Source organism: Deinococcus aquiradiocola (assembly GCF_014646915.1).
In the GTDB taxonomy this organism is placed as follows: domain Bacteria; phylum Deinococcota; class Deinococci; order Deinococcales; family Deinococcaceae; genus Deinococcus; species Deinococcus aquiradiocola.
Genome location: NZ_BMOE01000005.1, coordinates 57,672 through 173,014 on the forward strand (window position 1 = coordinate 57,672; position 115,343 = coordinate 173,014).

General features: G+C 70.6%; 99 protein-coding genes and 1 pseudogene (2 of these 100 cut by a window edge). 68 read left to right on the top strand and 32 right to left on the bottom strand.

Features of this window, described 5'->3' with window-relative positions:
- The 4 genes from radA to IEY33_RS08990 form a co-directional block, all read right to left on the bottom strand.
- On the bottom strand, positions 1-50 hold the beginning of the coding sequence (gene radA / locus IEY33_RS08975) for a DNA repair protein RadA (RefSeq protein WP_188962550.1). 1,324 nt of this gene lie to the left of the window's left edge; the window shows 50 of its 1,374 coding nt (coding positions 1-50); its start codon is at positions 48-50; its stop codon lies beyond the left edge, outside the window.
- Between the two features lie 5 nt (positions 51-55).
- Entirely contained in the window at positions 56-463 is a 408-nt protein-coding gene (locus tag IEY33_RS08980) for a DUF2087 domain-containing protein (protein WP_188962553.1), read from the bottom strand.
- 166 nt (positions 464-629) lie between these two features.
- Positions 630-2,864 carry an ATP-dependent Clp protease ATP-binding subunit gene (locus tag IEY33_RS08985; protein WP_188962555.1) on the bottom strand — a complete coding sequence of 745 codons (2,235 nt, stop codon included), beginning with the start codon at positions 2,862-2,864 and terminating at the stop codon, positions 630-632.
- 395 nt (positions 2,865-3,259) lie between these two features.
- Positions 3,260-4,060, bottom strand: coding sequence for a GGDEF domain-containing protein (locus IEY33_RS08990; RefSeq protein WP_188962557.1), 801 nt, complete (start codon positions 4,058-4,060; stop codon positions 3,260-3,262).
- A 442-nt stretch (positions 4,061-4,502) separates the two neighbouring features.
- Here IEY33_RS08990 and IEY33_RS08995 point away from each other — a divergent pair, with 442 nt between their 5' ends.
- From IEY33_RS08995 to IEY33_RS09015, 5 genes are all read left to right on the top strand, one after another.
- Positions 4,503-6,440, top strand: coding sequence for an AfsR/SARP family transcriptional regulator (locus tag IEY33_RS08995; protein ID WP_188962560.1), 1,938 nt, complete (start codon positions 4,503-4,505; stop codon positions 6,438-6,440).
- An 80-nt stretch (positions 6,441-6,520) separates the two neighbouring features.
- A complete protein-coding gene (def, locus tag IEY33_RS09000) occupies positions 6,521-7,165 on the top strand; it encodes a peptide deformylase (RefSeq protein ID WP_188962564.1) in 645 nt (214 codons plus the stop codon).
- Positions 7,162-8,106, top strand: a complete 945-nt coding sequence (gene fmt, locus IEY33_RS09005; protein WP_188962566.1) for a methionyl-tRNA formyltransferase — start codon at positions 7,162-7,164, stop codon at positions 8,104-8,106. Before def ends, fmt begins: the two co-directional genes overlap by 4 nt.
- A 117-nt stretch (positions 8,107-8,223) precedes the next feature.
- On the top strand, positions 8,224-8,553 hold the full coding sequence (locus IEY33_RS09010; RefSeq protein WP_188962568.1) for a hypothetical protein: 330 nt from the start codon (positions 8,224-8,226) through the stop codon (positions 8,551-8,553).
- Between the two features lie 728 nt (positions 8,554-9,281).
- Positions 9,282-9,941, top strand: a complete 660-nt coding sequence (locus tag IEY33_RS09015) for a hypothetical protein (RefSeq protein WP_188962571.1) — start codon at positions 9,282-9,284, stop codon at positions 9,939-9,941.
- A 195-nt stretch (positions 9,942-10,136) separates the two neighbouring features.
- On the opposite strand, the gene IEY33_RS09020 is transcribed toward IEY33_RS09015, so the two are convergent.
- Positions 10,137-11,141, bottom strand: coding sequence for an aldo/keto reductase (locus IEY33_RS09020; RefSeq protein WP_229670891.1), 1,005 nt, complete (start codon positions 11,139-11,141; stop codon positions 10,137-10,139).
- Between the two features lie 180 nt (positions 11,142-11,321).
- On the opposite strand from IEY33_RS09020, the gene lysS reads away from it, so the two are divergent.
- Both lysS and IEY33_RS09030 read left to right on the top strand, forming a co-directional pair.
- Positions 11,322-12,485 (top strand): homocitrate synthase, encoded by a 1,164-nt coding sequence (gene lysS / locus IEY33_RS09025; RefSeq protein ID WP_188962574.1) that lies wholly within the window; start codon positions 11,322-11,324, stop codon positions 12,483-12,485.
- 58 nt (positions 12,486-12,543) lie between these two features.
- Positions 12,544-13,377 (top strand): PhzF family phenazine biosynthesis protein, encoded by an 834-nt coding sequence (locus IEY33_RS09030; protein WP_188962577.1) that lies wholly within the window; start codon positions 12,544-12,546, stop codon positions 13,375-13,377.
- Between the two features lie 18 nt (positions 13,378-13,395).
- On the opposite strand, the gene IEY33_RS09035 is transcribed toward IEY33_RS09030, so the two are convergent.
- A complete protein-coding gene (locus IEY33_RS09035; protein ID WP_229670892.1) occupies positions 13,396-14,847 on the bottom strand; it encodes an esterase/lipase family protein in 1,452 nt (483 codons plus the stop codon).
- A gap of 464 nt (positions 14,848-15,311) precedes the next feature.
- Between IEY33_RS09035 and IEY33_RS09040 the strand changes: the two genes are divergently transcribed.
- From IEY33_RS09040 to IEY33_RS09065, 6 genes are all read left to right on the top strand, one after another.
- Positions 15,312-16,562 (top strand): benzoate/H(+) symporter BenE family transporter, encoded by a 1,251-nt coding sequence (locus IEY33_RS09040; RefSeq protein ID WP_229670893.1) that lies wholly within the window; start codon positions 15,312-15,314, stop codon positions 16,560-16,562.
- 127 nt (positions 16,563-16,689) lie between these two features.
- The gene (locus IEY33_RS09045) at positions 16,690-17,973 is read left to right on the top strand and encodes a homoaconitate hydratase family protein (RefSeq protein ID WP_229670894.1); all 1,284 of its coding nucleotides are present in this window, start codon (positions 16,690-16,692) and stop codon (positions 17,971-17,973) included.
- Positions 17,974-18,034: 61 nt separating this feature from the next.
- A complete protein-coding gene (locus tag IEY33_RS09050) occupies positions 18,035-18,340 on the top strand; it encodes a VOC family protein (RefSeq protein WP_188962579.1) in 306 nt (101 codons plus the stop codon).
- Positions 18,337-19,164 (top strand): PhzF family phenazine biosynthesis protein, encoded by an 828-nt coding sequence (locus IEY33_RS09055; protein ID WP_188962581.1) that lies wholly within the window; start codon positions 18,337-18,339, stop codon positions 19,162-19,164. The genes IEY33_RS09050 and IEY33_RS09055 overlap by 4 nt, the downstream gene beginning before the upstream one ends.
- The gene (locus tag IEY33_RS09060; RefSeq protein ID WP_188962583.1) at positions 19,161-19,883 is read left to right on the top strand and encodes a hypothetical protein; all 723 of its coding nucleotides are present in this window, start codon (positions 19,161-19,163) and stop codon (positions 19,881-19,883) included. The genes IEY33_RS09055 and IEY33_RS09060 overlap by 4 nt, the downstream gene beginning before the upstream one ends.
- 88 nt (positions 19,884-19,971) lie before the next feature.
- A complete protein-coding gene (locus IEY33_RS09065; RefSeq protein ID WP_188962585.1) occupies positions 19,972-20,469 on the top strand; it encodes a LeuD/DmdB family oxidoreductase small subunit in 498 nt (165 codons plus the stop codon).
- Between the two features lie 62 nt (positions 20,470-20,531).
- Here IEY33_RS09065 and IEY33_RS09070 read toward each other — a convergent pair whose 3' ends face one another.
- On the bottom strand, positions 20,532-21,425 hold the full coding sequence (locus IEY33_RS09070; protein ID WP_188962587.1) for a P1 family peptidase: 894 nt from the start codon (positions 21,423-21,425) through the stop codon (positions 20,532-20,534).
- Positions 21,426-21,536: 111 nt separating this feature from the next.
- Here IEY33_RS09070 and IEY33_RS09075 point away from each other — a divergent pair, with 111 nt between their 5' ends.
- Positions 21,537-22,259, top strand: coding sequence for a dienelactone hydrolase family protein (locus IEY33_RS09075; RefSeq protein ID WP_188962591.1), 723 nt, complete (start codon positions 21,537-21,539; stop codon positions 22,257-22,259).
- A gap of 28 nt (positions 22,260-22,287) precedes the next feature.
- Here the strand turns inward: IEY33_RS09075 and IEY33_RS09080 are convergent, their stop codons facing one another.
- The gene (locus IEY33_RS09080; protein WP_188962594.1) at positions 22,288-22,542 is read right to left on the bottom strand and encodes an NAD(P)H-dependent oxidoreductase subunit E; all 255 of its coding nucleotides are present in this window, start codon (positions 22,540-22,542) and stop codon (positions 22,288-22,290) included.
- Between the two features lie 70 nt (positions 22,543-22,612).
- On the opposite strand from IEY33_RS09080, the gene tsaE reads away from it, so the two are divergent.
- The gene (gene tsaE, locus IEY33_RS09085) at positions 22,613-23,101 is read left to right on the top strand and encodes a tRNA (adenosine(37)-N6)-threonylcarbamoyltransferase complex ATPase subunit type 1 TsaE (RefSeq protein WP_188962597.1); all 489 of its coding nucleotides are present in this window, start codon (positions 22,613-22,615) and stop codon (positions 23,099-23,101) included.
- A 72-nt stretch (positions 23,102-23,173) separates the two neighbouring features.
- Here the strand turns inward: tsaE and IEY33_RS09090 are convergent, their stop codons facing one another.
- Positions 23,174-24,805: a hypothetical protein gene (locus tag IEY33_RS09090; protein WP_188962939.1), complete on the bottom strand. Its 1,632-nt coding sequence runs from the start codon at positions 24,803-24,805 to the stop codon at positions 23,174-23,176.
- Between the two features lie 475 nt (positions 24,806-25,280).
- On the opposite strand from IEY33_RS09090, the gene cdaA reads away from it, so the two are divergent.
- The 3 genes from cdaA (at position 25,281) to IEY33_RS09105 (ending at position 29,367) form a co-directional block, all read left to right on the top strand.
- A complete protein-coding gene (cdaA, locus tag IEY33_RS09095) occupies positions 25,281-26,012 on the top strand; it encodes a diadenylate cyclase CdaA (RefSeq protein ID WP_229670895.1) in 732 nt (243 codons plus the stop codon).
- 40 nt (positions 26,013-26,052) lie between these two features.
- Positions 26,053-26,997, top strand: a complete 945-nt coding sequence (locus IEY33_RS09100) for a CdaR family protein (RefSeq protein ID WP_229670896.1) — start codon at positions 26,053-26,055, stop codon at positions 26,995-26,997.
- 672 nt (positions 26,998-27,669) lie between these two features.
- Complete coding sequence (locus IEY33_RS09105) at positions 27,670-29,367, top strand: stalk domain-containing protein (protein WP_188962944.1); 1,698 nt, start codon at positions 27,670-27,672, stop codon at positions 29,365-29,367.
- 146 nt (positions 29,368-29,513) lie between these two features.
- On the opposite strand, the gene IEY33_RS09110 is transcribed toward IEY33_RS09105, so the two are convergent.
- The gene (locus IEY33_RS09110; RefSeq protein ID WP_188962602.1) at positions 29,514-30,365 is read right to left on the bottom strand and encodes a 4-(cytidine 5'-diphospho)-2-C-methyl-D-erythritol kinase; all 852 of its coding nucleotides are present in this window, start codon (positions 30,363-30,365) and stop codon (positions 29,514-29,516) included.
- Positions 30,366-30,504: 139 nt separating this feature from the next.
- Between IEY33_RS09110 and IEY33_RS09115 the strand changes: the two genes are divergently transcribed.
- Positions 30,505-31,059 carry a CAP domain-containing protein gene (locus tag IEY33_RS09115; RefSeq protein WP_188962604.1) on the top strand — a complete coding sequence of 185 codons (555 nt, stop codon included), beginning with the start codon at positions 30,505-30,507 and terminating at the stop codon, positions 31,057-31,059.
- Positions 31,060-31,131: 72 nt separating this feature from the next.
- Here IEY33_RS09115 and ispD read toward each other — a convergent pair whose 3' ends face one another.
- Positions 31,132-31,794 carry a 2-C-methyl-D-erythritol 4-phosphate cytidylyltransferase gene (gene ispD, locus IEY33_RS09120; protein WP_229670897.1) on the bottom strand — a complete coding sequence of 221 codons (663 nt, stop codon included), beginning with the start codon at positions 31,792-31,794 and terminating at the stop codon, positions 31,132-31,134.
- Positions 31,791-32,351 carry a UbiX family flavin prenyltransferase gene (locus IEY33_RS09125; RefSeq protein ID WP_188962606.1) on the bottom strand — a complete coding sequence of 187 codons (561 nt, stop codon included), beginning with the start codon at positions 32,349-32,351 and terminating at the stop codon, positions 31,791-31,793. The genes ispD and IEY33_RS09125 overlap by 4 nt, the downstream gene beginning before the upstream one ends.
- Positions 32,352-32,670: 319 nt before the next feature.
- Between IEY33_RS09125 and IEY33_RS09130 the strand changes: the two genes are divergently transcribed.
- Together IEY33_RS09130 and cdd are read left to right on the top strand one after the other, a co-directional pair.
- Positions 32,671-34,017, top strand: a complete 1,347-nt coding sequence (locus IEY33_RS09130) for a hemolysin family protein (RefSeq protein WP_188962608.1) — start codon at positions 32,671-32,673, stop codon at positions 34,015-34,017.
- Complete coding sequence (gene cdd / locus IEY33_RS09135) at positions 34,010-34,432, top strand: cytidine deaminase (RefSeq protein ID WP_229670898.1); 423 nt, start codon at positions 34,010-34,012, stop codon at positions 34,430-34,432. Before IEY33_RS09130 ends, cdd begins: the two co-directional genes overlap by 8 nt.
- A 113-nt stretch (positions 34,433-34,545) precedes the next feature.
- Here the strand turns inward: cdd and IEY33_RS09140 are convergent, their stop codons facing one another.
- Positions 34,546-35,034, bottom strand: coding sequence for an FKBP-type peptidyl-prolyl cis-trans isomerase (locus tag IEY33_RS09140; protein ID WP_188962611.1), 489 nt, complete (start codon positions 35,032-35,034; stop codon positions 34,546-34,548).
- A 281-nt stretch (positions 35,035-35,315) separates the two neighbouring features.
- Between IEY33_RS09140 and der the strand changes: the two genes are divergently transcribed.
- Positions 35,316-36,827 (top strand): ribosome biogenesis GTPase Der, encoded by a 1,512-nt coding sequence (gene der, locus IEY33_RS09145; RefSeq protein ID WP_229670899.1) that lies wholly within the window; start codon positions 35,316-35,318, stop codon positions 36,825-36,827.
- Positions 36,828-37,072: 245 nt separating this feature from the next.
- Here der and IEY33_RS09150 read toward each other — a convergent pair whose 3' ends face one another.
- On the bottom strand, positions 37,073-37,987 hold the full coding sequence (locus tag IEY33_RS09150; protein WP_188962614.1) for an EamA family transporter: 915 nt from the start codon (positions 37,985-37,987) through the stop codon (positions 37,073-37,075).
- Positions 37,988-38,100: 113 nt separating this feature from the next.
- Here IEY33_RS09150 and IEY33_RS09155 point away from each other — a divergent pair, with 113 nt between their 5' ends.
- From IEY33_RS09155 to IEY33_RS09175, 5 genes and pseudogenes are all read left to right on the top strand, one after another.
- A complete protein-coding gene (locus IEY33_RS09155) occupies positions 38,101-38,529 on the top strand; it encodes a hypothetical protein (protein ID WP_188962617.1) in 429 nt (142 codons plus the stop codon).
- 166 nt (positions 38,530-38,695) lie between these two features.
- Positions 38,696-39,310: an ATP-dependent Clp protease proteolytic subunit gene (clpP, locus tag IEY33_RS09160; protein WP_229670900.1), complete on the top strand. Its 615-nt coding sequence runs from the start codon at positions 38,696-38,698 to the stop codon at positions 39,308-39,310.
- A 4-nt stretch (positions 39,311-39,314) separates the two neighbouring features.
- A pseudogene (clpX, locus tag IEY33_RS09165) lies at positions 39,315-40,519 on the top strand (ATP-dependent Clp protease ATP-binding subunit ClpX); the annotation flags it as partial.
- A gap of 193 nt (positions 40,520-40,712) precedes the next feature.
- Entirely contained in the window at positions 40,713-43,166 is a 2,454-nt protein-coding gene (lon, locus tag IEY33_RS09170) for an endopeptidase La (RefSeq protein WP_188962624.1), read from the top strand.
- A gap of 518 nt (positions 43,167-43,684) precedes the next feature.
- Positions 43,685-44,998, top strand: a complete 1,314-nt coding sequence (locus tag IEY33_RS09175) for a class I SAM-dependent RNA methyltransferase (protein ID WP_373288041.1) — start codon at positions 43,685-43,687, stop codon at positions 44,996-44,998.
- A 59-nt stretch (positions 44,999-45,057) separates the two neighbouring features.
- Here IEY33_RS09175 and IEY33_RS09180 read toward each other — a convergent pair whose 3' ends face one another.
- The 3 genes from IEY33_RS09180 to IEY33_RS09190 all read right to left on the bottom strand — a co-directional run bounded on the left by IEY33_RS09180 (position 45,058) and on the right by IEY33_RS09190 (position 47,121).
- On the bottom strand, positions 45,058-45,414 hold the full coding sequence (locus IEY33_RS09180; protein WP_188962627.1) for a diacylglycerol kinase: 357 nt from the start codon (positions 45,412-45,414) through the stop codon (positions 45,058-45,060).
- A 3-nt stretch (positions 45,415-45,417) separates the two neighbouring features.
- The gene (gene ybeY, locus IEY33_RS09185; protein ID WP_188962630.1) at positions 45,418-45,909 is read right to left on the bottom strand and encodes an rRNA maturation RNase YbeY; all 492 of its coding nucleotides are present in this window, start codon (positions 45,907-45,909) and stop codon (positions 45,418-45,420) included.
- Positions 45,910-46,071: 162 nt separating this feature from the next.
- Positions 46,072-47,121: a PhoH family protein gene (locus tag IEY33_RS09190; RefSeq protein WP_229670901.1), complete on the bottom strand. Its 1,050-nt coding sequence runs from the start codon at positions 47,119-47,121 to the stop codon at positions 46,072-46,074.
- 248 nt (positions 47,122-47,369) lie between these two features.
- On the opposite strand from IEY33_RS09190, the gene aroE reads away from it, so the two are divergent.
- The 9 genes from aroE to pdxH all read left to right on the top strand — a co-directional run bounded on the left by aroE (position 47,370) and on the right by pdxH (position 56,180).
- Positions 47,370-48,185 carry a shikimate dehydrogenase gene (aroE, locus tag IEY33_RS09195; RefSeq protein ID WP_188962632.1) on the top strand — a complete coding sequence of 272 codons (816 nt, stop codon included), beginning with the start codon at positions 47,370-47,372 and terminating at the stop codon, positions 48,183-48,185.
- Positions 48,182-51,514 carry an ATP-binding protein gene (locus tag IEY33_RS09200; RefSeq protein ID WP_188962635.1) on the top strand — a complete coding sequence of 1,111 codons (3,333 nt, stop codon included), beginning with the start codon at positions 48,182-48,184 and terminating at the stop codon, positions 51,512-51,514. Before aroE ends, IEY33_RS09200 begins: the two co-directional genes overlap by 4 nt.
- A complete protein-coding gene (locus IEY33_RS09205) occupies positions 51,511-52,815 on the top strand; it encodes a hybrid sensor histidine kinase/response regulator (RefSeq protein WP_373288027.1) in 1,305 nt (434 codons plus the stop codon). Before IEY33_RS09200 ends, IEY33_RS09205 begins: the two co-directional genes overlap by 4 nt.
- Before the next feature lie 100 nt (positions 52,816-52,915).
- Positions 52,916-53,338: an OsmC family protein gene (locus tag IEY33_RS09210; protein WP_188962638.1), complete on the top strand. Its 423-nt coding sequence runs from the start codon at positions 52,916-52,918 to the stop codon at positions 53,336-53,338.
- The gene (locus IEY33_RS09215) at positions 53,338-53,781 is read left to right on the top strand and encodes a hypothetical protein (protein WP_188962640.1); all 444 of its coding nucleotides are present in this window, start codon (positions 53,338-53,340) and stop codon (positions 53,779-53,781) included. Before IEY33_RS09210 ends, IEY33_RS09215 begins: the two co-directional genes overlap by 1 nt.
- A complete protein-coding gene (locus IEY33_RS09220) occupies positions 53,778-54,167 on the top strand; it encodes a hypothetical protein (protein ID WP_188962641.1) in 390 nt (129 codons plus the stop codon). Before IEY33_RS09215 ends, IEY33_RS09220 begins: the two co-directional genes overlap by 4 nt.
- 3 nt (positions 54,168-54,170) lie before the next feature.
- On the top strand, positions 54,171-54,476 hold the full coding sequence (locus IEY33_RS09225) for a hypothetical protein (protein WP_188962642.1): 306 nt from the start codon (positions 54,171-54,173) through the stop codon (positions 54,474-54,476).
- 56 nt (positions 54,477-54,532) lie between these two features.
- Positions 54,533-55,348 carry a DNA-formamidopyrimidine glycosylase gene (locus IEY33_RS09230; protein WP_188962643.1) on the top strand — a complete coding sequence of 272 codons (816 nt, stop codon included), beginning with the start codon at positions 54,533-54,535 and terminating at the stop codon, positions 55,346-55,348.
- Between the two features lie 187 nt (positions 55,349-55,535).
- A complete protein-coding gene (gene pdxH, locus IEY33_RS09235) occupies positions 55,536-56,180 on the top strand; it encodes a pyridoxamine 5'-phosphate oxidase (protein ID WP_188962645.1) in 645 nt (214 codons plus the stop codon).
- Between the two features lie 105 nt (positions 56,181-56,285).
- On the opposite strand, the gene IEY33_RS09240 is transcribed toward pdxH, so the two are convergent.
- The 8 genes from IEY33_RS09240 to IEY33_RS09275 all read right to left on the bottom strand — a co-directional run bounded on the left by IEY33_RS09240 (position 56,286) and on the right by IEY33_RS09275 (position 75,538).
- Complete coding sequence (locus IEY33_RS09240) at positions 56,286-59,006, bottom strand: sensor domain-containing protein (RefSeq protein ID WP_188962647.1); 2,721 nt, start codon at positions 59,004-59,006, stop codon at positions 56,286-56,288.
- A gap of 294 nt (positions 59,007-59,300) precedes the next feature.
- Complete coding sequence (locus IEY33_RS09245) at positions 59,301-62,123, bottom strand: DUF11 domain-containing protein (RefSeq protein WP_188962650.1); 2,823 nt, start codon at positions 62,121-62,123, stop codon at positions 59,301-59,303.
- Positions 62,124-62,128: 5 nt separating this feature from the next.
- On the bottom strand, positions 62,129-66,571 hold the full coding sequence (locus IEY33_RS09250; protein WP_188962652.1) for a COG1470 family protein: 4,443 nt from the start codon (positions 66,569-66,571) through the stop codon (positions 62,129-62,131).
- A complete protein-coding gene (locus IEY33_RS09255) occupies positions 66,568-68,103 on the bottom strand; it encodes an SdrD B-like domain-containing protein (protein WP_188962654.1) in 1,536 nt (511 codons plus the stop codon). Before IEY33_RS09255 ends, IEY33_RS09250 begins: the two co-directional genes overlap by 4 nt.
- A 10-nt stretch (positions 68,104-68,113) precedes the next feature.
- Entirely contained in the window at positions 68,114-70,804 is a 2,691-nt protein-coding gene (locus IEY33_RS09260; RefSeq protein WP_188962656.1) for a beta strand repeat-containing protein, read from the bottom strand.
- A 76-nt stretch (positions 70,805-70,880) separates the two neighbouring features.
- Positions 70,881-71,411 (bottom strand): hypothetical protein, encoded by a 531-nt coding sequence (locus IEY33_RS09265; protein ID WP_188962659.1) that lies wholly within the window; start codon positions 71,409-71,411, stop codon positions 70,881-70,883.
- 762 nt (positions 71,412-72,173) lie between these two features.
- On the bottom strand, positions 72,174-73,943 hold the full coding sequence (gene dnaG / locus IEY33_RS09270; RefSeq protein ID WP_188962661.1) for a DNA primase: 1,770 nt from the start codon (positions 73,941-73,943) through the stop codon (positions 72,174-72,176).
- Positions 73,944-74,227: 284 nt separating this feature from the next.
- Entirely contained in the window at positions 74,228-75,538 is a 1,311-nt protein-coding gene (locus IEY33_RS09275) for an alpha/beta hydrolase family protein (RefSeq protein ID WP_188962663.1), read from the bottom strand.
- Positions 75,539-75,825: 287 nt separating this feature from the next.
- On the opposite strand from IEY33_RS09275, the gene IEY33_RS09280 reads away from it, so the two are divergent.
- The 11 genes from IEY33_RS09280 (at position 75,826) to IEY33_RS09330 (ending at position 86,975) form a co-directional block, all read left to right on the top strand.
- Positions 75,826-76,632 carry a HesA/MoeB/ThiF family protein gene (locus tag IEY33_RS09280; RefSeq protein ID WP_188962666.1) on the top strand — a complete coding sequence of 269 codons (807 nt, stop codon included), beginning with the start codon at positions 75,826-75,828 and terminating at the stop codon, positions 76,630-76,632.
- Between the two features lie 216 nt (positions 76,633-76,848).
- Positions 76,849-77,223: an HU family DNA-binding protein gene (locus tag IEY33_RS09285; protein WP_188962669.1), complete on the top strand. Its 375-nt coding sequence runs from the start codon at positions 76,849-76,851 to the stop codon at positions 77,221-77,223.
- A gap of 395 nt (positions 77,224-77,618) precedes the next feature.
- The gene (locus IEY33_RS09290; RefSeq protein WP_188962671.1) at positions 77,619-78,533 is read left to right on the top strand and encodes a glycine betaine ABC transporter substrate-binding protein; all 915 of its coding nucleotides are present in this window, start codon (positions 77,619-77,621) and stop codon (positions 78,531-78,533) included.
- A 199-nt stretch (positions 78,534-78,732) separates the two neighbouring features.
- Positions 78,733-79,911, top strand: coding sequence for an ABC transporter permease (locus IEY33_RS09295; RefSeq protein ID WP_229670902.1), 1,179 nt, complete (start codon positions 78,733-78,735; stop codon positions 79,909-79,911).
- Between the two features lie 91 nt (positions 79,912-80,002).
- On the top strand, positions 80,003-80,962 hold the full coding sequence (locus IEY33_RS09300; RefSeq protein ID WP_188962673.1) for an ABC transporter ATP-binding protein: 960 nt from the start codon (positions 80,003-80,005) through the stop codon (positions 80,960-80,962).
- Positions 80,959-81,699, top strand: coding sequence for an ABC transporter permease (locus IEY33_RS09305; RefSeq protein ID WP_188962676.1), 741 nt, complete (start codon positions 80,959-80,961; stop codon positions 81,697-81,699). Before IEY33_RS09300 ends, IEY33_RS09305 begins: the two co-directional genes overlap by 4 nt.
- A 107-nt stretch (positions 81,700-81,806) precedes the next feature.
- Positions 81,807-82,730 carry an SPFH domain-containing protein gene (locus IEY33_RS09310; protein WP_188962679.1) on the top strand — a complete coding sequence of 308 codons (924 nt, stop codon included), beginning with the start codon at positions 81,807-81,809 and terminating at the stop codon, positions 82,728-82,730.
- Positions 82,731-82,778: 48 nt separating this feature from the next.
- Positions 82,779-83,021 carry a type II toxin-antitoxin system antitoxin gene (locus IEY33_RS09315; RefSeq protein WP_188962681.1) on the top strand — a complete coding sequence of 81 codons (243 nt, stop codon included), beginning with the start codon at positions 82,779-82,781 and terminating at the stop codon, positions 83,019-83,021.
- Positions 83,022-83,254: 233 nt separating this feature from the next.
- Complete coding sequence (locus IEY33_RS09320; protein ID WP_306415608.1) at positions 83,255-83,893, top strand: CarD family transcriptional regulator; 639 nt, start codon at positions 83,255-83,257, stop codon at positions 83,891-83,893.
- A gap of 170 nt (positions 83,894-84,063) precedes the next feature.
- Positions 84,064-85,911 (top strand): ABC transporter ATP-binding protein, encoded by a 1,848-nt coding sequence (locus tag IEY33_RS09325; protein WP_188962683.1) that lies wholly within the window; start codon positions 84,064-84,066, stop codon positions 85,909-85,911.
- A gap of 182 nt (positions 85,912-86,093) precedes the next feature.
- Complete coding sequence (locus tag IEY33_RS09330; RefSeq protein WP_188962686.1) at positions 86,094-86,975, top strand: aldo/keto reductase; 882 nt, start codon at positions 86,094-86,096, stop codon at positions 86,973-86,975.
- Between the two features lie 268 nt (positions 86,976-87,243).
- On the opposite strand, the gene IEY33_RS09335 is transcribed toward IEY33_RS09330, so the two are convergent.
- Entirely contained in the window at positions 87,244-87,888 is a 645-nt protein-coding gene (locus tag IEY33_RS09335; RefSeq protein ID WP_188962689.1) for a DNA-3-methyladenine glycosylase, read from the bottom strand.
- Positions 87,889-88,032: 144 nt separating this feature from the next.
- On the bottom strand, positions 88,033-89,064 hold the full coding sequence (locus IEY33_RS09340; RefSeq protein ID WP_188962692.1) for an NADP-dependent oxidoreductase: 1,032 nt from the start codon (positions 89,062-89,064) through the stop codon (positions 88,033-88,035).
- A 153-nt stretch (positions 89,065-89,217) separates the two neighbouring features.
- Here IEY33_RS09340 and rlmB point away from each other — a divergent pair, with 153 nt between their 5' ends.
- The 21 genes from rlmB (at position 89,218) to IEY33_RS09445 (ending at position 109,771) form a co-directional block, all read left to right on the top strand.
- Positions 89,218-89,928, top strand: a complete 711-nt coding sequence (gene rlmB, locus IEY33_RS09345; RefSeq protein ID WP_188962695.1) for a 23S rRNA (guanosine(2251)-2'-O)-methyltransferase RlmB — start codon at positions 89,218-89,220, stop codon at positions 89,926-89,928.
- Positions 89,925-90,857 carry an aldose 1-epimerase gene (locus tag IEY33_RS09350; protein ID WP_188962697.1) on the top strand — a complete coding sequence of 311 codons (933 nt, stop codon included), beginning with the start codon at positions 89,925-89,927 and terminating at the stop codon, positions 90,855-90,857. Before rlmB ends, IEY33_RS09350 begins: the two co-directional genes overlap by 4 nt.
- A 106-nt stretch (positions 90,858-90,963) precedes the next feature.
- Complete coding sequence (yedA, locus tag IEY33_RS09355) at positions 90,964-91,812, top strand: drug/metabolite exporter YedA (RefSeq protein ID WP_188962963.1); 849 nt, start codon at positions 90,964-90,966, stop codon at positions 91,810-91,812.
- Positions 91,809-92,387, top strand: coding sequence for an antibiotic biosynthesis monooxygenase (locus IEY33_RS09360; RefSeq protein WP_229670903.1), 579 nt, complete (start codon positions 91,809-91,811; stop codon positions 92,385-92,387). Before yedA ends, IEY33_RS09360 begins: the two co-directional genes overlap by 4 nt.
- Positions 92,388-92,547: 160 nt before the next feature.
- Complete coding sequence (gene rpmH, locus IEY33_RS09365; RefSeq protein ID WP_188962699.1) at positions 92,548-92,682, top strand: 50S ribosomal protein L34; 135 nt, start codon at positions 92,548-92,550, stop codon at positions 92,680-92,682.
- A 56-nt stretch (positions 92,683-92,738) separates the two neighbouring features.
- Positions 92,739-93,206, top strand: coding sequence for a ribonuclease P protein component (locus IEY33_RS09370; RefSeq protein ID WP_229670904.1), 468 nt, complete (start codon positions 92,739-92,741; stop codon positions 93,204-93,206).
- On the top strand, positions 93,203-93,502 hold the full coding sequence (yidD, locus tag IEY33_RS09375; protein ID WP_188962701.1) for a membrane protein insertion efficiency factor YidD: 300 nt from the start codon (positions 93,203-93,205) through the stop codon (positions 93,500-93,502). The genes IEY33_RS09370 and yidD overlap by 4 nt, the downstream gene beginning before the upstream one ends.
- Positions 93,499-95,112 (top strand): membrane protein insertase YidC, encoded by a 1,614-nt coding sequence (yidC, locus tag IEY33_RS09380; protein WP_188962703.1) that lies wholly within the window; start codon positions 93,499-93,501, stop codon positions 95,110-95,112. Before yidD ends, yidC begins: the two co-directional genes overlap by 4 nt.
- Before the next feature lie 141 nt (positions 95,113-95,253).
- Positions 95,254-95,877, top strand: a complete 624-nt coding sequence (locus IEY33_RS09385) for a Jag family protein (protein WP_188962706.1) — start codon at positions 95,254-95,256, stop codon at positions 95,875-95,877.
- A gap of 5 nt (positions 95,878-95,882) precedes the next feature.
- On the top strand, positions 95,883-96,731 hold the full coding sequence (gene prmC, locus IEY33_RS09390) for a peptide chain release factor N(5)-glutamine methyltransferase (protein WP_188962708.1): 849 nt from the start codon (positions 95,883-95,885) through the stop codon (positions 96,729-96,731).
- A 42-nt stretch (positions 96,732-96,773) separates the two neighbouring features.
- Complete coding sequence (locus IEY33_RS09395) at positions 96,774-98,003, top strand: aminotransferase-like domain-containing protein (RefSeq protein WP_188962710.1); 1,230 nt, start codon at positions 96,774-96,776, stop codon at positions 98,001-98,003.
- A gap of 124 nt (positions 98,004-98,127) precedes the next feature.
- Positions 98,128-100,773 (top strand): putative bifunctional diguanylate cyclase/phosphodiesterase, encoded by a 2,646-nt coding sequence (locus IEY33_RS09400; RefSeq protein ID WP_188962713.1) that lies wholly within the window; start codon positions 98,128-98,130, stop codon positions 100,771-100,773.
- 73 nt (positions 100,774-100,846) lie between these two features.
- A complete protein-coding gene (gene minD, locus IEY33_RS09405; RefSeq protein WP_188962716.1) occupies positions 100,847-101,647 on the top strand; it encodes a septum site-determining protein MinD in 801 nt (266 codons plus the stop codon).
- Entirely contained in the window at positions 101,647-101,883 is a 237-nt protein-coding gene (gene minE / locus IEY33_RS09410) for a cell division topological specificity factor MinE (RefSeq protein ID WP_188962718.1), read from the top strand. Before minD ends, minE begins: the two co-directional genes overlap by 1 nt.
- 168 nt (positions 101,884-102,051) lie before the next feature.
- A complete protein-coding gene (locus tag IEY33_RS09415) occupies positions 102,052-103,119 on the top strand; it encodes an NAD(P)-dependent alcohol dehydrogenase (protein ID WP_188962721.1) in 1,068 nt (355 codons plus the stop codon).
- Between the two features lie 133 nt (positions 103,120-103,252).
- Positions 103,253-104,320 carry an FtsW/RodA/SpoVE family cell cycle protein gene (locus IEY33_RS09420; RefSeq protein WP_188962723.1) on the top strand — a complete coding sequence of 356 codons (1,068 nt, stop codon included), beginning with the start codon at positions 103,253-103,255 and terminating at the stop codon, positions 104,318-104,320.
- A 155-nt stretch (positions 104,321-104,475) separates the two neighbouring features.
- Entirely contained in the window at positions 104,476-105,624 is a 1,149-nt protein-coding gene (locus tag IEY33_RS09425) for an MraY family glycosyltransferase (RefSeq protein WP_188962725.1), read from the top strand.
- A gap of 54 nt (positions 105,625-105,678) precedes the next feature.
- On the top strand, positions 105,679-106,821 hold the full coding sequence (gene wecB / locus IEY33_RS09430) for a non-hydrolyzing UDP-N-acetylglucosamine 2-epimerase (protein ID WP_188962728.1): 1,143 nt from the start codon (positions 105,679-105,681) through the stop codon (positions 106,819-106,821).
- A 319-nt stretch (positions 106,822-107,140) separates the two neighbouring features.
- Complete coding sequence (locus IEY33_RS09435) at positions 107,141-108,226, top strand: glutamate-cysteine ligase family protein (protein WP_188962730.1); 1,086 nt, start codon at positions 107,141-107,143, stop codon at positions 108,224-108,226.
- Between the two features lie 78 nt (positions 108,227-108,304).
- A complete protein-coding gene (locus IEY33_RS09440; RefSeq protein WP_188962732.1) occupies positions 108,305-109,054 on the top strand; it encodes a phosphatidylserine decarboxylase in 750 nt (249 codons plus the stop codon).
- A 9-nt stretch (positions 109,055-109,063) separates the two neighbouring features.
- Positions 109,064-109,771: a DedA family protein gene (locus IEY33_RS09445; RefSeq protein ID WP_188962735.1), complete on the top strand. Its 708-nt coding sequence runs from the start codon at positions 109,064-109,066 to the stop codon at positions 109,769-109,771.
- Between the two features lie 100 nt (positions 109,772-109,871).
- On the opposite strand, the gene IEY33_RS09450 is transcribed toward IEY33_RS09445, so the two are convergent.
- The 5 genes from IEY33_RS09450 to IEY33_RS09470 all read right to left on the bottom strand — a co-directional run.
- Positions 109,872-110,573: an ABC transporter ATP-binding protein gene (locus tag IEY33_RS09450; protein WP_188962738.1), complete on the bottom strand. Its 702-nt coding sequence runs from the start codon at positions 110,571-110,573 to the stop codon at positions 109,872-109,874.
- On the bottom strand, positions 110,570-111,730 hold the full coding sequence (locus IEY33_RS09455; protein WP_188962740.1) for an ABC transporter permease: 1,161 nt from the start codon (positions 111,728-111,730) through the stop codon (positions 110,570-110,572). The genes IEY33_RS09450 and IEY33_RS09455 overlap by 4 nt, the downstream gene beginning before the upstream one ends.
- Before the next feature lie 394 nt (positions 111,731-112,124).
- Entirely contained in the window at positions 112,125-114,455 is a 2,331-nt protein-coding gene (recG, locus tag IEY33_RS09460; RefSeq protein ID WP_373288042.1) for an ATP-dependent DNA helicase RecG, read from the bottom strand.
- An 83-nt stretch (positions 114,456-114,538) separates the two neighbouring features.
- Positions 114,539-114,853 carry an FUN14 domain-containing protein gene (locus tag IEY33_RS09465; RefSeq protein ID WP_306415609.1) on the bottom strand — a complete coding sequence of 105 codons (315 nt, stop codon included), beginning with the start codon at positions 114,851-114,853 and terminating at the stop codon, positions 114,539-114,541.
- Positions 114,854-114,877: 24 nt separating this feature from the next.
- A protein-coding gene (locus IEY33_RS09470; protein WP_188962974.1) for a DUF1802 family protein crosses the window boundary here: on the bottom strand, positions 114,878-115,343 show its 3' portion. Its footprint extends 83 nt past the window's final position; 466 of the gene's 549 nt are visible here — the last part of the coding sequence; its start codon lies beyond the right edge, outside the window — the gene reads right to left on this strand; it ends in the stop codon at positions 114,878-114,880.

A 115,343-nucleotide genomic window follows, 5' to 3' on the forward strand; every position in this document is an offset into this window, starting at 1 on the left:
GACTGGTACCCGCACGACGTGCAGACGTACTTGGTGGTGACCTTCGCCATGCGGTTCAGTCCTGCCCGGAGCCGCTCTGCGGCGTGACACGGCCGCTTCGGGGCGCTTCCGGCAGTTCGGGCGTGGTGGTGGGCCGGCCGATGCTGCGCCAGTACGTGCCGGCCTGCGGGTCGCGGCGCAGGTAGTCGCTGTCCACCAGTTCGTCCAGCAGCGTCTGTGGGTCCTGCAGGCTGACGTGGCGTTGCAGCACGGCGTCCACGTCCGCCTGCGGGTAGATGCGTCCGCCCTCGAACTGCGCGGCGAGGTGTTCCAGCACGGCGACCTGCGCGTCCCGGCGGCGCGCGGACGGCCAGATGGCGACGCGGCCCTGCTCGTCCTGGAAGGCGCTGATGCCGTTCAGGGTCTTGGCGGGCGCGAGGGTCTTCTTGTTGCGGGTGTTGCGGCGTTTGACGGGGCGGTTCATGACAACCATGTTACGTCAGGGGCGAAACCCGCGCCGGGACGCTCCCCCAATCCGCCCGTCAGGCCCCGTTCAGGGCTGCCACGGCACGCTCCGGGCGAGGCAGCCCTGGGCGCACGGCAAACGCCCCGGCCGGAACCGGGGCGCTGCAGGGAAGCGGCGGGAAGTGTCAGGCCAGGATCTGCTGCGGGGCGTTCGCACCGCGCTCGAAGCTCAGGCCGCTGTCCGTGAGGCGCACGCGGACCTGCTCGCCGTCGTCGTTGCCGATCAGCTCCAGCGCCAGCGGGTCCTCGATCTCGTCGCGCACCAGCGTCCGCAGCTGACGGCTGCTGCCCGTCGCGTGCTTCGGGCTGCGCGCCTTGAGCTTCCCGACCAGCCACGCGGCGATGCCGGGATCGAAGGTGACGTTCAGCTCGCGGCTGTGCAGTTCCTCCTGCATCTCCTCGAGCAGCTGACCGGCCACGCGCACCAGTTCCTCCTCGCCCAGCGGACGGAAGCGGATCACTTCGTCCAGGCGGTCCAGGAATTCCGGCGTGAAGATGTGCCGCAGCGGCGTGTTGCTGTCGGCGGTGACGGGCGAGAACCCGGCGGTCGGGTTGACGTTGAAGCCGGTGTTGCTCGTCATGATGATGATGGTGCGCCGGAAGTCCACGGTGCGGCCCAGGCCGTCCGTGAGGCGGCCGTCGTCCAGCACCTGCAGGAAGGTGTTGTAGATGTCCGGGTGGGCCTTCTCGATCTCGTCGAGCAGGATCACGCTGAACGGCTGGCGCCGCACCGCCTCCGTGAGGCGGCCGCCCTGCTCGTACCCCACGTAACCGGGAGGAGAGCCGATCAGTTTGCTGACGCTGTGCGCCTCCTGGAACTCGCTCATGTCCACGCGGATGAGGCTGCGTTCGCTGCCGAACAGGGTGGTGGCGAGCGCCTTGGCGAGGTGCGTCTTGCCGACGCCGCTCGGGCCGACGAACAGGAAGCTCGCGGCGACGCGCGTGCGTCCGCCCAGGCCCACGCGGGCGCGCCGCAGGGCGCTGCTGAGTGCCTTGATGGCGTCCGGCTGGCCGTACACCTGCGCGTCCAGCTGCTCTTCGAGGTTCCCGAGCTGCGAGGCCGTGTCCTCGCTGTAGATGCCGCCCATGCTGTTGATGACGCTCTCGATGTCCTCGCGCGTCACGTACGGTTCACCGTCCGCGTTCTCCGCGATGGGCAGGCCGAGGCTCATGTTGAGCCGCACGCGGCTCGCGGCCTCGTCGATCAGGTCGATGGCCTTGTCCGGGAAGTTCCGGCCCGGCAGGCTGCGCTCCCCGATCCGCACGGCGAGCTCCAGGGCCGCGTCCGGGATCTGGATGCCGTGGTGCTCCTCGTAGCGGCTTCTCAGGCCTTTCAGGATCTCCAGGGTGTCGGCGGGGCTGGGTTCCAGCACGATGACCGGCTGGAAGCGCCGCTCCAGCGCCGCGTCCTTCTCGATGTACCGGTGGTACTCGCCGGTGGTGGTCGCGCCGATCACCTGGATCTCGCCGCGCGACAGGGCGGGCTTCAGGATGTTCGCGGCGTCCAGCGTGCCTTCCGCGCCGCCCGCGCCGACCAGGGTGTGCAACTCGTCGATGAACGCCACGACCTTCGCCTGACGGAGTTCCTCGATGATCTGCCGGAGGCGCTCCTCGAACTCGCCGCGGTACTTGGTGCCCGCCACCACGCCCGACAGGTCGAGCGAGATGAGGCGCACGCCCGCCAGGTTCGGCGGGACGCGGTTCTCGTGAATGGCGAGCGCGAGGCCCTCCACGATGGCCGTCTTGCCGACGCCGGGGTCGCCGATCAGCACGGGGTTGTTCTTGGTGCGGCGCGTGAGGATCTGCGTGACGCGCCGGATCTCCTCGCTGCGGCCCACGACCGGGTCGAGCTTGCCTTCCTTGGCCTGCTTGGTGAGGTCGCGGCCGTACTCGTCGAGGAAGGGCGTCGCGACGGGCTTCGGGGCCTTCTGGCCGTCCGCCTGCGCGAGGACGCGCCAGCGGATGGTGTCGACGTCCTTGGTGAGTTCCTGCAGGATACGGAAGGCGACGCCGTCTCCCTCGCGGATGATGCCGAGCAGGATGTGTTCGGTGCTGGTGACCTGCGCGCCGAGCGTGCGGGCCTCGTGGCTGGCGAGTTCCATCACGCGGCGCGCGCGGGGCGTGATGCTGGGCGCGTCGTTCAGGCGGTTGCCTTCACCGCGTCCGATGATCTCCTCGACGCGGCGGCGCAGACCGTCGAGCGAGGCGCCGAACTCGCCGAGCAGGCTGGCGGCGGTGCCGCCCTCGCGCATCAGGCCGAGCAGAAGGTGTTCCGGGCCGACCATCGCGTGGCCCAGACGGTTGCCCTCTTCGCGGGCGTAGTGGAAAACGAGTCGTGCGCGGTCGTCGTATCTGTTCATGGACTCCCCCTGGTCGGGCCTGCATCGTCCGCGACGTTAGATGAAGATACCGTAAAGGTCATGGAAACTCCGGGCAGTATCAGGACGGAGCGGCTCGGCCTGGGCCTGGGATGACGGACATCAACGAAGGTACTGGCCTGCGATGACTTCGAGAGAACGGAGGAGCTGGCCTGCGGTGATTCTAGAGGATGCAGCGCCGATGTCAGCGCGTTATGTCTCACCATTGGCCCCCCCGTCCGGGTCCCCCCCCACCATGAAGCTCCGCCGGACCCCGCCGGACCGCCCGGAACCGTGCCGGACCGCTCCATAAGCGGCGGGCCGCCCGAACTGCAGGGCGGCCACGCTCCACCGGAACCGGCACTCGGCGGCGAAGACCGCTGCCGGGCCTCCCAGCCCTACTCGCGGAACGCCACGCGGTTGCGGCCGGTGCGGCGCGCGCAGTCCAGGCCCGCGTCCGCCCGCCCGATCACACGCTCCGGCGACTCGCCCGGCTGCGGGGTCGCCACGCCGATGCTCAGGGTCACGCTGCCCACCTGCGGGAAGGTCCGCAGCGCCACCGCGCGCCGCAGCCGCTCCGCCGCCACCAGCGCGCCCTCGAAGGCCGTCGCGGGCAGCACCACCAGGAACGAGTCCCCCGTCCAGCGGCCGATCAGGTCCTCGCCGCGCAGCTCGTCCCGCAGCGTCTGCGCCACGGCCCGCACCACGTCGTCCCCCACGCCTGTCCCGTACGTGTCCTGCACGCCCCTGAAGTGATCGATGTCCACGCGCAGCACGCTGCAGGTGCGGCGGCCCGGCCCGCGCCCCTGCGGCGCCTCCAGCTCGCGCGACTGCAGCAGCGCCGACAGGCGGGCGTTCAGCGTGCGCCGGTCCGGCAGGCCCGTCAGGTCGTCGTGCCGGGCGGGCGCCGTATCGCGGGTGTGCAGCGCGACCGGGCCGGACAGCACCCGCCACAGCACCACCGTCAGGCCCAGCAGCCCCCCGTGCAGGCCCAGCCGCACCGGCACGCTCAGGGCGGGCGTCCAGCGTTCCAGCGCCAGCGTGAACAGCAGCATCCCCAGCACCGACCCCGTCAGCAACGTCGCGCGCCACGTGCCCGCCGGAACGCGCGGCAGGCGAGGTATGGCGACGGCGCGGACACGCAGGGAAGACGAGGACGCTGGAAGCGGAGTGGCAGGATCGAAGGGGAGGCTGGTCACGGGTACTCCTGTACGGTCTGGCCGTGGGTGTCAGGCGGGAGGAAGTCGGCGGCAGGTCCCAGTCCCTGCCCGTCAGGGACAGCGGTCCGGTCTTTCTTGAGGGCAGTGTGACAGGAGGGGCGTAACCTGGGCGTTATGCGGTCGAGGACTTCTGAACGCCCACTGGGCGGGCCTGCAGGCCGAATATCGGTAAGGCGCGAGACGCCCTCGCGGCCAGTGCTGAATGAACGCACGGTCCGGACCGGGAGCGGGTCCTCCGCGCTGCACGGGCGGGGACGATGACACCCTACCGCGGCATCGGTTAAATATCGGATAACTGCCGTCCAGTGCACACTCCGCACCGCCCGGCGATCCTGGCGTGGTGCCGCGTGCCCGCCCCGATCCAAACCGATGACACGGCGCAGACGCCCGTTTCATGCCCGCCCGGTACACTGGACGCACGATGACGATCCGGGGCGAAGCGGAATTCCAGCTCGGGCAGTTCACGGCCCTCCTGACCCTCCTGGAAGGCCGCATGGACCTGAACGCCGAGGAACTGTGCCTCGTGGGGCGGGCCGAACTGCGCTTCGCGCGCTACGACGCGGCCGAACTGCACCTGCTGCGCGCCGCGCTGCTCGGCGCGCAGCACGCCAGCGTCGAGTATGCCGAGGTGCTGTTCGAGACGGGCCGCACGGACGAGGCCGCCCGTCACCTCGCGCGCGCCCTGCCGGACCTGCAGGGCACCGAGCGTGGCCGCGCCCTGCACCTCCTGACGCGCCTGCACCTGCACCCGAACGTCCAGCCAGAACCGGAAGGCGGCGAGCCGCAGCATGAAGGTGCGTCCCCGGACCCTCACCGGCACGCCGCGCCCGCGCTGCTCCTGCTGGCCGCCCGCGACGCGCAGGAGGCCGCGCAGTACTTCCTGCGGCGCGGCGAGGAGGAAGAGGCCGGGCAGGTCGCCGTCACGCTCGCCGAGATCAGCCTGCTCGGCGGTGACCTCGACCGGGCCGAACGCCTGCTGCGCCTCGCACTGACCGTCCTGAACACCGCGCCCGACCCCGGCCCGCGCGGCCGCGCCCTGCTGCTCCTCGTGCGGCTCTTCGACCTGCGCGGCGACGACCTCGCCGTGCAGGCCACCGTCGACGAACTGCAGGCCCTCCTGACGCTGGAAGGCACCGTCCGCGTGCGCCTCGCGTGGCAGGTCCTTCAGGCGGAACGCTGCGCCCTGAAAGGCGACTGGGACGCCCTCGACCGCGAGACGCAGGGCGCACTGCCGCTCGCCGCGTCCCTGCAGGACCCCCTCGCGCTCGGCCGCCTGCACCTCGCGCGCGCCGAGGGCCAGATCCGGCGCGGCCCGCCCGCAGACGCGGCGCCCGCCGCCGCCGTCCGGCACCACGCGGGCATCATCACCGAACTGGCGCGCGTGCCGCTCGCGCACGACCCGCACCTCTGGGCACTGGAAGGCCGCGCCGCCCTGCACCGCCACGACCTGGACCTCGCCGTGCCCAGACTGCAGGCCGCCACGTCCGCCTTCCGGCGCAGCGGAAGGCCGCTCGACGAACTGCGCGCCGCGCTCGACCTCGCCGCGTGCCACGCCGCCGCCCAGGACGCGGCCGCCATGACCGCCGCCCTGCAGGCCGCCCTGCCGCGCCTGCTGCGCCTGCAGGAACGCCGCGCGCTGCGCGCCCTGGTCGAAGCGCACCACGACCTGCTGCAGGACGCCTGCCAGGACCCGCGCCTCGCGCCGCACGTGCAGGCCCTGATGGACGCCGCCGACACGCAGCGCCAGTGGGTGCTGCCGCTGCGCGTCCTGACGCTCGGCGAGCAGCACGTCATGCGGCGCAGCCAGACGCTGCCGCTCCGGACGGCCGTGCCGCTCCTCGCGTACCTGCACCTGCACCCGGGCAGCACCCGCCGCGACATCCAGCTGGCCCTCTTCCCCGACCGTCCGCCCGGCGCGGCCCTGAGCGCCGTGAAGCTCGCCATTCACGCGCTGCGCCGCGAGCTCGGCCCGGACGCCGTGGAGACCAGCGGCCCGTACCGCGACAAACGCTACCGGCTCGGCCCGGACCCGCAACTGCAGTTCGACACGGCCGCCCTCGACCAGGCGCTGCAGATGCAGGACGTGAGTCGCGCCCTGCACGTGTACGCCGGACCGTTCCTGCCGTTCCACGGCGAAGGCGAATGGGTGGAGGCGCAGCGTGCCGAGCAGCTCGGGAACCTCAAGCTGCTCGTCCGCAACCGCATCGACTTCTGCCTGCGCCTCGACGACTGGGGCAACGCCCGCCTCATCTGCCAGGAATTCATGACGCGCGACCCCGACGACCTCGACGCGCCCCGCTGGCTGGACGAGATCCGGCAGCGGTCCGAGGTGATCCTGCAGCACACCGCGTCCGGCTGAAGCGGCCAGCGGCCCTGTTCCCGACAACCGTCAGCGCACTTCCGAAAGAGGAGAGGCGGATGCTCTAAAGTAACGACATTGTGTCCGAGACCTCCACTCACCCCATCTACCCGATCCGGCTGTACGGCGACCCCGTCCTGCGCCGCAAGGCCCGCGCCATCCAGAGCGTGCAGGCACCCGTCAGCATCCCCGGCTTCGCGCCGCAGACGCTCCGGCAGGTGTCCGACCAGATGATGGAAACCATGTTCGAGGCGCGCGGCGTGGGCCTCGCCGCCCCGCAGATCGGGCTGGGCCTGCGCATGTTCGTCGCCGCCGAATACGAGGACGACGAGGAAGAAGGCAGCGACGCGCCCCTCAGGAGCCGCGTGCTGCGCACCTACACCATGATCAACCCCGTCCTGAAACCCATCGACAAGCGCAAGGACGACAGCTACCAGGAAGGCTGCCTCAGCATTCCCGGCATCTACGAGGAAGGCGTGAAGCGCGCCCGTGCCGTCCGCGTCGACTACACCGACCTCGACGGGCAGACGCAGACCATCGAGGCCGAAGACTACCTCGCGCGGATCTTCCAGCACGAGAACGACCACCTGGACGGCGTGTTCTTCCTGGACCGCCTGCCGCCCGAAGTGACCGAGGAGTACCGCAAGGACCTGCTCGCCATGCAGCGCCAGTCGCGCGAGTACCTGCGGACCCTCGAACTGAACGAACGTCAGGGCCGGGCGTGACGGGCGGGCCGAAGGTCGCGTTCTTCGGCTCTCCCGCCTTCGCCGTCCCCGTGCTGGACGCCATCCGGGAGGCGTTCGAGGTGGTGCTCGTCGTCACGCAGCCCGACAAGCCGGTCGGGCGCGGCCTGCGCCTCACGCCGCCCCCCGTCGCCGCGCACGCCGCCACGCTCGGCCTGCCGCTCGCCCAGCCCGCCCGCCTGCGCGGTAACAGCGACTTCGCCGCGCAGCTGCGGGACAGCGGCGCGGACGTGGCCGTCACCTGCGCGTACGGCAAGATCCTGCCCGCCGACCTGCTCGCCGTGCCCCGCCACGGCTTCCTGAACACGCACACCAGCCTCCTGCCGCGCCTGCGCGGCGCGGCCCCCATCCAGTGGGCCATCATCGGCGGGGAACGCGTGACCGGCACCACCATCATGCAGACGGACCCCGGCATGGACACCGGCCCCATCCTGCTGCAGCAGGAACTCGCGGTGCAGCCGCACTGGACTGCGCCGGACCTCGCGGACGCCCTGCAGGCGCAGGCCAGCACCCTGATCGTGCAGGCCCTGCACGCCCTGGGGCAGCTGACGCCCACCCCGCAGGACGACGCGCTCGCCACGCACGCCCCCATGCTCAGCAAGGCGGACGGCGACGTGCGCTGGCACGACCCCGCGGCCGCCGTGTACGACCGTTACCGCGGCGTGTACGCGTGGCCGCAGACGACCGCCACCTTCGCCGGGAAGCGCGTCAAGCTGAACGCCGTCCGTCCCGCCGCCGGGCAGGGCCAGCCGGGCGAGGTGCTGGAGGTGACGGCGGACGGCGTGACCGTCGCGTGCGGCGAGGGCGCCGTGCTGCTCGTCACGGTGCAGCCGGAGAGCCGTAAACCCATGCCGGCCGCCGACTGGTGGCGCGGCACGAACGCCCGCCCCGGCGACCGCTTCGACACCGGCACGCCCGCCTGACCCGGATGCTGGTCCATGCGCGGCATTCCTGATCTGCAGGCTGACCCGCGCGCGGCATTAACGTCACCGAAAGTGCGGGCGGGTGCGCCCGCCCGCCCCGTCCCGTAGCCTGAGCGTATGACCAGACGCGACGACGAAGTGGAAGGCATTCCCGGCGAAGTGGTGGACGAAGGCACCACCGGCGAACTCCTGCAGGACAAGAACGCCGCCGAGGACATCCTGCGGTCCGATGCCGAGCAGGACGACCACAACGCCAACGACCAGCCCGGCTTCGACGACGGCCGCCTGGGCGGCTCGGACGGCGAGGACCGCCAGGGCGAACCGAACAACGAGGACGGGTACAGCGACCTCGGCGGCGACGAGGACGGCGGTGAGGGCACGCGCCGCAGCGGCGGCATCGACGGCGGCCCCGCCCGCAAGACCCCCCTGCCCGGCGACCGCAAGTAGGACGGACTCCGGCCGATCACACGACCGGCAACAGACAAGACGGAACGGCCCTGATACGGGGCCGTTCCGTCTTCGCTCGTCTCGCCTCGGGCCGGGCTATACGGGTTTGATACGCACTCCGATTGAATCCCGCGGTGTTTGCGGGTTCAATCCGACCAACGGGAGAAGGATCCAGGACGTGTTCCGGGCGATGGACGTGCAGGCGGCGCGTTCCCGACTGTACGGGAATTGGACGGAACACGTATGATCGATTCCAGGGACGCCGGGAACAGCAAAGGCATCCGTTCCTGGGCAGGACAGCGCCCTGCAGGACGCCTGCCCGCTTCCACCTCCTCAACACCGTACTTGTTGGTGCCCTTGTCGCTCGGCTGAACTCCAAAAGTTCAGATCAAAACCAGATTATTGATACCGGCAGAAATCCGAGCCGACGAGAATCGGAATGATGAGAGCGACCTTCCGCTCTCAACACATTTGGGAGGTTGATATGTCTGTGGTCGCTGCCAAGCGAAGTGACCTCAATCTATGCCGGTATCAATAGAGTGTGCACAGGAACCTGCGTTGAGGCGTGTACCCTATAGTGGGTGCTATCACCACAGGGTTCGCGCCTTTGAACCGTCATTTGGACGGCGAATTTCACAGTATTATTCTACACTGTAACCGAGAATGAACCGGACAGTACAATACATCCTACAGTTAAAACATTTCTAGATCCGCAAAAGTGAGACGTAATGATAAAAGTCATGTGGGAAGTAAAAAAACTTACCTCGAAATCGATTATTATCGGCTCAATCGGAGGTCTTCCCAATCTCAAACGCCCGAGGGAATATCCAGTATGCAAAATATGCGGCGAAGATCTAGTATATTATTTTACATTCAATATCGACCATATACAAACAGGAATCTTCTTTAGTGTATTTTATTGCATTAAATGCACCGGTAATACGACTCCAGACCTCCCTACAAGTCTTAACTCGCGAGTCAGTTATGAAGAATGTTCTGACTTGCAGCGTGAATACAGAATATTTTTCCATCCAAACGAGGAATGGATAGGGAGTATTGTTTCACCTCTGGTTCCTGCGACAATATATGGAAGTCATTCAAGACTACTTAGTTGGGCTCAAAGTCATATGGCTGGTCGCCCGTCTGACGCAGAGTTGTCCCAAAATGAACCGGGAGTATTTATGCTTCAAATACGAGAACCCGTGGGGCTAAAATTTCCGGTTATAAAAGATTCTCCAAATCAACAAGCGTATGTATTATTTTCTGACGATGAGGAGTTTCCGTACAGAGGATATTATACCTTTATTAATGAGATACCCGCATATTTTTATGCATCTGTCTCTAAAGATAATGAAATGTGCGGATTTATTATCACCGGGCGCTTTTGAAGTAAACAAGTACAACTTTTTAGGGCTGCGCAAGATATTGCGCGGGGACGGCCAGGACGACGCTTATTGATACCGGCAGAGACCCGAGTCGACGAGAACCGGAATAATGAGAGCGACCTTCTGCTCTCAACACATTGGGGAGGTCGATATGTCTGTGGTCGCTGCCAGGTGAAGTGACCTCAATCTAAGCCGGTATCAATATTCGGCGGGGGCGTACCAGTTGCGGTCCCAGCGGTGCCGGTACAGCTTCTGGAGCTGCGTGTCGCTCAGGCCCTTGCCGTCGGCGAGTGCGGCGTTGCGTTCCACGTTGCGTACGGAGCGCATGCCGACGATGACGGTGCTGACGGCCGGGTGGCTCAGCACGAAGCGCAGGGCGGTGGCGGGCAGGTCGGCCGTGCCGATGCCGAGGTCCTGTTCGATGGCGCGCAGGTGGCCCTGCAGCTCCTCCTTGCGGTTCCCGCCGAAGTACACGTTGCGGAAGTCGTCGGCGTCGAAGGTGGTGTCCGGCGTGATGTTGCCGCTCAGGGAGCCTTCGTCGAGGGCGACGCGGACGATCACGCCGACGCCGTGCGCGCGGCAGGCGTCGAGCAGGCGGTCCTGGGGCGTCTGGTCGAAGACGTTGTAGATGACCTGCACCGTCTCGACGACGCCCGCCTCGACGGCCCGGACGGCGTTGTCCGGCTGGTGGTCGTTGATGCTGATGCCGAAGTGCCGGATCTTGCCGTCGCGTTTGAGTTGCGTGACGGCGTCCTGCCAGTCGCCCTGACCGAGCCAGCTGTCGTCCCAGACGTGGAACTGCTGCACGTCGAGGGTGGTCATGCCGAGGTTGGCGAGGCTGGTGTCGGTGCTGGCGATCACGTACTCACCGGGGAAGACGTCCTGCACGCTGCTGCCCGGCTGGGCGGGCCAGATGCGGTTCTTGGGGGGGATCTTGCTGGCGACGAGCGTGCCGGGGTTGGCGCGGGCGACCTGTCCGACGAGCTGTTCGCTGTGGCCTTCGTTGTAGGCGAGGGCGGTGTCGATGAAGTTGCCGCCGAGGTCGATGTAGCGCTGCAGGGCGCGGGTGCTTTCCTGGTCGTCCGCGCCGACCCACTGGGTGCCGCCGATGCCCCAGGCGCCGTAGCCGACCTCTGAGACCATCAGGCCGGTCTTGCCGAGGGGGCGTCTGAACATGCTTGCGGTGGGGTCGGGGGTGGTCATGTTCCTTCTGTAGCCCGCAGGGTGTGCGGGGGGCAAGCCCTGTTTCCTTCATCAATTACAAGCGTAATTTTTTATTCCGCTTTACTTGACGTTTGTAAGTGTCTGGCGCTAGAGTGACCTGAAATGATCGGCGGCGCCCGCCGTGCCCCGCCCGGACCGACCCGCCACCCAGGAGTGTTCATGACCGAAGCAGCCCCCCTCATCCCGGCCCGCAGCTGGGCCATCATCGACAGCACCCTGCGCGAAGGCGAACAGTTCGCCCGTGGCAACTTCAAATCCGACGACAAGATCGAGATCGCCCGCGCCCTGGACGCCTTCGGTGCCGAGTTCATCGAACTGACCACCCCCATGGTCAGCGCCCAGACGGCCCGCGACATCCGCAAGATCGCCGACCTGAACCTCAACGCCAAACTCCTCACGCACGTCCGCTGCGCCATGGAAGACGTGCAGCGCGCCGTCGACACCGGCGTGGACGGCCTCGACCTGCTGTTCGGCACCAGCAGCTTCCTGCGCGAGTTCTCGCACGGCAAGAACATCGCCCAGATCATCGAATCCGCCCAGAAGGTCATCGGCTGGCTCAAGACCAACCACCCCACCCTCGAACTGCGCTTCAGCGCCGAGGACACCTTCCGCAGCGAGGAAGCCGACCTGATGGCCGTGTACAAGGCCGTCTCCGACCTCGGCGTGCACCGCGTCGGCCTCGCCGACACCGTCGGCGTCGCCACGCCCAGACAGGTGTACACCCTGGTGCGCGAGGTCCGGAAGGTCATCCACGAGGACTGCGGCATCGAATTCCACGGGCACAACGACACCGGCTGCGCCGTCAGCAACGCCTACGAGGCCATCGAGGCGGGCGCCACGCACATCGACACCACCATCCTGGGCATCGGGGAACGCAACGGCATCACGCCGCTCGGTGGGCTGCTCGCCCGCATGTTCACCTTCGACCCGCAGGGCCTGATCGAGAAGTACAACCTCGAGATGCTGCCCGAACTCGACAACATGATCGCCCGCATGGTCGGCCTGCCCATCCCGTGGAACAACTACCTGACCGGCGAGTTCGCGTACAACCACAAGGCCGGCATGCACCTCAAGGCCATCTACCTCAACCCCGGCGCGTACGAGGCCATCCCCCCGCAAGTGTTCGGGGTGGGGCGCGTCATCCAGGCGGGCAGCAAGGTGACCGGCAAGCACGCCATCCAGCACAAGGCCCGCGAACTCGGCCTGCACTACGGCGAGGACGCTCTGCGCCGCGTCACGGACCACATCAAGGCGCTCGCCGAGACGGACGAACTCGACGACGCGCACCTCGAGAAGGTGCTGCGCGAATGGGTCAGCGCGTGAAGGGTGCGCCCACACGTGACGCCGTGAACCGTACCCCTGCACGCGACATACTGCCCGCGTGAACGACCACCCCGCCCCCTACCGCGTCCTGTCGCCCGCCCGCGTGCCGGGCGGCAAGACCGTCACCGTATTCCCCGACGTGCACGGCGACCTGCAGGCCCGCGCCGCCGCTGCGGGCACGCCCCTGAGCGTCTTCGTGCAGCACGTCAACGTCTCGGACGTCGTGCTGCGCGTGTTCACGCCCGACCGCGAGAAGGGCGACAGCGACAGTGGCGCCCTCGCGGCCCTCTCGTGGCTGTTCGGACGGCAGGAGATCGGTGACCTGACGGACGTCACCATGGGCGGCGACACCACGCCCGCCCAGATGTGCGGCGGCGAGTGGCTGCTGCGCCAGGGCGACCCGCAGGTCCAGCCGCAGGACGTGCCGGACCTCGCCCACCTGCTCGGCCTGCAGGCCGCCGGACCCGCGCACGTGGCCCGCATCGCCCGCCCGAACCTCGCCGTGGCCCTGCCCGGCCTCCCCGACCTGCAGCGGGCCGCGCCCCACCCGGACGCCGTCCGGCAGCTGGGCGAGGCGACCGGCACGACCGGCCTCATCCTGTACGTGCCGGGCGGCGCGGCAGACCTGGGGCGCGCCGACGTCAGCTTCCGCGCCTTCGGGCCGCTGCGCGGCTTCACGGAGGACGCCGCCAGCAGCAACATGCTCGCCTGCCTCGTCGGGGTGCTCGGCGCGCGTGGGCTGCTCCCAGAAGGGAACCTCCTCACCGCGCACCAGCTGCGCCCCGGCCAGCCCGCCCGCCTGCAGGCGCAGTACGTCGCCACGCCGGACGGTGCGGAAGGCGTCTGGGTGGGCGGCACCGCCCGCCGCGAGGACGCAGGGGCCGACACCTGAACCGGGGACCCGTCCGGGCTACTGGTTGCTGAGGAAGGCCGCCTGGTTGCGGTAGAAGTCCCGCACGGAGAACGTCGTGAACTGCCCCACCACGTCGAGATGATCGACGTTGTTCAGCCGTCCGAGCCGGTACCACTGGCCCGGCTGCGTGACCGTGCCGGGCGTGTACTCGCGGTACGTCTGCCCGAGCGGCGCGTTCATGACCTTGACGGGCACGATGCCGTCGTTCTCCCACCAGCTGCTGTCGTACGTGAAGGCCCCGCGCAGGCTGCGCCCGCCGAGGTTGCCCAGGCCGGGGCTGAGCGGCCACGCGTACGGGTACGCGATCGGCGCGAAGATCGGGTTCGTCTGGGCGGTCGGGTACTGCCAGCCGCTCAGCAGGCCCCGGTACGTGGACACCGTCTCCCACGAGAAGTACCGGGTGTCGGGACTGCGCCCGATGAAGGCGTTCTCGGCGCTGGCCGAGTCGGGCTCCAGCGCGTACGCGGCCTGGTCGGTGCTCTTCCAGAACGGCTGGGCGGGATCGAAGACGCGGTCCGTGTAGCTCTGGAAGCTCTCGCCCGCCTGCCGCCGGAAGCCCCACTGCCCCAGGTCGAAGTTGTAGAGGGTGCCGTTGCCTGCCCCGGCGGTGCCTGCCAGGGACAGCACCAGGTCCTTCAGGAAGGGCAGCATGGTCTGCAGGTTGTCGGCGGCGGGACTGCCGGTGTTCGTGCCGGACACGGTCATCACGGACTTCACCCAGCCCCTGCGGCCGCCCGTGTAGAGGTTGCCGTTCGCGGCGTTGGCGGGGCTGCCGTCTTCGAGGAGTTTCACGAGCAGCAGCGAGGTCGGTCCGCCCAGGCTGTGCCCGATCAGGTTGACGGGGTGCTGCGCGTCCCACTGCGGGTAGAAGCCGGGGTAGCACTTGTCCGGGTCGCTGCGGCTGTGCCCGGCGCTGCTGGCGTGCGCCGCGCCGTAGTCCACGCAGCCGCCCTTGATCTGGGCGTACAGTTCGGCGGCCCGGTCCCAGTTGCTGCTGATGGGGCCGACGCTGGCGGTGTGCACGCTGTACCCGAGGCGTTTCAGGTCTTCCTGCACGTCCACCTGCAGGCCCCCGAAGTACGGGACGCCGAGCGCTTCGCTGCGGCCCCAGCCGAGCAGGCCGTGCACGAGCACGATGGGGACGCTTCTGTCGCCCGTGGCCTGCGCGGTCATGCCGGTTCCGCCGGGGGACGTGCGGGACAGGTCGGTGGTGGGGCCGGGCGTGCCGGGTTCGGGCGTGGCGGTCCGGGCCGCGTCCTGGCGGGCCTGGTACGTGTCGGGCGGCGTGGCAGTGGGGGTGGCAGCGGTGCCGACCGTGGTGCTGGCGGCGCCGGTCGTGCCGGTCGGTGCGGCGGGACCGCAGGCGGCCAGCAGGGCCAGTGTCAGCAGGGGCAGGGCGCGGAGGGCGGCGGTGAGGCGGGACGCGGGACGTTCCTTCGGTGCGGGCATGGGCACTCCTCGGAAGACTGGGAACTGTGGACGGCGCGGTCCGCAGGCGGGCACGCGCGGCCTGGGAGGCCCTGGGCGTGGCTTGCCGTGCGGTCCGTGCCGTCCGGATGGCGGACCGGGGCGGGGCTGGAGCGGGCGGGGTCCGTGGAAGGGTCCACGGGGCGTCGGGTTGTGTGGTTCGCTGCTCATCGTGACAGACGGGCCGCCCGGTTTCTGGACTGTAAGTGCAATTTTGGACCGCGCCGCCGGGGCAGGGTGGAGGGTGGTGGGGTGCGTCCTGCCGCCGTGCAGGGCGGGCCTGCCGTGCCGGGAGGCTGTCTAGACGGGACGTGTCACCCGGCGGGGAAGGCGTCCGGGGGCGCGGGCGTCCGGGAGTACAGTCGGGACATCCTGAACGCCTCCCCCTACATCCATCCACCCTCACTCCTCCAGGCGTGCCGGCGACCCCGCCACGCGGCGCGGCCATGACTTCCAGCCCGGCGCAGCCAGGGCTGCCGGACGTGATGCCGGACCTGCCGCCGCCCACCCTGCGCGACTTCCGCCGGGACTTCTCCTTCAGCGCCGCGCTCGCCGGACTGGTGGCGGTGGTCGTGAGTTACAGCGGCAACATCGGCCTGTTCGTGTCGGCCTTCGCGGCGGGCCACTACAGTCACGCGCAGGCGGTCAGCGCCATGACGGCCATGTACCTCGGCATGGCGCTCGTCGGGGCGGTGCTCAGCTGGCGGTACCGCGCGCCAGTCGTGACGGGGTGGATCTCGGCGGGCCTGGCGATCCTGGTGCAGGACTCCGGGCGGTTCACCGTCCCGGAGATCGTGGGGGCGCTGCTGGCGAGCGCCGCCCTGCTGGCCGTTCTGGGCGTGACGGGCCTGTACGACCGCCTGACCCGCCGGATTCCGCCGCCGCTGTCGGCGGCGCTGCTGGCGGGCGTGCTGCTGCCCTTCGTGCTGCGCGGCGCGGCGGCCACCGCGACCCTGCCGGGCGTGGTCGTGCCGATGCTGCTCACGTACGTCGCGCTGCGGACCCTGACGCCGCGCGCCGCCGTGCCGGGCGTGCTGCTGGTCGGGGTGCTCGCTTCGGCCCTGACGGGAACGCTGCACCCGCTGCCCGCCGGGAGCCGGGTGTGGGGGTCGCTGCACGCGGTCGTGCCTGCCTTCAGTGCGCTGTCGTGGCTCAGCCTGACGCTGCCGGTCACGGTGCTGGCGCTGGCGTCGCAGCACCTGCCGGGCATGGAGATCCTGCGCCTGAGCGGGTACCGGAACGTGCCCGCCTCGCCGGTCGTGGGCGGCACGGGCCTGATGGCGTTGCCGCTCGCGGTATTCGGGAGCATCGGGATCACGGTGGCCGCCATCACGGCCGCCATCTGCACCGGGCCGGAAGCGCACGCGGACGTGCGGCGGCGGTACGTGGCGGGCGTGATGTGCGCCGTGTGGTACGCGCTGCTGGGCGTGTTCGGCGGCGCGGTGATCGTGGGGGCCGGGGCGCTGCCGCTGCCGATGATTCAGGCGCTGGCAGGGCTGGCGCTGCTGGGCACGGTCGTGAGCGCGGTGGTGGCGGCCCTCGCCGAGGCGCGCTGGCGGGAGAGCGCGGCACTGACGCTGGTGGTGACCGCGTCGGGCCTGAGCCTGTGGGGGCTGAGCAGTCCGCTGTGGGGGCTGCTGGTGGGCGGCCTGAGCGCCGTGCTCATGCGGCGGCGGGAGAATCGGGCGTCCCGCTGACGTGCCCGCCTGCCGCTCCGGCGTGAACCCCGGCAGCCGGGTTGGCAAACGAAGCAGATTCCTCTAGAATTCCTTTCATTTGCAAGACTCTCCGGTCTGCACGCCACCCCACCCCCAGGAGCACCCCATGACCGACCCCACCCCGGCCCCCACACCCCACACCCCCCCACAGACCATGGCCGAAAAGATCCTCTCGCACCGCGGCCACCACACCGTCTACGCCGGACAGCTCGCCGTGGTCGAAGTGGACCAGGTGATGGTCGTCGACAGCATCGCCCAGAGCTTCATCGAACGCATGACACGCGACCTCGCCGCCGTGCCGAAATTCCCCGAGCGGGTCAGCATCGTCATCGACCACGTGGCCCCGGCCAGCACGGTCAGCGTGGCACAGGCGCAGAAGGAGGCGCGGGAATACGCCCAGCAGACCGGCGTGCGCCTCTTCGATGTGGGGCGCGGCATCTGCCACCAGGTCCTGATGGAAGAGGGCCTCGCCCGGCCCGGCTGGATCGTCCTCGGCAGCGACAGCCACAGCACCACCTATGGCGCCGTCGCCGCTTTCGGCACCGGCATGGGCGCCACCGACATCGCTCTCGCCGCCGCCAGCGGCAAGATCTGGCTCCGCGTTCCCGAAAGCGTCAGGGTCACCTTCACCGGCGACCTGCAGACGGGCGTGAGCGCCAAGGACGTCGCCCTCGAAATGATCCGCCGCCTCGGCGCGGACGGCGCCACCTACATGAGCATCGAAATGCACGCCGGCGACCGCTTCACGCGCGGCGAACGCATGACGCTCGCCAACCTCTGCGTCGAAGCGGGCGCCAAGGTCGGCCTCGTCGTGCCCGGCGGCGAGATCCTCACCGACTACGGCTACGACGTGCCCGAATGGATCTACCCCGACGACGGAGCCAGCTACGTTCAGCAGATCGAGATCGACCTGAGCACCCTGCGCCCCCGCATGAGCGCCCCCAGCGAGGTCGACAACGTGCACGACGTCGCCGACCTGCGCGGCATCAAGGTCGACCAGGTGTTCATCGGCACCTGCACCAACGGCCGCCTCGACGACCTGCACGCCGCCGCCGACGTCCTGCGCGGCCACCGGGTGGACCCCACCACCCGCCTGCTCGTCATTCCGGCCAGCAGTCAGGTGATGGAAGACGCCATGGCCGACGGCACCCTCCTCACGCTCATCCAGGCGGGCGCGGTGCTCGGCACGCCCGGCTGCGGCCCCTGCATGGGACGCCACCAGGGCGTCCTCGCGCCCGGCGAGGTCTGCGTCAGCACCAGTAACCGCAACTTCATCGGCCGCATGGGCGACAAGGACGCCAAAGTCTATCTGGCCTCGCCCGCCGTGGCCGCCGCGACCGCCATCATGGGCCGCGTGGCCCTGCCGGAAGACATCCTGAACGCCGGATGACGCCGCGCACGCCACACGACGCGCCACGCGGCGAAACGCTGTCCCCCGGCGAGGTCCATGCATGAACATCAGACTCGACCACAGCGTCCTGCACGTCACCGACTGGGACCGCTCCAACGCCTTCTACCGTGACGTGATGGGCGCGGAAGTCATCCCGCGCGGCGCGGGATTCTTCTCCCGCTTCGGGAAGGCGCAGCTCAACCTGCACGGCCCCGGTCTGAGCCCCACCCCGCTCTCGCGGCATGGTGTGGCGGTCGAACTCGGCCCGGTGCCCCGTTTCGGTGCGGGCGGCGAGGGCGTCAGCGTGTACTTCCGCGACCCGGACGGCAGCCTGCTGGAATTCATCAGTTACGAGGGCCGCCCGTGACGACCCTCCCCATCTACCAGATCGACGCGTTCACGCGGCGCGTGTTCGGCGGGAACCCGGCGGCCGTGATGCCGCTCCCCGCCCCGCTTCCGGACGCGACCCTGCAGGCGCTCGCCGCCGAGAACAACCTGTCCGAGACGGCCTTCCTGACGGGCGGTCCGGGCCGCTACGGTCTGCGGTGGTTCACGCCGACGCAGGAGGTGAACTTCTGCGGTCACGCCACGCTCGCGGCCGCGTGGGCCGCGTGGAACGTGCTGGGTGACGACGCGCCCCACCTGAGCTTCACGACCCGTATGGGTGATCTGCGAGCCGGGAGCGGCGAGGACGGCGCGGTGCGCCTGGACCTGCCGCGCCTCGATCCGGTCCCCACGCGGCGGACCTGCGCCGAGCTGCAGGCCATGCTGGGCGTGCCGGTCCGGGAGGTGTTCGAGGTGACGGGCGGGAACTTCAGCGTGTTCGCGGTCCTGGAGTCCGAGACGGCCGTGCGGACCCTCGTGCCCGACTGGGCGCGCCTGGGAGACATCGACGACCTCGTCGTCACGGCCCGCGCCGACCCTGGCAGCGGCGCGGACTTCGTGTCGCGCTGCTTCTGCCCCGGCATGGGCATCCCGGAGGATCCCGTGACGGGCTCCACGCACAGCACCCTCACTCCGTACTGGGCGGCCCACCTGAACCGCACGGTCCTGCAGGCCCGGCAGGTGTCGGCGCGCGGCGGGGCACTGCGCTGCGAGCTGCAGCCGGAGCGCGTGCACGTCAGCGGGCACGCCGTCCTGTACCTGCAGGGCACGGTAACCCTGCCGTCCCTGGAGGGGGAGGGCGGGTGACGGGCGCGGTGCGGGCGCACCCGGCGCACCTGCGCGCGATCCTGACGGTGCCGCTGCGGCCCGGCACGGACGCCCGTGACCCCGCGTTGTGGGCGCGGACGCTGCCCACGTGGACGTTCACGGACGTGCGCGGCCCGGACGGGCGGCTCGTGCCGGAGGCGGAGGCCATCGTGCGGCTGGTGTCGCCCGCCGATCAGGGGCAGGTACGGGCGGGCGCGGTGCTGCTCGCGCACGCGCTGCAGTCGAGCGATCCGCCGCCGCTGCTGGCGCACCTGACGCCGGACGGGCGGGCCGTGACGCTCCGCGTGTTCGCGCGGTACCTGACGGAACTGCAGGCGCTCGCGGAACGCGTGACGGAGGCCCTGTCGCGCGAACCGGCGTTCCTCGTCACGCCGGACCTGCGGGTCATCGTGGCGATCGTGGTGGACGGCGTGCGGCACGACCTGACGGGTGGCCGCGTGCAGCCGGGCCGGGGCGGCGCGTGGCGCAGCTTCTATCACGGCAACAAGTACGCCGTGAATGTCACGCTGGGCGTGCTGCTCGTCACGCTGGCCGTCGTGCTGGTCTTCACGCCGAGCGCGCCGTACACGCCGCTCGGGAAGGTCTACGGCCTGAACGAGCGGGTGCTGTCGGCCGTGCTGCTCAATGCCCTGCTGCTGGGGTCGCAGTTCATGTCTTTCGTCCGTCACCGTGCCCTCATCGTGTGGGAACGCCCCTAGCGCGCCCCTGTGACCGTGGAGCGGTTCCCGGTCACGTCAGGCGCGCACGTTCCGCCCGCCCACCCGCACGCCTCAAAGGAGAACCAGCATGCCCCGAATCTGGAAATTTGGCGATTCAGTCAACACCGACGACATCCTTCCCGGCAAGTTCGCGCCGTTCATGGCGGGCGAGGACGTCTTTCAGACGTTCGCCTTCCATTACATCCGCCCGGAGTTCGCGGCGCAGGTGCGGCCGGGCGACCTGCTGATCGGCGGGAAGAACTGGGGGCTGGGCAGCAGCCGCGAGTACGCGCCGCAGGCCCTCAAGAAACTGCAGGTGGGCGGCATCGTCGCGCCCAGCTTCGCGCGCATCCATTACCGGAACCTGCTGAACCTCGGCATTCCGGCCTTCGAGGCGGACCTGACGCACGTGCTGCACGACGGGGATGACGTGACGCTCGACATGGAGAGCGGCGAACTGCGGCGCGGGCCGGACGTGTTCCACCTGCCGCCCGCCCCGGAGTTCCTGCGGGAGGCGCTCGCGGAGGGCAGCATCCTGGCGTTCTACAAGAAGCACCAGCGGTTCCCCGGAGAGAAGGAAGGCTGACACCGGCCCCGCCGGGTTCCTTCCCGGAAAGGAATTGCCCCGCACACGGGCGGGGCGTCTGCTCAGGTGGCGTGCGGGAGGACGGCGTCCGTCACGGCAGCCGCGACCGCGTCCTGCACGAGGGCCGACAGCAGCATCGGGTCGGCGGGCGGGAGGGTGCCGCTGCTCAGCATGAAGGCACTGTCGCCGTCCCAGGCGGTGTGGCTGGGCCGGATGACGCGCGCCAGGGCCGTCTGCGCGGCGTCCGCGAGGCGTTTCGCTTCGGGCTTGCCGAGCAGGTGCTGCGTGACGACGGCGACGAGCGTGGTGCTCTCCACGTCGCCGGGCGTGAACGCGGTCGCGCCCGGCCCGCTGCCGGGACCGGCGATCACGCGGCCCGCCCCGTCCAGCACGTCTCCGATGGGGTTCACGACCGCGACCGCGCCGACACTCACGCCGTGCCGCGACACGAACGCGCTGCCCAGCCCGCCGGGCGACGTGTGGGCCGGACCCAGGTACTTCCCGGCGGTCGCGCCCGTCCCCGCGCCCACCCGCCCGCGCGGGACGGGCGCGCTGCTGGCCGTGCTGGCCGCGAGGTACCCGTGCTCCTCCAGCGGGCGGGCGCGCGGGTTCCCGACGCCCAGGTCGTAGATGACGGCGGCCGGGACGAGCGGCACGCGCGCGAACGGGGTGGGGTGCCCCACGCCCTGCTCTTCCAGCCAGCGCACCACGCCGCTCGCGGCGCCCAGCCCGAAGGCGCTGCCGCCCGTGAGCAGCACGGCGTGCACGCGTTCCACCTTCTTGTCCGGGGCGAGGAGCACGCCCTCGCGCGTGCCGGGGCTCGGGCCGAGGAAACTCGCGCTCGCCACGGCCCCGTCAGGCGGGCACAGCAGGACCGTGCAGCCGGTCCGGGCGACGGTGTCCGTCCAGTGCCCGACCAGAAAGCCGGGAACGGCCGTCAGGGTGGTGTTCGTCATGCTGACGCCCATCCTAGAGCACCAGCACTGAAGCACCGGTCATGGACACGCGGTCTGCCGGGCACAGCGGGGCAGCGACGTGCCGGAGCGGCCAGGGCGGTATGCTCGGGCATGACCGACACCGCACCGCACGGGACCTTCCGGGTCGAGCCGCTCACGTTCACGTCGCTGGACCGTACCCTGCGGGCGGAACTCGTGAAACCGGACGGGGACGGTCCCTTCCCGGCTGTCGTCGTGATTCACGAGGCGTTCGGCCTGAACCGCAACATCCGCGAGGTCGCGCAACGCTTCGCGGCCGAGGGGTACGTGGCGCTCGCCGTGGACCTGTTCTCCGGCCGGAACGCGGCCGTCTGCATGGCCCGCTTCATGGGCGGCATGCTCCTGAACTCGCTGGACCACGCGGGCATTCACGACCTGCGCGCCGCGCTCGACCTGCTCACGGCGCGCGGTGACGTGCGACAGGACCAGCTGGGCGCGGTCGGGTACTGCATGGGCGGCAGTTTCGCGGTGGCGCTCGCCTGCACCGACGGTCGCCTGAAAGCCATCGCGCCGTACTACGGCATGAACCCGCGCCCGCTGGAGGCCGTGGAGCGCTCCTGCCCGGTGGTCGGCAGTTACCCGGGCCGGGACTTCACCACGCGCGCCGGGCAGGCGCTGGAGGCCGAACTGGACCGCGCGGGCGTCCCGCACGACATCAAGGTGTACGAGCACGCCAGACACTCCTTCAACAACGATCACGCGCCCAGCTACGACGCGGCCGCCAGCCGGGACGCGTGGGAGCGCACCCTGAAGTTCTTCGCGCAACACGTGCGCGGCGAACCTCGCCCCGCCTGAACCGCCCCGTGCGGCGTGCGGGGCCGGGTCAGCGCGTGCCGCGTCGCCGCAGCAGCAGCGCGAGCCGTTCGGGCGTCATGCGGTAGTACGGCTGCCCGCCGATCCGCACGACGGGCGCGTCCTCGGCGTCTGCGCCGCACTGACTGAGGGCCAGTTCGGTGTTGCCGTCCGACGTCACCATGCCGGGACTGATCCGCAGTTCGTTCCAGATCGTCTCGAGAAGCGCCTCGCGCACCTCCGGGTTCAGTCCGTCAATACACAGTTCGATGCGGGTCACAGGCATGGACCGCCATCCTAGCCCAAATGAGGACTCTCTGTGGAGTCGCGCTGGCCGCGCCCACTACACTGAACGCATGACGTCCGAGCCCGCCCCTGTTCACCCTCACGGTCCCGATCCCCTGGGCGCGGCCGGCCTGCAGGTCGGCGTGCCGCTGCGCCTGCACGGCGACGACGCGCAGCGCGAACTCGGTCAGCGCCTCGCGCCCACCCTGCCCGCCGGAACCGTCCTCTTCCTGGAGGGCGAGCTGGGTGCGGGCAAGACGACGCTCTCGCAGGGCCTCGCGCTCGGGCTGGGCTTCACGGGCCTCGTCAGCAGCCCCACGTACGCCCTCATGCAGGTGTACCCGGTGCCGCACGGGACGCTGCTGCACGTGGACGCGTACCGGGTGCGGCACCCGCAGGAACTGTACGAGATGGACCTCGAACGCCTGATCGCCGAGGCCCGCCTGAGCCTGATCGAGTGGGGCGAGGCCTTCTACGACGATTACCCGGACGCGCCGCTGCTGCGTCTGTCGCACGTGGACGGCGAACCGGACGTGCGCGACCTGCTGCGCGTCCGCTGAACGTCCGCTGCCGTGGATCAGCAGTGCGGGCCGCCCCATCACCGGGCGGCCCGCACTGCCGAGCGGCTGATTTCAGTGGCCGGTGGCGGCGAGCGGGACGGGCCGCAGGCGGCGGCGCATGCCTTCGGCGTACTCGCCGAACTCGAGCAGCAGGTCGCGCACGTCGCCGCGCAGGTAGTACTGCCCGCCCGGCATGGGCGTCAGCGCCAGGAACGGCGGGCGGCTGAGCGTCTCGAGGACGCTGTGCAGTTCGGCGGTGTTCACGCCGCTGCCGAGCCGTTCCGCGAGGCGGGGGACCTGCACGAGGCTGTGTGCGGGCTGCTGCGCGAGCGTCAGCAGGACGTGCGAGAAGCTGCCGCGCTGCGCGAGGTGCGCACTCACGAGTTCCGCGACGCTCTCGACGCTCTCCTGATCGAAGGACCCGGTGTTCCAGTACCCGCGCAGGTCGATGGGGGAGAGGGGCGCGAGGCGCGCGTGTTCCAGCAGGGCGTCGAGCGCGGCGAGCGTGAAGCGCGGGATGCCCTGGGGGCGCTCGTCCTCGCGGGTGAGGAGCGCCATGTAGTCGCAGGGTTCGCGCCACGCGGGGGTGGTGAGGGCCTGCGGGGTGGTGGCGAGCAGGACGCTGTAACTGTGGTTGCCGAGCTCGGCGCGCAGGCGCACCACGCCGCTGCCGAGGTGGTCGCAGGTGTAGCCGGTCAGGCGCGCGAGGGTCGCGAGTCGGTCCTCGGCGCCCTCTTGGGCGGGCGCGGGCAGCGTGACGGTCACGGGGGCGTTCTGCGGGCGGGTCAGGGTGGCGGCCGCGGCCGTGGTGGCCGGAGCGCTGGCCGTGCCGGTGGGCGCGGGCGTGACGGGCAGGCGCACCACCTGCGGGGCAGGCGTGCTGTGCGGCTGGCCGCCCGGGCGGGTGGTGATGGCCGTGACGCTGCCCGTCTGCGCGGGCTTCTGCACGGCGGGGCTGGCCGGAGCGGGCGTGACGATCGGCTGTGCGGTGGCCTGCGAGGTCTGGGGCTGGACGGCCTGGGACTGGACACTCTGGGGCTGGGGGGCGGCGTCCGCGTCCTGCTGGGCGCCGCTGTGGGCGGCTGCGGGCCGGTCGGCGCGCACCTGCACGGTCCGCGTTTCCCCGGAGGGTTTCTGCGCGGTCTGCGGCGCCGCCTGGGTCTGGCCGGTCTGCCCACCACGGGTGAGGACCGTGCCGCCTGCGGCCGTGCGCGCGTCGGAACGGGCGTCCGTACGGGCCTGCTCCGCCTGCACCTGTTCGGCGCTCACGCGTTCGGTGCGGACCTCGCGGACGTGCGGGGTCGCGTGGATCACGACGCGTTTCTCCAGCACGGGCGGCGGGGTCGGGGCGGGCCGCGCGGGGCGGTCGCTGCTGGGGGCGGGGCGCGCGTGCGGTTTGACGATGCAGTCCACCGTGAATTCCCGCTCGCCTGCCGGGGTGAGCAGCAGCACGTCGTTCACGCCCATGTTGTGCGTCCGGTACAGGTCGCCCATGCCGGTCACGCGGCCGCGCGGGCGATCCACCGTGACGGGGAAGCGTTCGCCGCGGCTGTCCTGCAGGGTCAGGGGGCCGTCGTGCGGGAACAGCGGTTGCAGGTACTTCAGCAGCCGCAGGCTGCCTTCGGCCAGGCAGGGCCGGGTGATGATGTACCGCGTGGCGTGCTCCGTGACGTTCTTCTGCCCTGCGTTCTCTGCCGCGTCCATCAACTGTTTCCCCCGTTGCTTCGTGCAGATTCCTGGGTCCGGAATCCGTGATCTCGTTCCTGAATCCGGACCGGATGGAGGCCCGGACATCTCTGACCGACTGGGTGTGCCGGACCGTGCGGGTCCCGCCGTTCACCTGTCAAGCGTGGCCGCTGCGCGGCCCGCTTCACAAGATACGTCCTACTGTACCGAATAACTCAGCCTACAGCATGTCGCAGGGCCGTTGTGGCCTGTCATCCGCCCGGAATGTATGTCATGCGCGAAATCACACTTTATTTTTATGAAGTGGCGGAATATGGCAGTGATGTGAGGGCACGCACACCGTTCCACAGCGCACTCCGAGGGGAACGCCGCATGTTCCGGCTTATAGTGACCTGACTTCACCCGGCCGTGGGACGGCCACGACCGGACGGAACACCAGGGAAGGCCAGCGGAATGCAGGCGTGCGAAGGAGCGTGGGCGGCTGTTCGGGACGGTGGGAGTACGGGACATTCTGGACGTGCTGCTGGTGGCGGCCCTGATCTACCAGGGGTACCTGCTCGTCAACGGGACGCGCGCCGTGAACGTCGTGCGTGGCGTGGTGATCTTCGCCGCCATCTGGCTCCTCAGTTCCCTGGCGGGCCTCGCCGCCCTCAGCTACCTGCTCGGCCGGGCCGGAACGGTCGGCCTGTTCGCGCTCGTGGTGGTGTTCCAGCCGGAACTGCGCGCCGCGCTCGAACGCCTGGGCCGCCCGCGCACGCGCGGCACCGGGCGCGGCAGCGCGGCCCTGCTGGACCTGTCGCGCGCCGCCGAACGCATGGCGGAACGCAAGACCGGCGCCCTCATCGCCATCGAGCGCCTCACGCCGCTCGGCGAGTACGCCCTGAGCGGCGTCACGCTCGACGCGCAGATCAGCGCGCCCTTCCTGGAGGCGCTGTTCGCGCGCAACGCGCCACTCCACGACGGCGGCGTGATCGTGCAGGGCGACCGCGTGGTGGCCGCCGCGTGCCTGTTTCCGCTGCAGGCGAGCGACGGCACGTACCGCCGCTACGGCACCCGGCACCGCGCCGCGCTCGGCCTGTCGGAACTGACGGACGCCGTGGTGCTCGTGGTGAGCGAGGAGCGCGGCAGCATCCGCATCGCGCTGCAGGGACGGCTCGGGCCGGAACTGACGGTCGGGGAACTCCGGGACCGCCTGCGCGAACTGGTGTATGAGGAGACGCTGTGACCCCCACGACCCGGCCCGCCGGAACGCACGGAGGCGCGCCGTGAGCTGGCAGGGCACCGTGCGCCGCTGGACGCGCCCACACTACCTGTGGCGGCGCGCGACGCACAACCTCCTCCCGAAACTCGCGGCGCTGCTCGTCGCGCTGCTCGTGTGGCTCGTCGCGACCGCCGACCGCCGCGCGAACATCGAGGTGGGCTTCGACGTGCCGCTGGAAGTGCGCGACACCACGGGCGGCAGCAGCAAACGCGCCGTCAGCGACCTGCCCGCCACGGTCCGCGTCACGCTGAGCGGCCAGCGCTCCCGGCTGCAGGGCCTGCAGGCCAGCAAGATCGAGGCGACCGTGGACACCACCGGCGCGCAGGAAGGCAGCTTCAACCTGCCGGTCGAGGTGCGCGCCCCGGACGGTACGAAGTCCCTGCGTGTGCTGCCCGCGCGCGTGCAGGGCTTCGTGGACAGCCAGCTGACCCGCCGGATCGCCGTGACGCTCAGCGTGCCCGCCCCGCCCGCCGGGACCCTGCCGCGCTACGCGCTCAGCCCGCGCGTGACGCTGGTCAGCGGCCCGAACCGCCTCGTGAAGACGGTGGAGCGCGTCATCAGCGAACCGCTCGCGCTGGACCCCTCCGAGGAGGGCAGCGGCAGCCTCGTCGCCCTGAACGCGCAGGGCGAACCGGTGACCGGCATCACGCTCAGCCCACAGACCGTCACGGTACGCCGCACGGACCTCGGCACGCTGCCCGTCCGGACGATCGGTGTGGTGCTGTCCCCCGCGCCCGCCACCCTCACGGTGGAGAGCCGCGTGACGCCGTCCACCGTGCGCGTGGTCGGCCCGCCCGCCCTGCTCGCGCAGCTGAGCAGCGTGACCGTGCCCGTCACGTACCGGCCCGGTAAGGCCCGCCTCACGCCGACCCTGAAACTCCCGGCGGGCGTGCAGGCGCTCGACAGCGTGGTGGTGGACCTGACCGTCCGCACGAAACAGGCCCCCTGATGCGGCCGGCGCACGCGGCTAATTTACCGGTTTGTCCCGGACTGTGAAGTGGGCCGGGCGCGTGCTGCGGCGTCTCAAGGAAAGGTTACATCTGCTGCACTGCTCTCATGAACGCGCGGGTACAGTGAGGGCGTGAAGAAGGAGCTGAAAGAATTTTTCGACCGGTTGCGCGAGGCCCTGCGCGGGCAGCGTCCACTGCAGCCCGTGCCGATCCCGGTGCGTGTCCGGGACCGCTGAAGTCCCGCATCCTGACCCGCGACCGCTGTCCCTGACCCCCCGCCCCACCTGAAGATCTTCGCTGCCTGACCTCCAGGGCGACCCGGCACTCCCGGGTCGCCCTGTGCTGAGGAGGGCCGGAGTGGAGGAGCGGGCGGGCGCGCGGGTTCATGCACGCCTCTGCGCGCTCATGTGTTTCCCACCGGGTGACAGGGTGGAGACTGCTCCAGACCGGCACGGTCTGTACCGCCACCCCACCGCAAACGCCGCCCACCGTTCATGAAATTCACCCCACCTTCCCGCAGATTCGCGTCAGGACGGCCTGCGTATACTGGCCCGGTGCAGTTTCCCACCCCCCACCGCCACCGCCGCACCCTGAACCTCGGGCACCGATGGTCGGCCCACCTCCACGCCGCGACGCGACTGGCCCGCCCCCTCCTCCACCCCTGGCGGGCCATGTTCCTGCTCGCCGCCACTGCCCTGACCGCAGCTCCCGCGCACGCCTACAGCAGCGTGCAGCTCCAGGCCGTCATCGACCAGGGCGCCGCGTACCGCAACGGCGACGCGCTCACCCTGCAGAACCCGCCCCGCATCATCCGTGGCCGCACCATGCTCCCGCTGCGCGAGGTGGCCGCCGTGCTCGGCCAGACAGTCCTCGGGGACACCGCGCAGCTCACGCTCGGCCGCCTGAGCCTCGACCCGCGCAAGATGCAGGCGTACCTTGACGGCACCCCCCAGCCCGCCGAGACGGTCGGACAGGTCGGCAACGTCGTGTACGTCAGCGCCCGCCTCCTCGCGGACGCCCTGAACGCCAACCTCAGCTTCTCCGACGACGGCCGCACCCTCACCCTCACCGCCCTCCCGCCCGGCGGGAACCCGCTCGCCCCGCAGGCGCGCTTCAGCACCGACAAGAGCACCTACGCGCCCGGCGAACGCGTCGTGTACACCGAGTACGCCTTCGACCCGGACGGCGCCGACCTCACCAGCCGCAAATGGACGGGCCGTCAGGACGTGTACTTCCAGCCGGGCACGTACACCGTCACGCTGCAGGTCACGAACGCGCGCGGCCTGAGCAGCCAGCCGTACACCCGCACCATCACCGTCACGGGCGCCCCCATCGACACGCCCCTCAGCTACGCCCTCAAGTACGCCACGCCCGGCGACACCTTCGCCGACACCCGCGTCCTCACGTACCCCGCCCTGAACGGCCAGAGCGTCCAGGGCCCCGCCATGCCGCTCCTCTTCAGCGACAGCCCCGAAGCGCCCACCACCAGCGGCGTGCTGTACCAGGACTCCCTGAGCGGCCAGGCGCGGCTCCTCGCGTACCATGTCAACGCACTGACCGTCCCCGCGCGCCTGTACGTCGTCGCCCGCAACCTCGAGAGCCGCCCCGTGGAGGTCCGCACCGACCGCCTCGGCGAGACGGCCCCCACCCGCATCGAGGGCCTGCTCGGACAGGTCACGCTCCTCGACTACTTCGCGTCCAGCGACAGCCAGAGCGTCACCCTGCAGCCCGGCCAGAGCGTCGCCGTGTACGCCAGCCCCACCCTCGGCAGCGGCAGCGGCGTGAACATGATGCAGGACATCAACGCCTCCGGCCGCGTGGAACTCACGTACCTGATGCTCGAAGAGAACCTCCCGCCGACCGCGCAGGTCATCCAGCAGCTCCCCTTCCTCGCGCCGGACGGCAAGCACCAGCGCGGTACCTTCGCAGGCGCCGTCCGCACCATCCGCGTGAACCTCACGCAGTTCCCCGCCCGCCTCGTCATCGGGGACGGCATGGTCGACCCGGCCCTCACCGGCACCGACGCCCTGACCGGCCAGCCGCAGCGCCTCACCGGCAACTACGGCGTGCTGTACGACATTCAGGTGGTCGGCGCGGCCGGGACCGCCGTGGCCCTCAGCCCGCGCGGCGGCCTGTACCGCGGCGCCATGAACATCCAGGACGGCCCCGTCACGCAGGCCATCAAGCTCCCCAAGGTCGGCTCGACCGGCACGCCCGACAGCCCCACCCTGCTGTGGCGACCCGCGTCGAACGTCTTCAACATCGACTTCGTGCCCGCCAGCGGCAGCAACCTGCCCATCAGTCTCGTGTTCTACAAGTCGAGCAGCCCCAGCGTGTTCGGCGGCGTCGTCAAGCACTACACGCCCTGACCCGCCCGCCCCAATGCCTCAGACGGTTTTGAGCTGAACTTGTAGAGTTCAGCCGAGCGAAGCGAGTACCAAAAAGTACGGTTTGGAGGAGATGGAAGGGATGTCGGTGTTGTTTCCGGCATCCCTGGAATCGGATCAAAACCGTATCAGACGGAACTCGCCGCCCGGACCCACCAGTCCGGGCGGTCCTGCTGCAGGGCCGACGCGGCCTCCTCCGCCTGTGCGCGCGACGCGGCCAGCGCGAAGCACGTGCTGCCGGACCCGCTCATCAGCGCCGAGTGCAGGCCCGCGCCCGCCAGGGCCGAGAGTGCCTCCGCGATCTCCGGATGACGGGCCGTCACGCCCGGCTGCAGCGCGTTCAGGTACGGGAGCGGCAGTCCCACCACCTGCGCCATGCGGACGGCCCCCACGTCCAGTGGCGGCGTGAACGTCCCCGCGTCGTCCAGCCAGCGGTACGCGTCGGCCGCGCTGACGGCCGTGCCGGGATTCAGCAGCACCAGATGCAGCGGCTGCAGCGCGACCGGCGTGCGCCGCTCCCCGATGCCCTCCACGAGCGCCGCGCCCGGCGTCAGGAAGAACGGCACGTCCGCGCCCAGCTGCACCGCCAGCCGCTCCAGGTCCACCCCGGCGGGCCGGAGGCGCGCGAGGGCCAGCAGCGTGCCCGCCGCGTCGCTGCTTCCGCCGCCCAGTCCCGCCGCGAGCGGCAGGCGTTTCTCCAGCACGATGTGCGCGCCGCCGTCCAGGCCCGCCGCGTCCAGGTACGCGCGCGCCGCCCGGTACACGAGGTTCCGGTCGTCCGTCGGCAGGTCCGCGCCGCGCACCTCCAGCGTGAGGGTGCCTGCGGGCGCGACGCTCAGCGTGTCGCCCACGTCGAGCGGCACCATCAGGGTGTGCAGCCGGTGGTACCCGGCGTGCGGCTCGCCACGCGGGACGATCCCCAGCACGCTCAGGCCGAGGTTGATCTTGGCGGGGGCGAACACACGCAGCGCGGAACCCATGACGGCCAGCGTAGCAGCTTCCCTTCCCGCTCAGGCTCGGACGACACCTGACACGTCCCGCGCCCCCGCACGCTGGCACAATGGGTCGCGTCCCCCACACCTCGCGCCCCTCACCCCGTCCCGGTCCCCTGGAGAACCCATGCCTCACGCCCGCCCCGCCGCCCCCGCTCTCGCCCTTCTCCTCGCCTCCGTCCTCGCCGCGTGCGGGGGAGACGTCACGTCTGTCCCGGGCGCCGACATGAGCGTCCAGGCGCGCGAGGTGTTCACGCTCACGAACGCCGTCCGCACGCAGGGCATCACCTGCCGCGGCGTCACGTACCCCGCCAGTCCCGCCCTGACCGAGGACCGCAACCTGAACTTCGTCGCGCAGCAGCGCGCGCAGGACATCGCCCGCACCGGCGAGTTCGTGCACGACCCCAAGCAGTCCAGCAGTTACGTGGCCCTGATCGAGGGCATGCGGTACAGCACCGTGTACCCGTACACCGACATCGGCGAGAACCTCGGCATGGCGGGGACGGCCACCAGCGTCGTCACGCAGTGGCAGGCGAGCGTCAAGGGGCACTGCGAGACGCAGTTCACCGGCATCTACATCGACCCGGCCGGGCAGCAGCGCCCCGGCTTCAGGCGCATGGGGGCGGGAGAGGCCGTCAGTGGAGGCGGTCAGCACTACTGGGTGACGATCTTCTCCCGCTGACGAGGGTGCCGCTCATCCGGCCGCAGGGAACGGGTCGCCGAGGCTGGACAGGGGAGAGCCGCTCCCGGTCCTTCAGGGCTGCGCGGCGTCCCACATGGCAGCCAGCGCCTCCGCGAGCTGCAGGTCGCCGGGCGTCGTCACCTTGAACAGCGTCGCCTCGCCCGGCACGAGCGTCACGGCGTGCCCCGCCCAGTGCAGCAGGCCCGCGTCGTCCGTCGCGGCGTGCCCCTCCCGCGCCGCCCGCGTGTGCGCGGCGAGCAGCCAGTCGCGGCGGCCCGCCTGCGGCGTCTGCACCGCCCACAGGCCCGCCCGCTCGACCCGCTCGCCCCACCCGGTCCCGTCCGCCCGGACGAGCGTGTCCGCCACCGGGAGCGCCACCGTCGCCGCGCCCGACGCGCGCGCCGCGTCCAGCACCGCACGCACCGTGCCTGCCCCCAGGAAGGGCCGCGCCGCGTCGTGCACCAGCACCACGTCCGCGTCCGACGCTTCCAGCAGCAGGCGTACGCTGTCCTGCCGCGTCCCGCCGCCCGTCACGGCCCGCGCGCGCACGCCTGCGGGCAGCGTCTCGCCTTCCGGCAGGGCCACGATCACCTCCGACACGTGCGGCCGCAGGGCCTCCACCGACCGTTCCAGCAGCGTGCGGCCCGCCACCGTCACGTACGCCTTCGGGCCACGCCCGAGCCGCGTGCCGGACCCGGCCGCCGGAATGAGGGCCGCCACGCGCCCGGCGCTCACCGGGGCGACTCCCAGCGCCGGAAGCCCGGCACGTCCAGCCCGAACTGGTCGAGCAGGCGCGCCGTCACGAAATGCAGCAGTTCCTCCACCGACTCCGGCGCGTGATAGAAGCCCGCGCTGGCCGTCATGACGGTCGCGCCCGCGTCGTGCACGGCCAGCATGTTCAGCAGCATCGGGCGCGGCAGGGGGTCCTCGCGCAGCGCCAGCACCAGCCTCCGGCGTTCCTTGAGCGTCACGTGCGCCGCGCGCGACAGCAGGTTGTCCGCGAAGCCGCCCGCGATCTTCGCGAGCGTGCCCGCACTGCACGGCACGACCAGCATCCCGTCCGTCCGGAACGACCCGCTCGCGATGCCCGCCGCCAGATCCCGGTCGTCATAAACGTGAGATGCGAGCGCCGTCAGGTCCGCCAGCTGCGGCCCGCCCTCGGCACTCATGACGCGTTTCGCGCCGCTCGACACCACCAGATGCGTCTCCACCCCCAGTCCATGCAGGGCCTGAAGCACGCTCAGCGCGTAAGGAATGCCGCTCCCGCCCGAAACTCCGACGACCAAATTCATGCCCGCCAGCGTAGCAAGTGCCCGCCACGCACACTGCACGAACGCACGCCACGCCGCGCCCCCACCCCCGCAAACCTGAAGACAAGCCCAAAGTCGCCGCGCGCACTCATGCTAAGATGGCCCAAATGGACGAGCCTCCCAGTTCTCATTCTGGCCAGGGCCGCGCCCTGGAACTCCAGGCCCCATTGCCTACACCGCCCGCGGGCGGCGTTTTTGCTGTAGGTTCCGCGCAGGCGGACGCAGCGAGACGGGCAGACCGTTTCGATCACCCGGACAGGACGTCCGGCGGAACGGTGGCGCGTTGGAGCGTGCCTACCCAATGAACGACATTCTAGGAATCGTGGCGCTGGTCGTGCTGGTGCTCCTCAACGGGTTCTTCGTGGCCGCCGAGTTCTCCCTCGTCAGCGTCCGCCGCACCCGCATCGACCAGCTCGCCGAGGAAGGCAACACCGCCGCCCGCGCCGCCCAGCGCGCCATCAAGAACCTCGACCTCGTGATCGCCGCCACGCAGCTCGGCATCACCATGGCGAGCCTCGGGATCGGCTTCATCGCCGAGCCTGCCATCGAACACCTCGTCAGCCCCCTGCTGCGCGACGTGGGCATCACCAGCGAGAAGACCATCCACGCCTTCGGCTTCGGCATCGCCTTCGCGATCAGCACCGTGCTGCACATCGTGTTCGGCGAACTCGCCCCCAAGAGCCTCGCCCTGCAGCGCAGCGAACAGGTCGCCATGGCCGTCACGCGCCCCCTGCTGGTGTTCGCCACCGTCTTCCGCTACGTCATCATCTTCCTGAACTTCCTCGGGAACAGCGTCGTGCGCCTCTTCGGCATGCGGGCCGTCACCGGGCACCACACCGCGCACTCCGAAGAGGAGATCCGCATGATCGTGTCCGCCAGCAGCCAGGAAGGCGTGCTGGAAAACGACGAGAAGGAACTGCTGTACAACGTCTTCGACCTGTCCGACACCATGGTCCGCAGCATCATGACGCCCCGCGTCGACATGATCGTCACGGACAGTGCCGCGCCCCTGCGCCGCCTGCTCGAACTGAACACCGAGCACGGCTACTCCCGCGTGCCCGTGTACCAGGACACGCCCGACAACATCGTGGGTGTCGCGCACACCAGCGACGTGCTGCGCCACCTCGAAGACCTCGACCACATGACCATCGCCGAACTCATGCGCCCCACCTTCTACATCCCCGAGAGCATGCGCATCAACGACCTGCTCAAGAAGATGCAGGAAAAGAAGAGCCACATGTCCATCGTGGTGGACGAGTTCGGCGGCACCACCGGCCTCGTCACCCTCGAAGACGCCCTCGAAGAGATCGTCGGCGAGATCTACGACGAGGACGACGAGGAAGAGGAAGTGCTCGTGCAGGTGCTCGGCGAGGGCCTGTACCTCATGGACGCCTCCGTCGACGTGGACGAGGTCGAACACCGCCTCGGCATCGTGCTCGACGAGGAGGAGGAGAACGAGTTCGACACGCTCGGCGGCTTCGTCACGCACCACTTCGGTGACATCCCCGAGACGGACGCGCGCTTCATGCACAACGGCTGGTGCTTCACCGTCGAGGAGGCCGACCAGCGCCGCGTCATGAAGGTCCGCGTGGAACGCATGCCGGAACCCGTCCTCGGTGAACTTGAGGCAGAATCAGCCCGTGAGTGACGTGAACCCCACCCCCCCCAGCCAGGCCGCTCCCGACCCGGAACTGCTGAGCGCCGCGCAGGCCGCCTTCCGGAACGCCTACGCCCCCTACAGCCACTTCCACGTCGGCGCGGCCCTCCGCACGCCTGACGGCACCGTCTTCAGCGGCGCGAACGTCGAGAACGCCAGCTACGGCCTCGGCCGCTGCGCCGAACAGTCCGCCGTGCAGGGCATGGCCAGCACCGGCGGACGCGACTTCACCAGCATTCTCGTGTACTCCGAGAGCAGCCCGCCCGCCAGCCCCTGCGGCGCGTGCAGGCAGGTCCTGTTCGAATTCTCGCCGGAAGCGCAGGTGACGTGCGTGAACCACCTCGGCGAGACGATCGAGGGACAGGTCAAGGACTTCCTGCCGCACGGCTTCCGCCTGGAACACTGACCACCGACCCCACACCCTGAACGAGGAGAGGGGCGCGGCCAATCCTGGCTGCGCCCCTCTCTGACGGCCCGGCCACCCCCGTGTCGTTCACGAGGGGTGGCTGCAAGCGTGTCTTACTCTTCGTCCTCGTCGTCGTGCATGCCTTCGCCGTGCGCGTGGCCGTGCTCGAGTTCCTCGGCGGTCGCGTCGCGCACGTCCTTGACGGTCACGTCGAAGTTCAGGGTCTGACCGGCCAGCGGCGGGTTGAAGTCCACCGTCACGTCGTCACCGCTCACGGACACGACCGTGAAGGGGTTGACGCTGCCGTCCTCCGCCTGCGCGAAGTAGCTCGCGCCGATCTCCACGTCGTCGTCGAAGTCGGCGCGGGGGAGCACCTGCACGTTCTCGTCGTCGCGCTCGCCGTAGCCGTCCTCGGGCGACACGGTGACGCTCAGCGTGTCACCCGCCTCGTGCCCTTCGAGGGCCGTTTCCAGGCCGGGAATGATGTTGTTGTGGCCGTGCAGGTACACGAGCGGATCGCCGACCTCACTCTGATCGACGATCTCGCCGTCCACCTTCAGCACGTACTCGATTTCGACCACCTTGTCTTGAGCGATTTTCATAGTTGATCCTCCTGCGTTGGCCACATCTTGCGACGCCAAAGCATACCGTGAACGGCGCGCACCTGTACCGGCCCGGCAAGAGATCGCCTTAAGGTGTGCTATACTCTGGCGCTTACACCCGGGAGGGTGACGGCGCGGCCGGCGACAGATTCCCGCCAGCTCGCGACACCGAAGGAATCAGGACGGGCCGGGAAGAAGGTCCCAGCCCGCCCATCACTTTCACGCGCTGCCCGGACCCGGTCCGGGCCACCCCGGCTGGAATCTGCCGGTCCGAGGTACACATGCACAAAGTCGCCATCGTGGGCCGCCCCAACGTGGGCAAGTCCAGTCTGTTCAACCGTCTCGTCGGCCGCCGTGAAGCGGTCGTCGCCGACTTCCCCGGCGTCACCCGCGACGCCAAGGAAGGCACCATGCTGTACCAGAACCACCGCATCACGCTCATCGACACGGGCGGCCTGTGGAGCGGCGACGAGTGGGAACAGGCGATCCGCGAGAAGGCCGAGTGGGCCATGGAAGGCTCGCAGGCCGTGATCTTCGTGCTCGACCCGCGCGAGGGCCTGTCCGCCGCCGACTACGAGGTCGCCGAGTGGCTGCGCCGCCTCGGGAAGCCCGTCATCCTCATCGCGAACAAGATCGACAGCGTCACGCACAACAGCTACCTCGCGGAACTGTGGGGCCTGGGCTTCGGCGAGCCGCTCCCCGTCAGCGCCGAGCACGCGCGCGGCCTGGACGACCTGATGGACCGCGTGCTGGAGTACCTGCCGGAAGACACCGAGGACATCCCCGACATCGCGCCCATCCGCATCTCGTTCATCGGGCGGCCCAACGTCGGCAAGAGCAGCCTCCTGAACGCCCTCACGCAGAGCGAACGCGTGATCGTGGCCGACCAGCCCGGCACCACCCGCGACAGCGTGGACGTGGAATGGGATTACGCCGGGCAGCGCTTCGTGCTGGTCGACACGGCCGGCATCCGGAAACGGCCCGACACGGCCATCGAGGACTTCGCGATGCAGCGCTCCCAGACGGCCATCGAGCGCAGCGACGTGATCTGGCTGGTCGTGAACGCCGACGAGATCGGCGACCACGAACTGAAGCTCGCGAACCTCGCGTACGAGAGCGGCAAGCCCGTCATCGTGGTCGTGAACAAATGGGACCTCATCCCGGACGAGGACCTGAAACTCACCGAGAAGGAACTCAACCAGAAGCTCTTCCACATCCAGTACGCGCCGCGCGTCTTCACGAGCGCCGTGAACGAGTACGGCATCCACGAGATGCTCGCCGAAGCCATGAAGCTGTACGACAAGTGGAAGGCCCGCGTCCCCACCGCCGAACTCAACCGCTGGCTGGGCGTGTGGCTCATGAAGCAGCGCGTCCCGAACTTCCAGGGCCGCAACCTCCGCATGTACTTCATGACGCAGGTCGAGACGGCGCCGCCCACCTTCGCGATCTTCTGCAACCGCGAGGACTACGTGACGCGCGCCTACGAGGGCTTCCTGATGAACCGCATCCGCGAGGACCTCGACCTGGCCGGCATCCCCGTCAAGCTGAAGTGGAAGCAGAAGGGTGCTTTCAACAAGAAGGGCGGCGACGACGACGACGATCAGGCCGACAAGAAGAAGAAGCCCACCCACCACCGCGAGCCGAGCAAGGCCGAGAGCGTCAAGGCCGCGAAGGCCGCCGCGAGCGGCGAGAAGCCCGAACGCAAGTCCCGCGCCGAGCGCCGCGACCCGGCCGAGAAGAAGGTCCGCCCGGAACGCCCCCGTTCCGCCCGGTCCCGCGCCAACGAATCCTGACCCCGGACCGGCCCGGGAACGCAGCACACCGGGAACGCAGCACACAGGGAAAGCAATACACAGAGCAGGAGCCCCCATCGTGCGGGGCTCCTGCTCTCCTGTTCCGGGCCGGGCATCTGCCGTCATACGGTTCGAGGAGGTGAGCTGCCGTTGCTGTTCCCGGCCTCCGCGGAACCGGATCAACACCGGACTTGTCGGTGCGCGCTTCGCTCGGCTGAACTCCAGGCGTTCAGCTCAACACCGTATTACAGTTCCAGCGGCGCGGCCCGTCCCGCGCTGAGCTGGGCGAGTACCGCGCCCAGCAGGATGCCCGCCCCGCCCAGCAGCACGGCGGCCCGCAGCGGCTCGTGCAGGAACACGGCGGCCAGCAGCACCGTCCAGAGCGGCTCGGTGGTCGCGACGACCGACGCGCGCGCCGCGCCGATCCGGGCGACCGCGCCGTACAGGGCGGGCACGGCCACCAGGGTCGGCAGGAACGCCAGTCCCAGCACCACGCCCCACTGCGCCGCTCCGGTGGGGACGCGCAGCGTGTGCGTGAAGAGGTCCGTCACGCCGAAGTACGCGGCGGCACTGAGCGACATGAACGCCGTGCTCGCGAGCGGCGGCACGCCCGTCAGCCAGCGTTCCGACCCGAGCAGGTACAGGCCGTACAGCGCGGCGGCCAGCACCCCGAACAGCAGTCCGGCCGGGTCGTGGTCGCCCGGGCCGGGCAGGCCCACCACCAGCCCCAGGCCCGCCACGGTGAACGCGATCCCCACCAGCTGCAGCCGCGCGGGCCGCCGCCCGCCCAGCGCGAGGAACAGCAGCACAAACGCCGGAGCGAGGTACAGCAGCAGCGACGTCGTTCCGGCACTGACGCGCCCCAGCGCCAGGAAGTACGCGTGCGTGGCGAGGCAGTACAGCAGGCCGGTGCCCAGCATGCGGCCCTGCACGCCGCGCGGCAGGCCCCGCGCGAACGGCAGCAGCAGGAGGGCCACCAGCCCGAACCGCCACGGGAGGGCCGCCAGGGCAGGCAGGCCAGTCTGCGCCGACAGCTTCCCCAGGATCCCGAGGGTGGAGAAGCCGAGCGCGGCCGTCAGGGCGAGCGGCACGCCGCGCCCGGCGGACGCCGCGTGGCCCGCTGGTGCGGTGGGGGAGGCCGGAGGGGCGGTGGAGGGCATGCGGACAGCGTAGTGCAGGTCCTGCTCCGGCCGCGCGCGCTGTAGAGGCAGGGGTGGGCGCGCCGGTCATGTTCGCTTGCGGGGGTCCGGCCTGCCAGCTAGCCTTCATGAAGATGAAGAAGATTCTCATGACTGCCCTTCTCGCCTCGGTCCTCTCGCCGCTCGCCTCGGCCAGCAGCGTCAACCTGACCTCCGGCGGCGGCTTCGGCCTGATCGGCGCGAGCTACGAGGCCACCCTGACGCCCAGTACCGCCCTGGAGGTCGGGGTCGGCAGCTTCTTCGGTAACTTCGACGCCGTGCTCGGCGTGAAGTACTTCTTCCAGGGCGACGATCAGGGACCGTACCTGTCGGGCCGGGCCTTCGTGTTTCCGGGCTCGACCAGCGCGGTCTTCGGTGGGACCGTGACGGGCGGGTACCGACGCGTGTTCAGTCCCCTGCAGTTCAGCTTCGAGGCCGGCGGCGGCATCGTCGGCGCGACCGGGCCGGGCGGGTCGGCCGTGGCGCTGCCCGTCCTGAGCGTCAGCGTCGGCTACCGCTTCTGACGCGTCCCTGGCGGCAATCCCGGCGCTGAGCGGCGCCATGCGGCCCCCGGTCCAGCCTCGTGCTCGGCCGGGGGCCGCGCGCTGTGCGGCTGGCGTGGACCTGACGTGCGCGTGGTGTGGTGCTTGTCCGGTCTGTGACACGTTCCGTTCGCGCGGGCGTGCGATAATGCCCGCCATGAGCGTCATTCCCTATGTGATCGAGCAGACCGGGCGCGGCGAGCGGATGTACGACATCTACTCGCGGCTGCTGAAAGACCGCATCATTTTCATGGGGACGCCCATCGACTCGCAGGTGGCGAACACCATCGTGGCGCAGTTGCTGCTGCTGGACAGCCAGAATCCGGAGCAGGAGATCCAGATGTACATCAACTGCCCGGGCGGCGAGGTGTACGCCGGGCTCGCCATCTACGACACCATGCGGTACATCAAGGCGCCGGTGTCCACCATCTGCGTCGGCATCGCGATGAGCATGGGCAGCGTGCTGCTCATGGCGGGCGACAAGGGCAAGCGCATGGCGCTCCCCAACAGCCGCATCATGATTCACCAGGGCTCCAGCGGCTTCCGTGGCAACACGCCGGACGTGGAGGTGCAGGCCAAGGAGACGCTGTACCTGCGTGACCGTCTGGTGGACATCTACAACAAGCACACCGATCTGCCGCACGACAAGCTGCTGCGGGACATGGAGCGCGACTACTTCATGAACCCGCAGGAGGCCATGAAGTACGGCCTGATCGATCAGGTGATCGAGAACACCCGCGAGTCGCGGGCGCAGGACGAGTAAAGGGGGGAATGTATGGCCGACAAGTGTTCTTTCTGTGGGCGCAGTCACCCGCAAATCGCGCAGCTGATCGAGGCGCCGGGGCGCGCGGCGTTCATCTGTAACGAGTGCGCCGAGCGGGCGAGCGACCTCGTCAAGCAGAACAAGCCCTCGGGGTCGGAGTTCGTGCTGGAGGAACTGCCGAGCCCCAAGGAGATCAAGGCGTACCTGGACGAGTTCGTGATCGGTCAGGACGAGGCCAAGAAGGCCATGGCGGTCGCGGTGGTGAGCCACTACCAGCGGCTCGCTCACCCGGACGCGAATCTCGGCAAGAGCAACATCCTGCTGGTCGGCCCGACCGGGACCGGCAAGACGCTGCTCGCGCAGAGCCTCGCGGAGATGCTGGAGGTGCCGTTCGCGATCGCGGACGCCACGACGCTCACCGAGGCCGGGTACGTCGGTGACGACGTGGAGAACGTGATCGTGCGCCTGCTGCAGGCGGCGGATTACGACGTGGCTGCCGCCGAGCGCGGCATCATCTACATCGACGAGATCGACAAGATCGCGCGCAAGTCCGAGGGGACGAGCATCACGCGTGACGTGTCGGGCGAGGGCGTGCAGCAGGCCCTGCTGAAGATCATCGAGGGGACGGTGAGCCAGGTTCCGCCGCAGGGTGGCCGCAAGCACCCGCAGCAGGAGCTGGTGCAGGTGAACACGAAGAACATCCTGTTCATCGTGGGCGGCGCCTTCGACGGGATCGCGGACATCACGCGCGCCCGCACGAACGTCCGCAGCCTGGGGTTCGGCAGCGAGCACAAGGGCGACGAGAAGGAGGACCTGCGTTTCCAGCCGGAGGACCTCGTGAAGTTCGGGTTGATTCCGGAGTTCGTGGGTCGTCTGCCGCTGGTGGTGCAGCTTCAGGAGCTGGACGAGTCGGCGCTGGTGCGGATCCTGACGGAGCCGACGGGCGCGATCATCAAGCAGTACCAGACGCTGTTCGGCTTTCAGGGCATCGACCTGAGCTTCACGGACGAGGCGCTGCTGGAGGTGGCGCGTCAGGCGAAGCTGCGCGGGACCGGTGCGCGTGGACTGCGTGCGGTGCTGGAGCGGGCGATGACGGACCTGCTGTTCGAACTGCCGATCGAGAAGCTGAAGGCGATGCGGTTCGACGTGGATCACATCGAGCATCCGCTGCGGCTACTTGAGTCTAAGGGACTCAAGAAGTCTGCCTGAAGGCGCTGCAGCAAACTTAGCAACCAAGATTACAGCCACCCGGCCGTTCAACCCGTAGACTTCGGGTCAGCCTGGGTGGCTGTTTCCTATACCCGGGGCACGTGGACTATACTGAACAAATTCAGCATCGAACCGTCCCCACATCCACTGCACGACCTGCCATCATCCGCCACCCGACGCGCAAGGAGTCCGAATGAACTGGGAATTACCCGTTGTTGCCCTCAGAAATCTGGTCGTCCTGCCCGGGACCACCACGCAAGTCGACGTGGGTCGCCCCAAGAGCAAACGCTCCGTGGACGAGGCCCAGGCCAGTGACCGCCGCGTGCTGCTCGTCACCCAGCGTGAAAGCCGCACCGACGACCCCACCCTCGGCGAACTGTACGAGATCGGCGTGCTCGCCGTCCTGAAACAGCTCGTCCGCCTGCCCGACAACACCTACCAGGTGCTCGTCGAAGCGCAGGAACGTGTCCGCATCCTCGAACAGGTGCCCGGCGCCACCCTGCGCGTGCGCGTCGAGACGCTCACCACCCTGCCCGTCACCGGCGAGACCGCCGAGCGCGAGGTGCAGGTCTTCATGCAGGAAGCCAAGAACGGCTTCGAGGAATACCAGCGCCAGAACAAGAGCCTGCGCCTCGACAACTACCAGCTGGACGCCATCAAGGCCCTCAGCAACCCCGGCGAACTCGCCGACCAGATCACGCACCACGCGACCTGGACCAACGAGGAGAAGCAGAACGTCCTCGAGACGCTCGGCGTCCGTGAGCGCCTCGAAGCGGTCGTGAAGTACCTCAACCGCGACCTCGAACGCTTCAACATGGACAAGAAGATCGCGGGCCGCGTCAAGGAGCAGATGGACTCCAACCAGCGCGAGTACTACCTGCGCGAACAGATGAAGGCCATCGGCAAGGAACTCGGCGGCGGCGAGGACGGCCCGGCCGAAGTCGAAGCGCTGCGCGAGAAGATCGAGGCGGCCGGCATGCCCGCCGAAGTCAAGGAGAAGGCCCTCAAGGAACTCCTGCGCCTGGAACGCACGCCCGGCGGCAGCCCCGAAGGGACCGTCGTGCGCAACTACATTGACTGGCTGGTCGACGTGCCGTGGAGCAAGCGCGACGAGGAAGTGCTCGACATCGTCCGCACGCGCGGCATCCTCGACGACGACCACTACGGACTCGACGACGTCAAGGAACGCATCCTGGAGTTCCTCGCAGTGCGCCAGCTGACGCACAAGCCCGACGAACTCGACGAGAACGGCGTCAAGAAGCAGCGCAGCGCCGAGGAACGCATCGAGGACGCCGAACTGCGCGCGCCCATCCTGTGCCTCGTCGGCCCTCCCGGCGTCGGCAAGACCAGCCTCGGCAAGAGCATCGCCCGCAGCCTCAACCGCAAGTTCGTCCGCATGGCCCTCGGCGGCGTGCGCGACGAGGCCGAGATCCGCGGTCACCGCCGCACGTACATCGGCAGCATGCCCGGCCGCATCATCCAGGGCATGAAGAACGCCGCCGTCGTCAACCCCATCGTCCTGCTGGACGAGGTCGACAAGATGAGCAGCGACTGGCGCGGCGACCCCAGCAGCGCCATGCTGGAAGTGCTGGACCCTGAACAGAACCACACCTTCCAGGACCACTACCTCGAAGTGCCGTACGACCTGTCGCAGGTCATGTTCATCACAACTGCGAACAGCCTCTCCACCATCCCGCGCCCCCTGCTGGACCGCATGGAAGTCATCACCATCCCCGGCTACACGCAGGTCGAGAAGCTGGAGATCGCCAGACGCTACCGCCTGCCCCGCCAGCTGCGCGGGCACGGCCTGCAGGGCCGCGTGGACGTCACCGACGCCGCGCTGCGCCGCGTGATCGAGGAATACACCATGGAGTCCGGCGTGCGAAACCTCGACCGCCAGATCAGCAAGCTGGCCCGCAAGGCCGCCCGCGAACTGCTGGAGCACCCCTGGGAAGGCGTCAAGACCATCGACGCCGACAACGTCCCCCACTACCTCGGCGTGCCCCTGCACCGCCCGGACCGCATGGAGAAGGAAGCGCAGGTCGGCGTGGCCCAGGGCCTCGCGTGGACCAGCGTGGGCGGCACCATGCTGGTGGTCGAGGCGCTCGCCACGCCCGGCAGCGGCAAGATCAACATGACGGGCAGCCTGGGCGACGTCATGAAGGAAAGCGTCTCGGCCGCCGTCGCGTACCTGCGCGCGCACGCCGAGCAGTACGGCGCGGACCCCGAGTTCTACAAGAAGATGGACCTGCACGTCCACTTCCCCGACGGTGCCACCCCCAAGGACGGCCCCTCGGCCGGCATCACCATTGCGACCGCTGTCGCCAGCGCCATCACGGGCCGCCCCGCCCGCATGGACGTCGCCATGACCGGCGAGATCAGCCTGCGCGGCCGCGTGCTGCCCATCGGCGGCCTGAAGGAGAAACTGCTCGCCGCGCACCAGGGCGGCATCCGCGAGGTGATCGTCCCGCGCGACAACGAGCCGAACCTGCAGGACCTGCCCGACAGCATCCGGGGCGACCTCAAGATCCACATCGCCGATCAGGTCGGTGAGGTCCTCGACCTGCTGCTGCTCGGCAAGCCCGAAACCGCCCAGACCACGCCGCCCCCGGCCGGCCTGAGCAAGAGCACCCAGCCCGGCGCGTAACCCGGGGCACGTGAAGGCAGCGGAACTGGCATGGCCCGGTTCCGCTGCCTTCCGTGCTGGAGGGCGCCCCGTTTGTTCAGGGTCAGACGTGGGACCCGCGTCCGGGCCTGCCCGCACCCACATCCCGCCCCGTATCCCATACAATGACGCAGACGCTTCGCGTGGAGCCGCGCAGAGGAGTGGGTTCTGCGCCGACCAGAAGAACCGGCCACCGGCAGCTCTGATCCGTTCCGCACGTTGTTTTACCTCCCTGGGATACTGTGCCAGGGAGCGTTCGTGGACACCGCCTCCGGGCACGGTGTCCTGAGTACCGAGCATCACCGCGCGGCCGGACGGGTTCCGGGCAGGCGCGCCGAAGGGGAGAGGTCATGACCAAGGGTTCATCAGCCAGAAAGCCGGACAGCAGACGATCAGACAACCGCAAACAGGACGCTGCTCGCCCGGACCGCCGCAGCACCGAGCAGCAGAAAGCCGAACGCAAGGCCGAGTACCGCGCCGCCGCCGAACCGCGCCCGAAGGTGCCGTCCGTCAGCATGGAACTCAGCATCGAGAAGATCGTCGCGGGCGGCCTCGGCCTCGCCCGCACCGACGCGGGCGTCGTCCTCGTGCGCGGCGCGCTGCCCGGCGAGACGGTCCGCGCCGACGTGCGCCCCGGCAAGGGCGTCAACCAAGGCGTGACGCGCGAAGTGCTCACCCGCAGCCCCGACCGCGTGGACGCGCCGAACCTGCCCACCACCGACCTCGCGCACGCCAGCTACGACGCGCAGCTGCGCTACAAGCGCGAGTTCGTGCAGGAAGCCATGAGCCGCATCGCGAAACTCGGGGAGGAGCAGGTGCAGGCCGTCGCGCCGACCGTGCCCAGCCCCCGCGAGTGGGCGTACCGCAACACCGCGCAGTACCTCGTGACGCCCGAGGGCCTCGCGTACCGCGAGCGGCGCAGCAACGCCGCCCTGTCGGTGGAACGCGACCCGCTCATCATGGAGAACATCCAGACGATCATCCGCCTGCTGGACGTCAGCAAGCTCGAAGGCGTGCAGGAACTCAGCCTGCGCGGCAGCCGCCTGACGGGCGAGGTCGTCGCGACCCTCATCGCGCCGGGCGAACCGCGCGCGTACCTGCGTGCCGCCGACGAACTCATGGACTGCGGCGTGGTCGGCGTGTCACTCGCCGCGCCCGCCGGACGCCGATTCAGCGCGGGCGTGCAGCTCGTGGCGGGCGAGAGCGAGATCATGGAGCAGTACGGCAACGTCAAGGTGAGCGTCAGCGCGTCCGGCTTCGCGCAGATCAACCCAGAAGCGGCGGGACTCGCGTACATCGCGGCCGCGCGCCTCGCCGGGAACGGCCCGCATGCCGTGGACCTGTACGGTGGGAGCGGCGCGATCGGCCGTCACCTCGCCCCGAACTTCGGGCGGGTCGTGGTGCTCGACACGGACTTCGACGCGCTGGCCCGCGGCCGTCACGACGTGCGCCTCGCGGGGGAACGCAACCTCACCTTCCGCGACGGGGACGCCGCTCAGCTGTACCACTCCAGCCTGCAGGCGGGCGTGATCGTGGTCGACCCGCCACGCGTGGGCCTGTCCGAGATGGCGCGCGACGCCCTGCACGACAGCTCCGCCCTGAAGGTCGTGTACGTGTCCTGCGACCCGGCCACCTGGGCGCGCGACGTGGGCGACCTCGTGAAGCGCGGCTGGACACTGGGACAGGTGACGCCGCACGACTTCTACCCGCAGACGAGTCATGTGGAGGTCGTCAGCGTCCTCACGCGCACCGAACTGCCGGAACGCGCCGTGCCGGAAGACGCCGTGGATACCACCGCGCCCACCGAGCAGTAAGAAAAGACAGTTCGGGGGCGGCGACCTGCGTGCGGGTCGCCGCCCCCGACCGTTCCGGGTCACGTCAGGCCGAGGCGGTGCAGCAGGGGAGGGCCGAGCACGTCCGCGCCCACCAGCACCGCGGCGGCGCATGCGAGCAGCACGGCGCCCGCCGCCGCGTCCTTCGCGACCTTCGCGAGTGGGTGACGGTCCGGGCTGACGAGGTCCACGACCGCTTCGAGCGCCGTGTTGAGCAGTTCCAGGCTCAGCACGAGGCCGCACGCGAGCAGGACGGGCGCGAGCGGCGCGCGCACCCACACGGCCGTCAGGACCGCGACCGTGCCGAGCGTCACCTCGATCCTGAAGTTCCGCTGGCTGGCCCAGCCGTACCGTATGCCCGCCAGCGCGAATCCCGCCGACACCAGCCAGCGGCGCACGCCTTACCGGTCCGCCGGGGCGTCCGGCAGGGCCGCCTGCGCGACCAGCCAGTGCTCGTGGAACACCGCCCACTCCGGCCCGACCGCGCCTTCCTCGTAGCCCAGGCCGTCCGCGTGCGGGTGGTCGTGCCCCAGCAGGTGCGTGAGGCCGTGGCTGGCGAGCAGCGCCACCTCGCGCGCGAGGCTGTGCCCGCGCGCGTCCGCCTGCCGCTGCGCGGTGTCCAGGCTGATGAAGATGTCTCCCAGGTGCGGCGGCATGAAGGGGTCGCCCGGCTCCCAGCTCGGGAAGCTCAGCACGTCCGTCGCGGCAGCCGGGTCGATGTCCTCTTCGGGCATCGTCTCGCGTTTCAGCTGCCGGATGGCGCGGTCGCCGACGATCACCACCGTCACCTCGCGCTCCTCCATCCCGAGGTGCGTCATCAGGGCGTCCAGGCTGGCGCGCAGCTGCGGGCGCAGACCGGCGGGCGGCGTCTTGCGGATGTGCAGATCGATCACCGCGTCAGGATAGAGCCTGCAGGCCCGCCCGACGGTGCGGGCGGTGACACGGGCGCCCCGCCGGGCACGGGAACGCCCCGGAAGCGCGAGGCGTCCGGGGCGAGGCGGTGGAAGGAATGCCCTTACTGTTCCCGGCATCCCCGGAATCGGATCAAAACCGGGTCAGTCCTGCGCGGCACTGGTGGCGGGAGCGGTGTCGCTGTCCGCCTCAGGAATGCTCTGCAGGTCGCCCCGGCGCGCGGCGCGGCGGTCCTGTTCCTGCTCCTCGGCCGTCTCGTACGCGCGGATGATACGGCCCACGAGCGGGTGACGCACCACGTCCACGTCCGTGAACTCATGGAAGGCGATGCCTTCGATGCGGCTCAGGACGCGTTTCGCGACGGCGAGGCCCGACGTGACGTGGCGCGGCAGGTCGATCTGCGTGATATCGCCCGTCACGACCACCTTGCTGGAGAAACCCATGCGCGTCAGGAACATCTTCATCTGCTCGCCGGTCGTGTTCTGCGCCTCGTCCAGAATGATGAACGCGTCGTTCAGGGTGCGGCCGCGCATGAAGGCCAGCGGGGCGACCTCGATCACGCCGCTCGTCAGGTACGCCTCGAACTTCTCCTGGTCGAGCATGTCGCCGAGCGCGTCGTACAGGGGGCGCAGGTACGGGTCGATCTTGGCCTGCAGGTCGCCGGGCAGGAAGCCGAGCTTCTCGCCCGCCTCGACGGCCGGACGCGTCAGGATCACGCGCTTGACCTTCTTGGCCTTGAGGGCGTTGACGGCCATCGCGACCGCGAGGTACGTCTTGCCCGTCCCGGCGGGACCGACGCCGAAGGTGATGTCGCTCTTGTCGATCAGGTCCAGGTACAGTTTCTGGCCGGGCGTCTTGGGTTTCAGGCCGCGCGGCAGGGCGGGGCTGCCCTGCGTCTCGGCGGACAGGCTGCGCCCCTCGCCGCTCAGGCGCGACACGCGCAGCACGGCGTCCGGGGTGAGTTCCGTGCCGCTGCGGACGAGGGCGAGCGCGTCCTCGATCATGCGGACGGCCACGTCGACGGGCGCGGCTTCGCCCTGCACGCTGATGGTTTCGCCACGGGCCGTGATCCTCGCCGATACCAGTTCGCGCATGCGGCGCAGATTCACGTCGCCCGGGCCGAACAGGCTGAGGGCCTCGCCAGGATTCTGCAGGGTGATGGTACGGGTCAGACTGGTGGCAGTTTCGCTCAAGGGAACTCCAGAGGTGGGGACAGCGGGACGGAGGGCCTGGAACGCAGACCAGACTCCCCCCAGGCACGGAGCCGGGGGGAGGAAGGTGCGGCGTTCGTTCGGATACCCCATTTTCCCGCGCCGCACCCCCCCCTGGCGTGGGCGGAAGCACAATTCAGCCGTTCGGCGGAGGGGCGCTCCGCCATCTGAAGGACCCCCCATCAAGTTTGCGGGGGCGGCTCATCTGCGCTGGTAGACTGGAAATTGTCATGCGCGCCTTTCTGTTCGCCAACCCCGCCGCGCACTCCCGTTCGCCCGCCATGCACAACGCCGCCTTCCGGCACGCGGGTCTGGACGCGCACTACGAGGCGAGGCAGGTGCTGCCGGAAGCACTCGCGGACGCCGTCGCCGGACTGCGGCAGGCGGACGTGCTCGGCGCGAACCTCAGCCTGCCGCACAAGGAAGCGGCCCTCCCCCTGATGGACGCCCTCACTCCGGCGGCGCGCGCCATCGGGGCCGTCAACACCGTCATCCACCGGGACGGCGTCCTGACGGGCGACAACACCGACGCGCCCGGCTTTCTGGAGGCGCTCCGCACGGCAGGCGACGACGCGCACGGCACGGCCCTGGTGCTCGGCGCGGGTGGCGCGGCCCGCGCGGCCGTGTGGGCGCTGCGCTCTCAGGGCCGCGAGGTGCTGGTCCTGAACCGCACGTACGACAAGGCCATCGCCCTCACCCGCGACCTGGGCGGCGTGGCCGTCCCGCCCGCCGGGCCGGTCGGGTGGGAGCGCGTGGCGCTCCTCGTGAACGCCAGCAGCGCCGGACTGGACGCGCCGCACGAGTCGCCGCTGCCGGACCTGCCGCGCCTCGCCCCGGAGGCCCTCGTGTACGACATGGTGTACAAGCCCGCCGAGACGCGCCTGATGCGGGACGCGCGCGCGGCCGGATACCGCGCCGAGAACGGTCTGGGCATGCTGGCCCAGCAGGCCCGCCTCGCCTTCCAGGCATGGACGGCGCGCGACGTGCCCATCACGGTGTTCCTGGACGCGCTCGCCCGGCCCGTCCGGCCGGAGGGAACAGAGTGACGGTCCCGCAGGACCCGGCCGGAGAGCCGGGGCATCCGCGCGACCTGCTGTGGCGTCCACTGGGACGTGTGCGCGGCCTGCTGCCCGCCCCGCTGTGGGTGATGCTGCTCGTGCTGCTCCTCACGGTCCTGGCCTTCCTGACGGTCCGGTCCCTGGTGCGGGAACAGCAGACGGCGCGCTTCGAGCGGGAAGTCACCGCGTACGAACGTGACCTCAGGGCGCGCTTCCAGGGGTACGTGAGCGTGATGCTCGGCGTGCGCGCCGCGTGGGAGGCGCTCGGGAACGCCAGTGACGCCCGGACCGCCGCGCCCCCCGCCACGCGCCCCCCCCTGAACGTGCAGGCCTTCGCGCGCCTCGTGGAGGGTCTGGACCTCACCACGCGCTCGCCCGGCCTGAGCAACATCGGGTACGCGCCCCTGCTGAACGCCGCAGACCGCGCCGCGTACGCCCGCACCCTCCCGCTGCTGGCAGGCGACCCCACCGTGCACCTGCATCCCGTCAGCACGCTGGCTCGCTCGCTGCCCGTCACGTACCTCGCGCCCATCACGAACACTTCCGTGCTGGGGTACGACATGTACAGCGACCCCGTCCGCCGCGCCGCGCTCGACCGGGCCATCACGCGCGACCTCGTGAGCGCCACCGGCCGCCTCACACTCATGAACCTGCCCGTCAACGACCCGGACCGCGACGGCTTCATCCTGTACGTTCCGCTGCACACGCAGGGCCGCGTGACAGGCGTGCTGTACGCGCCGCTGCGCCTCAGTGCCGTGCTGCCCACCGTGGCCGGGACCGGCGAGAACCGCCTGAACATCGAGGTGACCCTGCAGGGCCAGCGCGTCGGGAACGGGCGCGTGCTGCCAGGCGCGGGCTTCCGGCAGTCGGAAGTCCTGAACCTCGCCGGGCAGGACTGGACGCTCGACTTCAGCGCCGCGCCCGGTTTCGGGCGGGACGCCGCCACCGAGATTCCCTGGCTGGTCCTGCTGGTCGGGACGGTCGTGTCGCTCCTCGCCGCGCTCGCCACGCAGGCGCAGGTCGTCGCGCGGCAGCGGGCCGAACGCGTCAGCCGCAGCCTGCGCCTCTCGCAGACGCGCCTGGAACGCTCCCGCGCGGAATTCGAATCGGTGTTCCGCGCCATGCAGGACACCGCCGTCTTCACCGACACGACGGGCCGCGTCCTCTTCGCGAACGACGCCCTGAACCGCTCCTTCGGCCTGAGTCCCTTCGAGCTGCGCGGCTCGCCCATCGGCGACCTGCACGCCGACCCGCTGCTTCTCGACCGGCTGGACGCGCTGCCCGGCCCGCACCTCGTCACGACCGTCTTCCGCCGCCGGGGCGGGGGCACCTTCTACGGCGAGATGCAGCGCAGCCGCGTCGTCGGTGAGGGCGGCGAACCGCTCGGGCAGCTGGAAGTCATCCGGGACGTCAGCGAACGCCTCGCCGCCGACCGCGCCCTGCGCGAGGGCGAACGCCGCTACCAGGGCGTGCTGGAAGGCATGCCGCAGATCGTGTTCCTGACGGACGCGGGCGGCCGCGTGAGCTACCTCAACCGCCGCTGGCAGGAGTACGTCGGGCAGCCGCCCGAACCCGCGCCTGCCGACGCCACACCCGACTGGAGCGCCGCGCTGCTGCGGGCCGTGCACCCGGACGACCGGGCCGAGTTCACAGCCCGCTGGGACGAGGCGCTCGCCCTGGGCCGCGACCTGGAGGTCGAGCACCGCCTGCGAGGCCGGGACGGCCTGTACCGCACCTTCGTCACGCGCGGCCGCCCGGTCCTCGACTCGCGCGGGCAGGTGCAGGAGTGGGTGGGGAGCAGCACCGACATCGACGACCAGATCTACGCCGAACTGAACTCCCGCCTGCTCGCGGACGTCGGGCAGGCCCTCAACGAACGGCACCCCGACCCGCGCAGCGACGACGAGCCCGCCCCGGACCCCTTCACGGACCCCGGCATCCGCGCCGCGCTGGACCTGATGACGGTCCGGTTCGCGGACAGCGTCGCGCTGTGGCCCGGCCCGGAACTCGCGCCGCTCATCCGTTCCGCCCAGGACACGGACATCGGAGCGCCAGACACCGGAGCGCCAGACACCGGAGCGCCAGACACCGGAGCGCCGGACACCCATCACACGGACGCCCTCCATCTGGACACCCTGTACCCGGACGCCACGCACCTGCAGGCCCCGACCCACGCGCCCACCACCGTGCCGCTCGTGCGCGGCCGCGCACGCCGCGCCGGACTGCAGGAACTCGGCGCACTGGACGGCCTGGACGGCCTCGTCACGTCCGCCATGTACCGCCCCGACCCCACCGTGTACCACAGCGCGCGCCTGCACCCGCTCGGCCTGTCGTCCGCCGTGCTGTACCCGCTCGTGCAGGCCGACCAGCCGCTCGGGGTGCTCGCCATCGGGTTCCGGCAGCCGCTGCGCGACCGGGACCTGGACCTCGGCCGGGAACTCGCGCAGCGCGTCACGAGCGCCTTCGACACCCGCACCCTCCTGGCGCGGCTGCGGGCCGCCCGCGCGTCTCTGCAGGACCTCAACAACAGCCTGGAGGTCCGCGTGGAGGAACGCACCCTGCAGCTCAGCGAGGCCAACGCGGAACTGGAGGCCTTCTCGTACTCGGTGTCGCACGACCTGCGCACCCCGCTGCGGCACATCACGGGCTTCGCGGACCTGCTGCGCCGCGAGCAGGGCGAGAACGCCGGACCGAAATCCACCCGTTACCTGAACGTCATCACGGACGCGGCGGGCCGCATGGGGCAGCTGATCGACAACCTGCTGGAGTTCAGCCGCACCTCGCGCACCGAACTGCGCCGACTGCCGCTCGACCTCTCCGCCGTGGTGGACGCCGCCGTGCACGACCTCGCGCCGGACCAGGGCGAACGCGCCGTCGAGTGGCGCGTCTCGCCGCTCCCGACCTTGGTGGGCGACGCGGCCCTGCTGCGGCAGGTGATCGACAACCTGCTCTCCAACGCCCTGAAGTACACGCGGCCGCGCGACGTGGCCGTCATCGAGGTGCGGGCCGAGGCGCACGGACGTGAAGTGTGGGTGAGCGTCCGCGACAACGGCGTGGGGTTCGAGCCCGCGTATGTGGGTAAACTGTTCGGCGTGTTCCAGCGACTGCACCGCACCGAGGAGTTCGAGGGGACCGGCATCGGTCTGGCCAACGTCCGCCGCATCGTGGCCCGGCATGGGGGCCGCGTCTGGGCCGAGTCCGGCGACCCGGACCGTCCCGGCGCGACCTTCTGGTTCAGCCTGCCGCTCGAACCCCTCACGCTGGAAAAGACGGGCCGCGCCCGCAAGGACAGCAGCGCCCAGGAGGCCACCCAGTGACCCTGAATCCCGACCACGCCCCCCTCGACGTGCAGGACGCGCCCCTGCCGGACATGACGCACGTGCCCACCCCGGAACCCGCACGGCCCGCCGCGACCCACCTGCGCGTCCTGCACCTCGAAGACAACCTCCTTGACCACGAACTCGTCCGCGCCGCGCTGGAAGACCAGCTGACGCCCACCCCGGAATTCCTGCAGGTGGAGGACGAGGCCGCCTTCCGCGCCGCGCTGCGCGACTTCCGCCCGAACCTGATCCTGTCGGACTTCTCGCTGCCCAGCTACGACGGCCTGTCTGCCTTCGAGGCCGCGCACGCCGCCGCGCCGCACCTGCCGTTCATCATCGTGACGGGCGCCATGGGCGAAGAAGTCGCCGTGGACACCCTGCGCCGAGGCGTGACCGACTACGTCCTCAAGCAGCGCCTGGAACGCCTCACGCCCGCCGTGCGCCGCGCCCTCGCCGAGTACGCCGAACGCGACCGCCGCCGCGTCGCCGAAGCGGAAATCCGCGCGCTGAACCAGACCCTCCAGGCCCGCCTGCGGCAGGTGGAGGAACTGAACGCCGTCGCCGAGGAACGCCGACTGAAGCAGGAAGACACCGCCCGCAAGCTCGCGGAATCGCTCACCCTGCAGAAGACCTTCCTGGCCGAAACGAGCCACGAACTGCGCACGCCCCTCACGGCCCTGCTCGGGTACCTGCGCCGCCTGGAACGCGAGACGGGCGAATCGCAGACCCTCAGTGACGCGCAGCGCGTCGCGCAGAACATGACGCGCCTCGTGAACGACCTGCTGCAGCTGACGCGCGGCGAACTCGTGCAGAACATCGAGCAGCACTTCGTGGACCTCGCCGAACTGCTGCGCGCCGTCGGCCGCGACTACGGCGTGGCCGTCCACACGCCGCCGCTGGAGATCGTGGCGGACCCCGGACGACTCACGCAGGTGTTCGTGAACCTCGTCGGGAACGCCGTGCGCGTGTGCGGCAGCCCGAACCTCGTGCAGATCGAGGCCGAACAGCGCCCCCGCGATCAGGGCCCGCCCGAGATCAGCGTCCGGATCGTGGACCACGGCCCCGGCATCCCCGACGAGGTCAAGCCGCGCATCTTCGACAAGTTCTACCGTGGCAAGGAGGCCGGATCGGCGGGCCTGGGCCTCACCATCGCGCAGCAGGTGGTGACGGCGCACCGTGGCCGCCTGCAGGTGCTCGACACGCCCGGCGGCGGCGCGACCTTCGAGGTGGTCCTCCCGGCCCTCGACGAGGACGAGGAAGACGACCTTACCCTGCTCGACCAGCCCAGCGAGGACTGAAGCGCATTCCGGTCAACTCCCGGACAGGTGGCGTGCGGGAGGCGGGCCGGATGGTGCCTGCCTCCCGCTGCGCGTGCCGGAACTGTCCTATGCTGAACGCATGAAGAAGACCATGCATGTCACCTGGCTGGGCGAGCAGCGCTACGTGGCGCAGAACGAGACGGGGCAGCAGCTCATCATCGACAACAGCGAACTGAAGCTCGGGGTGGGGCCGATGGAGTCCCTGCTGGCCGCGCTCGCCACCTGCACCGCCTACGACGTGGTGGAAGTCATGAAGAAACGCAAGACGCCCCTCTCGCACTACCGCATCGAGGTGGAGGGCGAGCGTGCCGAGGAGCACCCGCGCCGCTACACGACCATCACGGTGCGGCACATCGCGGCCGGGGCGGGCGTGACGCCGGAGAGCCTCGGGAAGGCCGCGCACCTCAGTCACGAGAAGTACTGCTCTGTCGCCGCGACCCTCAACAGCGAGATCGTGGTGGAGGCCGTGCTGGAGGAGCAGGCCGGGGTCGCCAGCGTCTGATGGACGACTCGGCTTCCGCCTCCCCGGCGTTCGGCTGGCTGCGTCCCGCGCTGAGCGTCATCGCGACGCTCGCTGTGACGCTCGTCGCGTACGGCGCGGTGTACAACCTCGGCCGTCCCCGCAACCCGCACCCGGACCCGCTGCTCGCGGCGCGGCTCCTGCCGCTGGAGCTGCTGGTGGGCGTGCTGGTGGGCGTCCTCGCATACCGGGCCTTCGGGGCGCGGCAGGCGCAGGTGCCCCGGCCCGACGTGCAGGAACGCATGGTGACGCGCCTCGCGCTGCGGCGCGGCGGGACGTTCACGCTCGAACAGCTGACGGAAAGCTCCCCGCTGGACGCCCGTCAGGCGCGCGAGGTGCTGGCGCGCATGCAGCAGGAGGGCCGCGTCGTGCCGGACGGCGGCGCGTACCGCCTGCCGGACGCCCGGCCGGACCGGCGCGCGTGACGGGCGACGACCTCGCCACGCTGCTGCACGAAGCGAACCGTGACGCCTGGGAGTCCCTGACGAGCGCGCTCGGCATGGCGGACGGGCAGCCGTCCCCGAGGGTCGGGCGGCTCGTGCAGCACCTCAGCGTCACCAAACGCGGGTACTGGGAAGCGCTCGCCTCGGCGCTCGGGACGCCCGCCGTGCCGGGCGAACTGAACCTGGACGGCGTGTGCGACTGGGAGGAAGCGCTCGCCCGGACCCTCAGCCCCGCGCAGCTCGCGGTGCACGTCCGGTACTCGGAACGCGACCTGGACGCCGCCGCCCTGCTGCGCCTGAACGCCCGCCACACCGTCTGGCACGCCGGGCAGATCGCGGCCCTGAGCCGCGCCCCGCGCCTCGCCTGAACCGTGCCCGCCGACGCCACCTCCGCCCCGGGGACCGCGCCGGACGCCCTGTTCGACCTGGCCGTGAACCGCGCCGCCACCACCCTGCACGGCCTGGGCCTCCCCGGCCCGCAGCACCCCAAGGCGGACGCCGCCCTGCAGGAATGGCATGCCCGGACCCGATTCGCGCGCCGCGTGCCGCTCGCGGACGTGCAGGCCCGCCTCGCCAGCCACCCGGCCCTGCACGCCCCGGACGTGCCCTGGACGGGCTGGCACTGGGCGGGCGGCCCGGACGGCGCGTGGCGGCCCGGACGCGCCCCCTTCCCGTGACGCGGATGGTTTCCGGACCGTCAATTGCCCGCCCGCGTACCCTCTAGACTGCGGGCGTGCCGGAACTTCCCGAGGTCGAAACCACCCGCCTGAAGATCGAACCCCACCTGAAAGGCAGGCGACTCCTGCGCCTGGAGCACGACGCGCCCCACAAGTACCGCGACACGCACCTCGCCGCCGGACGCACCATCGCCACCCTCACGCGGCGCGGCAAGTACCTGTTCCTGAACCTCGAAGACCCCGGCGAGGAACCCCTCGAACTGATCGTGCACCTCGGCATGACGGGCGGCTTCCGTTTTCAGCCGACCACGCACACCCGCGTCACGCTGCACCTGGACGGCAGCGACCCCCTGTACTTCCAGGACGCGCGCCGCTTCGGGAAGATGGCGGTCGTGCGGCCCGGCCAGTACCGCAGCATGCCGACCCTCGCCGCGATGGGCCCGGAACCCCTCTCGGACGCGTTCAGCGAGGCGGGCTTCGTGCGGACCGTCACGGACGCCGGCAAGATGATCAAACCGTGGCTGCTGTCGCAGGGGCCCGTGGCGGGCGTCGGGAACATCTACGCCGACGAGAGCCTCTGGGCGTCCCGCCTGCACCCCGCTCAGACGCACCTGACGCGCCCCGAGGCCGCCCGCCTGTACTCGGCCATCCGGGACACCATGCGGGCCGCCGTGGACGCGGGCGGCAGCACCCTGTCGGACGGCACGTACCAGCAGCCGGACGGCATGAGCGGCCTGTTCCAGACGCGGCACAACGTGTACGACCGCGCCGGTCAGCCCTGCCCGCGCTGCGGGACGCCCATCGTCAGGACGGTCCTCGCGCAGCGCGGCACGCACTTCTGCCCGCACTGCCAGGTGCTCCGCCACCCCTGACCCAGACGAGACGTGTGACCCAGACGCCGCCGGAATCCCGCAGTCTGTCCGGCACGCATCCGGACAGGAACGCAACGGCGTGCGACGCTCCCGTCCCGTCCCGGCAGGCGGTGCAGAATGGGGGGAGTCGCGCGGCCCGCGCCCGTCCCGCATGCCGGGGTGGACGGACCGAACGCCCGGAGGCCCCATGACCGACCTGACCGACCTGAGACTGAGCTACGAGCGGGACGAACTGCGCCGCGCCACCCTGAACCCCGACCCGCACGCGCAGTTCTCCCGCTGGCTGGAGGAAGCGCTCGGCAGCGACCTGCCGGAACCGTACGCGGTGACGCTCGCCACCGCCGACGAGACGGGCCGCCCCAGCGCCCGCACCGTCCTGCTGCGCGGGCACGACGCGCGCGGCCTGGTGGTGTACAGCAACTACCTGAGCCACAAGGGACGCGACCTGCACGTGAACCCGCAGGCGGAGCTGCTGTTCTACTGGCCGACCCTGGAGCGGCAGGTGCGCGCCTGGGGCCGCGTCGAACGCCTCCCCGAAGAGGAGAGCACCGCGTACTTCCACAAGCGCCCGCGCGACAGTCAGCTGGCCGCGCACGCCAGCGACCCGCAGAGCGCACCCATCGCGGGCCGCGCGGAACTCGACGCGAAATTCGCGGCGCTGCACGACCGTTTCCCCGAAGGGCAGCCCGTCCCGAAACCGGACTTCTGGGGCGGATACCTGCTCGTGCCGGGCGGGTGGGAGTTCTGGCAGGGCCGCCCGAACCGCATGCACGACCGCTTCGAGTACCTGCCCGCCGCGGACGGCTGGCGGATCACGCGCCTGATGCCCTGAACGCCTGACCACATTGAACTGGACTCCTGAAGTTCAGCGAAGCGGGCACCAGAACACAGGGTTCGGTGCCCGCTTCGCCCTGACAGCAGCCGTCCGGAGCCCGGGTCAGTCGAGGTCGGGGGCGCGGAAGGTGTCGAGCGCGTCGGCGGCCATCGGCGCGGCGAAGATGTACCCCTGCGCGGCCCCCACGCCCGCCTGCCGCAGCAGCGCGAGCTGTTCCCGAGTCTCCACGCCGACCGCCGTGACGCTCAGCGCGAGGCTGCGGGCGAGGGTGGTGGTGGCCTCCAGCAGCTTGAAGGCGCGCGGGTTCTGCAGCCGCGCCACGAAGCTCGGGTGCAGCTTGATGCCGGAGATCGGGAAGCGCTCCAGGCTGGTGAGGCTGGACGCGCCGTCCCCGAAGTCGTCCACCAGGATGCGTGCCCCCAGGGCGTGCAGGCGCTCCAGCAGGCCCAGCGTGCGTTCGGAGTAGTCGATGAGGCTCCCGGCGCTCAGTTCGAAGTCCGGCGGGCCGTGCTCCTCCATCAGCGGGAAGAGGCGTTCGAGGTTGTCCTGCCGCAGCAGCTCGTCGAGGCTGAGGTTCACGCTGACCCGCAGGCCCGGGTGGGCCGCCTGCCACTGCGTGCGGGCCGCGAGCGCCTGCCCGACCACCCACTCGCCGATGTCGCTGATGAGGGCGCTGCGGGCCGCGAGCGGCAGGAACACGGGCGGGGCGAGCACCCCGAGTTCCGGGTGGTGCCAGCGCAGCAGCGCCTCGGCCGCCACCACGACCGGTCCCTCCACCGGGTTCAGGGACACGAGCGGCTGGTACGTGAGCCGCAGCTGCCCCTGCGAGAGTGCGCCGGGCAGTTCGCTTTCCAGCCGGAAGTCGCGCGCCACTTCGGCCCGCATGGCTTCCTGGTACACCGCGCCGACCCCCTGCCGGTCCGCGCCCTGCCGTTCGTGCTTCACGTAGCTGAGGGCCGTCTCGGCCTGCCCGAGCAGCGCGTCGGCGTCCCGGCCGACCAGGCCGCCCGTCGCGCCCACGTGGAAGTTCAGGGGGAGGTCCCGGCCGGACAGCCGCAGCGGCGTGCGAAGGTGGTGCTGCAGTTCGCGCAGCGAGCCCTCCAGGGTGTCCTTGTCGCTCTGGCCGGTCACGCCGAGCACGAAGACGTTGCTGTTCAGGCGGGCCGCGAGCAGGTTCGGACGCCAGTCCACGAGGCGCGCGGCGAGGTGCACGAGCAGCGCGTCGCTCGCGATGCGGCCGAGTGCCGCCGTCAGGGCCGAGAAGCCGCTGATGTCGAGCGCCAGCAGCGAGACGTGCGCGTCCGGCCCGAGCGACTGCAGGCGACTGCGCAGCCCGTTGCGGTTGAGCAGACCCGTCAGCGCGTCGTGCAGCGTGTCGTGCCGCAGTCTGGCCTCCATGCGCCGCATGGCGGTCACGTCCCGCATGGTGAGCATCAGGCCGGGCCGCTGCCCCTCCAGGCTCGGGAGGAGGCTCACGCCGAGACGCACGGTGCGCTGCACGCCCGCCGCGTTCACCAGCACGAGTTCCTGATCGGTGGGCATCGTCTCGCGCGCCCAGTCAGAGTAGTCGAGGAGCGTCATGTCGCTGTCGTACAGCTGCACGCCCAGGTCCCGGATGAGGCGGCCCAGGCCCGCGCCCGTCAGGCGTGACCCCTCGATCCCCAGCAGGTTCGCGGCCTCCTCGTTCGCGAGCGTGACCTTGCCGCCCGAGTTCACGATCACGGTCGCCTCGCTGCTTCGCGCGAGGATCTCGCTGATCAGGCTGCGCTGCATGGCCGCCTGTTCCTGCAGCTCCCGCAGGGCGGACAGGTCGTGGCACTCCGCGATCAGCATGCCCGTCCCGGCGGACGGGTCTTCCGGTCCCGCGCCCTGCACGTCCCCGTGGACGCTGATCTGCAGGACGTTGCCGCGCGCGGTGCAGACCTCGGCGCTCGCGGCCTCGCCCGTCGCGGCCTGCGCCACGAGGGCCCGCAGACGCTCACGCGATTCGGGCGGCCAGCTCGGCCAGTCCCAGAAGGCCGCGCCCAGCAGCGTGTTCTGCGCCTGGCCGCCCGCACTGCCGAGGGCCATCAGGGCGCTGCTGGCGTTCTGAACCTGTCCCTGCGGGTCCAGCACGGCCATCATGACGCCGCTGTCGTCCAGCAGGCTGTCGAGCTGCTGTGCGAGGCCGCGCTCCTCGCTGGCGTCCTGGCTGGTCCACAGCACCCCGATGCCCTGCGCGTCGAAGTACGGTCTGGCCTCGCCGCGCAGCCACAGGGCGCGCTCGCCGCGCACCGCGACCTGTTCCAGCGGCAGCGTCACGGCCTGCCCTGCCAGTGCCCGCCCCAGCTGATGCACGAGCTGCGCGCGGGTGGGGAACACGTCGTCCACGCGGCGGCCGAGCACGTCGCGCTGCTGCAGGCCGTGCAGGTTCAGGAAGTGCCGACTGACCTGACGGAAGCGCAGGTCGCCGTCCAGCCACGCGACGGGCGCGGGCAGGTGCGTGAGCATCAGGCCGCTGTCCTGCTCGCTGTGGCCGCTGGACGCGGAACGCAGCAGCAGGTTCAGCAGGGCGCCCGCCGTGTCGGGCAGGGCCTCCTGCGACCACAGCAGACCCAGCAGCGCGCCGCCCTGACTGAGCCAGCGCATCTCGCCGTGATCCATCCACTCGTCGGGCGGGGTGAGGTCGTTGCCGGGGAGCGGCAGGGCAGGCGCGGCCGCCGTGATGCGGAACACCTGCCCGTCGACCGGGGCGAGCAGCGTCGCGTGCGGCGCGTGGAGTTTCAACAGGTCCGACAGGGTGCTCAGGAACAGCTGCTGGGAGACGTTCTGGGTGGCGTTCAAGGGTGTTCTGGAGCGCGCGGCAGGTCGCCAGGGCCATACGAGGCCGGAATCTGCCGTGCCTGTGATCCGAGTTGCTGCATCGCTCCCCTCCTTCCGGGGCGTGGAACGCCGCCGTACATTCGTGTCCCCGTCTGCCGGGCGGACCGGCGAGGCGGGGTGACTGCACAGAGTATCGGTCTTGAGCTCTTGCAGTTTTCGTACATATGACAGCGTGGCCGGTCGGCACGCGGAATCCAGCCCGCAGCGGGACGGGCGGCCCCGGCGGGTGTGCCTGGGCCGCCCGCGTCCGGGGGGTCAGGGAACGAGGACCTGGAAGCAGATGCGCGTCTGCGCGCCCGCAGCGAGGGTCGGGACGCGCACCGTCACCTGCCGCGCCACGAGCTCGCCCGCGTCCGTGTCGGCCGCGTCCGTCAGGGTCGTCCCGTCGAGCGTGAGGGTGCCGGGCGCGTACGTGACGCTGGGTTTCAGGGTGTCCTGCACCACCACGGCGCTCGCCGTGAAGGGGCCGGTGTTGGTGGCGGTCAGGCAGTACCGGAGCGTGTCGCCGGGGTACGCGTCGACCGTGTCGGCTTCGGTGGCGGGCGCGCGCGTCAGGTTGCTGACCTTCTTGCTGAGGACCGTGCCGGGCACGACGGTGCTGCGGTCGGCGGTGCCTGCCGCGTCGGTGACGCCCGCGTTGCCGCTCCATGCGAGCGTGACGTTCAGCAGGGCGTTGTCGCTGCTGCCGTCGGGCGTTCCGGCGGGCACGTCGAGGGCCAGTTCGGCGGCGCAGCCTTTCAGGTCGCCGGACGGGTCGCGCGGCCACGCGGCGTCCACCGTGACGGTCGTGACGGTCGTGGCCCGCTCGCTGGCGTCCACGGTCCCGTCGCAGTTGCTGTCCAGGGACACGCGCGCCGGGTACGCGCTGATGGCCGAGACGCTCAGCGTGCCGAGCGTGCCGGGTTTCAGGGTGTGCAGGTAGCGCAGCGTGACGGGCGCCTCGCTGCTCTGCGCGGCGGCCGCGCTGAGCGTCAGGGACCGCACCACGCCGAAGTCCGCCTGCCGGTCCGTGCCGCTCGGGTCCGGCAGCGGGTACGGCCGGACACCCGTGCCGCCCACGCTTCCTGCCAGGGTGACGGCGCTGCCGTCGTACACGCCCGTCACGGGGCTGCTGCCGGTGCTGACGCGGTTCGCGGTCCAGCCGCCCGGGACGTACAGGGTGTACCGGCCCTGCGTGTCGGTGCTGGCGGTGCGGATGCCGCCGCTGCCGGTCAGGGTGAGCGTCTCGGCGGTCAGGATAGGCTCGGTGCCGTCCTGGCGGGCGTTGTTCGGTGTGCCGCCGCCGCGCCCGTCGTCGCGGAACACGGTGCCGGTCACGCGGTCACCCGCGAACAGCCCGAAGCTCACGTCGGGCACCGAGGTGCTGCTGGCGTCCACCACGCGCGTCACACTGCCGCCCACGGGGTTCACGAACACGTACCCGGCGGGCCGGGCGGGCGTGATCGCACCAGCGCTGGGGGAGACGAGCAGCACGGAGGTCCCCTCGCCGAGCGTGAAGCTGAAGGCGCCGTCGCTGGCGCCCACCGCGCTGCTCTGGCGGGCCGCGCCGCTCACGGTCTGCGTGACCCACACGGCGGGGCCGCCCCAGCTCTCGGTGCCGCTGCGCGTGCCGTCCGGTTCGGTGTCGCGGTAGACGTTGCCGGTCACGGTGCAGGCGTTGTTCACGCCGAGGACCGTCACCTCCGCCTGCCCGATCCCGATGCCGAGCAGTGCCAGCAGCCGGTCCACCGTCGCCTGCAGCACCGCCACCAGTATGGGGCGCAGCACCGTGCCGCTCAGGGTCCGGACGGGCGCGGTCAGGGTGCTGACCAGGGTGTTCACGGCCCCCTCCAGACCCAGCAGGACGCTGCTCGTCACGGTCAGCTTGACGTCGAGCGTCTGCAGCAGGTCGTCCACCAGCACCGGCACGGCCGCCGTGGAACTCCCGACCTTGGCGGACTGCGGGTACGGCCCGCCGAAGCTGAGGGTGCCGAGCGGGTAACTGCCGTTCCCGGACGCTCTGGCGTTCACGTCCATGTTCACGACCTGACTGCCGACGCCCAGCACGCTCACGCTGGCGCTCGCCGTGCCGATCCGTGCGTAGCCCAGGTCCGCGCCCGTCAGGACGTGCGTCCGGTTGAAGAAGGTGCTGTCCGGAATGTCGCCCAGGTAAAGGTTCACGAGGCCCGGCGTGGCCTGCAGGCTCAGGGCGCGGCTCACGGCGCTCACCGTGCCGAGCGTTCCCTGCGCGCGCGCCACGTCCAGGTACAGCCTGACGTTCGTGAGGCTGAGGGTCGCGCCCGCCACGCCCGTCACGCCGAGGTTGTCCAGGCCGCTGAGGTCCACGTTCAGCTTCACGCGGATGGACGCCGTGTAGAACTGCGTGCCGCTCGGCCCGCAGATCATGATGGGCGGTTCCGTCACCTGCGCGTACAGCGTCACGGTGGGCGTCGTGGCGCTCAGGCCCGCGATCCCGAGGCTGGAGAGGTTCACGCTCAGGCTGCCGAGCGAGATGGGGTTGCTGGCCGTCGTGAGGGTGTTGGCAGAGTTGAAGAGCTGCACGCCGCCCGTCACGAGGTTCAGCAGGTTCAGCCGCGTGCCCGCGAAGGCCGCCTGGTTGAAACTCAGCCGCAGGAAATCCCCCACCCGCGCCGTGAGGTTCAGGGCCGGGACGTTCAGGCCGCCCGTCAGCGCACCGATGGCGTTCACGGCGGCCGTGTCGCCCTGCAGCTGCGCGGCGTCCACGGCGGCCCCCAGGAACTGCGCGAGCGTGGCGTTCGCGTTCAGGGCGGCGGTGGTGCTGCCGGTGCTCGTACGGGCCTGCAGGGCGTTCAGGAACAGGCCCAGGTCCACGCTGTTGCTGTTCAGGGCGTTCCAGTCGGCGACGCTCACGTTCAGGCTGCTGCCGAGCAGGCCGCCCAGCAGTGCGTTCAGCAGGGGACCCTGCGTGCTGTCCACCTGCGCGAGACGCGGGCCGGCCGTGACGCACCCGACGCCCTGACAGCTGCCCGCGCGGGCCGTCGAGCCGAGCAGCGCGGTGAGGAACATGGCGAGCAGGACGAGTGCGGCCCCCAGGGCGCGCACGGGACGGACAGGCAATCGGTTCAAGGTGTTCCCCCGTAGAGTTCGGCACGGACGTGGAATCCGGGACGGGCGTCGGGCGTCAGGGCGTCCACGTGGGCGAGCGTGTAGCCCGCCACGAAACGCAGGCCCGGCGACACCACGTACTTCAGGTCGAGGGCGGAGGACAGGTCGAGCGGTGCGTCCTGGGCCGGCTGGTACAGCACGAACAGGGTCGCGGCCAGCGCGAACTTCTCGCTGAGCGGCACGCTCACGCCCGCGCTGCCCTGCACCGCGAAGCGCGACGGGTCGCTCAGCGGCACCCGGTACGCGAGGCCCGGCTGCAGCTGCAGGCCGTGCAGGACCGGCTGCTCGCTCTGCAGCCACGGCTGCCAGCTGAGCTGCGCTTCGCCCTCCAGAACCGTGCCGATGCCTGCGGTCGCCACGCCGAGCGCGCCGCTGCCCGTGTTCAGGCGGTGGTACGTGAGCAGGGTCAGGTCCGACGTGCGGCGCGCCAGGCCGAACGTGAACTGACCGCCCGGGGACGGCATCACGTTGTACACCGCGTCGAAGGACACGTCGTTGTCGTTCAGGCTGCCGCTCGCGCCGCCGCGCAGGATCAGGCGGTTGGCGGTGCGGCCGTCCTGCGCGCCGAAGTCCCGCCCGACCTCCACGCTGCCGGTCGCCGCGAAGCCCGCCTGCCGGTATCGCAGGGCGACCGTGCCGGACGCGGTGAACACGCCGTTTCCCAGGTCGCGCAGCACGCTGGCGCTGACGTTCGCGCTCAGGTGGTCCGTGATGGGGATGGGCGCCGACACCCCGAAGCGGGCGCGGCTGCTCTCGCCGCTCGCGTTCGGCAGCTGGTAGATCACCGAGAAGTTCACGCTGCCCAGCGTCTGCCGGACCCCGAGCTCGCCGACCAGTGTGCCGGTCTCGTCCCAGACGCGGGCGAGTCGCGCCTCCAGGAAGGTGCTGCTCGTCAGCGCGAGGCTGCCCGTCACCCTCGTCAGGGCCGCCACGTTCGCGCCGAACGGCTGTGCGTGCGTCACTTCCAGCGACGACCCTCCCCGCTCGTAGCGGGCGAGCAGCACACCGGCCAGCCCGCCCTGCACGCCGTCCGGCCGTGCCCACGCGTACTCCAGGCCCGCCCCGAGCGTCACGCCGCCGCCCACCGGGCGCTCCACCGTCACGGTGCTGCGCTGCGCGTTGACCGGCTGCGGCTGCGTCTCGCTGGCCGGCGTGACGTTCAGGCTCAGGTGAGCCACACGGACCCGGAACGCGTCCAGCCGCACGGTCGCCTCCGCCTGTCCGACCACGCCCGTGCCGGGCGTGCGCGTGAGGTTTGCGCTCGCCGTGACGCGCGCGTCGGGCGACACGTACGTGCCGTTCAGAGCGAACTTCCCGTCCGGGTCGAAGCTGCTCACGCCGTAGTTCAGGGCCGCCTGCAGTTCCGGCGTGCGGTACGCCACCTGCACGCCGTACGAGACGGGCACGTCACGGCTCCCCGCGAGCGTGCCCGCCCCGACATTCAGGGCGGCGGCACTCACGGTCCACGGGCCGCGCGCGTAGCTCGCGCCCACCCCGTAACTCAGGACGCGTGCCCCCTGCGAGGCGGGCGCGTACACCACCACCAGCGTCTGCTGCAGGAACTGACTGTCGTAACGGCTCAGCGCGCGGGCCAGGACCAGCGTGCCGGTCGCCGTGTCGAGGGTGTACTCGCGCCCGGCGAGCAGCGTCCGGCTGATCCCGCCACTCATGACCGTCACGAGTTCGCTGCCCGGCTGCGGCAGCGATTCCAGCACGAAGGAGCGCCGTCCGTCCGGCACGAAGGTTTCCGTGACCGCGCTGCCCGGCAGCTGCCCCACGTACCCCTGGACGGTCAGGCCCGCGACGCCCAGGTCGCGGACCTCGGCGCGCAGGGCACTGAAGTTCGGGAGGGGCGGCAGCGGCGCGAGCGTCAGCGGGGCCGCGTAGTACCCGGCGCTCAGGTTGCGCCGCTCGAAGCGGAACGCCACCCCGAAGTCCGACGACAGTGTGCCCTGCGCCTCCGTGGCGCTCCCGGTGCTCGGGAAGCGTCCCTGACTGCTGGCCGTCGTGACCGCGTCACGCAGGCCGTCGCTGTCCGCCGCGACCTGCAGCTGCCCGCCCCACAGCGGCAGTTCCGCGTACCCGCGTAGCCGGGCGTCCACGCTCACGTCCCCGCCACTGAACCGCACCCCGAAACTCCCCTGGTACGCGTACCGTTCTCGCGTCTGGATGTCCACGAACACGCTCTGCCGCGCCGTCAGCTTCCCGAGCGCCGCGCTCACCGTGACGCGCCGCGCCGTCACGAGCGGCGTCAGGCGCAGCACCGCCACGCCGTCCCGCATCGTCACCTGGTATCCCGCCTCGCGCGGGTCGGCGTCCGGCACGAGCGGTTCGAGGTCCGTGTTGACGGTCACCATGCCGTTGCCGCTCGTCACGCCGTTCGCGTCCACCGCCAGCACCCGCAGCGTGACGGGCGACGCGCCGTCCGCGACCGCGCCGACCGCGTCGATCCGCAGGGCCGTCGGGGCGCCCGCCACGTCCACGGTCAGCACGTCCGTCTGCGCGCCGTAGCGGGCCTCCAGCGTGTTCCGGCCGGGCCGCAGCGGCACACCCACGAAATTCAGGCGCCGCCTTCCCAGCGTGACGGTCTCCTCGCCCACCTGCGCGTCCGGGACGGGCACGCCGTTCACGCTCAGCGTGACGGGCACCCCGACCGGACCTTCCAGCACCACGCCCGTCTTGTCCGCGCCGCGCAGCACGGCGCCCTGACGCGGCTGCCGGATCAGGCCCTGCCGCTCCTGCCCCGTCAGGACGGTCGCGTCGTCGGCACGGATGCTGTCCACCTCGCCCGACAGGTACAGGTCCCGTCCGCCCACGCGGGCCGTCAGGTCGAGCGGCGGCAGGGTCGGCAGCAGGTCCGGGTGACTCACACGGAAACTCAGCGTGCCGCTGGCCCGTGCGTTCCCCAGCGGCCAGAACAGCCGCCCGTCCGGCCCGACGCGCGGGTCCGGCAGGGGCTGGCCGTCCACCAGCGTCGAGCCGCCCACGTAATCCACTCCCTCGGGCAGCAGCAGCGAGGCGAGCAGCGTCACGTTGCTGCCCGGCTCGCCCAGACCCGGCACACCCTGCAGCGCGTACGGCTGCCGCACGGTGGTCACGCGGCGCTCGTCGCCGGACTCCGTGGCGAGCAGCTGCGAGCCGACCGGCAGCCCGATCTGGACGTCCTCTCCGTTCGGCAGCACCGTGACCGGCAGGACCGTGAACTGGAGGCGCCCCGCCTGCTGCGGCACCACCTGAAGCTGCCCGACGACCGTGCCGCCCGCGTCCACGCTGAGGTCCACGGGCGACACCGTCATGCCCGTCCCGCCGCCGACCAGGGTGAAGGTCAGGGCGTGGTGCGTGGGGTTGCGCAGCAGCACGTTCACGCTGCTGATCACGCCGACGCTTCCCTCGTCCGGCTGCGCCACCTGCAGACTCAGCAGTTCGCGCCGCAGGTCGCCGCTCACGTCCGTCATGTCCGGCAGGCCCGAGAGCTGCACCCGGAACCGTCCGTCCTGCGCGGGGCCGTACGCGACGGTGCCGGAGAAGCTCAGGTGTGCCTCTTCGCCCACCGGGACGGTCACGGTCTGCTCGCCGCTCTCCACGTCCGGCGTCACCCAGTCCGGGAAGACCGGCGTGGCCCGCACGCTCAGGGGCGTGCTGCCGGGGTTGCGGAGCGTCAGGTCGAAGGTCGTGACCTCGCCCGGCAGGACCGACGCGTCGTCCGTCTTCAGTTCCGCGAGGCCGCCCGACAGGACGTGATCGGTGCGCGTCACTGGCCGGGCCTGCGCGACCGTCACGTCGCGCGCGTCCTGCACGCTCGATTCGTTCAGCGTGCCGGTCAGGTTCACGGTGCCGCCCGCCGAGGCGACCATCCGGACCGTCAGCGTGCCGCTCTCGCCGCTGGCGAGCGTCAGTGGGCGGCGCGTGTCGCCCAGCGTCAGCAGGTCGTCCGGGGCGTTCAGGACGGGGGTCAACGTGATCGGCAGGCCGTACCCGTTCGTGACGGTCAGCCGCGCCTCGAACGGCTCACCGAGCGTCACCTGTGCAGGCACGTCCAGCCGCAGGCGCGTCTGCGGCTCCACGATCACGTCGCGGTCCGTAGCGGGACCCGTCACGTCCAGCACCGCGCTGTCCTCCCCGTCCCCGGCGAGGCGGCCGCCGTCCGTCAGGAGCCGCAGCGGGTAGCGGCCCACCGGCAGGTCCAGCAGCAGTCCGTCCTCGGGCACGTCGTACGCCGCGTCGCCCACCTGCAGCCGCGCGGGAATGCCGACCCCGCCGCTGCGCTCCAGCAGCGTGTGCAGCGTGACGGGCACCGCGCCCGCCGTGCCGCCCGCCAGGGTGCCCAGCAGCAGGCACGACAGCAGCCTCGCGCAGCGCCAGCCGCCCGGCCCGGCTCCCTTCTTCCTGTTCGCGTTCATGGGAGCCTCCAGCTCAGCTGCGGATCGCTGTCGGCCGCCGGACCGGGCAGGACGTACGTCAGGGTGCGCGTGCCCGTCAGGGTCGCGAAACGGAATTCCTTCACGCTGTCGTCCGGCAGGGACTCGCTCAGCACCACGTCCGTGACCGGCACGCTGGACGTCAGGACGAGCGTCACGAGCGTCCCGCCGCCCGGCAGGGCCTTCACGGTCCGCATCAGGCGCAGCGGACCCTGCTGCACGCTCCCGCCGTCACGGACCGGGGTGGACAGCGTCGCCTGTGGGCGCAGCAGCGCGAAGTCGGCCGTCGTGAGGACCGCCACGTCCACCGTGCGCGTCCCGAGGCCCGGCGCGGCCTGGAAGGGTGCCTGACCACGGTCGAGCGTCACGAGCCAGCTGCCCGGCACGAGGTTCCGGAAGGTGTACCGTCCCTGGTCGTCCGTGAGGGACTGGACGCCGTTGGCGAGCAGCACGCGCACGCCCGCGAGCGGCGTCTCGCCGGGGTCGCGGCGACTGTTGCCGTTCGCGTCGATGAACACCTCACCCGTCAGGGTCGCGCGCCGGTCGAAGACGCCTGCCGTGACGCTCAGGGCCGCGCCCGCCTCGTTCGAGGTGAGCGCCGTGCCGTCCGTCAGCACGCCGGTCGCGCTCGCCACGGCCGTCAGCTGCGCGGCCGCGCCCGCCAGGACCACGGCGCGGTACGTGACCTGCAGCTTCCGACCGGCCGGGACGACGCCCGTGAAGATCAGGACGTTCCCCTCCTGCCGGACGCTGCCGCCCGGCACGCTCAGGCTGCCCGACCCGCCCACGTACGCGAGGCCCGCCGGGAGCGTCACGCGCAGCTCGGTCTGCAGGGCGCTCCCGGCGGGGTTCTGCACGGCGGCCGTGAAGGTCGGGGCGTCGCCCACGCTCGCCTGAGCGGGCATGACGGTGTGCGTGAGCAGCAGCGTCAGGTTCTGCAGGGCGTCGAGGCGCGTGACGTTCGACGCGTCGCGCGTCCCGTCCGCGCAGGTCGCCGTGAGGTTCACGAGCAGTGGACCGTTCACGGGCCCGGACGCACTCACGCCGAGCAGCACGGCGCGCTGCTCGCCCGGCGCGAGCGTCAGGTCCGTCAGCGGCTGCAGGGCCGCCGAGCCGCTCTGCGCGGCCAGCACCGTGACGGTCACACCCGGCGTGGGCGTGAGCAGTTCGGCGGCCAGCGTGACGGCCCCGGCGCGCAGGCCCGTCTGCGTGACCGTGTACGGCACCGTGACCGTGCCGGGCGCCACGAAACTCAGGGTGCGCGAGGGGCTGGCCGTGCTGCCGTCCGGGCCGACCTGCGGCACGCAGGCCCCCTGGCGGCGCAGCGTCACGGTGTTCGACGGGACGCTCAGCGCACCGGCCTGCAGCGCCGCCGTGTTCTGCACGGTCGCGCCGGGAGCGGCCGCCTGTGCCTGCACGGTGCCCGTCGCCGCGAGCAGCAGTGCCAGACCGCCCGCGAGGAGGGACGCCGCGCGTTCTGGAGCGCGGAGGGGAAGGGGAGAGACGCGCGGCATCTTCACCTCCTTACTTGACCTTGACCGTCAGGACGAGCGTGAAGGTCCCGCCGGGCGCGAGCGCGTCCAGGCTGTTCACGCTGCCGTTGCCGTCGCTGTTCACGCCCACCCAGAAGCGGCCGAGCGGCAGGGAGGTCGGCGCGGCCACGTTCCAGCTCGCGCCGTCGTCCACCGAGTACAGCACGCTGCCCGCCGCGCCGACCGACACGAGTTCGGTGTCGGCGGGCACGCTGTCCACCAGGTAGCTGCCGTACAGGGTGCTGGTGCCGGTGTTCGTGGCGACCACGCGGTACCGGACGATGTCGCCGGGACTGACGGGATCGTTGTCCGCCAGGGGCGTGCTGGTGGTGCAGACGGTGTCGCTGCACAGCTCGGCACTCTTCACGACGCTGCTCGTCACGCTCTGCACGGTGGTGGTGTCGGTCGCGGAGACGTTCAGGGTGGGGTTCGGGGCGAGGGCGGTGCTGAGTGCGGCCGTCACGGTGGTCGCCTCCGACACGCTGCCGGTCACGCTGACCGGCACGGTCACGCGCACGTAGACGGCCTGCGTGCCGCCTGCCGCGACGTTCACGCTCAGGGTGGGCGTGAAGGTGACGTTGTCGGTGGAGTACGTGTACGTCAGGCCTGCCGGGGAAGTGTATGCCGCGAAGTTCGCGGTGACGGGCGCGTTGCCGGAGTTGCCGAGCGTGTGCGCGTACGTGACGCTGCCGCCCGCGATGGTGCTGAGCGCTCCGTCCGGCGTGAGGCTGCCGGTCAGGACGGCGTTGCTGCGCAGCGAGTCCGTGACGGTGCTGGTGCGGCTCGCCTCGGCGGTGCTCGTCGCGGTGAAGGTGATGGGCGACGTGCCTGCCGCCGTGCCTGCCGCGACCGGCACGACCGCGATCAGGCAGACGGTGCCGCCCGCCGGGACGGACGGGCTGACCGTGATGGCGGCCCCGTCGGGGGTGCCGTCGCAGTTGGTGTCGGCGTAGAAGACCGCGCCGGGCACGCTGGAGGTCAGGGTGTACGTTTCCGCGACCGGCCCGCCGTTCAGCACCTCCAGCGGGAAGCTGGCGTTCTGGCCGGGGTTCGCGGCCTGCGTGGCGGGGGAGGTGTCGGGCGCGGTGGCGGGATTGCGGTCGCCGTTGCCGAGCACGGCCGCGCCGGCCGGGACGACCTGCGCCACGCGGTCCACCGTCGTGTCGGCCGTGCCGCCCTGCGGGGTGACGGTCAGGGTGAGGTCGGTGTTCGTGGCGGCGCCGGACGTGACGGGCACGCTGCACACCACCGCAATGTCGAGCGTGGCGCCCGCCGCGAGCGTCACGGGGTTGCTGAAGGGCGTCAGGGTGTCGGTGACGCTCACGTTCTGCAGGGTGCAGGTCCACCCGGCGGGGACGCCGCTCAGCACGGCCGTCAGGTTCTCGGTGGCGTTCCCGGTGTTCTGGATGGTGTGCTTGAAGCTGACGTTCGTTCCGGCCGTCACGGCCCCCGAGACGGCCTGCGTGTCGGCGCTCCGGTCGATGGTGTGTCCTCCGAAGGTGTAGCTGCCGCTCGCGCCGCCTGCCGGGAAGGCGAAGGGTCCGGCCACGGCGCTGACGAGGGCGTTCACGGTGGACGTGACGGCCGTGGCGGTCACGGTTTCGCCGCTGTCCGAGCCGTCTGTGTCGCCGTTGCCGTCCGCGACGGAGGTGGCCGTGCTGCTGATGACGGTCCCGGCTGCCGTGCCTGCCGGGACGACTGCCGTGTACGTCAGGGACACGCTGCCGCCGGACGGGAGGAAGGTGCCGCTCCCCACCACCAGCAGGGCTATGTCCGTCACGGTGCCGCTCGCGGGGAGGGTCGCTGTCCAGCTGCCCCCGTTGTCGGTGGAGTAGATGGGCAGGGTCGTGCCGGACGTGGTGCTGCTGGCGCTCACGCCGCCGAAGGTCACGCCAGGCAGCGGGACGCGCACGAGCACGCCGTTGCGGGCCGTGCCGTCCACCGTCACGACGCCCGTCACGGCGCCCACGGCCGCGCCGGTCACGGTGCCCGTCACGGTGTACGTGAGGGTGCCGCCGGGGTTGATGCCGCCCGCCGGGCTGACCGTCTCGCTGAGCGCGATCTGCCCGGTGGGGCTGACGGTCAGGGACGCGTAGTTCTGATCGTCGAGTTTGCTCGTGTCGCCCCTGGAGACGCCCTTCAGCGCGAAGCGCGACACCTGCCCGTCCGGGGTGCCCACGGGCGCCGTGACTTCCAGCAGGACGGTGGTGCGGTCGCCGGTGCTGCCGTCCTGCACGGCGGCCAGCGTGACGCTGCTGATGGCCGCGCCGTCCGGCACGCCGTCGTTGTTGGCGTCGAGGTAGATGGCGGTCTGCGCGTCGTAGTCGTCGGTCGCGGACTGTACGACGCTCAGGTCGACGGTGTCGCTGCCGTTCCCGGCGTTCTGGATGGTGTACGAGATCAGGCGGCGGTTGCCCGCGATGGACTGGAAGGCGCGGGTGGGCGGGACGCTGCCCTCGGCGGCGCTCGTCTCGACGCTCAGGGCGTACACCTGCCGCACGCGCACGGTCACGGTGTTGGAGTCCTTGTTGCGGGTGCCGCCCAGCGAGTCCTGGTAGTTGAGGGTGGCGGTGTTCTGGATGTTGGTGTTGGCGGGCGTGCCGACGCCGAGGGCGGCTCCTGCGGCGCACAGGCCGAGCGTGAGGAGCAGGGTACGGACGGCGGTTCGGGGGTGGGTCGTCATGGTGAGGCTCCTGTCGTGCGGTGTGCTGGGGGTGTGCTGGCGACGTGTGGGCTGGGCGCGGCCCGGGGTGGGAGGGTCAGCGGACGGTGGTGCGGACCTCCGCCGCGACCTGACTCTTCGCGTCGAGGGTGGGGAGCATCCAGCGCACGGCGCGGTACTCGTTCGGCTGGACCGTCACCTCCTGCACGGTGGTGACGCCGTCCCTGGTGACGCTGACCTTCTTCTTGAGGGGTGCGGGCGCGAAGGTGCTGCCGTCCGTGCTGAACAGCGGCGTGAGGGTGCGCGTGCCGACCCGCAGCACGGCGCTCCCGTTGACGTAGGTGGTGGTGGCGGGGAAGGGGACGGTCAGTGCGAGGTTCTGCACGGCGCGCGGCAGGTCGTTGACGGCAGCGGCGCGCCACAGCAGCAGGTCGCCGGGGCGCGGGCGGACGCTGTCGCCGGTGGCAGTGAAGGTCTCCGCGCCCCTGGCGTCACGCCCGACGAGCAGCGACGCGAGCTGCACCCGCACCGGGTCCGGCGTGGGCGTGGTCCCGGACGGTGTGCCGGACTGGGCGAGCGTGACGGATGACGAAGTCAGCAGCAGGACAGCCATCAGGGTGCGAGTCATGTTGTGCACTGTAGAAATTCGGGTCTGACAGCCCGGATGTTTTGCTGCTTCATGAATGTTCAGCCGCTGCCGTGCCTGGACATGAGAGGCGTGTTGGGCGTCTTTTTCGTGTGTCGGACGCCATGACGATGTTTGCATTTCCGCCCTGAAGCGTTTCTTCATTCTGTCTTCAGGATGGGTCGCCTGCGCGGTACTTCACATCCCGGGAGGGACGTGTGAAGAACTGGACAGTTCGGCTCTGGACTCACTACACTAACTCTCTGCTGAATCCCGGGGATATACCGGGGAAAACATGCGCCCAGAGGCAGTTTCTGGCGCTGTAAGATTCACGCGTTATCTTACACATGAAAACATGAAGTCCTCAAAACCCCTGGTCTGGAGCGGAAGGAATGACGGCACATCCTCCGCGCCCCTGCGGTCATGATTCTCATCTGGCGGCCAAATTTGCACAACACGCCATGAAATTGCAGCGATCCCAGAGTGCTGAACCCCTGATACGGTTTTGATCCGATTCCAGGGATGCCGGAAGCAGCACCGACATCCCTTCCATCTCCTCCAAACCGTACTTGTTGGCACTCGCTTCGCTCGGCTGAACTCTACAAGTTCAGCTCAAAACCGTATGAAGTTCAGCCGAGCGAAGAGGGCACCAAAGTTTACGGGCTGAAGGAGACGGAAGCGGGCAGGCGTCCCCATGGGTGCTGATCTGCCCAGGGAGGGGTGCCGGGGCATGTTCCGGCCGCCCCGGAACCGATCAATGCCGGATCAGTTGCCGCGCCGCGTGCGCTTCTCGGCCTCGATGGCGCGCTGCAGGTCCGTGATCTGCCGCAGCATCCCCACCTGCTCCTGCGGGGACGCCGTCCCGATCTGCGCCTTGAGCAGGTTCACCTCGGCCCGGAGCGAGTCGATGCTCAGCCCCACCACGATGTCGTCCGTCGCGGCGGCCGCGTACCCCTGAACCTTCTGCTCGTACGACTCGTTCGCCGCGCGGGACAGCGTGCCCGGATCACGCCCCTCGAACAGCAGCCGGATCAGCAGCGCCTCCTCCGGCTGCCCACGGAACAGGTCCAGGATCGCTTCCGGACTGCTCGCGCCCTGCGCGGCCAGCATGACCTTCCCGACCGTCTGGTTGCGCCACGGCGTCTGCCCGTCCAGCTTGGAGAGCAGGTTCGGGTTCAGCAGGATCTGGCGCAGCAGGGCCAGCTCGTGGTCCTCCTCGCCGCGTCCGGTGCTCATGCCGACCATCTGCGTGTCGCTCAGCGTCTTGCGTTTCGCCTTGCTGCTGATCCAGTCGAGCAGCGCGTCCGGCCGGATGCCGAGCATCTCGCAGGCCCGCTGCCGCATCTGCTGCGCGCCCTCGTCGAGCGGGTCGAGGTTCTGCATGCGCGGCAGCAGCGCCATCAGCACCTGCCGCTTGCCGTCCTGCGTGTCCACCCCGTACTGCTCGGCGGCGGCCCGCACCCGGTACCCGATCTCGTCGATGCCGCCCGCGAGCGCCTGCCGGACCGCCTCGATGTCGCCCGACATGATCGCGTCGGCCGGGTCCTTGCCGTTCGGGACGCTGGTGGCCCGCACCCGGAAGTTCGCGCCGAGCACCTGGTCCAGCCCCGACAGGGTGGCCTTGAGGCCCGCCTCGTCCCGGTCGAACATCAGGCTCAGGCCGCCCACGCCGAGCCGGGACAGCAGTGTGGCGTGCTCCGCCGTGAGCGACGTGCCGAGCGTCGCGACGGCCCCCGTGAAGCCCGCCTGATGCATGGCGATCACGTCCATGTACCCTTCCACCACGATCAGCTCGCTGCGGCTCCCGCCCTCACGCACCCCCTCGCGCGCGAAGTTCAGACCGTACAGCAGTTCGCCCTTCCGGAACGCTTCCGTCTCGGGCGTGTTCAGGTACTTGGGTTTCTCGTCGCCCAGCACGCGCCCGCCGAAGCCGCACAGGCGGCCCAGGTGATCGCGGATCGGGAACATCACGCGCCCCCGGAAGCGGTCGTACACGCGTCCGGACTCCACGTTCTCGCTCAGCAGGCCCGCCTCCAGCAGCTGCCGTTCCGTCAGGCCGCGCGTCCGGGCGCGTTTCAGCAGGCCGTCCCAGCCGTCCGGCGCGTACCCCAGCTCGAACTTCTCGATGGTCTCGTCCGTCAGGCCGCGCCGCCGGAAGTACTCCAGGCCCGGCCCGCTCAGGTTCTCGCGGAAGTACGCGAGCGCGAAGGCGTTCACGTCGTACTGGTCGCGGGAGGTCTTCTCGCCGTAGCGCGTCTCGACCGTCACGCCCGCCTTGTCGGCCAGTTTGCGCAGCGCGTCCCCGAAACTCAGGTTCTCCTGCCGCTGCACGAAGCTGAACATGTCGCCGCCCGCCTTGCAGCCGAAGCAGTAGAAGTACCCCTGCTCCACGTCCACCTGGAAGCTCGGGGACTTCTCCTTGTGGAAGGGGCACAGGCCCTTGAGGCGGCCGCGCCCGGCGGGCACGAGCTGCACGTACTCGCCGATCACGTCGGCGATACTGATCCGTTCCCGGACCTCTTCTTTACTTCCCACGCGTCGCGCTTCCCACCAGGCTTCACCTCCCTTCGGGGCAGAGTCATACGGACCCGCGTTCCACGTCGGTGCAGAGCATGTTTATCGCCTGCCCGTTCCCGGTCCGAAAGTCCGTATCCTACCCGGCACGCGTGACCGCGCTGTTGCGGCCCAGGCCGGGGGAGGTCCCCAGTCTACGCCCTGACGCCAGGAGCGTAAAGGGACCATGAACACCGTCTGGCACGCACAAAATACCCCGGACGCGTGCTGGCGCGGTCCGGGGCGGGCAGGTGGGCGTGGGCGGGTCAGGGTTTGCTGGTGATGTCCTTGCCGTCCTGCGGTTTCACGCCGTTCTCGACCCAGCCGCGCAGGTCGTTCCACGCGCCCACCACTTCCTTCGTCGAGAAGTAGCAGTGCGCCGGGCCGCTGCTGCTGGTCGCGTCGACCGCCTTGGGCTGCACGGTCTGTTGCACGAGGTTCGCGCTGTTCCCGGCGGCCGCCACGATCGCCCTGAATTCCGGCTCGAAGCTGTACGGCACCAGCGGGTCGGAGGTGTTGTGGAAGCTGAGCATCTTCGCCGTGAACTTCCCGGTCGGCGTGTAGTTCGCGTCGAGGTACGCGGCGGACGCGTCTCCCGCCCCGAGCGTGATGCGCTGCACGCGGGCGTTCAGGTCGGCGTCCACGGCCACGCTGCCGCTGGTGGGGTACGTCTTGCCGACGTTGCTGTACCCGGCGCCGCCCGTGGTGCTCAGGTAGTCCTGCAGGCCGTACACGGTGGACGCGAGCGGCGTGATGAAGCTGACCGCGTCGGGCGGGGTGCCCGCCACGCGCGCCACGCCGCCCACGATGCCGAGCGCCTTCGGGTCGCCCTTGGCGGCCGCCGTGAAGAGCGACACGACGGTGCCCGTGACGACGTTCGCGGTGAGGGCCGCGTTCGGGGTGATGGCGTCGCCGTTGCCGGGCAGCGCGTAGGCCGTGTCGCGCGTGAAGTAGTCGTAGACGACCCGGAAGTCCAGCAGGTAGCGTTCCTCGGCGCGCCAGCCCGCCACGACGCCGCAGTAGGGGAGGGCGCCCACGAAGTCGTTCGGGTACTTCTCGACGAGCGCCACCGTGATGTTGCCGCCCATTGAGATGCCGGTGATGTACTGGGACTTGCTGCCCATGCGTGCCAGGAAGTCGTGCAGGGCCTTGTTGGCCTCCACGCCTTCCTTGACGGCGTACCCGGTCTTGGCGTACGCGGTGTTGGCGGCCACGTACCCCTGACCGTACGCGGTGGTCAGCAGCCCGAAGGACGGGTCGGCGGCCGGGTCGGGCACCTTCTCGGTGGTGCCGGGCGTGGCGTAGCCGTGCGCTTCCAGCACGCTGCGGCCGTTCCAGTTGGCGGGCACGCGCGCCGCGAAGGGCACGCTGGCCGCCCCGGCCTTGAGCATGCCGGTCACGTTCAGGCCGCCGTCGTCGCGCCTGGCGATCTTCAGGCCGGTCACGCCGGACAGGCTGGCGGCGTTGCCGATGCTCTCCTCGCTGCCGGGCGTGGGTGCGGGGCTGCAGGCGCCCATCAGGGCGCTGAGGAGCAGGGCGGCGGGGAGGAGCAGGGCGGTGCGGGCGGGGCGCGTCATGGGTTCTCCTGTGCTGGGCGGGCTGGGACCGGGTTGGCTGGGGTTGGGCCGAATCCGAATGGGGGTGGGCAGGGCCGAAGTGGGCAGGGCACGCGGGCGCTTCCCAGGTGCGTGGCACACGGCCGGGCGCACGCCGGGCGGGCGTGAACGGATGAACGCTGAAGGTGAACCTGCGTGCACTCATGCTAGGGCGGCGCGCCCGGGAATAACAGAGGGGGCAGTCCAAACATCCGGCCAGACGCCCGGACGGCGGGGGCGGCGGTGCGGCCATGCTCTACACTTCCGGCATGAGCGCCCTCCCGCCCGGCGACCCGTCCGACCCGTCCGGCACGCCCGGTGCCGCCCCGCTGCCCGTGCAGGGCGAGACGCTGTCGCGCGACGAGCTGCGCCGCTACGGGCGGCCGCTGCTGGTGCCGGAGTGGGCGCACTCGGGCGCGCAGGAGCGCCTGCGGGCCGCGCGGGTGCTGGTGGTGGGCGCGGGCGGGCTGGGCTGCCCGGTGCTGTCGTACCTGGGCGGGGCGGGCGTGGGGACGCTGCACGTCTCGGACGGCGACACGGTCAGTCTCAGCAACCTGCACCGGCAGACCCTGTACACGGTGGGCGACGTGGGCCGCCCGAAGGCGCAGGTGGCGGCGGCGCGCGTGCAGGCCCTCAATCCGCACGTGCAGGTGAGGGCCGTGGAGGCGCTCGGGGCCGGGCGGCCGGACCTGCTGGACGGCTACGACCTGACTGTGGACTGCACCGACAACTTCGACACCCGGTACCTGATCAACGACGCGTGCGTGGCGGCGGGGCGGCGCTGGGTGTGGGGCGCGGCGGGCGGTACGGAGGGCATGGTGAGCGTGTTCGGGCCGGAGTGCAGCCTGCGCGACCTGTTCCCCGAGCCGACCGGGGCGGAGTCCTGCGACGAGATCGGGGTGATCGGGCCGCTGCTGGGGGTGGTGGGCAGCCTGATGGCCGCCGAGGCGCTCAAGGTCCTGGGCGGCATTGGTGAGCCGTTGATAGGAAGCCTTCTCATCTACGACCTGCTGGAGGCCCGCCTGAGGCGGATCGGACTGCGCCCAGCACGGGCTGCAGCTGCAGTGTCTTTATAGATTATTAATCTAATTTTCATTAGACGCACATCTGATTTTCTGCTGCTGGAGCAGATTTTCCCGATTTTTGCGGCTCCATCCCACTCACCCGGCCGCCCCCGAAGTGGGGGGGATGCCCCCCAGGAGGGACTTTTCGAGGACACATCCCGCAAAAGGTGTGTTACTATCCATTCGAGCCCACAATACAGCTCAAATCCACCTCTGGAGGACATTCACATGGCAAAAAGCACCAAGCCCGCCGCCGCCAAGGCTCCCGCCAAGGCCGCCAAGCCCGCCGCCAAAGCTGCTCCCAAGACCGCTGCCGCGGACAAGAGCGAGAAGATCGCCAAGACCCAGATCATCGACATGGTGGCCGACAAGACCAGCCTGAACAAGAAGCAGGCCGGTGAGGCCGTCGCCTCCATGCTCGACGTCGTCGTCGAAGCGCTCAAGGGCGGCAAGAGCGTCGGCCTGCCCGGCCTCGGGACCTTCAGCGTCGCCAAGACCGCGGCCCGCCAGGGCGTGCGCCCCGGCACCAGCGAGAAGATCACCATTCCCGCCGGCAAGAAGGTCCGCTTCAAGGTCGCCAGCACCCTCAAGACCGGCCTGTAAGAACACACGTCAGTCCGGAGGTGGATGGGTCACTCGAAAGGGTGACCCATTTGCCATCCCGTTCCCCGCCGCTCCCCTCGTTCCTGCCGCGCGTCACACCGGAAGTTCATCTAAAGGTCTCCTCATCTCCGGCCAGTCCGGCTGCGTTCTCATGGAGTGTCCCGCCCGCCTGCACGTCAGGCCCCCGCCCCTATCCGGGCCGCGTGCAGCGCCGAACGGACACGCGCAGGGACACCGCCGCACCGGCCCGGCATACGGGCACGACCGGCACAGTTGTCACCTCCGCGCACCGCTACAGTCGAACCACCCGGCCCCACCCACCGAAGGACCTGTCCGAACGCGGACCGGGGCACGACAATTCAGGCCGCTGGCCAGTCTGGAACGAGGAGAACGCTATGAAGAGGAACCTGACCTACCTGCTGACCGGCCTCGTGCTGAGCAGCGCGGCCACCGCCGCCGCCAAACCCATCGTGGTCGGCGGCAAGCTCGACCCCGAAGCGCAGCTGCTCAGCCAGATGATCATCCTGACGCTCCGCAACGCCGGACTCGAAGTGACCGACAAGGCCTCCCTGGGCGACACCGGCGTGAACCGCAAGGCCATCCTCGCGGGCGAGATCGACACCTACGCCGAGTACACCGGCAACGCTGTGTACCTCTTCCCGGCCGCCAAGATCACCCCCAAGCAGGCCAAGAATCCCGGCACCGTGTACGGCCTCGCCCGGCAGCTCGACAGCAAGCAGGGCATCACGTGGCTCAAGCCCGCCAACGCCAACAACACCTGGGCCGTCGCCGTCCCCCAGGCCTTCGCCGCGCAGAACAAGCTGAGCAGCTACACCGACCTCGCCGCGTACCTCAAGAAGGGCGGCAAGTTCAAGGTGGCGGGCAGCCCCGAGTTCTTCAACCGTGACGACGCCTTCAAGCTCTTCGAGACGACGTACGGCTTCACGCTCAGCCCCGACCAGAAGCTCGTGCTAGCGGGCGCCACACCCCCCCAGACGCAGCAGGCGGCCGCCAGCGGCACCAACGGCGTGAACGCCGCCATGGCCTACGCCACCGACGGCAGCATCGCCGCGCTGAAACTGGTCGTCCTGAAAGACACCAAGAACGCCCAGCCGGTCTACCAGCCCGCCCCGATCATCCGCACCGAGACCCTCAAGGCCAACCCGCAGATCGAGGGCCTGCTCAACAAGGTGTTCGCCACCCTGAACGCCCAGACGCTGCAGACCCTGAACGGCAAGATCGCGCTGGAAGGCCAGAGCGCGCAGAGCGTCGCCTCCGCGTACCTGAAGGGCAAGAACCTCATCAAGTAACGGGCCGGGAAGCGGGCCGCGCGGCCCGGGCGACCACCTGTCCGCCTACGCGCCCCGCTCCCGCCTGAGCCGTTCAGTCCCGAGTGCTTCAGCCCCGAGTGCCCACGCACCGGGGCTGTTTCGCTCCCCCAGGAGACCCCATGCGGATGAATGCCCGCCCCACCCGCCGCCCGCCCCGGCCCGGCCACCCAGAGGCCGCGTGAGCGCCCCCGCCCTGACGGTCCCGGCCCGCCCGGCCCGCGCCGCGCTGCCCGGCGACCTCGTCACGGTGTTCGTGCTGGCGGCCCTCCCGATGCTCGCCGCCCTGGCACTGCCGTGGGTGCTGCTGCGCCCCAACCGCATCGCGCCCGGCGAGGCGCTGCACCTGCCGCTCCCGGACCTGATCGTGGGGGCCGTGCTGGCCCTCGCGCTGCCCGTCACGGCCCGCCTCGCCCCCCGCGCCCTGTGGCTCGTGAGTGCGCTCGCCCTGAGCGCCGGGTTCTGGTGGCTCGGCACCCGCACGACCGCCGCGCTCGCGGATCAGCTGCCCTTCGCGCGCGCCAGCGCCAGCAGCGGCGTGTGGCTGTGGCTGCTCGGCAGCGCTGTCGCCGCGTACGGCGCTCGCCTCGCCGCCCGCACCCGCACCGAACGCGCGCTCGGCCTGCTGTGGCTGCTGCCGCTCGCGTTCTGGGCGTTCACCGGGTTCTTCACGCACTGGTCGGTGGTGGTGGAGGGCACGGCGGAACGCGACCGGCTGCTGCAGGAGTTCGTGCAGCACCTCACGCTCGTCGGATCGGCACTGGCGATCGCGCTGCTGCTCGGCGGGCCGCTCGCCGTGCTCGCCAGCCGCCGCCCACGCGTGGCAGGCGCCGTCCTGAGCGTCGCCAACGCCGTGCAGACCATCCCCAGCCTCGCGCTGCTCGGCCTGCTCATCGCGCCGTTCTCGGCCCTCGGGACGGCCTTCCCGGCCCTGCGTGACCTGGGCATCCGCGGCATCGGCGTGGCGCCCGCCCTGACCGCCATGACCCTGTACGCCCTGCTGCCCGTCCTGCGCAACGGCGTGGTCGCCCTGACCGGCGTGCCCGAAGGCGTACTCGACGCGGCGCGCGGCATGGGCATGACCGACGCGCAACGCTTCTGGCGCGTGCAGCTGCCGCTCGCGCTGCCCGTCTGGCTGACCGGCGTGCGGCAGGCCGCCGTCCTCCTGATGGGCGTCGCCGCCATCGCCTCCCAGATCGGGGCGGGCGGACTGGGCGTGTACATCTTCAAGGGCCTGCAGAGCAGCGCCGCCGACCTGATCCTGCTGGGCGCCATTCCTGCCGTGCTGCTCGCCGTGCTGATCAACGCGCTGCTGCACGGCCTGGAAGCCCTGCTGGCCCGCAGGCTGGGCCGCGCGTGACGCCCCCGCCCGCCCGCCCGACCCACCCTGTCCCGATCCAACCCGTCCCGGCGCACCCGCCGGAAGCCCGCACGCCGCGCCCGGAGCAAGCATGATCACCCTCGAACACCTCGAAAAACGCTACGGCGACACGTACGCCGTGCGCGACCTGAACCTCGCCTTCCCGGACGCGTCCATCACGGCGCTGCTCGGCCCGTCCGGCTGCGGCAAGACCACCACCCTGCGCATGATCAACCGCCTGATCGAACCGAGCGGCGGCAAGGTCCTGCTGGACGGGCAGGACGCCGCCGCCCTCCGCCCCGAGGCGCTGCGGCGCGGCATCGGGTACGTCATCCAACAGATCGGACTGTTCCCGCACCTGTCGGTCGCGCAGAACGTGGCGACCGTCCCGGACCTGCTCGGCCGTGACCGCGCCCGCACGAACGCCCGCGTGGACGAACTGCTGGACCTGGTGGGCCTGGATCCCCGCACCTTCCGTGACAAGCGGCCCGGTGAACTGTCGGGCGGGCAGGCACAGCGGGTCGGGGTGGCGCGCGCCCTGGCCGCAGACCCGCCCGTGCTGCTGATGGACGAGCCGTTCGGTGCGCTCGACCCGATCGCGCGGGACGAGGTGCAGGAACGCTTCCTGGGCATCCAGGCGACCCTGAAGAAGACGGTCGTGATCGTGTCGCACGACATCGACGAGGCGCTCCGCATGGGCGACTACGTGGCGCTCATGCGCGCCGGGAGCCTGGAGCAGTTCGGGACGCCCGACGACCTCGTGCGGCGACCCGCGACGCCGTTCGTGCGGCAGTTCCTGGGCGACGACGCGAACCTGCGTCAGCTGGCGGGCGTGCCGGTCCGGCACTTCGTGCAGGCGGGCGACACGGCGGGCCTCCCACGCCTGGAGGCGGGCACGAACACCCGCACGGCCATCGCGCTGCTGCTGCGCGCGGGCAGCGAGTCGGGCGGCGTGTGGGACGGGGACCGGCCGCTGGGCGTCGTCAGTTTCCGTGACCTGACGCGCGCCGAGGCCGCCCCCGCCCCGGACGCGCCCGGACGGCCCGCGTGACGGCTGCGGCCGCCACCGCCCCCGCGCGCCGCGCCTCCCGCGCGTGGGGAGCACTCGTGTGGCCCGCGGCCCTGCTGTTGTGCGTGTTCACGCCGCTGCTGCCGCGCCTGCTGGCGGGCCTGTCCGCCGGAACGCCGCCCACCACCGACACGCCCCTGTGGCGCCTGACGCTCTCGCACCTCGGACTGGTGCTCGGCGCGGAAGTCGTCGTGCTGCTCATCGGCGTGCCGCTGGCCGTGTACGTCACCCGGCCCGGCCGGGACGCGCTGCGGCAGCTCGCGGAAGCCCTGACGGGCCTGGGGCAGACGGTGCCGACCATCGCGGTCCTCGCGCTCGCCGTGCCCGCCCTGGGCTTCGGGACGGCCCCCACCCTCGTCGGCCTGATCGTGTACGGGCTGGTGCCGGTCGTCAGCAACGCCGTCGCGGGCCTGATGGGTGTGGACCGCGCCGTGCAGGACGCCGCGCGCGGCATGGGCATGAGTGCCTGGCAGCGCCTCACGCGCGTCGAACTGCCGCTCAGCCTGCCGGTCCTGCTGGCCGGGGTCCGCACCAGCACGGTGTACAACGTCGGCACGGCCACCATCGGCGCGGCCCTCGGCGCGAGCGGGCTGGGCGAACCGATCATCAACGGCCTGTCGCAGCAGAACACCGGACTCGTCATGCTGGGCGCCGTCCTGTCGGGCCTGCTGGCCCTGAGCCTCGACGCGCTGCTGGGGCTCGTCACGCCCAGAGACTGACGGGCGGGCGTGGAGAGGGGGGCGGCCGTGTCCGGTGTGGGCGGACAGGCCACCCCCCTCCTATTGTGCCGTATGCACATGTGATATCATGGCGATAGGAGGAAGCTATGACTCACGGCAAGGACCAGGGCACGGACGGACTCGGCACACCCCTCACGGGACAGGTCCCCTCACCGGGCGGCACGGGCAGCACCGAACGGCGCGCCTTCGGTCTGCCGGGCGTCCCGGCCCTGCTGCTCTTCCTGGGCGTCGCCGCCCTGATCGCCGTGCTGGTCGCCGTGGGCGTGGCGTGGCTCGGCATCCTGCTCGGCGTGGCCCTGATGTTCTGCCTGGGCGGGTTCTTCATCGTGCAGCCGAACCAGGCGTCCGTCATCACGCTGTTCGGCCGGTACGTCGGCACGGAGCGCCGCAACGGGTTCTTCTGGACGAATCCCTTCACGACCCGCAACCGCCTGTCGCTGCGCATCCGGAACTTCAACTCCGAGCGCCTGAAGGTCAACGACGCGGGCGGCAACCCCATCGAGATCGCGGCCGTGATCGTGTGGCGCGTGGTGGACACCGCCCGCGCGACCTTCGACGTCGAGGACTACGCGCAGTTCGTGGCGATCCAGGCGGAGACGGCCCTGCGGCACCTCGCCGCGCAGTTCCACTACGACGACCCGGAAGCGGGCGGGCGCAGCCTGCGCGGCAACCCCGACGAGGTCGCCCAGGCGCTCGCGCAGGAACTCGCGCTGCGCCTGCAGCACGCGGGCGTCGAGGTGCTCGAAGCGCGCCTGTCGCACCTCGCGTACGCGCCGGAGATCGCGGGCGCGATGCTGCAGCGCCAGCAGGCGAGCGCCATCCTGGCGGCCCGGCAGATCATCGTGCAGGGCGCGGTCGGCATGGTCGAGATGGCGCTCGCGCAGCTGTCGGACCGCAACATCGTGGACCTCGACGAGGAACGCAAGGCGCAGATGGTCAGCAACCTGCTCGTCGTGCTGACCAGCGAGCGCGGCACGCAGCCGGTCGTGAACGCCGGGAGCCTGTACTGAGCGGGACGCCCCGGCGGGGGAGACCCCGCACGCGGACGGGACGGCGGCATGGCTGAGAAGAAGAAGAATTTCGCCCTGCGCCTCAGCCCGGACCTGCACGCCGCGCTGGAACGCTGGGCGTCCGACGACCTGCGCAGCGTGAACGCGCAGATCGAGTACCTGCTCACCGACGCCGCGCGCAGGGCGGGCCGCCTGCGCGCCCGTCCCGTCCCACCAGCCGCCGCTGCCGACAGCGCCAATCCCTCCGGGCCGGACGACGACGCACTTCATGGGAGCGTCAGCGATTCTTAAGCAAACGGCTAAGCTCCGGGTGCGGAGGTGGCCGTGTCCCCTGACGTACACTGGAGGTATGCCCCGACCGACCCGTTCGCCGCGTCACCCGTGGGCCGCCCGACCTCTCCACACGAACCGTCCCGTGCGGGCCGCGCAGCACCTGCCCCGCTGAACTGAACATCGTCCCGGCCCCGTGCCGGGTTTTTTTGGCCCGGGCTGCCGCGCGCAGCCTCCGGCCCGGTGAGGTGACCATGACCAGAAGCAGCGTTCGCAGCGAGGTTCAGGGCCAGATGACAGCGTACCTTCCCTCCGGGGTACCCTCGGCGGGACACCCGGACCGCGCCCCCGTGGGCGCGCAGGCCGCCCGCCCCCCCACTCCCGCCGGGAGTGCCGCGCCGCTGCGCTTCCAGCCGGGCGACCGCGTGATGGTCCCCCCGTACGGCATCGGCGTGATCTTCGGCACCTGCCTGCGGCGTGTGGCAGGCACGCAGGCCACGTACTACGCGGTGGAATTCCCGGAGAGCAGCTCGCGCGCGTACGTGCCGGTGGACGCGCCCGCACACTCCGGCATGCGTCCGGCCCTCACGTCGCACGAGACGCCGCGCCTGCTGCGGCACCTGCAGGAGGGCCGCGTGACGCTGCCCGCCCAGTGGTCCGCGCGGCAGCGTCAGGTGACGGAGATCCTAGTGTCGGGCGACCCCTTCGAGCTCGCCACCCTGACCTGCGAACTGCGCCGCTGGAACGTGCAGCGCGGCCTGCCGGACCTCGACCGTCAGGCGTTCCGGCGCGCCATCCGTCTGCTGGAACAGGAGGTGCAGGGCCTGGAGGACCTCGAAGCGCTGCGCGTGCGCGAACTGCTCGGCAACGCCTGGAACGAAGGCCCGCAGTGACACGGTCTTGAGCTGAACACCTGGAGTTCCGAGCGGAACGCGAAGCCGCCGCTGTTCCCGGCATCCCTGGAACCGGGTCAGCACCGGAGCGCGCCCGGCCAGCCGGGGGGAAGGGCCGCCTCGTGTGACCGGGAACCCTTGCCGTCCCACGCACGGCGTACCCTGAACGCATGTTCTCCCGCCCCGGTCCCATATCGAGCGCCGCCTCTACCCCCGGCGGACGCGGCGCGTCCCGTGACTTCTCGCAGTTGCGCCGCCTCACGTCGTACGCGCGCCCATACCTGCCGCTCCTGCTAATCGGGATCGCGTGCACGCTCGTGTCGAGCGGCCTGAACCTCGTGTTTCCCGGCCTGTTCGGGCGGCTCATCGACGCGTCCTTCCTGAAGGTCGGCAGCACCGACACCGCGCCCCTCGACCGCACGGTCCTGATGCTGCTCGGCATCTTCGCGCTCGCCGCATGCTTCGGCGCCGCGCAGAGCTACCTGCTGTCCCGCATGGGCGCGAGCGTCGTCGCGGACCTGCGCCGCGCCCTGTTCTCGCACCTGCTCACGCTCAGCCCGCGCTTCTTCGCGGCGCACAAGACCGGCGACCTCACGAGCCGCCTCACGGCCGACGTGGGCACCGTGCAGACGGTCGTCAGCACCGCGCTCGCGCAGCTGTTCAGCCAGAGCGTCACCCTGGTGGGCGGCGTGATCCTGCTGTTCGTGACGAGCGCGCGCCTGAGCGTCCTGACGCTCGCCGTGATCCCGCTCGTGATCGGGACAGCCATCACCATCGGGCGCCGCATCCGCCGCGTGTCCCGGCAGGTGCAGGACGCCATCGCCGCCGCGAACGCCGATGCCGAGGAAGCCATCTCCGGCGTGCGCGTCGTGCAGAGCTTCACGGCCGAACCGATCGAGCAGGACCGTTACGGGACCGGCATCCGCGCGTCCTTCCGTGCCGCGCTCGCCCGCGCGCAGCTGCAGGGCATCATGGGCGGCGTCATGAGCTTCCTGACCTTCGGGGCGCTCGCCGTGGTGCTGTGGTACGGCGGGCGGCAGGTCATGGCGGGCGACCTCACGCCCGGCAAGCTCATCAGCTTCCTGTTCTACGCCATGCAGGTCGGCATCACGGTCGCGTCCCTCACCAGCATCTTCAACCAGTTCCAGGAGGCGCTCGGCGCGTCCGGCCGCATCTTCGAACTGCTCGACGAGCGCAGCGACCTGCCGGAACCCGCCCGCCCGCACGCGCTCGGCACGGTCAGCGGCCGCGTCACCTTCCAGGACGTGTCCTTCGGGTACGGCGACCGGGACGACCTGCCCACCCTGTCCGACCTGAACTTCGACGTGCAGCCGGGCCAGCTGGTCGCGCTGGTCGGCCCGAGCGGAGCAGGCAAGACCACCCTCGTGAGCCTGATCCCGCGCTTCTACGACGTCAGTCACGGCACCCTGCAGATCGACGGGCAGGACGTGCGCGACCTCGCCCTGCGCGACCTGCGCGCCAACATCGGCCTCGTCCCGCAGGAGACGCTGCTGTTCTCCGGCACTGTCGCCGAGAACATCCTGTACGGCCGTCCCGGCGCGAGCCTGCAGGACGTGCAGGACGCCGCCCGCGCCGCCAACGCGCACGACTTCATCCGCGCCTTCCCGCAGGGCTACGACACCGTGGTCGGCGAGAAGGGCATCAAACTGTCCGGCGGGCAGCGCCAGCGGGTCGCCATCGCGCGCGCCATCCTCAAGAACCCCCGCATCCTGCTGCTCGACGAGGCGACCAGCAGCCTCGACTCCGAAAGTGAGGCGCTCGTGCAGGACGCCCTGGAGCGCCTGATGGTGGGCCGCACCAGCTTCGTGATCGCGCACCGGCTGAGCACCATCCGCAACGCCACCCGCATCCTGGTGCTGGAGGCGGGCCGCGTCGTGCAGGACGGCACGCACGACGAACTCATGGCGGCAGGCGGCCTGTACCGCGGCCTGTACGAGATGCAGTTCCGGCGCGAGCAGGACCCGCACGCCGAGGCTGCACAGCCCACGCCCGCCTGAAGGGACCGCCCCACGTCCGGTGGCAGCGCTCACGCCCGCCCGCCAGAGCGGTTGTCCGTTCAATGACCGTGGAACACCGCCCCGGTCATCCCACTCCCAACCGCTCTGGCACGACATTCACTCGCTCCGCTCGGTCATCGAAACGCCGTATGTTTCGATGACCGATGCTCTATCCTCCCCGCATGATCAACCGCACCTTCGGCCGCACCGGCCTGAACGTCGGCGCGCTCGGCTTCGGCGCAGGGCACATCGGCACGCCCGACCTCAGCGAGCAGGACGCCGGGACGCTCCTCAACCGCGCCGTGGACCGCGGCGTCACCCTGATCGACACCGCGCGCGGCTACGGCCTCTCCGAGGAACGCGTCGGACGGCACCTCGGCTGGCGGCGGCAGGACTACGTGCTGTCCAGCAAGGGCGGCTACGACGTGCCCGGCACGCCCGACTGGACGCCGGACGCCATCCGGCTCGGCATCGAACGCGCCCTGCGGACCCTGAACACCGACCACATCGACATCTTCCACCTGCACTCCTGCCCGCTGGACGTGCTGCGGCGCGACGACCTGCTCGGCGCACTCGACGCGGCCCGGCAGGCCGGTCACATCCGCGTCGCCGCGTACAGCGGCGAGAACGACGCGCTCGCCTGGGCCGTGTCGTCCGACCGCTTCGGCAGCGTGCAGACCAGCGTGAACCTCGCCGACCAGTGGAGCGTCCACCACGCCCTGCCCGGAGCGGCAGAACGTGGCCTGGGCGTGATCGGCAAACGCCCGGTCGCGAACATGGCGTGGACGTACCGCGAGCGGCCCGACGGACAGTACGCCGAAGCGTACTGGGACCGGCTGCAGCGCCTGAACCTCCCCGACTACGGCCTGGACCGCACCGAACTCGCCCTGCGGTACGCGGCGTTCGCGCCCGGCGTGGACAGCGTCATCGTGGGCACGGCCCGCACGGAGAACCTCGAACGCAACGTGCGGATCGTAGAACGCGGCCCCCTGCCCGCCGACGTGCTGCACGACATCGAGACGCGATGGCAGGCGCACGGGCAGGACTGGGGCGGCGAGATCTGAACCGCAGGCCCGTGCACCGCGGTGTCTGCGGATTCACTCCGGGTGGAACGCGGACGAACCGGCACCCGGTCCAGCCTGAGCGTCGCCCGGCCCGGTACTCAGTCCGCGTCGCGGCCCTCATACGGCATTGATCCGATTCCAGAGATGCCGGGAACAGCGAAGGCGTCCCTTCCTGGGCAGATCAGCGCCCTGTAGGACGCCCGCCTGCTTCCATCTCCTCCAGACCGGAGTTGTTGGCGCCCTCATCGCTCGGCTGAACACCAGGAGTTCAACTCACTCTCGTCTCGTCCGGTGCCGGGGCGAGGTCCATGCTGGGCTGCCCGCCGGACAGCCAGCGGCTCCCGGTCTCCGTGAAGCGCCACGGGAGGTTCCGGCCCGCCTGGATGCCCACGCGCGCCGTGACGGTCACGCGTTCGTCCGGGACAGGTTCGCCCGGACGCAGGTACAGGCCCTTCCCGTTCACGGGCGCGCCCCGGAACTGCGGCGCGAGGCCCATCGCCTGCACGAGCTTGGCGGGGCCGCTCGTGAGGTCCAGTTCGCGGGTCACGGGCCGGAACTCCAGCATGGCGTCCATGCCGCTCAGCGGTTCCAGCGCCCGGATCAGGACGCTGGCCGCCACGCCCTCCTCGCGGCACGTGACCTGCAGGAGCGGGTGGCGGTACGCGACCCAGAACACGAACGTGCCGGGCGGCGCGGCGAGCTCCTGGCTCTTCACGGCATGGAAGCGTCCCGCGAGGCAGCTCGGGTCGCGCGGGCAGTCGTAGGCCTCGACCTCCACCACCCGGCCCGACATGACCCGCCCGTCCGGCAGGGGCCGCACGAGGACGGCCCCCAGCAGTTCGCGCGCCACCTGGACGGGGTCACGGTCGAAGTCGCGGGGCGTGAACGCGGACGCGTGATCCAGCGGCAGCATGTGCCGAGGGTAGCGCGTCCCTGCCTGACCGCACCGCAGCCCCACGCACGAACGCGCCCCGCCCGAACAGTGAGGTCCAGGCGGGGCGTGCGGCGGCTTCGCGTTCCGCGCGGCTGAAGTTCAGGGGTTTGGCTCAGTTCGGGATCAGAGGCGGACGATCATCTTGCCGGTGTTCTGCCCGGCGAGCAGGCCGATGAACGCTTCCGGCGTGGCGTCGATGCCGTCCACGACCGTCTCGTCGAACTTCAGCTCGCCGGACGCGATCCAGCCGCCGACCTCCTCCGCGAAGGTGTCGAACAGGTCGTAGTGCGGCGATACCAGGAAGCCGCGCAGCGTCAGCTGCTTCCCGATCATCAGCGCGAGGTTGCGCGGGGCGGGGTTCGCCTCGGTGCTGTTGTACTGGCTGATCATGCCGCACACGGCCGCGTGCCCGCCCACCTTCAGGGACGAGATGGCCGCTTCGAGGTGCTCGCCGCCCACGTTGTCGAAGTACACGTCGATGCCGTCCGGCGCGGCCGCCTTGAGCTGCGCCGCGACCGGGCCGTCCTTGTAGTTGAAGGCCGCGTCGAAGCCCAGGTTTTCCGTCAGGTGCCGGACCTTGTCGGCACTTCCGGCACTGCCGATCACGCGGGACGCGCCCTTCAGCCGCGCGATCTGCCCGACGGCGCTGCCGACGGCGCCCGCCGCGCCCGACACGAACACCGTGTCGCCCGCCTTGAATTCCGCGACGCGCAGCAGGCCCGCGTACGCTGTGAGGCCCGGCATGCCGAGCACGCCGAGGTACGCGCTGAGCGGCACGCCGGGCCGTTCCGTCAGGACGCGCGCCTGCCGGGCGTTCACGTTGGCGTGCGTGCGCCAGCCGCGGTCGTGCAGGATCACGTCACCGACCTGCACGCCGTCCGCGCGGCTCTCCAGCACTCGGCCCACCGCGCCGCCCGTCATGGTCTCGCCGAGCGCGAAGGGCGGCGTGTAGCTCTTGACGTCGTTCATGCGGCCGCGCATGTACGGGTCGACCGTCAGGTACAGGTTCTGCACGCGCACCTGACCTTCCTCCAGTGGAGGGAGCGTCACGTCCGCCATGCTGAAGTCCGAGGGTTTCGGCGTGCCGACCGGGCGGGCCGCGAGTTGCACTTCGCGGGAGGTCTGGGCGGTGGGGTGGGCGTCTGAAGTGGTCATGCCGGTTACTGTGACCCCGCCCGGCCCCCCGTGAACGTGGCGCGGGTGACGTTCTTTCGCGGGGGACACGCGGACACCGTCACCGAAAGCGGACGCGTGCCGGTCCCGGGGTGGCCGCTCCGGCGCCCGCCTCAAACCTGTTACCCTCTCAGCATGTTGCTTTACGGAAGAAACCCGGTACTCGAAGCGCTCCGCGCGGGGCTGGTGCAGGAACTGCTGGTGGCGCGCGGCGTCGAGGAAGCGTTCGTTCAGGAGCTCAAGACCTTCGACGTGCGCCTCAAGTTCGCGCCACGCATCGAACTCGACCAGCTGGCCGGCACCACCGACCACCAGGGCGTCATGGCGGAAGTCGAGGACCTGGAGTGGGCGACGGTGGACGACATCCTCGACCGGGCCGAGAGCAGGGGAGAGCAGCTGCTGGTGGTGCTGCTGGACGGCATCACCGACCCCCGCAACTTCGGGGCGATCATCCGCAGCGCGGAGGTGCTCGGCGCGCACGGCGTGATCGTGGAGGAGCGGCGCAGCAGCCCCCTGAACGCCACCGTCGCCAAGGCCGCGGCGGGCGCGACGAGCTTCCTGCCGGTCGCGCAGACCAAGAACCTCCCGCGCCTCATCGAGCAGCTGAAGTCCGACAACGTCTGGGTGTACGGCGCGGCGGGCGAAGCGGCCCGCCCGATGGCGCAGCTGGACTTCGACCGGCCGCTCGCCCTCGTGATCGGCGCGGAAGGCGAAGGCATGCGGCGGCTCGTGCGCGAGAAGTGCGACGAGCTCGTGAGCATCCCGGTGCGCGGGCAGATTCAGAGCCTGAACGCGGCGGTCGCGGCGGGCATCCTGATCCAGCACGCGGTCGCCGGACGCAAATGACGGGCGCGCCACACGGTGACGGGACGCGCCCGGACGTCCTGACCCTCCGGGGCGAGCAGCTCATGCTTGACCTCCTGCCGGGCATCGGCGCGAGCGTCCTGAACCTGCACGCGGGCGGCCGCCCCGTCACGCGGCACGTGGACCTCGCGGACGTGAAGTCCAGCAGCCAGTGCGGCAGTTTCGCGCTCGTGCCGTACAGCAACCGCATCCGGGACGCGCGCTTCACGTATGGTGGACGGGACGTGCAGCTGCAGCCCGGCGCGGCGGACGGCAGCGTCCAGCACGGCGACGTCCGCAACCGCCCGTGGACGGTGCAGCGCCTGAGCGACACGCACGCCGTCTGCACCTTCGACAGCCGCGACTTCACGTCCCTGAACTGGCCGTGGGCGTTCACGGCCCGCATGGAGTACCTGCTGCACGGCCCGCACCTCGATACGTCCCTCACCGTCACGAACGCGGACGACACCCCCATGCCCGCCGGGATGGGCCTGCACCCGTACTTCGTGCGGCGGGACGGGCCGCTCGACCCGAGCGTGTCGTTCCGGGCGGGCGGCGTGTACGTCACGGACGGCACGTTCATCCCCACGCAGGGCGCGCAGCCTATCCCGCCCGAACTGGACTTCACGGCCCCGCGCAGCGTGGGCGACACGGACCTGAATCACGTGTACGCGTCCTGGGACGGCGTGGCCCGTCTGGACTGGGGCACGCGCGCCCTGACCGTCACGGCGGACAGCGTGTTCTCGCACCTCGTGGTGTTCACCGCTCCGGACGGGTCGCTGGCGCTGGAGCCGGTGTCGCACGCGACGGACGCCTTCAACCTCGCCGCGCGCGGCGTGCACGGCACCGACATGCGCGTCCTGACGCCCGGCGAGAGCATGGGCGGCGCGGTGCGGTTCACGCTCGAAGGCGACTGGTCGGCCGGACCGTGAGGCGGCCGCGTCCCCTGCCTGCCGGAACGTTCCGGGTTCCGGCCCTGCCCGCGTGAGCGGGACCGTTCAGGCCCGCGCGGCGGGCACGGCCCTCACGCCGACCGTGATGCTGGCGCTCGCCGCCGTGTACGTCATCTGGGGCAGCACGTACTTCGGCATCAAGGTCGCGATCGGGAGCCTCCCGCCGCTCGGCATGCTGGCCCTGCGGTTCGGGGTGGCGGGCGCCCTGATGTACGGCGTGCTGCGCGCGCGCGGCGTGCCCGCCCCCACGCCCCGGCAGTGGGGCTGGAGTGCCGTGGTGGGCCTGCTGCTGCTGGGCGGCGGGACGGGCCTCGTGACGCTCGCGGAACGCGACGCGAGCAGCAGCGTGGCCGCCATGCTGATCGCCGTGAGCCCCCTGTTCTCCGGGCTGTTCGGGCGCCTGTGGGGCGAGCGGACGGGTGCACGCGAGTGGCTCGGCATCGCGGTGGGCCTCGCCGGGATCGTGCTGCTGAACCTCGGGGAGCTGCGCGCCACGCCGCTCGCGGCACTGCTGCTGGTGCTCGCGCCGCTCTGCTGGACCTTCGGGAGCCAGTGGTCGCGGCACCTGCCGCTCCCGGACGGCCTGATGGGGTCCGCCGCCGAGATGCTAACGGGCGGCGCGGCCCTCGCCGTGCTGAGCGTCGTCACGCGTGAGCACTGGCACGCGCCCACCCCCGCGAGCCTGTGGGCGCTCGCGTACCTGATCGTGGCGGGCAGTCTCGTGGCGTACAGCGCGTACATGTACCTCGTGGCGCATGCGCGTCCGGCCGTGGCGACCAGTTACGCGTACGTGAACCCGCTCGTCGCGGTGCTGCTGGGCGTCGGACTGGGCGGCGAGCACCTCGGCGCGCTGGGCGTCGTGGCGCTTCTCGTGATCCTGCTGGGCGTGCTGCTCGTCATCTGGCCGTCCCGTCCGACCCTGGAGGCCACGTGACGCTCCCACCGACCCTCCCACCGGGCGGGACGCACCCGATCGGCGACCCGGTGAGCCTCGTGGTGCGCCGTCAGGTGCGCCCCGGTCACGAGGCGGCCTTCGAGGACCTGATCGGCGAACTCGTGCGCCTGCTGTCCACCTGGCCCGGGCACCGGGGCACGGGCGTTATTCGGCCGCCCGCCGGACTGTACGAGTACCTGATGGTGGTGCGCTTCGACGACGTGGGGCACGCGGCCGCGTGGCAGGCGTCCCCGCAGCGGCAGGCGTGGCTGGACCGGCTCGCACCGCACCTGGACGGCGAGACGAGCATCGAACACCAGCCGGGCCTGGAGTTCTGGTTCACGCCGCCCGGCAGTCCCGTCCTGGCGCAGCCGCGCCGCTGGAAGATGACGGCCGTGACGGTCCTCGCGCTGTACCCCACCAGCCTCGCCATCACGCTGCTGGTCGGGCCGTCCCTGGCGCATCTGCCGCTCCCGCTGCGCTCGCTGCTGCAGTCGCTGCTGGTGGTGCCGCTCATGACGTACGCCGTGATGCCGTGGGCGACCCGCACCTTCCGCCGCTGGCTGAAGCCCTGACCCGGACGGGAGCGGAGCAGGGCCGCGTTCCGCCCCCTTTCCCGTTTCCGGGGAGGCGTGGTACACTCCTCTAGTTTGTCCCGGCAACTGCAGGGGCGCGGCAGGCCACCCGAGACGGGTTCACCCATGACGGGGAAGGCCGCCAGACAGGAGAAGAACCATGAAGCGTACCTACCAGCCCAACGTCCGCAAGCGGGCCAAGACCCACGGCTTCCGCATCCGCATGAAGACCAAGAGCGGCCAGAACGTCCTCCAGCGCCGCCGCGCCAAGGGCCGTCACCGCCTGACCGTCTGAGGCCGCGTCCCCACCGGGACACGCCGCCCAGCTCAGCCGTTGTACCATCCCTCGTGATGCAGCCTACGCCCAGCGCCACCCCCACGCCCACAGCGCGGAAGGTGGCGCTGGTTTCTTTGCGTGGAGACCGGGAGTTCCGGAAGGTCCGGGCGCATGGGCAGGTGATCCGCACGCGGTACTTCCAGCTGCGCGTCACCGATTACCGCCCGCGTCACGGTGAGGTGTGGCAGCCGCGCGCCATCATCGGCATCGTGGTCCCCAAGAAGACCCTCAAGCGCGCCGTGGACCGCAACCGTGCCCGCAGGCGCATGCAGGAGGCCCTGCGGACCCTGCCGGGACTCGTGCCGTGCCGCGCCATCCTCAGTCCCGCCGCGCTCGTGCTGGACGCGCCCTTCGCGGAACTGCAGGCAGCACTCGCCAAGGCGCTCGGCAGCTTCGACCCCAAAGCCAGACCCAGGCCGAAACCCCGCAGCGGCGGCGCGCCAGGCCCGACCCCGGGCCCACGCGCGCCGGGAACGCCATGAGCGCCAAAGGCGGCGGCACGCACGTGAGCGTCCCGGCACGTGTCCTCGTGCGCGCCGTGCGTGGCTACCAGCGGCGACTGTCGCCCCTGAAGGGCGCGCCCACCTGCCGGTTCACGCCCACCTGCAGCGAGTACGCTGCGCAGGCGCTCGAAGTGCACGGCGCGCTGCGTGGCAGCCTGCTCGCCGCGTCGCGTATCCTGCGGTGTCATCCGCTCAACCCCGGCGGGTACGACCCGGTCCCGCCCGCCACCCCGCCCTCCCGGCCCACCCACACACCAAAGAAGCGTGAATCATGATGAAACTCCTGAACCCCGTCCTGGCCCTCCTGGGGCTCGCCGCACTGGGCAGCGCCGGTGCCAGCGTCAAACCGGACTGGATCCAAACCCAGAACTTCAACGGCAAGCCCGCCACCGTCTACACCAGCAACCTCGCTGATATCGCCTTCGACCAGAACGGCGAGATCATCGGCTGGTACATCAAGCAGACGGCCGGCGCGCGCCTCATCGACGACAAGGACGGCCAGCCGGACTTCAGCAAACTGATCGGCCAGAAGGGCGCCACGAACCTCGTGCGCGGCAGCAGCGCCCTGCGCGTCACCGTGCCCGGCAACACCGCCGCCAGGACCGCCAGACCCGTGCAGCTCGTGCGCGACGTGGCGCACAACCGCATGCAGGCCATCTTCACGTACGCGCAGGGCGCGGCGACCGTCACCAAGACCGTCGTGCTGCACCCCCGCCAGTTCAACATGCAGGCCGACATCAACGTGAGCGGCGCGACCGGCTACACCATCGCCTTCGACGGCCTCGGCCAGAACAAGGACCCCGGCATCCGCAACCTCGCGCAGGGCGGTTCGGTCGTGCAGGGCCCCGCCACCACCAGGAACATGCAGTACGCCGCTGTGTACGACACGCTCACGACCGGCTTCCTGGGCCTGGGCTCCAACTCGTACACCGCGCACCTGCTCGTCGTGCGGCCCGGCGCGGGCACCACCCTGGACGCCACCACCACCGGCGGACCGCAGGCGAACCTGACGCTGCAGGCGAAGGGCGACACCAAACTCGACGTGTACGGCGGCAAGAACGAACTGATCCACCTGTACCAGGAGGGTTACACGCAGCTGCCGGGCCTGTTCACCCCGAACATCTTCGGGCAGATCAGCCTGCTGCTCGTGAAGTTCATGGAATGGCTGTACACCTTCCTGAAGAGCTGGGGTCTCGTGATCTTCGTGTTCACGGTGCTGCTGCGCCTCGCCATCTGGCCGCTCATGCAGAACCAGGGCCGCACCACCGCCAAGATGCAGATGGTGCAGCCGCTCCTGAAGGAAGCGCAGGAACGCTACAAGGACGACCCGCAGAAGCTGCAGCAGGAAACGATGCGGCTCTACAAGGAGAACAACGTCAACCCGGCGGGCTGCCTGAGCATGTTCATTCCGCTGCCGATCCTGGCCGTGCTGTTCAGCACCTTCCGGAACTTCGAGTTCGATCAGGGCCTGTGGTGGCTGCCGGACCTGAGCCTGCCGGACCCGCTGTACATCCTGGCGGTCGTGTACGTGGCCGCGAACCTGCTGCAGCTGTACATCAGCACCCGCAAGACCCCGCAGATGTTCAAGCAGCAGTCGTTCATCTACATCATCTACCTGTACTTCGCGCTGACCTTCCCGGCGGGGGTGACGCTGTACTGGATCATCTCGACCCTGATCGGGGCGGGCCAGCAGTACCTCATCAACAAGCAGGTGGAGGCGCAGATGGCGGGCGGCCTGGGGAGCGCGCAGGTCGTCGAGAAGGTCAAGGGCGGCAAGGGCACCGTGACGGTCCAGCCTGCCACCGGCAAGACCACCAGTCTCAGCAAGGCCGCGAACGTCAACAAGACGCTGAAGCCCGCCACGAAACCCGACCAGAAGTCCTGACCGCGGGCCGCCCCGGGGGGCCGGTTCGTCTGCCGCCGCGCGGCTGCCCTGACGGGTGGCCGCGCGGCGTTCGCGTGGACTTGTCTGGCCGGACGGCGCGTGTATGAGTGGGGTGAGGGCGGGCGCTGTAAACTGCTGCATATGGACAACACGAAGAATCTGGACGACTACCTGGCCGGTCTGGGCATCAGCGGGGCCGACGAGTCGCTCGTGCCCTCCCCGCCGCAGGCGGGACCGCCCGGCGGGACGGGCGCAGCGCCGCTGCGGGCCGCGCCGGGCACGCTCACGCCGCACGAGACGCTGGAGCAGTTCCTGAGCGGCGTGATCGCGCGCGTGGACCCGGAGCTGACGCTCACGGTCCGGCAGGGGGACGGGGCGCTGGAGGCGGACATTCAGGGCGCGCAGGCGGCGCGCCTGTCGGGCCGTGACGGGCGCGTGCTGGGCGCGGTGGAGGTGCTGGCGTACGCGGCGCTCAGCCGTCAGGGGCACACGGAGGTGCGCGTGCGGATCGACGCGGGCGGCTTCCGGAAGCGGCACGCGGAGAACCTGAGCCGCGTCGCGGAGCGCCTCGCGGTGCAGGTCGCCAAGACCGGCGAGCCGCACGAGATGCAGCCGATGCCGCCCGCTGACCGGCGCGTGTTCCACCTCGCGCTGCAGGATCACCCGCTCGTGCAGACGGAGTCGGTGGGGGAGGGCGCGGCGCGCAGGCTGGTGATCCTGCCGCGCACGACGCCCGTGCAGGGTGACGCGGACACGGCGCATTGAGTGACGTGAGCGTGGCTGCCGTGCAGCGTGACCTGACCCGCCGTCTTCAGGAGGCGGGTCTGGCGTCCCCGCTGCCGGAGGCGCGCGCGCTGCTGATGCACGTCCTGCATCTCGACTGGACTGGGCTGGTGCTGGCGTCCGGGCGGGCCGTCACGCCGGACGAGCGGGACGCGCTGGAGGACCTGCTGCGGCGGCGCGTGCGGGGCGTGCCGCTGCAGCACCTGCTGGGCGAGGTGGAGTGGGGCGGCGTGACGTTGCGCGTGACGGGGGCGGCGCTGGTGCCGCGTCCCGAGACGGAGGTGCTGCTGGACCTGACGCTCGCGGTGCTGGAGGGCCGGCCGGGCGCGGCCCTGCTGGACGTGGGGACCGGGACGGGCGCGCTGGCGCTGGCGGTGGCGGCGGCCCGCCCGGACGTGCGCGTGACGGCCAGCGATGTGAGCGTGGACGCCCTGCGGCTCGCGCGGGTCAACGCGGAGCGGCTGGGGCTGGACGTGTCGTTCCTGCACTCGGACCTGCTGGCGGGCGTGGCGGGCCGGTTCGCGGTGATCGTGTCGAACCCGCCGTACCTGCCGGACGCGGACCGCGCGTCGGCCACGCCGGAGGTGCGGCACGACCCGGACCTCGCGCTGTACGGCGGACCGGACGGCCTGACGCTCGTCCGCGTCCTGATGCGGCAGGCGCCTGCCTGCCTGGAGCGGGGCGGGTGCGTGCTGCTGGAACTCGATCCGCGGAACGTGCACGTGCTGGCGGCCGAGCTGGCAGGGAGCGGCTGGCGGACTGAAGTGCGGGCGGACCTGACGGGCCGTGACCGGTTCCTGCTGGCAACTCTGGCCGCCGAAGGACACACGACCTAACGAGCGTTCGTATGGCCCGTGAGGCGGGCGGTACACTGAGGCATGACCCGCACGGAATCCCGCCCCGAGAGCACCCCCACCCTGCGCTGGGAGGACGCCTTCTCTCCCGCCGGACGCCGCCTGAGCAGCAGCGCCATCCGCGAGATCCTCAAGATCACGCAGGCGCCGGACGTGATCTCCTTCGCGGGCGGCCTGCCCGCACCGGAACTCTTCCCGATGGACGCCATCCGGCAGGCCGCCAGCAGCGTCCTCGACCGCTACGGCCCCGCCGCCCTGCAGTACAGCACCACCGAAGGCCACCTGCCGCTGCGCGAATGGATCGCGGCGCGCGTCAACATCCCGCCCGCCAACGTGCAGATCATGACGGGCAGCCAGCAGGGCCTCGACCTGCTCGGCAAGGTCCTGATCGGCGAGGGCGACGTGGTGCTCGTCGAGGCACCCACGTACCTCGGCGCGCTGCAGTCCTTCGCCCCCTACGGCCCCCGCTACCTGCAGATGCAGACGGACGAGGGCGGCATCGACCTCGACGCGCTGGAAGAACAGCTGAAGACCACGCGCGCCAAGCTGCTGTACTGCGTCCCGAACTTCCAGAACCCCACCGGCCGCACCCTCAGCCTGGAACGCCGCCGCCGACTGGTGGAACTCACGGCGCGGCACGGCGTGATCGTGCTGGAGGACGACCCCTACGGTTCGCTGCGCTTCACGGGCGAGGAGATCCCCAGCCTGTACGAACTGGCGCTCGAAGCGTGCGGCGGCCCGGACGGCAGCCACGTCGTGTACAGCGGGTCCTTCAGCAAGGTGCTCGTGCCGGGCCTGCGCGACGCGTGGGTGCAGGCCGCCCTGTCGCTCGTCCGCAAGCTGGTGCAGGCGAAGCAGGGCGCGGACCTGCACACCCCGACCTTCAACCAGATGATCATCGCGGAACTGGTGCACGACGTGATGCCCGCACAGATCGGGCGCGTCAAGGCCGTGTACGGCGCGCGCGCGCAGACCATGATGGCCGAGATGAAGGCGCACTTCCCGGCGGGCGTGACGCACACGGTCCCGCAGGGCGGGATGTTCCTGTGGGTGACGGTGCCGGAAGGCCTGGACACCACGCCGCTGCTGGAGCGGGCCGTGGCGCGCAAGGTGGCCTTCGTGCCGGGCGCGCCGTTCTACGCGCTCGGCGGCGGGGAGAACACCATGCGCCTGAGCTTCTCGTCCGCGAACGACGGGCAGATCGCGCGCGGCATCCGGGCGCTGGGGGAGACGCTGCACGAGGCGCTCGCCTGAGACATCAATCCTGACTTCCGCCACATTGTAAGGGCGTCTTCACAGCTTTCATCTCCCCGATTGTCAGAGCGGCGTGACGCCCCCCGGCCCAACATGAAGACCACTCCAACCGCACCCCCACAGGGTGCCCAAGGCGGTCCTCCTGAAACTCTACGCAGCCCACCCCAGCACCACCGGACGCCACGCCCGCCCCGTCCTGCGCGGCCCGCTGGCCCTCCTGCTGGCACTCACGGCCCTGCCACTCAGCTGGCTGGCCCTGCACTGGGGTCCTGCGACCTGGCAGCCCGTCCTGGGGGACCTCGCGTACGTCCCGCTGTACCTCGCGGCCGCCCTGCTGTGCCTGCAGCGCGCCGAACGCAGCAGCGGCCGCGTCTGCACCGCCTGGATGTGGGTGGCCGCGTCCCCCTTCGCCTTCGCCCTCGGGTCGCTCAGCTGGGCGTACACCGAACTCGTGCTGCACGGCACCCCCTTCCCGTCTGCCGCCGACCTCTTCTATCCCCTGCAGCAGCTCACGCTGGGCGTCGGCCTGCTGCTCTTCCCGAGAACGCCCCTCAGCCGCGCCGACCTCAGCAAACGCCGCCTCGACGTGGGCGTCATGCTGAGCGGCCTCCTCACCCTCGTGTGGTTCGGCGTCGGGCCACGCCTGCTGCACGACTGGGCCGGACAACCGCTCGCCATGCTCGTCAGCATGAGCTACCCCACCCTCGACATCTGGCTCCTCACGGTCGTCCTCTGGAACGCCATGCACCACCACGCGTACCGCACCGACGGCCGGGGCGGACGCCGACTGCGCCTCGGGGCCGACGCCCTGATCGTGGTGTCGGTCTCGTGCTCCGTCATCGCGGACCTCGGCTTCGCACTGGACTTCAGCAGCATCGGCCTCGCGGGCGGCAGCGTCTACGACTGGTTCTGGACGCTCTCCCCGCTGTTCCTCGGCCTCGCCGCCCTGATCGGTCGCCCCCGCCCCGAACTGCCCCTGTCGCCCGACACCGGCCCCCACGCGGCCCTCACCGTCCTGCGCCCCACGTCGCCCCTCAGCCGCGCCGTCGGTACGCTCGGCCCCTACGTCGCGCTCGGCTCGTGTTTCCTGGTGCTGGCCGTGTCGCTGCGCGGCCAGCAGGCCCTGTGGCTGCTGGCGGGCACGACCGTCGTCACGGTCCTCGCCGCGGCCCGCCAGATCGTCGGACAGCTGGAGAACGAGCAGTTCTCCCTGCGGCTCAGCATCCTGTCCCGTGACCTGGAGAGCCGCGTGCAGAGCCGCACCGCCGAACTCGAAGCGGCCGGACAGGTCCTGCGGCAGCTCACGGGCGAACTCGACGCGCGCGTCATGGAACGCACCGCGCAGCTCGAAGCGAGCCAGGCGCTGCTCGCGTACCAGACGCGGCACGACGCGCTCACCGGCGTCCCCACCCGCTCCCTGTTCGAGGAGCAGCTCCGCGACCTGCTCGCCGCGCCCGGCGTCGGCCTGACCGCCGTGCTGTACGTGAACCTCGACGGCTTCAAGAGCATCAACGACCGTTTCGGGCACGGGCAGGGCGACGAGCTGCTGCGCGAACTCGCGCGGCGCCTGCAGGCCCTGCTGCGCCGCAGCGACACGCCCGCCCGGCCGGGCGCCCTCATCGGCCGCTGCGGCGGCGACGAGTTCGTGCTCGCCTTCCCCGGCCTCGCCAGCGCCCCGCACGCCGAATCCTGCGCGCGGCGCGTGGCGGGCATCGCCAGCAGCATCTTCCTGCTGAACAACCAGCCGGTCACGCTCGCCGCCGGGATCGGCATCAGCCTCGCGCCGACCGACGGCACCGACGCGTCCGAACTCATCCGGCAGGCCGACATCGCCATGTCGCAGGCCAAAGCGTCCGGCCGCAACGGCCTGTGCTTCTACGACCCGCAGATGAACCGCGTCGCGCAGGAACGCGGGCAGCTCGAACAGCGCCTGCGCCTCGCACTGGAACGCGTCACCGCCTCCGGCGTGGACCCCGAAGGCGTCAGCGGCCTGAACCTCTGGTACCAGCCGCAGTACGACCTCACCCAGGACACCGGCAGTCACCTGCCCGTCCATGCCCCCTGCAGCTTCGAGGCCCTCATACGCTGGAACGACCCGCAACTCGGCCCCGTCTCGCCCGTGGTGTTCATCCCCGTCGCGGAGGACAGCGGTCTGATCGTCGCGCTCGGCCAGTGGGTGCTGCGCCAGACCTGTGCGCAGCTGCGCCGCTGGCCCGGCACCAAGATCGCCATCAACGTCGCCGCCGCGCAGTTCGACCGCCCCGAATTCGTGGACGACGTCCGTACGGCCCTGCAGGACTTCGGCCTGAGCGGCGAACGCCTCGAACTGGAACTCACGGAACGGCAGGTGATCAGCGACCTGGACGGCATGGTCCGCAAGATGCACGAACTGCGCGCGCTGGGCGTGCAGATCTCCCTCGACGATTTCGGTGTCGGCCAGTCCGCCCTGGGTCACCTCCTCAAGCTGCCGGTCAGCGTCCTGAAGGTCGACCGGATGTTCGTGCAGAGCCTGCACGACGTGTCGGGCGCACCGCGCGTCCTGCAGGCCATCGTGGCGCTCGCGCACTCGCTCGGCATCCGCGTGGTGGCCGAAGGGGTCGAAACCTGCGAGCAGCTCGGCACGGTCCGCGACCTCGGCTGCGACCTCGTGCAGGGCTATCTGACGGGCCGCCCCATGAATCCCCGCGACGCCGCCGTGCTCCTCGCCCGCCCCGCACCCACCCCATCCACCACACAGGCCGCGACCCTGCCCACCCCCGGCACCCGCTGACCCCGGGCGACCTCCGCGCCCGCCGGGGGGGAGGCGCTGACGCCGTCCATGCGATGGGCTACACTACACCCCAATGAATGCCAAGGTCATCGTCGTCACCAGCGGGAAGGGGGGCGTGGGCAAAACCACCACCACCGCCAACATGGGCGCAGCCCTCGCCAAGCTGGGCGAAAAGGTCGTCGTCATCGACGTGGACGTGGGTCTGCGAAACCTGGACGTGGTCATGGGCCTGGAGAGCCGCGTCGTCTTCGACCTGATCGACGTGCTCGAAGGCAAGTGCCGCCTCTCGCAGGCCCTCATCCGCGACAAGCGCGTCGAGAACCTGTACCTGCTGCCCGCCTCGCAGACCCGCGACAAGGACGCCCTCAGCCCCGAAGCGTTCAAAGGCGCCGTCCGCACCCTCATCGAGGAGGAAGGCTTCGACCGCGTCCTGATCGACAGTCCCGCAGGCATCGAGAGCGGATTCAAGACCGCCGCCGCGCCTGCCGAGGGCGCCCTGGTCGTCGTGAACCCCGAGGTGTCCAGCGTCCGTGACGCCGACCGCATCATCGGGCTGCTCGAAGCGCAGCAGGTCCGCGAGATCCGCCTCGTCATCAACCGCCTGCGCCCCAAGATGGTCGCCAGCGGCAACATGCTCTCCGAAGCGGACATCCTGGAAATCCTGGGTGTCAAACCCATCGGCGTCGTCCCCGAAGACGAAGGCATCCTGGTGTCCACCAACGTCGGCGAGCCCGCCGTGCTCGGCAAGACGCGCGCCGGAGCGGCCTTCATGGACACCGCCCGCCGCCTGCGCGGCGAGGACGTCCCCTACCCCAAGCTGGATGACGGCGGTGGATTCCTGGCGGCCCTGCGCCGCCTGTTCGGAGGCAGCTGATGTTCAGTTTCCTGCGCGGCAAACGCAGCAAGGACGAACTCAAGAACCGGCTGGAACTGGTGCTCGCCTACGACCGCGCGCAGATCCCGCCCGGCAAGGTCGACGCGTTGCGCCGCGACCTGATGGAAGTCGTCCAGCGGTACTTCCCGACCACCGGCAGCAACGTCGAGATCGAACAGCGCGGCGACACCGTGGTCCTCGTCGCGAACATCCCCCTCAGCGGACGCGAGAAGTAACCCCCCCCGACCGGCAGCCGAGCAGCTGCCGGTCTGCCCTTGTGGCCGTCCCCGTTTGTGCGCGTCACCCGATTCCGCCCGCCGCTCCGGGAGTACCCTTCCTGGCGCTTCCGGCCCCCACGCGGCCCGGCCCGGCCTCACGTCCCACCCCTCACTCAAGGAGTCCCCATGACCCACGTTCACGCCTTCGCGGCCCCCGACGCCACCAGCCCCCTGCAGCCCCACACCATCGAACGCCGCGACCTGAAACCCACCGACATCAAGATCGAGATCCTGTACAGCGGCGTCTGCCACTCCGACCTGCACCAGGCGCGCAGCGAGTGGGGCCCCAGCATCTACCCGCTCGTGCCGGGACACGAGATCGTGGGCCGCGTCGTGGCCGTCGGCGAACAGGTGACGCGCTTCAAGGCCGGCGACCTCGCCGGCGTCGGCTGCATGGTGGACTCCTGCCAGCACTGCGACGCCTGCGCCGAAGGCCTCGAACAGTACTGCGAGAACGGCGCCACCTGGACGTACAACTCCCGCGAGCGCGACACCAAGGCCCCCACGCACGGCGGGTACTCCACCGAGATCGTCGTCACCGAAGGCTTCGCGGTCCACGTGCCCGAGACCCTCGACCTGAAAGGCGTCGCGCCGCTCCTGTGCGCCGGCATCACCATGTACTCGCCCCTCAACCACTGGAAGATCGGCAAGGGCCACAAGGTCGCCATCGTCGGCCTGGGCGGCCTGGGCCACATGGGCATCAAGCTCGCCGTCGCCATGGGCGCCGACGTGACCCTCTTCACCACCTCGCAGGGCAAAGCCGAAGACGCCCTCCGCCTCGGCGCGCACCACGTCATCCTCAGCAACGACAAGGCCGCCATGAAGGCCGCGCGCAGCAGCTTCGACTTCATCATCAGCACCGTCCCCACCAGCCACGACCTCAACCCGTACCTCGTGACCCTCAAGCGCGACGGGCACCTCGTGATCGTCGGCGCGCTCGAACCGGTCGGCGTGAGCGGCGTCCCGCTCGCCCTGCAGCGCCGCAGCGTGGCCGGCAGCAACATCGGCGGGATCGCCGAGACGCAGAAGATGCTGGACTTCTGCGCCGAGCACGGCATCGTGGCCGACATCGAGATGATCCGCATGCAGGACATCAACACCGCCTACGAACGCATGCTGAAGAACGACGTCAAGTACCGTTTCGTGATCGACATGGCCGCCTTCCGCGCCGAACAGGACCAGGCCGCCGACTGAAGCGCCGCCCGCCACGTTCCGCTTCCCCGGCCCGGCCTCGTCCGGGCCGTCTGCTGTCCATGCACGGAGCGCGGGGCTGATCGTGTGAGGGACCTCCACCCGTTCTTCACGCGCGCGCTCTAGAGTGACGGGCGTGCGTTACGACCTGCGCTTTCCCTTCATCGTGGCGGCCCTGCTGGTGGTCGGCCTGATGACCGTCTCCACGGCGGCCCTCGCGCCGCGCGTCAGTCCCGGCATCTTCTCCAAGCAGCTGCTCGGCGTGGGCCTGTCCATCCTGCCGATCGGGCTGCTGTGGTGGGCGGGACGGGACCGCATCTACCGCGCGGCCCCCTGGGTGTACGGCTTCTCGCTGCTGCTGCAGCTGAGCACCTTCGTGATCGGCAAGGACGTGAACGGCCAGCAGAACTGGATCGTGATCGGGCCGCTGCAGTTCCAGCCGCTCGAACTGCTGAAACTCTCGCTGATCATGATGCTGCCCACCGTCATGAAGGACGGTTACCGGGGCCTGCGCTCCTACGTGCCGCCCCTCGCGGTGTTCCTGCCCGCCGTGGGCCTCGTCGTCACGCAGGACTTCGGGGGCGCGATGGTGCTGTCCGTGATGTTCCTCGCGATGCTGCTCGTGTACAGGATGCCCACCTGGCACGTCCTGCTGGCCCTGCTCGCCATCGGGGTGGCGTTCCCGACCGTGCTGTTCCCGCACCTCAAACCGTACCAGCAGAGCCGCCTCACCATCTTCGTCGACCCGTACAAGGACGCGCGCGGCGCCGGGTACCAGGTCATTCAGAGCACCATCGCGGTCGGGTCGGGCGGCATGATGGGCAAGGGCTACAAGAAGGGGACGCAGTCGCACAACGGCTTCGTGCCCGAAGCGCACACGGACTTCGCCTTCGCCACCTGGGCGGAAGAGCAGGGCCTCGTGGGCGGCGTGGCGGTCCTGCTGCTGTACGGCGGGCTCATCTGGGGACTGGCAGGCATGGCGAGCGGCTCTCCGCGCCTGCAGGATCAGATCCTGTTCGCGGGCGTGCTGGGGCAGGTGGGCTTCCAGGCGATCGAGAACATCGGCGCGGCGCTCAGCATGCTGCCGCTCACCGGCATCACCCTGCCGCTCATCAGTTACGGCCTGAGCAGCCTCGTGATGACGCTCACCACGCTGGCCCTCGCGTACGTGGTGTACCGCGACCGCTTCGACAAGATGATCTGACCCGCGTTCCGGGAACGCACCCGACCCACGAGAAGCACCCGGCTGCGGACCGCCCGGAGAGTGGCGGCGGCACAGGATGAAGCAGTCTGGGGTACCGGGGTCCTCATGCGGCCCTGCTCACGTGCGGCCCCGTCACGTCGTACACTGCGCTGTCTATGCCTGAAGCACTCTCCTCCCTGGCCCAGTCGATGGGTATCTCGAACCTCGCGGGCGGCGGCGCACTGATCGTCGCGCTGATCTTCCTGACGGCCCTGACCTTCACGTGGCGCTTCATTCCCGGCGTGCGGGACTTCGCGGTGCGTGTCGGCTGGGCCGACCAGCCCAACGAGCGCCGCCTGAACAAGGAACCGCTCCCGAACGCGGGCGGCCTCGCGATCTTCGCGGGCTTCGTGGTGTCGGTGGTGGTCGCGTGGGCGCTGCGGCCCATCTTCATTCAGGACGTGCAGATTCAGGTGCTCGCCATCCTGCTCGGCGCGACGATCCTCGTGCTGACGGGCTTCATCGACGACCAGTACGGTCTGTCGCCCGCATTCCGGCTGGCGGTGCAGCTGCTCAGCGCCGTGCTGCTGGTCGTGAACGGCCTGCACATCGACTACAACGCCATTCCGTTCCTGCCGAGCGTGCCGGACGCCGTGAACCAGCCGCTCGGGATCGCCATCACCATCCTGTGGGTGATCGGGCTGACGAACGCCATGAACCTGCTGGACGGCGTGGACGGCGTGGTGGGCGGCGTGAGCTTCGTGGCGAGCATGGTGCTGCTCGCCACGGCCGCGCAGTTCCCGGACCGCGGCACGGCCGTGATCCTGCTGGCGGGTCTGGGCGGCGCGGCCCTCGGATACCTGCGGCACAACTACAACCCCAGCCGCATCATCATGGGGGACGCCGGATCGTACCTGTTCGGGTACACGCTGGCGGCCGTGTCGATGCTCGGCACCCTGAAGTTCAGCGCCGGAGCGAGCCTGTTCGTGCCGCTCCTCGTGATGGCGCTCCCGATCCTCGACACGGCGCAGGTCGTGGTGGGCCGCCTCGCGCGCGGCATCCGCAACCCGCTCGGACACCCCGACAAGACGCACCTGCACCACCGGCTGCTCGCCGCGACGGGACAGGCGCGGCGCACGGCCCTCATCATGTGGATGGTGGCGCTGCTGTGCGGCGTGGTCGGCATGATCGCGCAGGGCGTGCGTCCCCTCGCGATCCTGGCGACCGTGGTGTTCACGGTGCTGTGCCTGTGGTTCGTGGCGTACCGCCGCGTGCGCGCGCAGGGCCGCGAGCAGGAGCAGGCCCTCACGACCGGCACCGAGTAACGCCCGTACCTCCCGGCGGGGCATTGACGCGCCCGTCACGCCCGCCTGTGCATAATGCGGACCGTGAAACGCATCGTTCTCGCCTTCGGTACCCGCCCGGAAGCCACCAAGATGGCCCCCGTGTACTCCGCCATCGCCGCGCACCCCGGCCTGACGCCGCTCATCCTGTCGACCGGGCAGCAGCGCGAGCAGCTCGACACGGCCCTCGCCGTGTTCGGGCTCATGCCGGACCGCGACATGCAGGTCATGACGGAACGCCAGACGCTCGCGGGTCTCACCGCGAAGATCGTGCCGCTGGCCGGAGCGACGCTGCGTGAGATGGGGGCCGACATGGTGCTCGTGCACGGTGACACCAGCACCAGCTTCTGCGTGGCGCTCTCCGCCTTCTATGAGGGCATCCCGGTCGGGCACGTCGAGGCGGGCCTGCGGTCCGGCAGCCTGTCCGAACCGTTCCCGGAGGAAGCGAACCGTCGCCTGACGGCCGTCCTGAGCACCCTGGACTTCGCACCCACCCCGCTCAGCAAGGCCAACATCCTGCGGGAAGGCAAGCCGGAGGCGGGCGTCGTCGTGACCGGTCAGACGGCCGTGGACGCCGTGCGCGAGGTGGCGGGCCGCACCCCGCTGAGAAGCGAGTGGCAGGCCCGGCTGGACGCAGGGCAGGGCCTCGTGACGGTCACCATGCACCGCCGCGAGAACCTGCCGTTCATGCCGGACATGGCGCGCGCCCTGCGCGAGGTGGCGCAGGCGCACCCGGAACTGCACTTCATCTACCCCGTGCACCTGAACCCGGCCGTGCAGGAGGCCGTGCGCCCGCACCTGTCGGACCTCCCGAACTTCGAGCTGACCGAACCGCTCGACTACGCCGCGATGGCGCCCCTGATGGCCGCCAGCACCCTGCTCGCCACCGATTCCGGCGGCCTGCAGGAGGAAGGCGCGGCGCTCGGCGTGCCGGTCGCGGTGCTGCGCAACGTCACCGAGCGCCCCGAGGGCCTGGAGGCGGGCGTGCTGGTGCTGGCCGGCAACGAGGCCGAGCAGATGAAGACCGTGCTGCTGGACCTGCTCGGCAACCCGGAACGGCTCGCGGCGATGCGTCAGGCCCGCAACCCCTACGGGGACGGGCAGGCGGGCATGCGGATCGCGCAGGCCATCGCGTGGCACTTCGGCCTGCAGGACCGGCCGGACGACTGGCAGAACTGAAACCGGGCGGCGCTGCACTTCTGATACGGTTTTGATCCGATTCCAGGGATGACGGAAACAGCGCCGACATCCCTTCTTGGGCAGGACAGCGCCCTGCAGGACGCTTGCCCGCTTCTTGGGCAGAACAGCGCCCATGAGGACGCTTGCCCGCTTCCATCTCCTCCAAACCGTACTTGTTGGCGCCCTTGTCGCTCGGCTGAACTCCAGGAGTTCAGCTCAAACTCGTACGACATTCGGCCGTGCAGCGCGAGGACCGGAACGGGGCAGGACTCCGGGCGTGCGGGTCGCCCCCTGTGGCGGCCGCTCTATACTCCCTGCCATGCCTGCATCGCTCCCGCACGTCACCCTCGGCCTGGAAGAGGAGGTGTTCGTGCTGTACGGCGACGCGCGCCGGGGCTTCCGGGCCAGCACCGCCAGTTTCGGCGGGCTGGCCCGTCTGCTGTGGCGCGACTGGGCCGGGAACGTGGGGGGCACCGCCAGCAATTTCCGGCGCGGTCCGCCCGCCCGGCGGGAACTGATGAGCAGCGTCGAGGTGTCCACGCCTGTGCACGCGCACCCGGCCACGCTGCTCGCGTCGGCCCTGAGTCGGCGGCAGGAACTGTCGCGCGCCCTGCCGCGCGGCCTGATGGTCCCGCTCGGCCTGCTGCCCGGCAGTGACGCGTACCACACGGCGGGCCTGCACGTTCACGTGGGCGTCACGCCGGACCGGCTGGCCACCGTGTACGGCAATCTCGCGCGGTACCTGCCGGTCCTGGCGCACGCGTCCGCCAGCAGTCCCTGGTGGCAGGGCCGCCCGGCGGGGCCGCTGTCGCGCGTGACGCACAGCTTCGCGCTGGGGCCGCTCACGCCGGACCCGCTCGCCCGCTTCCAGGACCTGATCGTGACGCGCCGCCTGCACACCATCGAACTGCGCGTGCTGGACCCCATCTGGGACCCGGAGCGGCTGCTGGCCGTGCTGACGGCCGTGCATGCCCTCGCGCGTCTCCCCGAGCGCCTCGCGTGGTCGCGGGACACGTACAACCGGCTGCGCGGCACGTACGCCACCGGTCCCGACGAAGAGGTGCGCGCCCTCGCCCGCGAAGTGCAGGCCCTGAGCGGCTTCGACCCCGCGTGGATAGAGGACACTGCCGCGCAGCGCGTGCAGCGCGAATGGGCGGCGCACGGGGAGGCCGCCACGCTCGCCGCGCTGGACGGCGCGTACCGCACGGGCCGCTGGGCGGACGTGGGCACGCCGCACGCCCGGCCCGCCCGCTGGGAGGGCGCGGCGGGATTCGCGGCGTACTACGTGCCGAAACTGCCGTACATGGCCCGCAAGGTCCGCGCGGAGCATCACGCCCGCTGGACCGGCGACGCGCCGGACATTCCCGACACCCTTCCGGCGGACGCGGGCGCTCCCGGACGCTGACGCCCCGGCCGTGACCGGCACGCGGACGGGTCACCAGGGGTTCAGCGGCGCCCCCGCCCGCCCTGATAGACTCCCCCAATGAAGCGTCTCCCGAAACTCCTGCGCGTGCTGCTGCCCGTCGCTGCCGTCTGGGCGGCAGTGCTGTACTTCCTGCAACGCATCTGGTTCTACCGCGACCCCGTCCGCGTCACGCCGCAGGACGACTCGCTGCTCATCAGCCCCTGCGACGGGCAGGTGGTGTACATCCGCCGCGTGCAGGACGGCAGGATCACCGCGCAGAAACTCGGTGAGAGCATCGCCGTGACCGAGATCACGCACGCCGAATGGCCCGAAGGCGTCCAGCCCGGCAACGGCTGGCTGATCGGCATCTACATGAGTCCCCTCGACGTGCACTTCAACTACGCGCCCCTGAACGCCAGCATCAGCGGCATCGTGCACAACGGCGCGAAACTCAACCTGCCGATGGTGGACCTGTGGGAGTACGTGCAGCTCACGTACCTGCGCCGCGCGGTGGACCTCTTCGCGAAACGCTACGCGCTGGAGAACGAACGCCAGACGGTCTTCCTGGAAGGTCAGCTGGGCGGGCAGCCGCTCAAGGTGGCGATGGTGGAGATCGCGGACAAGTTCGTGAACAAGATCAGCACGTACGTCAAGGTCGGCGAGCGCGTGCGGCCCGGCCAGAAGGTCAGCTTCATCGAGCGCGGCTCGCAGGTGGACCTGTTCCTGTTCGCGGAGGACGTGGAGTTCCTGGTGGGCGTGGGCGATCAGGTGTACGGCGCGCTGACGCCCATCGCGCAGCGTCCCGCTCCGGCCAGCCGTTCCCGCTGAGGACCGGGCATGGACTGGCACACCATCAGCCAAGTGCTGTCGCTCGATCACTTCCTGCACTGGCTGAACACCCTCGACCCGCTCGTCGTGCACCTCATCAACGCGGCCCTGCTGCTGGTGGAGGGCGTCGGCGTGCCCGGCATTCCCTTCGAGCCGCCCATGCTGGCCGCCGGGATCCTCGTGCATCAGGGCAAGACGACCCTGCTGGAAAGTATCCTGTGGGGCGGCATCGGCAACTGGATCGGGAACATCGGCGGGTACTACCTGGGCGGGCGCGGCATGCGGATGCTGCCGGAACGCATTCGCGGCAACATGGGCATCCCCGAGGTGCGCGGCTGGCTCGACCGGTACGGCGCGTGGGTGGTGATCATCAGCCGCTGGTTCGGCGCGATCCGGACGCCGTTCATCCTGTACGCGCAGGAGGCGGGCATGGGCATCCAGACGTACGCGCTGTACTCGCTGCTCGGCGCGCTCAGCTGGACGGCGGCGTGGCAGGTGGGCCTGTGGTACTTCGGGAGCGTGTTCATCGAGCTGTGGCACAAGTACCAGTGGTACGTGATCGGGGGCGTGCTGCTGATCCTGGGACTGGTGTACTTCGTGATGACGCGCCGCCGCCGCAGCACGCAGGGCGAGGCCGCGCTGCAGAAGAGCGAGATGCGCGCCGTGCTGGACGACGTGGAAGGCCGCGAACCGGAAGGCCGGGACCGCCAGGACTGATCCGAACTTCGGTCAGGCGGTCACGCCGTCCGGACCGACAGGGAGATGTGATGCAGGGGGAGGGGACGCCAGAGCCCCCTCCCCCTCGTCGTGCCGCCGTTCAGCGCATGCCGGCGGGCGCGGGTTCGGCGTGCACTTCGCCGTCCCGGACGCGCAGGGTGTGGTCGGCCCGCGCGGCCACCTCGGGGTCGTGCGTGATGAGCACCACGGTCCGTCCGGCGCGTGCCGGGGCGAGCAGCAGTTCAAGCACCTCGTTGCCGGTGCGCGTGTCGAGGTTCCCGGTCGGTTCGTCCGCCAGCAGCACCTGCGGGTCGCCGGCCAGCGCGCGCGCCAGTGCCACGCGCTGCGCCTCGCCGCCGGACAGCTGGCTCGGCATGTGGCCCGCGCGGCGCTCCAGGCCCACCTGCGCGAGCAGGGCGCGCGCCCGGTCCCGCCGCTCGCGGGGCGGGACGCCCGCCAGCATGAGCGGGAACTCCACGTTCTCCTGCGCGGACAGGATCGCGACGAGGTTGTGGTTCTGGAACACGAAACCGTAGTGCGCGAGCCGGAAGTCCGCGCGGCCCGCCTCGGTCAGGGCGTGCAGGTCCGTGTCGCCCACCACGACGCGCCCCCCGGACGGGGTGTCGAAGCCCGCCAGCAGGTTCAGCAGGGTGCTCTTGCCGCTCCCGCTCGGGCCGACGACAGCCGTCATGCCCGGCTGGAAGGTGTGCGTGAAGGGCCGCAGGGCGGTGACGGTCCCCTCGCCGCTCGGGTACACGCGGCTGAGGCCCTCGGTACGGAGGCCGGGCAGGGGAGACGTCATGCGCGCCCCAGCGCTTCGGTGATGACAGTCCGGCCTGCCGTGCGCGCCGGGAAGAAGCCCGCCATCAGGCCCAGGAACAGCGAGATCCCGAAGGCCAGCAGCACGAGGCGCGGCGTCAGGGCAGCCGCGTCGATGCTCGCGAGGTTCTGCGTGTACAGGTTCACGCCCCAGATGCCCGCCAGGCCCAGCAGCACCCCGAAGAAGCCGCCCACCAGGGCCAGCAGCAGGCTCTCCGAGAGCACGAGTGCCTGCACGAAGCCGGGCCGCGCTCCGATGGCGCGCAGCGTCCCGAACTCCCGCGTCCGCTCGAACACGCCCATCATCACGGTGTTCGCCACGGCCAGCCCGCCCACGATCAGCGAGATGAGCGAGATGCCGAAACGGACGGCGTCACTGATCTTCAGGGCGCGGTCCACGAAGCTCAGGAAGTCCGACTGCGTCTGCGCTTCGAGGTTCAGCGTCCGGGTGAGGGTGTCCGCCACGCGGCGCGCCTGCCTGGGGTCGGCGAGTTTCACGGCGACGAGCGACACCTTGCCCTGCGCGTCGATGGCGTTCTGGAGGGTGGTGATGGGCAGGAAGATGAAGTTGTCCGTCAGGGCGCTGTCCGGATTGAGGATGCCGGTCACGCGCACGCTGGCGCGGCGGTTCAGGCGCAGCTCACTCCCGATCTTCAGGTGCAGGTTGCTGGCGGCCTTCGCACCCAGCACCGCGACGGGTTTCCCTTCGTCCGGTGCGGTGAAGAGGGCGCCCTGCGCGAGCCTGACCTTCGGGAAGGCGGACGTGACGCCCTGCGCGGCGGGCATGCCGTAGAACACGACGCTCTGCGAGGGGTCGAGGGAGGTGCGCAGGCTCATCACGACGGGCGTGACGAGTGTGATGCCCAGCTGCGGCGCGAGCTTCTGGATGTCCTGGGTGGTGCTCTCATTTAGGCTGGGGCTGGGTGCGAGGCCCTGCGTGAACCCGTTCAGCGACACCTGAATGTCCGGCCCGATCCCGCCGAGTTCGCTGGTGAACACCTTGCGCAGGCCCTCCCCGAGCGACAGGAAGATCACCATGCTCGCCACTGCCACCATGATCCCGAGGGCCGTCAGCACGGTCCTCACCGGGCGGCGGGTCAGTCCGCGCCACGCCAGCTGCCATAAGTCTCTCGTCTTCACACGGGCACGCTAGCGCCTGCGGGAGCGTGCGGGCGCGAGAACGCCTACGGTCTGCGGTGTGCCCGCACGTGAACGGGTCAGCAGGCATGCCCCGAGCCACCGCCCTGGGCTTTCAAACGCAAACGACACGGCCCGCGGCGAAAGGTACACTGGAGGCAGAAAAAGGGAACCCGCCGTGGATTCTGGTCGTCTCCCGGGGTGGGTTCCCTGCGCGTGGGCTTCACTCGCCCACATATTCAGTTGCGCTTGACACCCGTATCGTACTCCCGCGAGTGTCACAGGCTTGTCACGCGGCAAGGTTGTCTAAACCGCGTCTCATGTCCCATCGCAGTCCGGGCGTCAGATCAGCCCCGCACTCTCATGCAGCCCGCCTCTCGCGCCCGTGTCCCGGCGGTCAGATCACCTCGCGGTACGCGACCTGGGAACTGCGCGCCTGCAGCTCCGACTTCAGGTACGCCAGCCCCGGATGACTCAGGGTGGGATCGTGATGCAGCAGGTACTTCGCCAGGGCGCGCGCCTGCTCGATGATCTCCAGGTCACTGCCCAGATCCCCCAGCCTCAGCTCGTCCAGCCCGCTCTGCCGCGTGCCGCGCAACTCCCCGTGCCCGCGCAGCTTCAGGTCCGCCTCCGCGATCACGAACCCGTCCGTGCTGTCCTCGATGATCTTCAGACGCTTGCGGGTCTTCTGACTGTGCTCGCCCGCCACCAGAATGCAGTAACTCTGGTTGCTGCCTCGCCCCACCCGGCCCCGCAGCTGATGCAGCTGCGACAGCCCGAACCGTTCGGCGTTCTCGATCACCATCACGGTCGCGTTCGGCACGTCCACGCCCACCTCGATCACGGTCGTCGACACCAGCACGTCGAACTCCCGGCGGCGGAACACCTCCATCACGTCGTCCTTCTCCTGCGCGCTCATCCGGCCGTGCAGCAGCCCGACGCGCGCCTCCGGCAGCAGCACCCGCAGATCGTCCGCCAGCTGCGTCGCCGCCAGCAGCTCCAGCGTCTCGGACTCCTCGATGAGGGCCGTCACCACGTACGCCTGCCGCCCCTCCCGGATCTGCCGCATCACGAACCCGTAACTCTGCCGCCGCGCCGTGTCCTGAATGAGCTTCGTCTGGATCGGCGTGCGCCCCGGCGGCAACTCGTCGATGACGCTCAACTCCAGGTCCCCGTAACTCGTGAGGGCCAGGCTGCGCGGGATGGGCGTCGCACTCATCACGAGCACGTCCGGGCGACCCGCCAGCAGCTTGCGGCGCTGCATCACCCCGAAGCGGTGCTCCTCGTCCACCACCGCCAGCCCCAGGTTGTGCCACGACACGCCCTCCTGAATGAGCGCCTGCGTGCCCACCACCACGTCCAGCTCACCGTCCGCGATCTGCCGCTGCACTTCCGCCTTCGCCTTCTGCCCCAGCGCGCCGATCAGGAGGCCCACCCGCACCCCGTGCGGCCCGAGGTACCCCGTGAGGCTCGCGTAATGCTGCCGCGCCAGGATCTCCGTCGGTGCCATCAGCGCGCCCTGGTACGCGTCCCGCCACGCCAGGAACAACGCGCACGCCGCGACGGCCGTCTTGCCGGACCCCACGTCGCCCTGCAGCAGCCGCGCCATCTGACGCTCGGCGCGCATGTCGTCCGCGATCTCGTACAGCACGCGCCGCTGCGCGTTCGTGAACGCGAACGGCAACCCCGCCTCGAAGGTCTGCATGTCCGCGTCCGTCGCCCCGAACCGCTTCCCGAACAGCACCGCGTCCTCCCCCTGCAGCAGCACCCGCAACTCCAGGAACAGGTACTCGTCGAATTTCAGGCGCCGGGTCGCGCGCTCCAGATGCGCCTCGTCGTGCGGGAAATGCATGCCCCACAACGCGTCCGGCAGGTCCGTCAGCCCGTACTGCGCCCGCCAGCGCGGTGTCAGGTAATCCCCAATCGGGACGCGCGTCAGCGCCACCTGTACCGCCCGCCGCACGAACTCCTGACTGATCCCGTCACGCGCGTCGTACACCCCGATGATCCGCCCGCTGCTCAGGCTCTCCCCGCCCGCCCCGCCCGACAGCGACTCCATGTGCTCCACCGCCACCTGCACCGAACGTCCGAACCGTTTCGCGCGGCCACTCACGATCAGACGCGCCCCGTCCCGCAGGCCCTTCTCCACCCACGCCTGATTGAACCACGTGCACTTCACGCGCTCCCCCCACGCGTTCTCCAGCGTCACCTCCAGGATCAGCATGCCGGGCCTCGGCGTGCGGCGGTGCTTCGAGACGATCACACCCTCCACCGTCACCTTCTGCCCGTCCTCCACCTGCGCCAGGCTCGGCAGGGCCCGGCGGTCCTCGTGACGGCGCGGGTACTCGTGCAGCAGGTCACGCAGGGTGTGCAGGCCCAGCGCCGTGAACTTCTTCACGGCTCCCGGCCCGAAATTCACGCGCGACAGCTCCGTGCCCGGCGCGAGCGGCGCCCCGTCCGACTCGGGCGGCAGCGCCGGGCGGTTCTCGACCCGCGTGGGGGCCGTCGGCGCGGGCCGCGACGTGGGCGCCAGGGCCGCCAGCGCCGACCGCAGCGCCGCCTCCCGCGCCACCACCGTCAGGTCACCGTACCCGCGCAGCGCCTCACGCACCTTCGGGAACGGGCGCGCGAAATTGTCCAGCAGGCGCTCCATCCCGCCCGACACCGCCCGGTTCTGACAGCCCTGCGCCAGCTCCAGCTCCAGCGGGCGACGCAACTTCTCCTGCATGTCACTCAGCGTCGGCACGCCCCCAGAATAGCAGCCGAACACCCCGCGATCTGTTCAGGACAGAACGGTGCCCGGCCGCACACTCAGCGCGCCCGCAACCCCACCAGAAACGCCGCCACGAACCCCCCACCGAACGGCAGATTCGTCTGCACGATCCCCAGCACCCACGCCCCGAACTCCCGCCCACCCCGCTGCACCCACGGCTCTGCCAGCGCCTGCACCCGACCCCAGTTCACCGTCAACAACCCCTGCCACGCCAGAATCTGCAACGCCAGAAACAACAACCCCACCAGCAGCACCGTCATCCGACCGATCCGCTTGACCGCGAACCCCGCACAGAACCCAAGAATCGCCCCCACCGACAACGAAGGCAGATACGGCCACACCAGCTCAGACACACTCAGCGACAAAGTACAGCGATCCTACCGCAACAACCCGTCCAGCTCCTCCCGCAACGCCAGCAACTCCCCCTCCGGCCGCACCTGCCCCCCCACCCCCGACAACACCCCGCCCGGCAACGGCACCCAGCTCACGCACCCCAGCATCTCCGGCGTCTCCTCCAGCACCAGCGGCGGCACCAGCGGCGACACCCGCACCAACACCGCATGCACCCAGGGCCGATTCCGGTACGCGAACCGCCGCTCGATCGCCTCGGCCGTCAACACCTGAAACGGCTCCAGCTGCACGGCACGCTCCAGCGACTCGACCCTGTACACCGCCACCACCTCCGCCAACGCCGGCAACACCAGCACCCCAGGCGCCGGATCAGCCCGCAACAACCCCCGGAACTCCCCCCTCACCTCCACCGGATTCTGATGCAGAAACGTCGGATACAGCAGAAACCGCCGGTGCTCCACCTCGAACCCCGCATGCGTCTCCATGATCCCG

What these genes read in the sequence shown, in the direction of transcription:
- IEY33_RS08980 (WP_188962553.1), bottom strand. Translation starts at nt 463, where the DNA reads ATGAACCGCCCCGTCAAACGCCGCAACACCCGCAACAAGAAGACCCTC.
- IEY33_RS08985 (WP_188962555.1), bottom strand. Translation starts at nt 2,864, where the DNA reads ATGAACAGATACGACGACCGCGCACGACTCGTTTTCCACTACGCCCGC.
- IEY33_RS08995 (WP_188962560.1), top strand. Translation starts at nt 4,503, where the DNA reads ATGACGATCCGGGGCGAAGCGGAATTCCAGCTCGGGCAGTTCACGGCC.
- IEY33_RS09010 (WP_188962568.1), top strand. Translation starts at nt 8,224, where the DNA reads ATGACCAGACGCGACGACGAAGTGGAAGGCATTCCCGGCGAAGTGGTG.
- IEY33_RS09015 (WP_188962571.1), top strand. Translation starts at nt 9,282, where the DNA reads ATGATAAAAGTCATGTGGGAAGTAAAAAAACTTACCTCGAAATCGATT.
- IEY33_RS09020 (WP_229670891.1), bottom strand. Translation starts at nt 11,141, where the DNA reads ATGACCACCCCCGACCCCACCGCAAGCATGTTCAGACGCCCCCTCGGC.
- lysS (WP_188962574.1), top strand. Translation starts at nt 11,322, where the DNA reads ATGACCGAAGCAGCCCCCCTCATCCCGGCCCGCAGCTGGGCCATCATC.
- IEY33_RS09035 (WP_229670892.1), bottom strand. Translation starts at nt 14,847, where the DNA reads ATGCCCGCACCGAAGGAACGTCCCGCGTCCCGCCTCACCGCCGCCCTC.
- IEY33_RS09040 (WP_229670893.1), top strand. Translation starts at nt 15,312, where the DNA reads ATGACTTCCAGCCCGGCGCAGCCAGGGCTGCCGGACGTGATGCCGGAC.
- IEY33_RS09045 (WP_229670894.1), top strand. Translation starts at nt 16,690, where the DNA reads ATGACCGACCCCACCCCGGCCCCCACACCCCACACCCCCCCACAGACC.
- IEY33_RS09050 (WP_188962579.1), top strand. Translation starts at nt 18,035, where the DNA reads ATGAACATCAGACTCGACCACAGCGTCCTGCACGTCACCGACTGGGAC.
- IEY33_RS09065 (WP_188962585.1), top strand. Translation starts at nt 19,972, where the DNA reads ATGCCCCGAATCTGGAAATTTGGCGATTCAGTCAACACCGACGACATC.
- IEY33_RS09070 (WP_188962587.1), bottom strand. Translation starts at nt 21,425, where the DNA reads ATGACGAACACCACCCTGACGGCCGTTCCCGGCTTTCTGGTCGGGCAC.
- IEY33_RS09075 (WP_188962591.1), top strand. Translation starts at nt 21,537, where the DNA reads ATGACCGACACCGCACCGCACGGGACCTTCCGGGTCGAGCCGCTCACG.
- IEY33_RS09080 (WP_188962594.1), bottom strand. Translation starts at nt 22,542, where the DNA reads ATGCCTGTGACCCGCATCGAACTGTGTATTGACGGACTGAACCCGGAG.
- tsaE (WP_188962597.1), top strand. Translation starts at nt 22,613, where the DNA reads ATGACGTCCGAGCCCGCCCCTGTTCACCCTCACGGTCCCGATCCCCTG.
- IEY33_RS09090 (WP_188962939.1), bottom strand. Translation starts at nt 24,805, where the DNA reads ATGGACGCGGCAGAGAACGCAGGGCAGAAGAACGTCACGGAGCACGCC.
- IEY33_RS09105 (WP_188962944.1), top strand. Translation starts at nt 27,670, where the DNA reads ATGTTCCTGCTCGCCGCCACTGCCCTGACCGCAGCTCCCGCGCACGCC.
- IEY33_RS09110 (WP_188962602.1), bottom strand. Translation starts at nt 30,365, where the DNA reads ATGGGTTCCGCGCTGCGTGTGTTCGCCCCCGCCAAGATCAACCTCGGC.
- IEY33_RS09115 (WP_188962604.1), top strand. Translation starts at nt 30,505, where the DNA reads ATGCCTCACGCCCGCCCCGCCGCCCCCGCTCTCGCCCTTCTCCTCGCC.
- IEY33_RS09125 (WP_188962606.1), bottom strand. Translation starts at nt 32,351, where the DNA reads ATGAATTTGGTCGTCGGAGTTTCGGGCGGGAGCGGCATTCCTTACGCG.
- IEY33_RS09130 (WP_188962608.1), top strand. Translation starts at nt 32,671, where the DNA reads ATGAACGACATTCTAGGAATCGTGGCGCTGGTCGTGCTGGTGCTCCTC.
- IEY33_RS09140 (WP_188962611.1), bottom strand. Translation starts at nt 35,034, where the DNA reads ATGAAAATCGCTCAAGACAAGGTGGTCGAAATCGAGTACGTGCTGAAG.
- der (WP_229670899.1), top strand. Translation starts at nt 35,316, where the DNA reads ATGCACAAAGTCGCCATCGTGGGCCGCCCCAACGTGGGCAAGTCCAGT.
- IEY33_RS09150 (WP_188962614.1), bottom strand. Translation starts at nt 37,987, where the DNA reads ATGCCCTCCACCGCCCCTCCGGCCTCCCCCACCGCACCAGCGGGCCAC.
- IEY33_RS09155 (WP_188962617.1), top strand. Translation starts at nt 38,101, where the DNA reads ATGAAGAAGATTCTCATGACTGCCCTTCTCGCCTCGGTCCTCTCGCCG.
- clpP (WP_229670900.1), top strand. Translation starts at nt 38,696, where the DNA reads ATGCCCGCCATGAGCGTCATTCCCTATGTGATCGAGCAGACCGGGCGC.
- lon (WP_188962624.1), top strand. Translation starts at nt 40,713, where the DNA reads ATGAACTGGGAATTACCCGTTGTTGCCCTCAGAAATCTGGTCGTCCTG.
- aroE (WP_188962632.1), top strand. Translation starts at nt 47,370, where the DNA reads ATGCGCGCCTTTCTGTTCGCCAACCCCGCCGCGCACTCCCGTTCGCCC.
- IEY33_RS09210 (WP_188962638.1), top strand. Translation starts at nt 52,916, where the DNA reads ATGAAGAAGACCATGCATGTCACCTGGCTGGGCGAGCAGCGCTACGTG.
- IEY33_RS09215 (WP_188962640.1), top strand. Translation starts at nt 53,338, where the DNA reads ATGGACGACTCGGCTTCCGCCTCCCCGGCGTTCGGCTGGCTGCGTCCC.
- pdxH (WP_188962645.1), top strand. Translation starts at nt 55,536, where the DNA reads ATGACCGACCTGACCGACCTGAGACTGAGCTACGAGCGGGACGAACTG.
- IEY33_RS09250 (WP_188962652.1), bottom strand. Translation starts at nt 66,571, where the DNA reads ATGAACGCGAACAGGAAGAAGGGAGCCGGGCCGGGCGGCTGGCGCTGC.
- IEY33_RS09255 (WP_188962654.1), bottom strand. Translation starts at nt 68,103, where the DNA reads ATGCCGCGCGTCTCTCCCCTTCCCCTCCGCGCTCCAGAACGCGCGGCG.
- IEY33_RS09260 (WP_188962656.1), bottom strand. Translation starts at nt 70,804, where the DNA reads ATGACGACCCACCCCCGAACCGCCGTCCGTACCCTGCTCCTCACGCTC.
- IEY33_RS09265 (WP_188962659.1), bottom strand. Translation starts at nt 71,411, where the DNA reads ATGACTCGCACCCTGATGGCTGTCCTGCTGCTGACTTCGTCATCCGTC.
- IEY33_RS09275 (WP_188962663.1), bottom strand. Translation starts at nt 75,538, where the DNA reads ATGACGCGCCCCGCCCGCACCGCCCTGCTCCTCCCCGCCGCCCTGCTC.
- IEY33_RS09280 (WP_188962666.1), top strand. Translation starts at nt 75,826, where the DNA reads ATGAGCGCCCTCCCGCCCGGCGACCCGTCCGACCCGTCCGGCACGCCC.
- IEY33_RS09285 (WP_188962669.1), top strand. Translation starts at nt 76,849, where the DNA reads ATGGCAAAAAGCACCAAGCCCGCCGCCGCCAAGGCTCCCGCCAAGGCC.
- IEY33_RS09290 (WP_188962671.1), top strand. Translation starts at nt 77,619, where the DNA reads ATGAAGAGGAACCTGACCTACCTGCTGACCGGCCTCGTGCTGAGCAGC.
- IEY33_RS09300 (WP_188962673.1), top strand. Translation starts at nt 80,003, where the DNA reads ATGATCACCCTCGAACACCTCGAAAAACGCTACGGCGACACGTACGCC.
- IEY33_RS09310 (WP_188962679.1), top strand. Translation starts at nt 81,807, where the DNA reads ATGACTCACGGCAAGGACCAGGGCACGGACGGACTCGGCACACCCCTC.
- IEY33_RS09315 (WP_188962681.1), top strand. Translation starts at nt 82,779, where the DNA reads ATGGCTGAGAAGAAGAAGAATTTCGCCCTGCGCCTCAGCCCGGACCTG.
- IEY33_RS09320 (WP_306415608.1), top strand. Translation starts at nt 83,255, where the DNA reads ATGACCAGAAGCAGCGTTCGCAGCGAGGTTCAGGGCCAGATGACAGCG.
- IEY33_RS09325 (WP_188962683.1), top strand. Translation starts at nt 84,064, where the DNA reads ATGTTCTCCCGCCCCGGTCCCATATCGAGCGCCGCCTCTACCCCCGGC.
- IEY33_RS09330 (WP_188962686.1), top strand. Translation starts at nt 86,094, where the DNA reads ATGATCAACCGCACCTTCGGCCGCACCGGCCTGAACGTCGGCGCGCTC.
- IEY33_RS09335 (WP_188962689.1), bottom strand. Translation starts at nt 87,888, where the DNA reads ATGCTGCCGCTGGATCACGCGTCCGCGTTCACGCCCCGCGACTTCGAC.
- IEY33_RS09340 (WP_188962692.1), bottom strand. Translation starts at nt 89,064, where the DNA reads ATGACCACTTCAGACGCCCACCCCACCGCCCAGACCTCCCGCGAAGTG.
- rlmB (WP_188962695.1), top strand. Translation starts at nt 89,218, where the DNA reads ATGTTGCTTTACGGAAGAAACCCGGTACTCGAAGCGCTCCGCGCGGGG.
- IEY33_RS09350 (WP_188962697.1), top strand. Translation starts at nt 89,925, where the DNA reads ATGACGGGCGCGCCACACGGTGACGGGACGCGCCCGGACGTCCTGACC.
- yedA (WP_188962963.1), top strand. Translation starts at nt 90,964, where the DNA reads ATGCTGGCGCTCGCCGCCGTGTACGTCATCTGGGGCAGCACGTACTTC.
- rpmH (WP_188962699.1), top strand. Translation starts at nt 92,548, where the DNA reads ATGAAGCGTACCTACCAGCCCAACGTCCGCAAGCGGGCCAAGACCCAC.
- IEY33_RS09370 (WP_229670904.1), top strand. Translation starts at nt 92,739, where the DNA reads ATGCAGCCTACGCCCAGCGCCACCCCCACGCCCACAGCGCGGAAGGTG.
- yidD (WP_188962701.1), top strand. Translation starts at nt 93,203, where the DNA reads ATGAGCGCCAAAGGCGGCGGCACGCACGTGAGCGTCCCGGCACGTGTC.
- yidC (WP_188962703.1), top strand. Translation starts at nt 93,499, where the DNA reads ATGATGAAACTCCTGAACCCCGTCCTGGCCCTCCTGGGGCTCGCCGCA.
- IEY33_RS09385 (WP_188962706.1), top strand. Translation starts at nt 95,254, where the DNA reads ATGGACAACACGAAGAATCTGGACGACTACCTGGCCGGTCTGGGCATC.
- IEY33_RS09395 (WP_188962710.1), top strand. Translation starts at nt 96,774, where the DNA reads ATGACCCGCACGGAATCCCGCCCCGAGAGCACCCCCACCCTGCGCTGG.
- minD (WP_188962716.1), top strand. Translation starts at nt 100,847, where the DNA reads ATGAATGCCAAGGTCATCGTCGTCACCAGCGGGAAGGGGGGCGTGGGC.
- minE (WP_188962718.1), top strand. Translation starts at nt 101,647, where the DNA reads ATGTTCAGTTTCCTGCGCGGCAAACGCAGCAAGGACGAACTCAAGAAC.
- IEY33_RS09415 (WP_188962721.1), top strand. Translation starts at nt 102,052, where the DNA reads ATGACCCACGTTCACGCCTTCGCGGCCCCCGACGCCACCAGCCCCCTG.
- IEY33_RS09425 (WP_188962725.1), top strand. Translation starts at nt 104,476, where the DNA reads ATGCCTGAAGCACTCTCCTCCCTGGCCCAGTCGATGGGTATCTCGAAC.
- wecB (WP_188962728.1), top strand. Translation starts at nt 105,679, where the DNA reads ATGCGGACCGTGAAACGCATCGTTCTCGCCTTCGGTACCCGCCCGGAA.
- IEY33_RS09435 (WP_188962730.1), top strand. Translation starts at nt 107,141, where the DNA reads ATGCCTGCATCGCTCCCGCACGTCACCCTCGGCCTGGAAGAGGAGGTG.
- IEY33_RS09440 (WP_188962732.1), top strand. Translation starts at nt 108,305, where the DNA reads ATGAAGCGTCTCCCGAAACTCCTGCGCGTGCTGCTGCCCGTCGCTGCC.
- IEY33_RS09445 (WP_188962735.1), top strand. Translation starts at nt 109,064, where the DNA reads ATGGACTGGCACACCATCAGCCAAGTGCTGTCGCTCGATCACTTCCTG.
- IEY33_RS09450 (WP_188962738.1), bottom strand. Translation starts at nt 110,573, where the DNA reads ATGACGTCTCCCCTGCCCGGCCTCCGTACCGAGGGCCTCAGCCGCGTG.
- recG (WP_373288042.1), bottom strand. Translation starts at nt 114,455, where the DNA reads ATGCAGGAGAAGTTGCGTCGCCCGCTGGAGCTGGAGCTGGCGCAGGGC.